Annotated in this window: 86 protein-coding genes and 3 tRNA genes (1 of these 89 running past the window's edge); 50 read left to right on the top strand and 39 right to left on the bottom strand. The window is 68.4% G+C overall.

Annotation, left to right across the window (positions count from 1 at the left end):
* The 4 genes in view from GTZ93_RS33550 to GTZ93_RS33565 are tightly spaced (at most 32 nt apart) and all read left to right on the top strand, a layout consistent with a single transcriptional unit that may run on beyond the window.
* Positions 1-53: the 3' end of an HAD family hydrolase gene (locus GTZ93_RS33550; protein ID WP_120567363.1), read on the top strand. 613 nt of this gene lie to the left of the window's left edge; the window shows 53 of its 666 coding nt (coding positions 614-666); the start codon falls outside the window, past its left edge; its stop codon occupies positions 51-53.
* A 32-nt stretch (positions 54-85) separates the two neighbouring features.
* Positions 86-1696 carry a lactate racemase domain-containing protein gene (locus tag GTZ93_RS33555; protein ID WP_120580259.1) on the top strand — a complete coding sequence of 537 codons (1611 nt, stop codon included), beginning with the start codon at positions 86-88 and terminating at the stop codon, positions 1694-1696.
* A 17-nt stretch (positions 1697-1713) separates the two neighbouring features.
* A complete protein-coding gene (locus tag GTZ93_RS33560; protein WP_161663211.1) occupies positions 1714-6123 on the top strand; it encodes an AMP-binding protein in 4410 nt (1469 codons plus the stop codon).
* The gene (locus tag GTZ93_RS33565) at positions 6120-7148 is read left to right on the top strand and encodes an NAD-dependent epimerase/dehydratase family protein (protein ID WP_139922949.1); all 1029 of its coding nucleotides are present in this window, start codon (positions 6120-6122) and stop codon (positions 7146-7148) included. The genes GTZ93_RS33560 and GTZ93_RS33565 overlap by 4 nt, the downstream gene beginning before the upstream one ends.
* Positions 7149-7236: 88 nt before the next feature.
* Here GTZ93_RS33565 and GTZ93_RS33570 read toward each other — a convergent pair whose 3' ends face one another.
* On the bottom strand, positions 7237-7413 hold the full coding sequence (locus GTZ93_RS33570) for a hypothetical protein (protein ID WP_233597381.1): 177 nt from the start codon (positions 7411-7413) through the stop codon (positions 7237-7239).
* Positions 7414-7418: 5 nt separating this feature from the next.
* Positions 7419-8300 carry a GGDEF domain-containing protein gene (locus GTZ93_RS33575; protein WP_120580255.1) on the bottom strand — a complete coding sequence of 294 codons (882 nt, stop codon included), beginning with the start codon at positions 8298-8300 and terminating at the stop codon, positions 7419-7421.
* Positions 8301-8507: 207 nt separating this feature from the next.
* Here GTZ93_RS33575 and glgC point away from each other — a divergent pair, with 207 nt between their 5' ends.
* The gene (gene glgC, locus GTZ93_RS33580; protein WP_120580254.1) at positions 8508-9737 is read left to right on the top strand and encodes a glucose-1-phosphate adenylyltransferase; all 1230 of its coding nucleotides are present in this window, start codon (positions 8508-8510) and stop codon (positions 9735-9737) included.
* Between the two features lie 72 nt (positions 9738-9809).
* On the opposite strand, the gene GTZ93_RS33585 is transcribed toward glgC, so the two are convergent.
* Positions 9810-10265: a hypothetical protein gene (locus GTZ93_RS33585; protein WP_139922950.1), complete on the bottom strand. Its 456-nt coding sequence runs from the start codon at positions 10263-10265 to the stop codon at positions 9810-9812.
* 9 nt (positions 10266-10274) lie between these two features.
* Entirely contained in the window at positions 10275-11438 is a 1164-nt protein-coding gene (gene add, locus GTZ93_RS33590) for an adenosine deaminase (RefSeq protein ID WP_121758750.1), read from the bottom strand.
* A gap of 83 nt (positions 11439-11521) precedes the next feature.
* Here add and GTZ93_RS33595 point away from each other — a divergent pair, with 83 nt between their 5' ends.
* Positions 11522-12592: an outer membrane protein assembly factor BamB family protein gene (locus tag GTZ93_RS33595; protein ID WP_257979498.1), complete on the top strand. Its 1071-nt coding sequence runs from the start codon at positions 11522-11524 to the stop codon at positions 12590-12592.
* Between the two features lie 4 nt (positions 12593-12596).
* On the opposite strand, the gene GTZ93_RS33600 is transcribed toward GTZ93_RS33595, so the two are convergent.
* Complete coding sequence (locus GTZ93_RS33600; protein ID WP_139922954.1) at positions 12597-13859, bottom strand: MFS transporter; 1263 nt, start codon at positions 13857-13859, stop codon at positions 12597-12599.
* A gap of 229 nt (positions 13860-14088) precedes the next feature.
* Between GTZ93_RS33600 and GTZ93_RS33605 the strand changes: the two genes are divergently transcribed.
* From GTZ93_RS33605 to GTZ93_RS33620, 4 genes are read left to right on the top strand one after another with little or no spacing between them, the layout of a single operon-like run.
* Positions 14089-15174 carry a hypothetical protein gene (locus GTZ93_RS33605; RefSeq protein ID WP_161663212.1) on the top strand — a complete coding sequence of 362 codons (1086 nt, stop codon included), beginning with the start codon at positions 14089-14091 and terminating at the stop codon, positions 15172-15174.
* Positions 15175-15218: 44 nt separating this feature from the next.
* Entirely contained in the window at positions 15219-15809 is a 591-nt protein-coding gene (locus GTZ93_RS33610; RefSeq protein ID WP_257979072.1) for an RNA polymerase sigma factor, read from the top strand.
* Entirely contained in the window at positions 15806-16606 is an 801-nt protein-coding gene (locus GTZ93_RS33615; protein WP_120578290.1) for a tetratricopeptide repeat protein, read from the top strand. Before GTZ93_RS33610 ends, GTZ93_RS33615 begins: the two co-directional genes overlap by 4 nt.
* Positions 16603-17799, top strand: coding sequence for a DUF7305 domain-containing protein (locus GTZ93_RS33620; protein ID WP_139916810.1), 1197 nt, complete (start codon positions 16603-16605; stop codon positions 17797-17799). Before GTZ93_RS33615 ends, GTZ93_RS33620 begins: the two co-directional genes overlap by 4 nt.
* On the opposite strand, the gene GTZ93_RS33625 is transcribed toward GTZ93_RS33620, so the two are convergent.
* Together GTZ93_RS33625 and purU are read right to left on the bottom strand one after the other, a co-directional pair.
* Positions 17800-18378, bottom strand: coding sequence for a dihydrofolate reductase family protein (locus GTZ93_RS33625; RefSeq protein WP_219629057.1), 579 nt, complete (start codon positions 18376-18378; stop codon positions 17800-17802).
* A 14-nt stretch (positions 18379-18392) separates the two neighbouring features.
* Positions 18393-19256, bottom strand: coding sequence for a formyltetrahydrofolate deformylase (gene purU / locus GTZ93_RS33630; protein WP_120578292.1), 864 nt, complete (start codon positions 19254-19256; stop codon positions 18393-18395).
* Between the two features lie 165 nt (positions 19257-19421).
* On the opposite strand from purU, the gene GTZ93_RS33635 reads away from it, so the two are divergent.
* The 7 genes from GTZ93_RS33635 to GTZ93_RS33665 all read left to right on the top strand — a co-directional run bounded on the left by GTZ93_RS33635 (position 19422) and on the right by GTZ93_RS33665 (position 35715).
* Entirely contained in the window at positions 19422-20249 is an 828-nt protein-coding gene (locus GTZ93_RS33635) for a TIGR02587 family membrane protein (RefSeq protein ID WP_257979073.1), read from the top strand.
* The gene (locus tag GTZ93_RS33640; protein WP_139916814.1) at positions 20246-20632 is read left to right on the top strand and encodes a hypothetical protein; all 387 of its coding nucleotides are present in this window, start codon (positions 20246-20248) and stop codon (positions 20630-20632) included. Before GTZ93_RS33635 ends, GTZ93_RS33640 begins: the two co-directional genes overlap by 4 nt.
* Before the next feature lie 87 nt (positions 20633-20719).
* On the top strand, positions 20720-23404 hold the full coding sequence (locus GTZ93_RS33645) for a carboxypeptidase-like regulatory domain-containing protein (protein ID WP_257979074.1): 2685 nt from the start codon (positions 20720-20722) through the stop codon (positions 23402-23404).
* A 31-nt stretch (positions 23405-23435) separates the two neighbouring features.
* Entirely contained in the window at positions 23436-26141 is a 2706-nt protein-coding gene (locus GTZ93_RS33650) for a carboxypeptidase-like regulatory domain-containing protein (protein WP_139916818.1), read from the top strand.
* 38 nt (positions 26142-26179) lie between these two features.
* Positions 26180-29437, top strand: a complete 3258-nt coding sequence (locus tag GTZ93_RS33655; RefSeq protein ID WP_139916820.1) for a carboxypeptidase-like regulatory domain-containing protein — start codon at positions 26180-26182, stop codon at positions 29435-29437.
* A gap of 46 nt (positions 29438-29483) precedes the next feature.
* Positions 29484-32723 carry a carboxypeptidase-like regulatory domain-containing protein gene (locus GTZ93_RS33660; protein WP_161663213.1) on the top strand — a complete coding sequence of 1080 codons (3240 nt, stop codon included), beginning with the start codon at positions 29484-29486 and terminating at the stop codon, positions 32721-32723.
* A gap of 22 nt (positions 32724-32745) precedes the next feature.
* Entirely contained in the window at positions 32746-35715 is a 2970-nt protein-coding gene (locus GTZ93_RS33665; RefSeq protein ID WP_139916824.1) for a carboxypeptidase-like regulatory domain-containing protein, read from the top strand.
* 74 nt (positions 35716-35789) lie between these two features.
* On the opposite strand, the gene GTZ93_RS33670 is transcribed toward GTZ93_RS33665, so the two are convergent.
* The 6 genes from GTZ93_RS33670 to GTZ93_RS33695 all read right to left on the bottom strand — a co-directional run bounded on the left by GTZ93_RS33670 (position 35790) and on the right by GTZ93_RS33695 (position 49171).
* Positions 35790-37868, bottom strand: coding sequence for a hypothetical protein (locus GTZ93_RS33670; protein ID WP_139916826.1), 2079 nt, complete (start codon positions 37866-37868; stop codon positions 35790-35792).
* 18 nt (positions 37869-37886) lie between these two features.
* On the bottom strand, positions 37887-41972 hold the full coding sequence (locus GTZ93_RS33675) for a M4 family metallopeptidase (protein WP_161663214.1): 4086 nt from the start codon (positions 41970-41972) through the stop codon (positions 37887-37889).
* A 404-nt stretch (positions 41973-42376) separates the two neighbouring features.
* Positions 42377-43531 (bottom strand): lytic polysaccharide monooxygenase auxiliary activity family 9 protein, encoded by a 1155-nt coding sequence (locus GTZ93_RS33680; RefSeq protein ID WP_139916829.1) that lies wholly within the window; start codon positions 43529-43531, stop codon positions 42377-42379.
* Positions 43532-43593: 62 nt separating this feature from the next.
* Positions 43594-45021, bottom strand: coding sequence for a DUF1552 domain-containing protein (locus GTZ93_RS33685; RefSeq protein ID WP_139916832.1), 1428 nt, complete (start codon positions 45019-45021; stop codon positions 43594-43596).
* Positions 45018-46712, bottom strand: coding sequence for a DUF1592 domain-containing protein (locus GTZ93_RS33690; protein WP_180946037.1), 1695 nt, complete (start codon positions 46710-46712; stop codon positions 45018-45020). Before GTZ93_RS33690 ends, GTZ93_RS33685 begins: the two co-directional genes overlap by 4 nt.
* Before the next feature lie 134 nt (positions 46713-46846).
* Complete coding sequence (locus GTZ93_RS33695; RefSeq protein ID WP_139916834.1) at positions 46847-49171, bottom strand: ATP-dependent helicase; 2325 nt, start codon at positions 49169-49171, stop codon at positions 46847-46849.
* Positions 49172-49314: 143 nt separating this feature from the next.
* On the opposite strand from GTZ93_RS33695, the gene GTZ93_RS33700 reads away from it, so the two are divergent.
* The 4 genes from GTZ93_RS33700 (at position 49315) to GTZ93_RS33715 (ending at position 52554) form a co-directional block, all read left to right on the top strand.
* On the top strand, positions 49315-49788 hold the full coding sequence (locus GTZ93_RS33700) for a PaaI family thioesterase (RefSeq protein ID WP_139916835.1): 474 nt from the start codon (positions 49315-49317) through the stop codon (positions 49786-49788).
* 128 nt (positions 49789-49916) lie between these two features.
* Positions 49917-50555, top strand: a complete 639-nt coding sequence (locus GTZ93_RS33705; RefSeq protein WP_139919146.1) for an RNA polymerase sigma factor — start codon at positions 49917-49919, stop codon at positions 50553-50555.
* A complete protein-coding gene (locus GTZ93_RS33710; RefSeq protein ID WP_139919145.1) occupies positions 50552-51100 on the top strand; it encodes a zf-HC2 domain-containing protein in 549 nt (182 codons plus the stop codon). Before GTZ93_RS33705 ends, GTZ93_RS33710 begins: the two co-directional genes overlap by 4 nt.
* Positions 51101-51111: 11 nt before the next feature.
* Positions 51112-52554: an AraC family transcriptional regulator gene (locus GTZ93_RS33715; protein WP_139919144.1), complete on the top strand. Its 1443-nt coding sequence runs from the start codon at positions 51112-51114 to the stop codon at positions 52552-52554.
* Positions 52555-52603: 49 nt separating this feature from the next.
* Here GTZ93_RS33715 and GTZ93_RS33720 read toward each other — a convergent pair whose 3' ends face one another.
* On the bottom strand, positions 52604-53794 hold the full coding sequence (locus GTZ93_RS33720; protein WP_139919143.1) for an anti-sigma factor family protein: 1191 nt from the start codon (positions 53792-53794) through the stop codon (positions 52604-52606).
* A gap of 46 nt (positions 53795-53840) precedes the next feature.
* Positions 53841-54512, bottom strand: a complete 672-nt coding sequence (locus GTZ93_RS33725; protein ID WP_120577543.1) for an RNA polymerase sigma factor — start codon at positions 54510-54512, stop codon at positions 53841-53843.
* A 488-nt stretch (positions 54513-55000) separates the two neighbouring features.
* On the opposite strand from GTZ93_RS33725, the gene GTZ93_RS33730 reads away from it, so the two are divergent.
* The 3 genes from GTZ93_RS33730 to GTZ93_RS33740 all read left to right on the top strand — a co-directional run bounded on the left by GTZ93_RS33730 (position 55001) and on the right by GTZ93_RS33740 (position 58470).
* Positions 55001-56761, top strand: a complete 1761-nt coding sequence (locus GTZ93_RS33730; RefSeq protein ID WP_139919142.1) for a VWA domain-containing protein — start codon at positions 55001-55003, stop codon at positions 56759-56761.
* A gap of 16 nt (positions 56762-56777) precedes the next feature.
* Complete coding sequence (locus tag GTZ93_RS43055; RefSeq protein ID WP_257979228.1) at positions 56778-57977, top strand: hypothetical protein; 1200 nt, start codon at positions 56778-56780, stop codon at positions 57975-57977.
* Positions 57978-58041: 64 nt separating this feature from the next.
* Positions 58042-58470 (top strand): Mov34/MPN/PAD-1 family protein, encoded by a 429-nt coding sequence (locus tag GTZ93_RS33740; RefSeq protein ID WP_014394351.1) that lies wholly within the window; start codon positions 58042-58044, stop codon positions 58468-58470.
* 9 nt (positions 58471-58479) lie between these two features.
* Here GTZ93_RS33740 and GTZ93_RS33745 read toward each other — a convergent pair whose 3' ends face one another.
* From GTZ93_RS33745 to nfi, 6 genes are all read right to left on the bottom strand, one after another.
* Entirely contained in the window at positions 58480-59646 is a 1167-nt protein-coding gene (locus tag GTZ93_RS33745; protein ID WP_139919141.1) for a metallophosphoesterase, read from the bottom strand.
* 12 nt (positions 59647-59658) lie between these two features.
* Complete coding sequence (locus GTZ93_RS33750) at positions 59659-59916, bottom strand: acyl-CoA-binding protein (protein ID WP_139919140.1); 258 nt, start codon at positions 59914-59916, stop codon at positions 59659-59661.
* Positions 59917-59961: 45 nt separating this feature from the next.
* The gene (locus tag GTZ93_RS33755) at positions 59962-60477 is read right to left on the bottom strand and encodes a DUF2267 domain-containing protein (protein WP_120595906.1); all 516 of its coding nucleotides are present in this window, start codon (positions 60475-60477) and stop codon (positions 59962-59964) included.
* 102 nt (positions 60478-60579) lie between these two features.
* Positions 60580-62928, bottom strand: coding sequence for a GMC family oxidoreductase N-terminal domain-containing protein (locus GTZ93_RS33760; protein ID WP_139919139.1), 2349 nt, complete (start codon positions 62926-62928; stop codon positions 60580-60582).
* A gap of 359 nt (positions 62929-63287) precedes the next feature.
* Entirely contained in the window at positions 63288-63503 is a 216-nt protein-coding gene (locus GTZ93_RS33765) for a DUF2905 domain-containing protein (protein WP_120577548.1), read from the bottom strand.
* Positions 63500-64216 carry a deoxyribonuclease V gene (gene nfi / locus GTZ93_RS33770; RefSeq protein ID WP_139919138.1) on the bottom strand — a complete coding sequence of 239 codons (717 nt, stop codon included), beginning with the start codon at positions 64214-64216 and terminating at the stop codon, positions 63500-63502. The genes GTZ93_RS33765 and nfi overlap by 4 nt, the downstream gene beginning before the upstream one ends.
* A gap of 181 nt (positions 64217-64397) precedes the next feature.
* Between nfi and GTZ93_RS33775 the strand changes: the two genes are divergently transcribed.
* Together GTZ93_RS33775 and GTZ93_RS33780 are read left to right on the top strand one after the other, a co-directional pair.
* The gene (locus GTZ93_RS33775) at positions 64398-64646 is read left to right on the top strand and encodes a hypothetical protein (RefSeq protein WP_120577550.1); all 249 of its coding nucleotides are present in this window, start codon (positions 64398-64400) and stop codon (positions 64644-64646) included.
* Positions 64647-64657: 11 nt separating this feature from the next.
* The gene (locus GTZ93_RS33780) at positions 64658-65242 is read left to right on the top strand and encodes a HesA/MoeB/ThiF family protein (RefSeq protein WP_139919137.1); all 585 of its coding nucleotides are present in this window, start codon (positions 64658-64660) and stop codon (positions 65240-65242) included.
* 10 nt (positions 65243-65252) lie between these two features.
* On the opposite strand, the gene GTZ93_RS33785 is transcribed toward GTZ93_RS33780, so the two are convergent.
* Positions 65253-66404: an LOG family protein gene (locus tag GTZ93_RS33785; RefSeq protein WP_139919136.1), complete on the bottom strand. Its 1152-nt coding sequence runs from the start codon at positions 66402-66404 to the stop codon at positions 65253-65255.
* 298 nt (positions 66405-66702) lie between these two features.
* Between GTZ93_RS33785 and GTZ93_RS33790 the strand changes: the two genes are divergently transcribed.
* Together GTZ93_RS33790 and GTZ93_RS33795 are read left to right on the top strand one after the other, a co-directional pair.
* Positions 66703-66778 (top strand) — tRNA-Pro (locus tag GTZ93_RS33790).
* A gap of 27 nt (positions 66779-66805) precedes the next feature.
* A tRNA-Leu gene (locus GTZ93_RS33795) sits at positions 66806-66880 on the top strand.
* Between the two features lie 57 nt (positions 66881-66937).
* On the opposite strand, the gene GTZ93_RS33800 is transcribed toward GTZ93_RS33795, so the two are convergent.
* The 4 genes from GTZ93_RS33800 to GTZ93_RS33815 all read right to left on the bottom strand — a co-directional run bounded on the left by GTZ93_RS33800 (position 66938) and on the right by GTZ93_RS33815 (position 71915).
* Positions 66938-68143, bottom strand: coding sequence for a tyrosine-type recombinase/integrase (locus GTZ93_RS33800; RefSeq protein ID WP_139919135.1), 1206 nt, complete (start codon positions 68141-68143; stop codon positions 66938-66940).
* A complete protein-coding gene (locus GTZ93_RS33805) occupies positions 68140-68391 on the bottom strand; it encodes a helix-turn-helix domain-containing protein (RefSeq protein WP_139919134.1) in 252 nt (83 codons plus the stop codon). Before GTZ93_RS33805 ends, GTZ93_RS33800 begins: the two co-directional genes overlap by 4 nt.
* Positions 68388-71117 (bottom strand): bifunctional DNA primase/polymerase, encoded by a 2730-nt coding sequence (locus tag GTZ93_RS33810; protein ID WP_161663215.1) that lies wholly within the window; start codon positions 71115-71117, stop codon positions 68388-68390. The genes GTZ93_RS33805 and GTZ93_RS33810 overlap by 4 nt, the downstream gene beginning before the upstream one ends.
* A gap of 510 nt (positions 71118-71627) precedes the next feature.
* On the bottom strand, positions 71628-71915 hold the full coding sequence (locus GTZ93_RS33815; RefSeq protein WP_139919132.1) for a hypothetical protein: 288 nt from the start codon (positions 71913-71915) through the stop codon (positions 71628-71630).
* Between the two features lie 374 nt (positions 71916-72289).
* Here GTZ93_RS33815 and GTZ93_RS33820 point away from each other — a divergent pair, with 374 nt between their 5' ends.
* The 4 genes from GTZ93_RS33820 to GTZ93_RS33835 all read left to right on the top strand — a co-directional run bounded on the left by GTZ93_RS33820 (position 72290) and on the right by GTZ93_RS33835 (position 80276).
* Entirely contained in the window at positions 72290-73192 is a 903-nt protein-coding gene (locus GTZ93_RS33820) for a DUF2381 family protein (RefSeq protein WP_161663216.1), read from the top strand.
* 11 nt (positions 73193-73203) lie between these two features.
* On the top strand, positions 73204-75036 hold the full coding sequence (locus GTZ93_RS33825) for a serine/threonine-protein kinase (protein WP_161663217.1): 1833 nt from the start codon (positions 73204-73206) through the stop codon (positions 75034-75036).
* A 174-nt stretch (positions 75037-75210) separates the two neighbouring features.
* Entirely contained in the window at positions 75211-76500 is a 1290-nt protein-coding gene (locus GTZ93_RS33830; protein WP_139919968.1) for a serine/threonine-protein kinase, read from the top strand.
* Positions 76501-76589: 89 nt separating this feature from the next.
* Entirely contained in the window at positions 76590-80276 is a 3687-nt protein-coding gene (locus GTZ93_RS33835) for a hypothetical protein (protein ID WP_139919967.1), read from the top strand.
* A gap of 403 nt (positions 80277-80679) precedes the next feature.
* Here the strand turns inward: GTZ93_RS33835 and GTZ93_RS33840 are convergent, their stop codons facing one another.
* The 3 genes from GTZ93_RS33840 to GTZ93_RS33850 all read right to left on the bottom strand — a co-directional run bounded on the left by GTZ93_RS33840 (position 80680) and on the right by GTZ93_RS33850 (position 82123).
* The gene (locus tag GTZ93_RS33840) at positions 80680-81363 is read right to left on the bottom strand and encodes an SdpI family protein (RefSeq protein WP_139919965.1); all 684 of its coding nucleotides are present in this window, start codon (positions 81361-81363) and stop codon (positions 80680-80682) included.
* On the bottom strand, positions 81360-81647 hold the full coding sequence (locus tag GTZ93_RS33845) for an autorepressor SdpR family transcription factor (protein WP_120577555.1): 288 nt from the start codon (positions 81645-81647) through the stop codon (positions 81360-81362). Before GTZ93_RS33845 ends, GTZ93_RS33840 begins: the two co-directional genes overlap by 4 nt.
* 302 nt (positions 81648-81949) lie before the next feature.
* Positions 81950-82123 (bottom strand): hypothetical protein, encoded by a 174-nt coding sequence (locus tag GTZ93_RS33850; RefSeq protein ID WP_161663218.1) that lies wholly within the window; start codon positions 82121-82123, stop codon positions 81950-81952.
* 204 nt (positions 82124-82327) lie between these two features.
* On the opposite strand from GTZ93_RS33850, the gene GTZ93_RS33855 reads away from it, so the two are divergent.
* The 3 genes from GTZ93_RS33855 to GTZ93_RS33865 all read left to right on the top strand — a co-directional run bounded on the left by GTZ93_RS33855 (position 82328) and on the right by GTZ93_RS33865 (position 86978).
* Entirely contained in the window at positions 82328-85048 is a 2721-nt protein-coding gene (locus GTZ93_RS33855) for a VCBS repeat-containing protein (RefSeq protein ID WP_139919964.1), read from the top strand.
* A 200-nt stretch (positions 85049-85248) separates the two neighbouring features.
* Positions 85249-85653 carry a hypothetical protein gene (locus GTZ93_RS33860; protein WP_139919963.1) on the top strand — a complete coding sequence of 135 codons (405 nt, stop codon included), beginning with the start codon at positions 85249-85251 and terminating at the stop codon, positions 85651-85653.
* A 77-nt stretch (positions 85654-85730) separates the two neighbouring features.
* On the top strand, positions 85731-86978 hold the full coding sequence (locus GTZ93_RS33865) for a hypothetical protein (protein ID WP_139919962.1): 1248 nt from the start codon (positions 85731-85733) through the stop codon (positions 86976-86978).
* A 56-nt stretch (positions 86979-87034) separates the two neighbouring features.
* Here GTZ93_RS33865 and GTZ93_RS33870 read toward each other — a convergent pair whose 3' ends face one another.
* Positions 87035-88747: a DUF4215 domain-containing protein gene (locus GTZ93_RS33870; RefSeq protein WP_139919961.1), complete on the bottom strand. Its 1713-nt coding sequence runs from the start codon at positions 88745-88747 to the stop codon at positions 87035-87037.
* Positions 88748-88911: 164 nt separating this feature from the next.
* On the opposite strand from GTZ93_RS33870, the gene GTZ93_RS33875 reads away from it, so the two are divergent.
* Positions 88912-91611, top strand: a complete 2700-nt coding sequence (locus GTZ93_RS33875) for a hypothetical protein (RefSeq protein ID WP_161663219.1) — start codon at positions 88912-88914, stop codon at positions 91609-91611.
* 24 nt (positions 91612-91635) lie between these two features.
* Here the strand turns inward: GTZ93_RS33875 and GTZ93_RS33880 are convergent, their stop codons facing one another.
* Entirely contained in the window at positions 91636-92661 is a 1026-nt protein-coding gene (locus GTZ93_RS33880; RefSeq protein WP_161663220.1) for a lipase family protein, read from the bottom strand.
* 376 nt (positions 92662-93037) lie between these two features.
* Here GTZ93_RS33880 and GTZ93_RS33885 point away from each other — a divergent pair, with 376 nt between their 5' ends.
* On the top strand, positions 93038-93652 hold the full coding sequence (locus GTZ93_RS33885) for a hypothetical protein (RefSeq protein ID WP_161663221.1): 615 nt from the start codon (positions 93038-93040) through the stop codon (positions 93650-93652).
* Positions 93653-93746: 94 nt separating this feature from the next.
* On the opposite strand, the gene GTZ93_RS33890 is transcribed toward GTZ93_RS33885, so the two are convergent.
* The 3 genes from GTZ93_RS33890 to GTZ93_RS33900 all read right to left on the bottom strand — a co-directional run bounded on the left by GTZ93_RS33890 (position 93747) and on the right by GTZ93_RS33900 (position 96656).
* Positions 93747-94778, bottom strand: coding sequence for an outer membrane protein assembly factor BamE (locus GTZ93_RS33890; RefSeq protein WP_139923435.1), 1032 nt, complete (start codon positions 94776-94778; stop codon positions 93747-93749).
* Positions 94779-94867: 89 nt separating this feature from the next.
* Complete coding sequence (locus tag GTZ93_RS33895) at positions 94868-95476, bottom strand: isochorismatase family cysteine hydrolase (RefSeq protein WP_139923437.1); 609 nt, start codon at positions 95474-95476, stop codon at positions 94868-94870.
* A gap of 88 nt (positions 95477-95564) precedes the next feature.
* Positions 95565-96656 carry a vWA domain-containing protein gene (locus tag GTZ93_RS33900; protein WP_167548552.1) on the bottom strand — a complete coding sequence of 364 codons (1092 nt, stop codon included), beginning with the start codon at positions 96654-96656 and terminating at the stop codon, positions 95565-95567.
* 187 nt (positions 96657-96843) lie between these two features.
* Between GTZ93_RS33900 and GTZ93_RS33905 the strand changes: the two genes are divergently transcribed.
* The 8 genes from GTZ93_RS33905 (at position 96844) to GTZ93_RS33950 (ending at position 103758) form a co-directional block, all read left to right on the top strand.
* Complete coding sequence (locus tag GTZ93_RS33905; protein ID WP_139923439.1) at positions 96844-98082, top strand: styrene monooxygenase/indole monooxygenase family protein; 1239 nt, start codon at positions 96844-96846, stop codon at positions 98080-98082.
* Positions 98083-98173: 91 nt separating this feature from the next.
* Positions 98174-100171, top strand: a complete 1998-nt coding sequence (locus GTZ93_RS42375) for an AHH domain-containing protein (protein WP_186820067.1) — start codon at positions 98174-98176, stop codon at positions 100169-100171.
* Positions 100168-100818: a hypothetical protein gene (locus GTZ93_RS42380; RefSeq protein WP_180946244.1), complete on the top strand. Its 651-nt coding sequence runs from the start codon at positions 100168-100170 to the stop codon at positions 100816-100818. Before GTZ93_RS42375 ends, GTZ93_RS42380 begins: the two co-directional genes overlap by 4 nt.
* 77 nt (positions 100819-100895) lie before the next feature.
* On the top strand, positions 100896-101297 hold the full coding sequence (locus GTZ93_RS33930; RefSeq protein ID WP_139915897.1) for a hypothetical protein: 402 nt from the start codon (positions 100896-100898) through the stop codon (positions 101295-101297).
* Positions 101294-102073, top strand: coding sequence for a hypothetical protein (locus tag GTZ93_RS33935; protein ID WP_139915898.1), 780 nt, complete (start codon positions 101294-101296; stop codon positions 102071-102073). The genes GTZ93_RS33930 and GTZ93_RS33935 overlap by 4 nt, the downstream gene beginning before the upstream one ends.
* 68 nt (positions 102074-102141) lie before the next feature.
* Positions 102142-102771, top strand: a complete 630-nt coding sequence (locus tag GTZ93_RS33940; RefSeq protein WP_139915899.1) for a hypothetical protein — start codon at positions 102142-102144, stop codon at positions 102769-102771.
* Positions 102772-102829: 58 nt separating this feature from the next.
* Positions 102830-103417, top strand: a complete 588-nt coding sequence (locus GTZ93_RS33945; RefSeq protein WP_139915900.1) for an NIF family HAD-type phosphatase — start codon at positions 102830-102832, stop codon at positions 103415-103417.
* A 265-nt stretch (positions 103418-103682) separates the two neighbouring features.
* A tRNA-Pro gene (locus GTZ93_RS33950) sits at positions 103683-103758 on the top strand.
* Positions 103759-103978: 220 nt separating this feature from the next.
* Here the strand turns inward: GTZ93_RS33950 and GTZ93_RS33955 are convergent.
* Positions 103979-104968 carry an aldo/keto reductase gene (locus GTZ93_RS33955; protein WP_139915901.1) on the bottom strand — a complete coding sequence of 330 codons (990 nt, stop codon included), beginning with the start codon at positions 104966-104968 and terminating at the stop codon, positions 103979-103981.
* Positions 104969-105158: 190 nt separating this feature from the next.
* On the opposite strand from GTZ93_RS33955, the gene GTZ93_RS33960 reads away from it, so the two are divergent.
* The gene (locus GTZ93_RS33960) at positions 105159-106094 is read left to right on the top strand and encodes an AraC family transcriptional regulator (RefSeq protein ID WP_139915902.1); all 936 of its coding nucleotides are present in this window, start codon (positions 105159-105161) and stop codon (positions 106092-106094) included.
* Between the two features lie 527 nt (positions 106095-106621).
* On the opposite strand, the gene GTZ93_RS33965 is transcribed toward GTZ93_RS33960, so the two are convergent.
* Complete coding sequence (locus tag GTZ93_RS33965) at positions 106622-106972, bottom strand: hypothetical protein (RefSeq protein WP_139915903.1); 351 nt, start codon at positions 106970-106972, stop codon at positions 106622-106624.
* A 142-nt stretch (positions 106973-107114) separates the two neighbouring features.
* Positions 107115-107651 carry a hypothetical protein gene (locus tag GTZ93_RS33970; RefSeq protein ID WP_139915904.1) on the bottom strand — a complete coding sequence of 179 codons (537 nt, stop codon included), beginning with the start codon at positions 107649-107651 and terminating at the stop codon, positions 107115-107117.
* Between the two features lie 331 nt (positions 107652-107982).
* Here GTZ93_RS33970 and GTZ93_RS33975 point away from each other — a divergent pair, with 331 nt between their 5' ends.
* Positions 107983-108465 carry a SpoIIAA family protein gene (locus GTZ93_RS33975; RefSeq protein WP_139915905.1) on the top strand — a complete coding sequence of 161 codons (483 nt, stop codon included), beginning with the start codon at positions 107983-107985 and terminating at the stop codon, positions 108463-108465.
* On the opposite strand, the gene GTZ93_RS33980 is transcribed toward GTZ93_RS33975, so the two are convergent.
* Positions 108453-108668, bottom strand: a complete 216-nt coding sequence (locus GTZ93_RS33980) for a hypothetical protein (protein WP_139915906.1) — start codon at positions 108666-108668, stop codon at positions 108453-108455. The two genes, GTZ93_RS33975 and GTZ93_RS33980, sit on opposite strands and share 13 nt — an antisense overlap.
* 76 nt (positions 108669-108744) lie before the next feature.
* Between GTZ93_RS33980 and GTZ93_RS33985 the strand changes: the two genes are divergently transcribed.
* The 3 genes from GTZ93_RS33985 (at position 108745) to GTZ93_RS33995 (ending at position 112239) form a co-directional block, all read left to right on the top strand.
* Positions 108745-109644, top strand: coding sequence for a hypothetical protein (locus GTZ93_RS33985; protein ID WP_139915907.1), 900 nt, complete (start codon positions 108745-108747; stop codon positions 109642-109644).
* Between the two features lie 427 nt (positions 109645-110071).
* Positions 110072-110671 (top strand): hypothetical protein, encoded by a 600-nt coding sequence (locus tag GTZ93_RS33990; RefSeq protein WP_139915909.1) that lies wholly within the window; start codon positions 110072-110074, stop codon positions 110669-110671.
* Positions 110672-111054: 383 nt separating this feature from the next.
* The gene (locus GTZ93_RS33995) at positions 111055-112239 is read left to right on the top strand and encodes a site-specific integrase (protein ID WP_139915910.1); all 1185 of its coding nucleotides are present in this window, start codon (positions 111055-111057) and stop codon (positions 112237-112239) included.
* On the opposite strand, the gene GTZ93_RS34000 is transcribed toward GTZ93_RS33995, so the two are convergent.
* Entirely contained in the window at positions 112217-112642 is a 426-nt protein-coding gene (locus GTZ93_RS34000; protein ID WP_139915911.1) for a hypothetical protein, read from the bottom strand. The two genes, GTZ93_RS33995 and GTZ93_RS34000, sit on opposite strands and share 23 nt — an antisense overlap.
* Positions 112643-115343: the final 2701 nt, after the last annotated feature.

Consider the following 115343-nt stretch of genomic DNA (forward strand, 5'->3'; position numbering starts at 1 on the left):
GGCTGCGCTCGCTCGCGCGCGCGTACAACTGGCCCATCCTGGACCTGAAGTAATCCCCCACCCCTTTTCGCCGCCCCCTTCATCCATGCGCCCGCTCAAGACGCTCCAGAAGCTGTACGACGAGGAAAGCCAGGTGGTCATCACGGAGAAGGGCAGCCCCCCCCGGGCGCTCTTCTACGGTGAGGGCTTCCTCCAGGAAGACCTGCCCGTGGGCACCCGGGTCATCTTCCCCCGCCCCCCGCTGGAGGGCGTGCCCAACGTGAAGGCCGCCATCCGCTGGGCCATCAACCACCCGGAGGGCATGGACCCGCTGCACGCGCTGCTCAAGCCCGGCATGCGGCTGACGTGCGTCATCGACGACATCAGCGTCCCGCTGCCGCCCATGGTCACGCCGGACGTGCGCCAGTCCATCCTGGAGGTGGTGCTGGAGCTGTGCGCGGACAGTGGCGTGGATGACGTGCACCTGGTCATCGCCAACGCGCTGCACCGCCGGATGACCGAAGGCGAGATGAAGCGCATGGTGGGCGAGAAGATCTTCGACGCCTACTACCCGGACCGCTACTACAACCACGACGCGGAAGACCCGGACGGCATCACGGAGCTGGAGCGCACCAGCCACAATGAAGTGGTGGCGGTGAACCGCCGCGTGGCGGAGAGCGACCTCATCGTCTACGTGAACATCAACTTCGTGCCCATGAACGGCGGGCACAAGTCCATGGGCACGGGCGTGACGAACTACGCGTCGCTCCGGCACCACCACAACCCGAAGACCATCCGCGACTCCGACAGCTACATGGAGCCGAAGGCGAGCGCGCTCTACACGAAGAACTCGCGCATCGGCACGGTCATCGACCAGACGCTGAAGGTCTTCCACATCGAGACCACGCTGAACAACCGCATGTTCGGCGCGCCCACGGACTTCCTGGCGAAGAAGGAAGAGGACTACACGGAGGCGGACCGGCTGAAGTTCCAGGCCCTGCGCTTCACGCTGTCCAAGCTGCCCCGCGCGGCGGCGCGCAAGGTGCTCAACGCCATCCCCGCGCCCTATGACGTGACGGGCGTGTTCGCGGGGGCCACGGAGCCCACGCACCAGAAGACGCTGGAGCAGAGCTGGAAGCAGTACGTGGTGCCGGTGGAGGGGCAGAGCGACATCGTCATCTTCCCCATCCCGTTCGTCAGCCCCTACAGCGTCAACTCCGTCCTCAACCCGCTGCTCGTGCAGGTGATGGGGCTGGGGTACTTCTACAACCTCAACCGGGGCGTGCCGCTGGTGAAGAAGGGGGGCGTGCTCATCCTCCTGCACCCGGCCTACGACGAGTTCGACCCCGTGCAGCACCCCAGCTACATCGAGTTCTTCCACCGGCTGCTGCCGGAGACGCGGGACTCCATGAAGCTGGAGCACAAGTACGAGAAGGAGTTCGCGGAGAACCCCAGCTACGTGCACCTGTACCGCAAGGGCAACGCCTACCACGGCGTGCACCCCTTCTACATGTGGTACTGGGGCGAGAATGGCCGCCAGCACGTAGGCAAGGTCATCGTCGCGGGCGCGGAGAACAACCACGTCCCGGCCCTGCTCGGCTGGGATCGCACCGACACCCTCTCCGAGGCGATTGAAGAGGCGCGCGGCTTCATGGGGCGCTCCGCGTCCATCAGCCTGCTGCGCATCGCGCCCACGGTGATGGTGGACGTGAAGTGAAAGGGTCGCACACGGACATGGCAACGCCCTCCGAGCTGAACGTCACCGAGGTCTTCACCGGCAAGCGCATCGTCTTCGTCGGCACCACCGGCTTCGTGGGCAAGGTGACGCTGTCGATGTTGCTGGCCCACTACGGTGACGTGCTGGACCGGGTCTACGTCATCGTGCGCAAGGGCAGCGCCGCGTCCGCGGAGCGCCGCTTCTTCGACAAGGTGGCGCCCAGCGAGCCCTTCCAGCCGCTGCGCGACCGCCTGGGCGACGAAGGCGCCATGGCGTTCATCCAGAAGAAGTGCACCATCCTGGATGGCGACATCACCGACCCCTTCGTGGGCCTGGAGGAGGCGCAGGTCGACGCGCTCACCGGACAGGTGCACGCCATCGTCAACTGCGCGGGCCTGGTCTCCTTCAATCCGTCCCTGGAGGTGGGCCTCAACGTCAACACCCACGGCGTGAAGAACGCGGTGGCGCTGGCGCTGCGCTGGTCCGTGCCGCTCATCCACATGTCCACCGCGTTCGTCGTGGGCAACCGCAGCGGGCTCGTCTTCGAGGACGAGCAGGTGCTGAACTACTTCCCCAAGCAGGGGGAGATGGACGGGCGCGACTTCAGCCTGGAGCAGGAGCTGGCGGACGCGGATAAAATCGTGGCCCGCCTGCGCGAACAGGCGGATGACAAGGCGCTCACCTCCCTCTTCCGGCAGAAGGCGCTGGACCGCCTGGAGGAAGAGGGCCGCGACGCCACCGACGAGAAGACGCTGCGCCTGGCCGTGGGCCGCGAGCGCAAGCTGTGGCTGTCCGGCGAGCTGGTCCGCGCGGGCATGGAGCGCGCGCAGCACTGGGGCTGGCCCAACACGTACACGTACGCCAAGCACCTGGGCGAACAGGTGATGGCGGGGACGCCGGGGCTTCGCTACTCCATCGTGCGGCCCTCCATCGTGGAGAGCGCGGCGCACTTCCCCTTCCCCGGCTGGAACGAAGGCTTCACCACGTCCGCGCCGCTGGCGTACGCGGGCATCAAGGGCCAGCGCGGCATCCCCGCGGGCGACCACGCCATCCTGGACATCATCCCGGTGGACCAGGTGGCGGGCGCCACGCTGGGCATCACCGCGCACGCCATCCAGGTGGAGGAGCGCCGCGTCTACAACCTGGCCTCCGGTGACGTGAACCCGTTCCTCGCCAGCCGCTCCGTGGAGCTGGTGGGTCTGTACCGCCGCCGCTACTACCGCAACCGTGAGACGGGCAACTCGCTGGTCAACTCGCTGCGCTCGCGCATCGAGCCGCAGCCCGTGAGCAAGCAGGAGTTCCAGTTGCTCAGCGCGCCCATGCTGGCGAAGGGCGCGAAGCTGCTGAAGAAGGCCATGGACGAGGTGCGGCCCGCGTGGGGCGCGCCCCGCGTGCAGGCGATGATGGACAAGGCCCGCGTCGCGCTGGATGAAGTGGAGTCCCAGGCGGGCAGCCTCGGCGGCCTCATTGAACTGTTCCTCCCCTTCCTCTGGGAGAACCGCTACGTCTTCCGCTGCGACAACACGCGCTCCGTCTACGAGCGCATGGTGCCGGCGGACCGCGCGAAGATTGACTGGGCGCCGGACCGCATCGACTGGCGCGAGTACTTCCTGGGCACGCACCTGCCCGGCCTGGAGAAGTGGGTGTTCCCGGGCCTGGACGAGGAGCGCGAGAAGCGCACCGCCATCCCCGCGCACCGCGACCTGCTGGAGCTCTTCGAGGCCACCGTGCACGCGTACCGCCACCGGGTGGCGTTCCGCATGGCAGCGGGAGAGAAGGAAGAGCGCTTCACCTTCGGCGAGGTGCACCGCTACGCGGCCCGCGTGGGCAGCTACCTGATGGCCCAGGGCATCAAGCGCGGCGACCGGGTGCTGCTGGTGTCGGAGAACCGGCCGGAGTGGGCCATCAGCTACTTCGGCATCCTGCGCGCTGGCGGCACCGCCGTGCCGGTGGACCCCTCGCTCACCGAAGCGGAGGTGGTCAACATCGCGAAGCGCGCGGCCGCGAAGCAGTGCCTCGTGTCCGAGCAGACCGCGGAGGACTTCCCCGGCCTCTTCACCGCGCTGGGTGAGGGCGTGGGCGTGGCCAGCCTCGCGGAGGCCATGACGGGTGACCCGGCGTTCCCGGACCGCATTGGCCCGGTGAGGAAGTCCGCCGCCGCGGACGACGTGGCGAGCGTCATCTTCACCTCCGGCACCACCGGCACGCCCAAGGGCGTGATGCTCACCCACCGCAACTTCGCGGCGCTGGTGGCGAAGCTGGCGGGCGCGTTCGACGTGGGCGTGGGTGACGGCGTGCTGTCCGTGCTGCCCCTGCACCACACCTTTGAATTCTCCGCCGGCTTCCTCACGCCGTTCATGCGCGGCGCGGAAATCACGTACATCGACGAGCTCACGTCGGACCGGCTGGGCGACGTCTTCGAGACGGGCCGCGTGACGGCGATGATTGGCGTGCCCGCGCTCTGGCAGCTGTTGCACCGCAAGATTACGCAGGAGATGGCCGCGCGCCCGCCGCTGGTGGAGCAGGCGCTCAAGGCGCTGATGGCGGCCAACGGGGAGCTGCGCAACCGCAGCTCGCTCAACCTGGGCAAGCTGCTGTTCTGGCCGGTGCACCGCAAGTTCGGCGGACGGGTGAAGGTGCTGGTGTCCGGCGGCTCCGCGCTGTCGGAAGAAGTGCACCAGGCCTTCCACGAGCTGGGCTTCACCATGCGCGAGGGCTACGGCCTCACGGAGGCCGCGCCGGTGCTGGCGGTGTCCGAGGCCACCAACAAGCGCATCAAGGGCACGGTGGGCAAGGCGCTGCCGGGCATCGAGTTCAAGATTCAGAACCCGGACAACGACGGCATTGGCGAGGTGCTGGCCAAGGGCCCGAACGTGATGGCGGGCTACTTCGGGGACCGCGAGGCCACCGAAGCCGTGGTGAAGGAAGGCTGGCTGCACACCGGCGACCTGGGCCGCATGGACGACGAAGGCCGCCTGTACCTCATGGGCCGCGCCAAGGACGTCATCGTCGACGCCAACGGCAAGAACGTCTACCCGGACGAGTTGGAGGAGCTGTACCAGGAGCACGAGCACATCAAGGAGATGTCCATCGTCGGCTTGCCGGATGACGCCGGCGGCGAGAAGGTGGCGTGCCTGTGCGTGCCGGACTTCAAGGACCGCCCGCGTGAAGAGGTCCGCCACGAGTTGGAGGAGCACTTCCGCAAGGTGAGCGCGGGCATGCCCTTCTACCGGCGCGTGAAGGTGCTGCGCTTCTGGGACGGCGAGCTGCCGCGCACGTCCACCCGCAAGGTGAAGCGCAAGCGCGTGGTGGAGGAGCTGCAGCGGCTGGACCGCGTGGCCGCCAGCGCGGGCCGCGTGAAGGAGAAGGCGCAGGCGGCGCCCACCACGGGCGGCGTGTCGGACTGGCTCTTCCCGCTCATTGCCGAGGTGTGCCACCGCCCGGCGTCGGACGTGCGGCCGGACTCGCAGCTCATTGGCGACCTGGGCTTCGACTCGCTGATGCTCACGGAGATGTCCGTGGCGCTGGAGGGCGCGGGCGTGCCGCTGCCCGCCATTGAAGACCTGACGCAGGTGCAGACGGTGGAGGACCTGCGCAAGCTGGTGGTGGCCTCCGGACGCCGGCCCTCGCAGGAGACGCGGGCGCGCGACATCAAGAAGGAAGCCGAGCGCGCGGAGGAAGCGGAGATTCCGGTGCCGGAGTCGGTGTCCGCGCTGGGGCGGCAGCTCTTGTCCTTCGGGCAGAAGGTGCTCTACGGCGGCGTCTTCGACGTGAAGGTGACGGGCAAGACGTTCATCCCGCAGAACCGCAACTTCCTCGTCATCGCCAACCACGCCAGCCACCTGGACGCGGGCCTGGTGCGCGTGGTGCTGGGCGGCCAGGGCGAGCGGCTGGTGTCGCTGGCCGCGCGCGACTACTTCTTCGACACGCCGCTCAAGCGCGCGTGGTTCGAGAACTTCACCCACCTCATCCCCATTGACCGGCAGGGCAGCCTGCGTGAGTCGCTGCGCGTGGCGGGCGAGGCGCTGCGGCAGGGCTTCAACGTCCTCATCTTCCCGGAGGGCACGCGCTCCAAGACGGGCGAGCTGATGGAGTTCAAGCCGACGCTGGGCTACCTGTCGCTCACCTACGGGGTGGACGTGCTGCCGCTGTACATCCACGGCGCGTACGAAGCGCTGCCCAAGGGCTCCATGTTCCCGAAGACGAAGGAGCTGGAGGTGCACGTGGGCCCGGCGCTGGAGTACGCGTCGCTGAAGGCCCGGGCGCAGGGCATGGCGCGCTCGGAGGGCTACCGCTACGTGACGCACATCGCGGAGGAAGCGGTGCGCTCGCTGAGGGCGGGCAAGGTGCTGGACCTGGAGCAGGTGGGCGCGGACCGGGACTTCACCCCGCCCGCCCGGGCCCTGCCGGAAGGGAAGGACGCGTGAAGCTGCTCGTCACCGGAGGCACGGGATTCCTGGGCACGCACCTGGTGCCCAAGCTGGTTGCCGCGGGCCACGACGTGCGCCTCATCGCGCGCTCGAAGCCGTCAGGCCCCGCGTTCGCGAAGACGGAAGTGCACCAGGGCGACCTCAAGGACCGGGACGCCGTGCGCCGCGCGCTGGAGGGCGTGGACGCCGTCTACCACCTGGCGGGGCTCGTCTCCTTCCAGAGCAAGGACGCGCGGCGGATGTACGAGTTGCACGTGGACTGCACGCGCGAGCTGCTGCGCGACGTGCGCGAAGCGGGCATCAAACGCGTCATCCTCGGCTCCACCTCCGGCACCATCGCGGTGTCGAAGGATGACCGTGTGGGCACGGAGGATGACGACTACCCCATCACCACCGTCGCCAACTGGCCCTACTACCTCTCCAAGATTTACGAAGAGAAGCTGGCGCTGGAGTACTGCCGCAAGCACTCCGTCCCGCTGGTGGTGCTCAACCCCAGCCTGCTGATGGGGCCCGGGGATGACCGCCTGTCCTCCACCTGGACGGTGGTGAAGTTCCTCAACCGGGAGATTCCGGCCATGCCCGGCGGCGGCATCTCCTTCGTGGACGCGCGCGACGCGGCGGACGCCTTCGTGCAGGCGCTCACCCGGGGCGAGGTGTACGGCCGCCACCTGATGGGCGTGAACATGGCCATGCCGGACTTCTTCGACCGGCTCCAGCGCCTCACCGGCGTGCCCGCCCCGCGCATGAAGCTGCCGCGCGAGGTGAACATCTGGGGCGGCAAGCTGCTGGAGCAGTTCGCGAAGCTGCGAGGCACCGTGTCCAAGCTCGACCCGCAGGAGGTCGAGATTGGCGAGCACTTCTTCTACCTGGAGCCCGCCAAGGCCGAGCGCGAGCTGGGCTTCAAGGCGCGCGACGTCCACGAGACGCTGCTGGACACCGTCCAGTACCTCTACGGGAAGATGCCGCCCGGAAACCTGCCCGGCACCCGCGGCCGGCTGGCCGAGTCGCGCGAAGGCACCTGACGTTTCAGGAAGAAAGCGCGGCGGGTCCTACGGATTCGCCCGCTGCGCGGCGGGCCCTTACGGGTGCGCCCGCTGCGCGGGCAGGCCCTTACGGGTTCGCCGCGCCGCCGTGCACCCGGCCGCCGCTCACGCGCTCCACGAGCCGGGCGGCGTTCGGGTCCTTGTCCTTCTGGTGCCACACCCAGGCGGCGCCCAGGAAGGCCACTCCCAACAGGACGAGGATGAGCCGGGCCAGGAAGGACGGGCCTGAGCCTTCGTCCGCCATGGCCTTCAGCCCACCACGCGGTTACGGCCGGACTTCTTGGCCTTGTAGAGGTTCGCGTCCGCCACCTTGATGAACTGGGACGGCTCCGACATCTCCGAGGCGACTTCCGCCACGCCCAGGGAGATGGTGACGGGGATTTCCTTGTCCTCGAAGACGAAGCGCTTGTCCTCCACCAGCTTGCGGATCTTCTCCGCGAACAGGCGCGCCTTGTCCGGACCGTCCTCCGGCATCACCACGGCGAACTCCTCGCCGCCGTAGCGCGCGAAGCACTGCTCGCGCCGGACGAGCTTCTTGATGGACTGCGCCAGCTCCCGCAGCACGTAGTCGCCGGCCAGGTGACCGTGCACGTCGTTGATCTGCTTGAAGTGGTCGATGTCGAACATGAACATCGACAGCGTGCGCTGGTACCGGTGCGAGCGGCCCATCTCCCGCTCCAGGTACTCCAGGAAGTAGCGCTTGTTGTTGATGCCGGTGAGACCGTCCGCGATGGTCAGCGTGTAGATGGTCTCGTGGTACTGGGTCTCGATGTTGTCGCCGTCGAGGAACTTGAAGATGGAGCCTCCCACCTTCACCAGGTCCCCGCTGCGCAACGGCTGCGCCTGGAGCACTTCCCGGTCGTTGAGGTAGGTGCCGTTGGTGGACTGGAGGTCCTCCACGAACATCTTCCCCTGCCGGCCCCAGATGCGCGCGTGGCGGCGGGACACGTTGTCCAGGTCCACCACGATGTGGTTGTGCTGGTCGCGACCGATGGTGAACTCGGTCTCTTCCAGCACGTACTTCTTGCCCAGCTCAGGGCCGTGGATCTGCACGAGGCAACACTCAGCGCCGCGCTCGGGTCCCGGGGTGAGGCTGGAGATCTTGGTGACTCGCGTTTGGTCGCCAGACATCGCTTGGCCACGCTAGCACGCAAGGTCCGGGGAAGCCACGCAAGCCAAGAGGACGTACGGGGTTGCGCCCCTCCTCCTACATGCCGCGAAACCGAGAGGTCGCTTTCCTCCCATCCGCCCCGCCCGGTTGGGCACTCAACGGAAAAGCTTGCACCGGCCGCACGGCCATTGTGGGCCAGCGGCCGGGGGCTAACGTGGCCGGCACCTATGTCAAAGCTGCTGGCCATGATTCTTGCGGGAGGCGCTGGCACGCGCCTGGAGCCCCTGACCCGGGAGCGCGCGAAGCCCGCGGTTCCGTTCGGTGGGCGCTACCGCATCATCGACTTCGTCCTGTCGAACTTCGCCAACTCCGGCGTGTACCGGATGAAGGTGCTGACCCAGTACAAGAGCGACTCGCTCAACAACCACCTGTCGCGCGCGTGGCGCATGACGGCGTTCCTGGGTCACTACGTGGAGGCGGTGCCCGCGCAGATGCGCACCGGCGTGGACTGGTACAAGGGCAGCGCGGACGCCATCTACCAGAACCTCAACATCATCACGGACGAGGAGCCGGACCACATCTTCGTCTTCGGCGCGGACCACGTGTACCGGATGGACACGCGCAAGATGCTGGACTTCCACATCGAGCGGAAGGCGGCGTGCACGGTGGCCGCGATTCCGGTGCCCATCGAGCAGGGGCACGAGTTCGGCATCATCGACGTGGGGCCGGACGGGCGGATGCTCCAGTTCCTGGAGAAGCCCAAGAACCCGCCGCCCATGCCGGGCAACCCGAAGATGTGCCTGGCCTCCATGGGCAACTACCTCTTCACCACGGACACGCTGGTGAAGCAGGTGGTGCGCGACGCGGCGGACGAGAAGAGCGCGCACGACTTCGGCAAGTCCATCATCAGCCAGCTGTACAAGCACGAGCCCGTGTACGTGTACGACTTCGCCCAGAACACGGTGGCCGGCCAGGAGGACAAGGAGCGCGGCTACTGGCGGGACGTGGGGAACATCGACGTGTACTACCAGTCCAACATGGACCTGGTGGAGGTGGACCCCACCTTCAACCTGTACAACGACCGCTGGCCCATCCACACGCAGCCCAACAACTACCCGCCGGCGAAGTTCGTCTTCGCGGACCGGGAGAACAAGCGCGTGGGCACCGCCACGGATTCGCTGGTGGCGGAGGGCTGCATCATCTCCGGCGGCCACGTGCACCGCTCCGTGCTGTCGCCGAAGGTGCGGGTGAACTCGTATTCGGAGGTGGAGGACTCCATCCTCTTCGAGAACGTCACCATCGGACGCCGCTGCCGCATCAAGCGGGCCATCATCGACAAGAACGTGGAGATTCCGCCCGGGATGACCATTGGCTACGACCCGGTGGAGGACAAGCGCCGCTTCCACGTCACGTCCGGCGGCGTCGTCGTCATCCCCAAGGGGATGAAGGTCACCTGACCGTCAGCCAGGTGCCTTCCAGCAGGGGGCGCTCCCGGAATCACGTCCGGGGCGCCCGCTTTGCTTTTCGCTTCAGTGGAACGCGGCCTTCACGTCCGGCCGGTTGAGCACGATGAGCGACCAGATGCCCGGCACGAGCGACAGGCAGGAGCATGGGCCGCAGCACGGGATGCAGCAGAGGATGGCGGCCGTCATGGCCCAGCCGTAGCTCTGCAGGTTCTTCATCTTCCACCCGCCGAAGGCCACCAGCCCGTTGAGCACCAGCCCGGGCGCGGTGGTCACGACGCGTCCCATGGGCGACAGCATCCACGTGACGATGTCCTTCCACTGCTGGGGCATGTCCGGGTTGTCGAAGAAGTTCTCCAGCTGCGCCGAGCTCGTCGGCGTCACCATGCTCACCAGCGAGTACAGGAAGGTGAGCCCCGCCATCACCATCATCAGGATTGCGGGGACGGACAGGTCCTGGGCGGCCTTCGCGCGCGAGGGGTTGAAGTCCGGCGCCGGCGGGATGTCGTGGGTCTCGTCCATGGCGTGGGCTCAGGCCGGCTGGCGCATGGCCGCGACGGGGCGCTTCTCGAAGGCGGCCAGCGTGGTGGCGATCTCCTGGTTCACCTGCCGCAGCATGTCCTGCTTCTCCCGGAACGGGAGGAAGGCGCTCTTGAAGCCGGACACGATGATGGTGGTGAGGTCCTCCAGCGACAGGCCCAGCTCGCGGTGGGCGAGCCACAGCTCCTTCGTCACCGTGGTGTCGGTGATGAGGCGGTTGTCCGTGTTGATGGTCACCCGCAGGCCGTAGTCGAAATAGAACTTGAGCGGGTGGGACTCCAGCGAGGACACCGCGCCCGTCTGGACGTTGGAGGACGGGCAGACCTCCATGGGGATGCGGTGGTCGTTGACGTAGTTGAGCAGGTCCCCGTCCTCGCGCAGCCGGGTGCCGTGGCCGATGCGGTGCGCGCCCAGCGAGTGGATGGCCTGGGAGATGGACTCCGGTCCGTAGGCCTCACCGGCGTGGGCGGTGCAGTTGACGTTGTTCTTGAGGATGAGGCGGAAGGCGTCCAGGTGGTCCTTGGCGGGGAAGCTGGCCTCCGCGCCCGCCAGGTCGAAGCCCACGACGCCGCGGTTCTTGTACGCCACGGACAGCTCCGCCAGGCGCATGGACGTCTGCGGGTTGATGTGGCGGATGCCGCAGACGATGACGGCGCACTTGATGCCCGTCTCCTTCTTCGCGGCGCGCAGGCCCTCCAGCACGGAGTCGATGACGGTGGTCATCTTCAGGCCCTTCTGCAGGTGCAGCGCGGGCGAGTAGCGCACCTCCAGCCAGCGCACGTTCTCCGCGGCGGCGTCCACGGCCAGCTCGTAGGCGGCGCGGTAGAGGGACTCGGCCGTCTGGAGGACGGAGAGCGTCACGTCGAACGCGACGAGGTACTCCTCCAGGCTCTTGCACACCTGGCCCATGTGGATGGCCTTGGCCAGGCCGTCCTCGGTGTCGGCCATGAGCTTGATCTTCTGCTGCTCGGCCAGCTCCAGGATGGTCTTCAGCCGCATGGACCCGTCCAGGTGGCAGTGCAGGTCCGTCTTGGGGAGCGCGTGGAGCAGCTCCTCCGTCACCGCCAGCGTGGGGGGCGGGATGATGTCCGTACGCCGGGCGGATGAAGGGATGCCGGTGGCGTTGGGGGTTTCGTCTTCACGAATCGTGGGCATGGTCGAAGTTCCTCGCTTGCGTCATCCTCCCCCAAACCATGCCGTCCCGCGCCTGTCCACGCCTGCCCCTGCTGACCTGCCTGATGTTGACGCTGGCCGTCATGGCGTGCCAGCGGGCGCCGGTGGAACTGGCCTTCCAGTACTCCAGCAATGCGTCCTCGCGGACGGGGCTCACGGCCCTTTCGGACGGGGTGCTCCTGGGCAACGAAGCGGGCGCGGTGGTGCGACTGGACCGCGAGGGCCGGCCGGTGTGGACCGCCCGGCTGGGCCGGGAGGTGGCGGTGGCCCCCTCCCTGGCCGGCGAGAGCGTCGTCGTGGGGACGGTGGTGGGCGAGGTGGCCTGCCTGTCGCTCGAGGACGGCAAGGAGCGCTGGCGCCTGGGAGGCGAGCCGCCCGTGCTGACACCGCCCGTGGTGGACGACGCGGGACACACCGTCTACCTGGTGGCGCCCGACGGCGCGGTGCGCGCCCTGGCGGTGGACTCCGGGCAGGAGCGCTGGAAGCAGCCGGCGCCCAAGGCCCCCACGCCCGCGTCGGCGGAATCCTTGGAGCCACAGCCATCCGTGGCCCCGGGGCTCCGGGCGGCGCCGGTGCTGGTGGCGGACGTGCTGGTGGTGCCGCTCGGCTCGGGGCTGTGGGCGCTGGACGCCCTGAGCGGTGTGCCGCGCTGGTCGCTACCAGTGACGGACGTGGTGGGGCTGGATTCGGAGCGCGACACGGTGTTCGTGGCCACGCGGCCGGGCCGGGTGCTGGCGCTGTCGGTGAAGAACGGGAGCACGCGCTGGGAGCAGCGCTTCTCGGACGGGGTGACGGGGCCGCCCGCGCGGGCGCTGGGCGCGCTGTGGGTGGGCGCGGGCCCGTCGTCACTGGTGGGGCTGTCCACCTCGGAGGGCCGGGAGGTGGCGCGGGTGGTGCTGCCCTCGCCGCTGGTGGGCCGGGTGCAGGTGGGGCTGGAGGACCTGCTGCTGGTGCCCACGTCCGGCCACGAGGGGAACCTGGTCGCGCTCAAGGCGCCGGGCTGGACGCCTGCGTTCACCGTGAGGGCGGACACGCCGCTGCGCACGCGGCCGGTGGTGCGCGGGCCGCTGGTGTTCGTGCTGGGGTTGGACGGCCGCGTGCTGGCGTGGCGGCTGCGGGTGCCGCCGCCCGCCTGAGGACTCAGGCGCCGGAGCTGGTAGGGACGTCCACTTTCGCGTCGCTCACGGACTCCACGTAGTCCAGGTCGCGGTGGAAGGTCTCCGCCAGCCGCGCCAGGGCGACGAGCGCCAGGACGAAGCACACCGCGCCCACGGCCAGCGCCGCGTGCGCCACGCCCAGGGAGCCCTTGAGCTGACCGAAGGCGGTGGCGGCAATCACCGCGGAGCCGCGCACGAAGTTGGGCACGGACGTCGCCACGGTGGCGCGGATGTTGGTGCCGAACTGCTCGGCCGCCATGGTGATGAGCACCGCCCAGTAGCCCACGCTCAGGCCAATGAGGAAGGTCAGCGCGTAGATGAGCGTCGGGGTGAGGCCCGGCATGAGCCCGTACACGAGCACCAGCGCGAACCAGACGCACAGGCTGAAGCCCACGGCGCGCTTGCGGCTCTGGAGCCACTGGCTCAGCAGGCCGGACATCAGGTCTCCCAGCGTCAGGCCCACGCTGCCGAAGAGGATGGCGTCGCCGGCGGTCACCGTGCCCTGCACGTTGAGGCCCGCCGTCAGCTCCGGGGCGAAGACGAAGAGGATGCCGGTGGTGAAGTAGATGGGCACGCCCACGAGGATGCAGCCCAGATACTTGGAGAAGCGTCCGCCCGTGATGAGCAGGAGCGGGTTCCCCTTCGCGGGGCCGGCCTTCTGGGTGAAGAGGGCGGACTCGGACACCTTGAAGCGCGCGAAGAGGAGCAGCAGGCCCAGCACGCCGCCCGTCACGTAGGCCGCCTTCCAGTGCAGGTGCTGCCCGACGAGCGCCGCGACGACGATGCCCAGCATGCCCAGCGTGGCGACGACGGTGGTGCCCAGGCCGCGCTTCTCCTTGGGCAGGGACTCGGCGACCAGCGTGATGGCCGCGCCCAGCTCGCCCGCGAGCCCCAGTCCTCCGAGGAAGCGGCACGCGGCGTAGCTGTTCACGTCCCAGACGAAGGGGTTGAGCAGGTTGGCCACCGAGTACAGGAGGATGGAGCCGAACATCACGGACAGCCGGCCCCGCTTGTCCCCGAGCAGGCCCCAGAAGAGGCCGCCCACCATCATCCCCGCCATCTGCGCGTTGTAGATGAACAGCCCCTTCTGGAAGATGTCGGAAGGGTCCGTGAGGCCCAGGTCCTTCAGCGACGCGACGCGCACCACGCCGAACAGCGTGATGTCGAAGAGGTCCACGAAGTAGCCGAGCCCCGCCACGAGGACGGTGAGGTTCAGGACCGAGCGCAGTTCCCGGAGACGGTTCATGGCGCGCAACCCTACCGCTTCTGGCCCGGGCGGGAAGGAGGACTCCGCGCCTCCAGCGCCTGCCACTTCGCCAAACACAGACATCCACCACCGCGCCTGCCCACCCCGTGAGTCCGGGAGGACGGGCGCGGGTGGCCTCCGCCCTCCCGCCCTCCCCACCGGAGCGTGACAAGCAATCCACACGGCGAGGTGCTTCCAGTTGAATTCCCTGGAAGGTAGGTTTTACTGCATGTCCGTGTTGGAGGCCGTGGCGTGGCAGCGCGTGGTGGTGCTGGCCCTGGTGCTGGGCCTGTGGAGCCCCGCGTGGGCGGCCGAGCCGTGGCGGGCGGTCGTGCGCGTGGCGTCCACCGAGGACCGCGCACTGCTGGAGCGGGTGCGGGGGCAGAGCAGCGACCTGCCGGTGGTGCTGGAGGCGGAAGCAGGTCCGTCCATGGACTCGAGCCCCGGCGGTGCATGGCGTGAGGCGGAGCGGCTGGCTTCACGGAAGGACGCTCGCGCGGTGTTGTGGTTCACGCGAGACGGGGCGGAGCTGCGGGTGTCGGTGGCGGCTCCGCGCACGGGACACCTGTTCGTGCGGAGCGCGCGGGTGGAGGGTGCGCCGGAGACGCTGACGTGGTCCGTGGGCGCGGAGGCCTTGTCGTTGGCGGTGCGCTCGGCGCTGCGCGCGGTGGACGCGGGCGAACCGCTGGGTGAAGTGGTCGCGCCCCCTCCCCCGCCTCCCGTGGTGGCCGTGCCTCCTCCGCCCCCTGCGGCGCCGGTTCCGGTCGTCGAGGCTCCCGTGGCCCCGGCGGACGGGGCCTTCGTCCAGGTGGGCGTGCACGCGGCGCTGGACGGCTATCACTCCTGGGGACAGCAGGGTCTGTCCGTGGGCGCGGGATGGGCGGGCCGCGTGCTGCGCCTTCGCGCGCAGGTGCTGGCGGCGCTGCCGGTGCACCTTCAGGACGCGTACGCGGACATCCGCCTCACGCAGGGCTCCGCGCTGGCGTGGGCGGACGTGCCCGTCGTGAAGGCGGGGGCGTGGGAGGGCACGGTGGGCCTGGGGGCGGGTGTCGCGGGCTTCTGGCGGCGTACGGAGGCGCGGGCCGCGGAGGTGGAGCCGGCGCCCTCTCGCAGGGTGGTGGCCTTCGTCGTGGGGCCGGCGGTGCGGGTGGCGTGGCGGCTGGGGCCGGCGCTCGCGTTGGAGGCGGCGCTGTCGGGAGAGGTGCTCCTGGGACGCCCACGGCTGGGGTACGCGGTGGATGGCGGCTTCGTGCTCCGGGAGGACGGTGCGTCCGTGCGTCCCCGACTGGGAGTGGGGATGGTGATTTTTCCGTGAGCACCGATGACCCGAATTGGCGGCGTCCCTTCTCCTTGGGGGGCATGAGGAGCTCGGGCTCACATGCGACCGTCGCGCCCCGTGGCGAGGACGCCCGGCTGACGGCGGCCATGCGAGGACAGCGCGACGCGACCGAGTCCCTGCTCCTGGAGCTGCTGCCGCGCGTGCGCAACCTGGTGCGCTACCTGGTGCGGGGAGACATGGACGTGGAGGACATCGCCCAGGAGTCGCTCATCGCGCTGGTGCGGGGCCTGCCCACCTATCGCGGCGACGGGCGTTTCCACGGCTGGGTGGACCGGGTGGTGGTGCGCACCACGTTCGCGTGGCTCAAGCGTTCACGCGGCCGCGAGGCCCGCTACAGTGGGGACCCGGTGGAGTTGTTGGCGGTGCCGTCCGACGAAGCGCCGGCGGACGAATATCTGCACCGCCGTCACCTGGTGACGTTACTGGACAGGTTGTCGACGGAGCAGCGGCACGCGCTGGTGCTGCACCACGTCCTGGAATTGAGCGTGCAGGAGATTTCGACAGAGCTGGGAGTCCCCTTCGAGACCGTGCGCAGCCGCCTGCGCCTGGGACGCACCGCCCTGCGCGCGCTGGCCTCGGATGGCGAGGCACCCGAGGGGGAGTCGTCATGAGCCCCCGCCCCCCCGACGACGGTGACGGTGAGCCGCTGGACGACCTGCTGCGGCCCCTGGACAACGGCAGTGGGCCCGCGCGGCGGCTGTCCCGGCAGCGTTCGAGCGCGCTCGTCCAGGCGGCATTGGACGCGGCGCTCCAGCAGGCGCCGGAGCCCCCGCGAAGACGCAGGCGGCCTCCCGTGTGGTTGATGGCGGGCGCGGCGCTCGTCTTCACCGGGGCCGCGGCCGCCGCCGTGTGGCGCTATGCGCGGCCCGCGCAACCGCCCCCGCAGGTGCTGACGCCAGCCGTGCCGGAGCCGACGCGGATGGCCACGCTGGAGCCGGTGCCCCTGCCCCCGCCCGCGCCGCCCGAGCCCTTCGTCATCGAGCATCCGCGGCCGCTGCGTCCGAGCATCACCGTGAAGGAGTCGTCGAAGCCGGAGGACCTGCTGCGGCAGGCCAACGCGTTCCGTTCGGCGGGGAATTGGAAGGAAGCGGAAGGGCTGTATCTGCGCGTCATCCGCGCGGAGCCGTCGTCGCTGGCGGCGTACGTCGCGCGTGTGGCGTCGGGGGCGCTGCGGTTGGAGCACCTGGGCGACGCGCGAGGCGCCCTGCGCCAGTACCAGGACGCGGTGCGGCTGCAACCCGGTGGCATGTTGGATCCGGAGGCGCGCCACGGCGTGGCGGAAGCCCACCGCGCCCTGGGCGACACGGCGGCGGAGGCCCGAGCGCTGGGTGAGTTCCTCTCGCTGCATCCGGACTCGCCCCTGAGCGCGGCGTCGCGCGCGCGGCTCCGGGAGCTGTCGCCGCAATGAGGCTCCACATCGCGGGGTTCATGGCCTGGACCGCGCTGCTGAGCGCCGGGTGCACGGTGGATGATCCGGTGGCCACGCTGCGCTCACCCGACGCGGGGACCGACGTTCCGGATGAATGGGCGGCGCACTGCGAGGACAGCGGGCCTCCGCTCCTGCTGGGCAATCCGGCAGCGGGGCCTCAGGTGTGCAGCGGCCAGCTGGCGCAGACGCTGTTCCGCCGCGCGGCGTGTTCCTGCGAGGGACTGTCCCTCAGCGCTCCCTTCACCGTGGATGCGTTCCGAAGCTCGGCGGGCCCCTATGCCCCCGGTGGCACGGGCGGCGACGTGGGCGTGAACGGAGTCCTGTCCGCGAACGACCGCGTCACGGTGGGGGGCTTGCTCCAGGTGGGGGGCGTCCAGATCAGCAGTCCGCTCACGGTGGGCGGCGGTCTGGACAGCAACGGTCCCCTCTCCGGCCCCGGCACCTCCGCCACCGTGACGGGTGACGCACGGGTGAATGGGGACGTGGGGCTCGCCGCGCTCACCGTGGGCGGCGTGCTCACCGTCCCTCCGGAGTTCTCCCCGGGCCCTGCCCAGGCGTCGGAGCTGCGCCGCGAGCCCGTGCCCCCGGTCATCCCCTGTGACTGTGCCGAGGGTTCCCGCTTCGACCCGGCCGCGCTCATCGCCCACCACACCGTGGACAACGACAACGCCGCCATCGGCCTGGACCCGGCGACGCTGACGGACGTCACCGGCGAGCGCGTGCTGGAGCTGCTCTGTGGCCGCTTCCTGCTGACGCGCATCGCGGGGCCGGGCCGGGCCACGCTGCGCATCCGGGGCCGTACCGCGCTGTTCATCCCCGGTGGCGTGGACCTGAAGGAAGCGCTCACCGTGGACGTGCAGCCTCCCGGCGAACTGGACCTCTTCCTCGCGGGGGGCTTCATCGTGTCCGGCGACCTCACGCTGGGGTCCGCCGCCCTGCCCTCGCGGGTGCGCGTCTACGTGGCGGGCTCGCAGGCGTTGGACATCTCCGCGGGCAGCACGCTCGCGGGCAACCTCTACGCGCCCCAGGCCCAGCTCAACCTGAGCGGCAACGCGGAGGTCTTCGGCTCGCTCTTCGTGCGCCACCTGGAGGCGTCCGGCGCGGTGCAGGTGCACCACGACGCGGACGTGCTCGGCGCGGGCGCCGCGTGCCCCGCCGGCCAAGCGGGATGACTACCTTCTCGGCTCATACCTCATGGCCATCGCCCCCGAGGCGAGCTCCAGTCGGCTCACGAGCTTCAAGTCGAGAGGCTTGGACAGCCCCGCGAACAACGTCGGCCCGTGGCCCGCCAGCCTGGGATGAACCACGAGCTCATACTCGTCAATCAGTCCGAGCTCCGCCAACGCCAGCGGGAGCTTCACGCCTCCCACGAACAGCCCCTTCCCCGACTCCCTCTTGAGCTGTTGAACAGCCGTCCCCAGGTCCCCGCGCACGAGCTCCGCGTTCCAATCGACCCGGTCCAGGGTGCTCGACACGACGTACTTTTTTGCCGCGTCGATCGCCCGGGCGAAGGGGTCCGTCTGCTCAGGCCCCGCTCCCGCCCCTGCCTGCGGCCGAAACGCTTCCTCCATCATTTCGTAGGTCACCCGGCCAAAGAGGAGGGCATCGGCCCGTTCGAGGTTCTCGACCGCGTGACGGTGCAGGTCTTCGTCCGCGAAGCCCGCACGATGATCACAGCAGCCATCCAAGGTGACGTTGATGGAATACCGAAGGGGTCGCATTGCGTGAGCGTACCGCCGGTCGGCGGTCATCACCACCCACCCGCTCAGCGGAACACGACGGTCTTATGGCCGTTGAGCAGGATGCGGTGCTGCACGAACCACGTCACCGCGCGGCCCAGCACCACGCTCTCCACGTCGCGCCCCATCGCCGTCAGCGCCTCGGGAGACAGCGTGTGGTCCACGCGCTCCACGTCCTGTTCGATGATGGGTCCTTCGTCCAGGTCGCCCGTGACGAAGTGGGCCGTGGCGCCAATCAGCTTCACGCCCCGGTCGTAGGCCTGCTGGTACGGCCGCGCCCCCTTGAAGCTGGGCAGGAACGAGTGGTGGATGTTGATGAGCCGCCCGCGCAGCGCATCACACGTCTCCGCGGAGAGGATCTGCATGTACCGGGCGAGCACCACCAGGTCCACGCGCTGCTCGCGCACCAGTTCCAGCAAGCGCGACTCCTGCCGTTCCTTGTTCTCCGGCGTCACCGGCAGGTGGTGGAACGGAATGTCGTGGGACGCGGCCAGTTGGTAGAAGTCCCGGTGGTTGGAGACGATGGCCGGGATCTCCACCGGAAGGATGCCGCTGCGGTAGCGATACAGCAGGTCGTTCAGGCAGTGGCCAATCTTCGAGACCATCAGCAGCACGCGGGGCTTCTCCGCCGCGTCGTGCAGGTGCCACTCCATGGAGAAGCGCCCAGCGAGCGCCCCGAAGGCCTCGCGCAGCGCCGCGGGCTGCGCCTTCCCCTCTTCATCCGCGAAGTGCACGCGCATGAAGAACAGCCGCGTCTGCGGGTCGCCGTACTGGGCGCTGTCGAGGATGTTGCAGCCGTGCTCGGCGAGCCAGCCGGAGACAGCGTGGACGATGCCGCGCTGATCCGGGCACGACAGCGTGAGGATGTATTGGGCGGGACGCTCGGTCATGGACGGCGGCGATTATAGCCCCGCGGGTTGACGGCTCGTCCCCAGGCACGGCGGGGAGTGTCCGGTGTCATGCGAGGGGCACTTCCCTCTCCAGGAACCGAACCTAGACTCTGACCTGAGATGGCCGACAGTCTCCCAGCCGACGCAGCCCGCCGACGACGACCGGTGTCGGACTCCCTGCGCGAATACGGCCGGGGCATCGCGGGAGGCCTGCTCTTCAGCCTGCCGCTGCTCTACACGATGGAGGTGTGGTGGGCGGGCTTCACGTCCCATCCGGCCAGCGTGCTGGGCTACCTGCTGGCCACGTACGTGCTGCTGCTCGGATACAACCGCTACGGCGGCTTCCGCCGGGATGTGTGCTGGTTCGACGTCTTCACGGACTCGCTGGAGGAGCTGGGGCTGGGGCTGCTCGTGTCGCTGGGGGTGCTCGTGCTCATCGGCCGCATCGGACAGGGCACGTCACTCCAGGAAGCGGTGGGCATGGTGGTGGTGGAGGCCGGCACGGTGGCCATCGGCGTGTCGGTGGGCACCGCGCAGCTGGGCGGCCAGCACCGCGAGGAGAACGAGGACGAGGACAAGAAACGGCTGGAGTCCGCGGATCACGTTCCCGGCCAGCTGGTCATCGCGTTCTGCGGCGCGATGCTGTTCGCGGCCAACGTGGCGCCCACGGAGGAGATCGTGATGATTGCCGTGGAGACACCGCCCTGGTGCCTGCTGGGGCTCGCCGTGCTGTCGCTGCTGCTGGGCGGGCTCATCCTCTTCCAGAGCGACTTCACCCGCGCGCACCGCTTCACGCGCCGCCGCCTGCGCCGGGACGTGCTGGCGGGCACGTTCGTCACCTACGCGGTCGCGCTGCTGTCGAGCACCTTGGTGTTGTGGTTCTTCGGACGGTTCAACGGCAACGGCCTGAGCATCTGCGTGGCGCAGGTGGTGGTGCTGGGCCTGGCGTCGACGCTGGGTGCATCAGCGGGGAGGTTGCTCATCCAATCATGAAGACGAACTGGAACTGGCTGGAGGGCGTCGTCTTCATCGCGAGCTGCGTGCTCATGGCGCTCGTCATGGGCTACCTCGCAGTGGACGCATGGACGACGGGCAGCGGCCCACCGGACCTGACCGTGCAGGTGGGCGCGCCAGTGGCCAGCGAGAGAGCCCGGGAGTGGCGGGTGCCCGTCACGGTGACGAACCACGGCGACACGGCGGCGGAGGAGGTCCACGTGCGCGTGTCGCTTCGAGGCGGCCGCGAGCCGAAGGAGGAGGCGGAGTTCGTGCTGGCGTACGTGCCACGCCACTCCCAGCGCGAGGCCTGGGTCGCCTTCCGCGAGGACCCTGCTCCCGCGGGCGTGGAGGCACACGCGGTGGGCTTCGCCACGCCCTGACACCCGCTGCTATCCTGGCGGAACATGCACGCCAGGAAGACGTGGTGGTGGGCAGTCGCGCTTCTCTTCGGGATGAGCGGGGCCTGTGTGTCCGTACAAGGCACGCGGAGCCCCGGCGGTGACGCTTCGAGCAGGCTCCGCATCGACGCCAGCACGCCCCGCGCGGGGACGCACTCCACGCGGCCCAATCCATCCCCTCCGGTGGGCACGCTGCGCATCACCGGTGTGGTGCGCGACGCACGAGGTCCCGTCGCGGGGGTGGAGCTGTCCGCGACACGCGTGGACGCCGACAGCTTGTCGGAGCGTCCGTGTCCCTACCCGGAGCGCGCCCGCCCGCTGCAAACACCGCTCGAGCATTGCTTCCTGGAGCTGGCGGATTCCACCGCGCGCCTCGTGGAGTCCAGCGCGGGGGAAGCACCCCTGTTCGCGCGGACGGTGACGGCGGCGGATGGCACCTTCGTGCTCGAGGGCCTGCCGCCAGGCGCCTTCACCCTCTGGGCGCTGGGCGACACGGGCGCGGCGGTGCGGCCGGAGGTGCTTGCCGGCAGCGAGGGCGTGACCGTCTCGCTGGAGAAGGGCTTCTTCCTCTCCGGCACGGTGGTGGAGGAAGACGCGCGAACGCCCATTCCCGGAGCCTGGGTGACGGTGGTGCACGAGGCCTCGTCCCGCTTCTTCCGCGTGCTCACGGACACGCGGGGACGTTTTCACATCGGGCCGCTGCCGCCGGGGCGATACCTGAAGGTCGCGGGTGCGAAGGGTTGGGTCCCCGAGGCCGTCCGCGGCGACGTCTGGCTGAACGCGGAGGTGGAGGTCACGCTCGGGATCCAGCGGAAGCACCGGCTCGAGGGCGTGGTGCTCACGCAAGAGGGACGCCCCGCGAGCGGACTGACCGTCCACCTGCGGCCCAACGCGGAGTTTGGCCAGACGTTGACGACCCGGAGCGATGTCCAGGGCCGGTTCGCCTTCGACGGCATCCCCGCCACGGAGTTCATGGTCTGGGCCTGGAGCGACGGCCAGACTGCGTATGGCGACAGCTGGGCGACCCTGCCCCGAAGCGCCGTCATCCAGATGCGGCCCAGCACGTTCATCGAGGGCACCGTGAAGAACGAACGGGGGCAGCCCCTGAGCGGTGTGCGCGTGCGAGCTCACTCGGGTGGCGTGGGAGGGGGTCTTCCACCGGAGACCCGCACCGACGGAGCCGGTCACTACCGGTTGGGCCCGCTGTTGGACACCTCCGTCGAGCTCTCACTGAAAGGTGACCACTACCGCCTCCGACGCGAGCAACTGCTCCTGGGTGGAGCACGGACCGGCCCGTGGGACTTCACCCTCACGCGCGGCCTGTCGGTCGAGGGCACCCTGGTCGACACCGAAGGCAAGCCTGTCCCCGGCGTGTACGTGGCGCTGGGAACGGCTCACGCTTCCGGTGGGTTCACCTCCGCGGCAACGAATTTCGAGGATGCGTTCGGCGTGTCCGACGAGGCGGGACGCTTCGTCGCGGGTGCGATTGAAGCGGGCAGGAAGGACCTCTTCGTCGAAGCCCGGGGCTTCATCCCCCTGACGCTCCCCGTTCAGGTGCCCTCGACGGGGGTCCGCGTGGTGGTGGACCGAGGAGCGTCCGTGTCCGGCACGGTCACGGATGCGACGGGCCACCTCCTGCCCGAGGTGAGAATCGGTCTCTGGGATTCAGCGTCTCCGGACAGTCGTCCGCGACCCGACTTCCTCTCCACGGACAGAAATGGGGCCTTCTCGCTGAGCGGACTGAAGGCGGGCCGCTATGTGCTGGAGGCCTGGCAGCGCACGCCAGGCTCCGTGCAATGGGTTTCCCGGACCCTCGACCTGAAGGAACGGGACCACGCCGAGGTGTCCTTGCGATTCGATGAGGGCCGGACGCTGCACGGGATGACGACGGATGCCGCGGGTCAGCCCCTCCCAGGGGTCCGGGTCCAGGCCTGTCTCTCGCAAGAGGACTCTTTCGCTGGACGAACGCCTGAGCTGAGTTGCGTCCCCACGGCGGATGACAGTGTGCGGTCCGGCCCGGACGGCCGCTTCACCCTCCAGCACCTGACAACACCGGTGTCCCAGCTCGTCGCCATGAGAGAAGGCCTGCGCCTCAATCCCAGCCGCTCCCGGGGCGGGACGCCGGGCCCGCTCTCCCTGCGCGTTCCGGTGGGAGCCGACGACGTCCGGCTGGTCATGGAGCCCGCCCCCCGGTTGAGGGCACGGGTCGTGGATCCGGACGGCGCGCCCCTCCCCAGCACGGTATGGCTCGAGGAGGGCATCACCGGCATTGCCTCCCCGGGTCCGGCCCACGAACTCCAGGTGGAGGAGTACCGCCCGGATGGCCGTTTCGCCCTCCCCCTGGCGGAGGACCGGGAGACCTGGAACGTGACCGTCAGCGCGAAGGGATTCGTGGGCCTCAATCGGTACATCCAAGGGAGCCCTGGCCAGGACATCGACCTGGGGACCGTGAAGCTGCTCCGGGGCCGGAAGGTCCGGTTCGTCATCCTCGATGAAGCGACCCGCGTGCCCCTGGTGGGAGCACGCGTCTCCATTGAGCTGAATCCTGGCCTGGATGTCTCGCCCTATGAGGTCGCCAGCCCGCGCTCCTCTCGCTGGAACCTCGACCTCGCGGGCGCCGTCGAGTTCACGGACCTCCCCATTTCCCCCCTCCACTTCAAGATCATGACGGAGCCGGGTCTGCCCTTCCGCGAAGGCACCGTGGATGCGCGGCAGGAAGTCGTCACGGTGACGCTACCGGCTCCGGGCCACTGAGCCGGTGCCTTCACACCCGGGAGACAAGCGCATGAAGAGGGGACATCGCCGGGCAGCGTTCTTCTTCGCGGGCATCGTCGCGGTGCTGCTCCTGGCCTTCTTCCTGCGCTCGGACGAGAGCGCTTCGCTCCAATCAGGCCGAAGCTCCTCCGACGGCCCGCGCTTCTTCGCGGGCTCCAACACGGGCTCCTTCGCCATGGCCTCCACTAGGGAGGGGCTCCGCATCACCGGCGTCGTGCGTGATGCGCGCGGGCCCGTCGCGGGCGTGCAGGTGTCCGCGTCCCGCGTGGATGCGGACACCCTGTCGGAGCGCCCCTGTCCACGGACACCCCCGGGCCATGAATACTCCCCACAGCGGATGCGGCAGGGGGACTGCTGGTTCCAGGAGCTGGAGCTGGAGTACGCGCGCCTGGTGGATGCTCGCGAGGGTGAAGCGCCCGTGCTCGCCCAGACGGTGACGGCGGACGACGGGACGTTCGTACTCGAGGGCCTGTCCCCCGGCGCGCTCACCCTCTGGGCCCTGGGTGACACAGGCGCGGCCGTGCAGGCGGACATCCCGGCCGGCAGGGACGACGTGACGCTGACGCTGGAGAACGGCGTCTTCCTCTCCGGCACGGTGGTGGATGACGACACGCGGCTTCCCATTCCCGGTGCGCGGGTGACGCTGATCCACGAAGCCGGGTCCCGCTTCTTCGATGCGCTCGCGGACGTCCGGGGGCGCTTCCGCGTCGGGCCCCTGCCCCCGGGCCGCTACCTGCGGGTCGCGAGCGCGCAGGGGTGCCAGACCCAGGCCTTCCGCGAGGACGTCTGGCTCGATGCCGACGTGGACGTGACGCTCGCGCTTCGACGAAGGCACCGGCTCAAGGGCGTGGTGCTGACACCCGAGGGCCTTCCCGTGAGCGGCGTGGACGTCCATCTGGCGCGCTCCCAAGGGCCAGGCGAAACCTCGACCACCCGGAGCGATGGTCAGGGCCGGTTCGCCTTCGAGGAGGTCCCCGCCCTTCCGCATGAACTCTGGACCCGGACCAGGGATGAGACCGCCCATGGCCAGGCCTTGGGGACGCCTCCTGAAATGGTGGTCCTCCGGATGGAGCCCATCGAGTTCATGGAAGGGACCGTGAGGGACGAGCAGCACAGGCCGCTCGCGGGTGTGCGGCTGCGTGTGGGGGGGCACCACCTGGGTGGCCAACCTGTTCCAGAGGTGCTGACGGATGCGGCAGGCCATTACCGCCTGGGACCGTTGCTGGATCGCGCGGTCGAGCTCCGGTTGCTGCTAGCGCATTACACAGACCGGATGGAGAGAGTCACCCTGGGAGCTCCCCATGCGGGACCGTGGGACTTCACGCTCACGCGGACCCCGTCCCTCGAAGGCCAGGTGGTCGACACGGAAGGCGTGCCGCTCGCGGCCGTCCAGGTGACGCTTGCCATGACGCGAGAAGCTCCGGGGCGCATCTGGGAGCCGGCCGACGTCGATGAACGGACCAACACGTCGGACGCGTCAGGCCACTTCACCGTGGACAGCACGCATGAAGGCCCCGGCAAACTGACCGTCACGGCCCGGGGGTTCCTCGCCGTGAAGCTCCCCGTGGAGGTCCCGTCGACAGGCGTCCGGGTGGTGATGAACCGCGGCGCCTCCGTGTCCGGCACGGTGATGGATGCGACAGGACGTCCCCTGAGCAACGTGGACGTCCGGCTCTGGAACACCGAACCGCAGAGTGGAGCCCCCCACAGCACACCCGTGGACTCGCGGGGCGCCTTCTCGCTGGGAGGACTGGAGGCAGGGCACTACGTCCTGGAGGCCCGGCTGCGGACGCCCGGCATCGAGCACACCGCGTCGCAGCCCGTGGACCTGGAGGCAGGGATGCAGGCCACCGTGTCCGTGCGTTTCGAGGAGGGACGCACGCTGCAGGGGATGACGGTCGGCGGCGATGGACAGCCGATGTCCGGCGCGCGCGTCCAGGCCTGCCTCCTTCTAGAGGACATCCCCGCGTGGCAGGCCCACGCTCCCGACTGCACCGTCACGGGAGAGAGCGGCGTCCTCTCCGGACCGGATGGCCGCTTCGTCTTCAAGCACCTGACAGCCCCGGCCTACCAGCTCATCGCCTGGAAGGAAGGCCATGCCTTCGCGCCCTCGCGCTCGCAGGGAGGAACACCGGACAACACGGCCCTGCTCGTCACGATGGGACAGGGTGACGTCCGGTTGGTCCTGGAGCGAAGACCCCGCCTGCGAGGACAGGTCGTGAGCGATGACGGGACACCGCTGCCCTGCAAGGTCTTGGACCGGGGCACCTGGGTGCACGCTCTGGACGGGACGTTCGATCTCCCCCTGCCAGACGATGGCCCCGGGAGAACCCTGGTGAACGCGAAGGGCTTCTTCGAGCTTCAGCGGAAGTTCGTCGTGAGCCCTGGACGGGATGTCGACCTGGGAATGCTGTGGATGACCCGGAGCCGCACGGTGCGCTTCATCGTCTTGAATGAAGCGACACGCGTGCCGATGGCGGGCCTCGACGTCGCAATCCACCTGAGCGACAACGCGCCAAGGCCCAGCACCATCGGGAGTCTCTTCCATTTCGGGCGCCTCGACGCGCAAGGAAGCGCGGAGGTGGAGGGGGTGCCCTTCGAGGCCGCCACCTTCTCCGTCAGCATGAATGGGGGGCCGGAGCAGGGAGAAACGGACGTGCTCGTTGATGCGGCCCAGGAGACCGTCACGGTGCTGATGCCCGAAACGAACCGCTGAAGCTATCCTGCGCCTACGCACTTCAGGAGACGCGGCGCATGCGCAGGGGGAATCGGGCAGCCGGGTTCACGGTCGCGGTCGTCGTCGGACTGTTGCTCCTGGGCTTCTTCGTCCTGCGCGAGCATGGGAGTGCTCCAGGTCCTGCGTCCCAGCACTCCACCACCGCCTCCCGATTCTTCACCGGCCCCCATGCGAAGCAGGCTCCCGCCACGGGAAGCCCGCGCATCACCGGCGTCGTGCGCGATGCGCGCGGGCCCGTCGCGGGCGTGCGCGTGTTCGCGTCCCGAGCAGAACCCGAGGTCACGCTGTCGGAGCGCTCCTGCCCTCCTTCCGAGGATGCACCCGCTGAATCTCCGCCCCGGCTGATGGAGTGCTGGAACGAAGCCTTCGATGAGCTGGTGGATCAGATCGGCAAGCGTGAAGGAGAAGCCCCCACCGTCGCGGAGACCACCAGCGCGGAGGATGGCACCTTCGCGCTGGACGGACTTCCCGACGGAACGGTCACGCTCCATGCCTCCAGCGGCCAGAACGTGGCGATGCTCCCGGACGTGGCGACGGGTCAGCAGGACGTGGTGCTCGTGCTCGATGAAGGCCGCTTCTTCGAGGGCGTCGTCCTGGACGATGTGGTGGAGGGCAAGCCCATCGCGGGTGCCCGCATCACCGTCTTCACCCGGGAACACACGCGCTTCTTTCCCGCGACCGGCGGCGCGGATGGACGCTTCCGCATCGGGCCGGTACCGCCGGCCGACCATGGCATCCTCATCACGGCCCCGGGGTTCAGTCCGCTCCTGAAAATGGAAGCGGAGCCTCAAGAGGACACCTTCGTCCTGGACCGCCCCGCGAAGTTCGCGGGCACGGTCGTGACGGCGAAGGGAGCTCCCGCGCCCGGCATCTCCGTCCGCCTCCACACCCCCAGCCTCGCCCCTGAATCGCGCACCACCCTCACGGATGCGCGGGGACGCTTCTCCTTCCCCTCCAGCGAAGGCGTGCTCGCCCAACTCTTCGCGGAGACCCCGGCGCACGACGGCTTCGCGTCCCTCGGGACCGAGCCGCGCGAGGACGTGGTCCTCACGCTCGGGCCCGGCATGTTCCTCCAGGGCACCGTCAGCGACGAGAGCGGCAACCCGATTCCCAGCGCCCGGGTCGAGGCCTTTCGCCTCGATGAGGACGCACCTTCGCAGCGAGGCAGGACCGTCACGGATGCCCGGGGACATTACCGGCTGGGTCCCCTGTTCCGGATGCAGCACCTGGTGGCGGCCCGCGCCGAGCACTACGTCGACAGGAGAGAGGAGCACGAAGAGCCCGAACAGACCGAGGTGTCGCTCGACTTCACCCTGCAGCGTGCTGTCTCCTTGGAGGGCGTCCTCGTCGACGAAGCGGACCAGCCGCTCGCGGGCCTCGAAGTCCAGCTGCATCCGGGCGTGGCGCCGAGGCTCTCCCCCTACCTAGGCGTCATCACGGACTACACCGTGACGGACGAAGCCGGACGCTTCCTCCTGGACGCGAAGGAGGCGGGCGCCGCGTGGCTGGACGTCAGTGGCACGAACTTCATTCCCCAGCGCGTCAACGTGACGCTTCCGTCGAGCAAACTGCGGCTGGTGCTGCGCCAGGGCGCGAGCGTCGCCGTCACCGTCCTGAGCGCGGCGGGGGCGCCGGTGCGGGACGCCCGGGTGACGCTCTGGCAGCGCGACGCGCGCGGCGAAGCCGACCATGCCGGCGGAACCGACACTCGGGGCCAGGTCACACTCCAGGGTGTTCCTCCGGGCAGGTACGTGGCGGAGGCCCTCGTTCCAGGAAGGGCCGTGGACGTCTATGCCTCGCAATCGCTTGAGGTCCTGCCGGGAGAGGCGCCGTCCGTGACGCTGCGGATGGAGGAAGGCCGGACCCTGCGGGGCGTGGCCATGACGTCCCAGGGCCGGCCTCTGCCCGGGGTCCACATCCGCGCGAAAGTCCTGGACGCGGACCGCCCCCTCTACCGTGACCGTGGCGAACGGTTCAGGTCCAGGACGGAGCGGCGCGCCGAGGGTGTCCACACGGATGCCGAAGGCCACTTCCTCCTCCGCTCGCTGAGCGCCTCCCGCTATGAGCTCACCGCGTCGCTCCAGGAGCATTTCCTGGACGCCCAGTCCTCGCAGGGCGTCCGTGCTGGCGAATACGAGACCGCCGTGGTGGACCGGGACACAACGGAAGTCCGCCTGATGATGCGGCGCATCCCGCATGTGCGGGGCCGGGTGGTGGCGGAGGGCGGCGCGAAGCTGGAGTCCTTTGTCGTGAACGACCACGAGTACACGGACCCGGATGGCCACTTCGACCAGCAGCTGATCGAAGTGAGCGGCCCCCAGCGGATCGTGGTGCAAGCCCGCGGGTTCGCGCCGGTGGAACGCACCGTCACACCGGACGGAGAAAGCGAGCTGGACCTCGGCACGCTCACGCTGACGCGAGGGAGGACCCTGAAGGTGTTCCTGCGAGAGGCAGCGACGGGTGCGCCGTACACCGGACGCGTTCGCGACGATTCAGGCCAGGAGACGACGGTGGCCGTCAGCTATCACGTCGAAGAAGACGGCGTCGCGGACGGCCCGTCCTTCCGGGTGCCGACGCAAGCCGTGCCCTCGAAGGACGGCTCGCTGCTGATGGAGCAGGTGCCCACCACGGCGTGCACGCTCGAGGTGGACACCGAGCTCCACCTGCCGCTGCGCGTGACGGTGGGCGCGGAGGTGGAGCACATCACCCTCTCGCTCGAGAAGGGCGCCCGCGTGACGGGCCACGTTCGCGACGCGCAAGGCCAGCCCGTGAAGGCCCAGCTCATCTTCACGCGTCCCGACGGCTCGGAGTTTCGACGTAAGCCCCGCCCGGGTGACTTCACGCTCGCGGTCATTCCTCCGGGGCTCTACACGGTGGATGTCTGGCCGGAGGAGCGGACGAATGAAGTCATCTTCCAACCCCGCGTGGTGCGAATCCCCAGCAGTGGCGACGTCACGCTCGAATTCAACGCCCTGGGCGCGGGCACCACCGTCACGCTCCGGCTGCCGGAGGATGTCGGCACCGCGTTCCTGCTGTCCGGACGGGCCCCCACTCCCAACAACAGCAGGGCCTTCAATCACCTGATCCATCAGGGGCACCCATTGACCGAATGGAGCGGCACGTCCGTCACGTTCCGCCGTGTGCCCGCCGGCCACTACACCGTCATCGCGGGCAACCGCGGCAAGGACCGCATCCACCGCGAGGAGCTGGACGTGCCCGCCGAAGGCACCGTGTCCCGAGACGTGAAGCCGGTGTGGATGCCCCTCGCGCGCTGACTCACGCGCTATCCTGCCGCGCATGGGGAATGGCAGACCTGGGGGATTGAAGCCTTGGCTGGGAGGGGCCGCGCCGACCGTCGTCGCGCTCCTCGCCTTCCTGCTGTGGAGGTCCCAGGACGCGTCCTACGGAACGGGCTCGGCGCCGTCCCCCAATGCCTCCGCCGCAAGTCTGGTGGCGCGCACCACCCGGCTGACCACCGCACCAGGTTCCACGGGCACCGCGCGCATCACGGGCCGCGTACAAGGCACCCACGGACCGGCCGGGGGCGTGCGCGTGTTCGCATCCCGCGCGGAGCCCGAGGTCACGCTGTCGGAGCGCTCGTGTCCTCCTTCCGAGGATGCACCCGCTGAATCTCCGCGCCGGCTGATGCAGTGCTGGAACGAAGCCTTCGACGAACTGGTGGATCAGGTGGACAAGCGTGAGGGCGAAGCCCCCACTGTCGCGGAGACCACCAGCGCGGAGGACGGCACCTTCGTCCTGGAAGGACTTCCCGAGGGAACGGTCACGCTCCAGGCCTCCAGCGGCCAGGACGTGGCGATGCGCCCTGACGTGACGACGGGCCAGCAGGACGTGGTCCTCGTGCTCGAGGAAGGGGCCTTCTTCGAGGGCATCGTCCTGGACGGGCCGACGGGAACCGAGCCCATTGAAGGAGCCCGCGTCACCGTCTTCTCCCATGAACACACGCGCTTCTTCCCTGCGACCAGCGGCGCGAACGGACGCTACCGCATCGGGCCCGTGCCTCCGGCAGACTACGGCATCCTCGTCACGGCCGCTGGCCGCGGCCCCAACCTGCGCATGAACGCGGATCCGCTGGAGGAGGACACCTTCATCCTGGACCGCCCCGCGAAGTACGCAGGCACGGTCGTGACGGCGAAGGGAGCTCCCGCGCCCGGCGTCTCCGTCCGGCTGTACACGCCCAGCGCCGCGCCCGAGTCGCGCACCGCCCTCACGGATGCGCAGGGGCGCTTCTCTTTTCCCTCCTTCGAAGACGTGCCCGGGCAGCTCTTCGCGGAGACGGCGGCACATGACGGTCTGGCCCATCTCTGGACGGGGCCCCGCGAGGACATCGTCCTCACGCTCGGGCCCGGCATGATCCTCCAGGGCAACGTCAGCGATGAGGGCGGAAGGCCGATTCCCGGCGCTCGGGTCATGGCGGATCCCTGGGATGCGAACGCGCCGTCACCGCGCGGGCAGACCGTCACGGATGCGAAGGGCCATTACCGCCTGGGCCCGCTCTTCCGGCTGCCGCATTTCGTGGCGGTTCGCGCGGCGCACTACACCGACGTGGAGCCAGAGCACCAGGAGCTTGGCGGCGTCCAGGAGACCCTCGACTTCACGCTGCCGCGAGCCGTCTCCGTGGAGGGCGTCGTCGTGGACGAGGCAGGCAAACCGCTCGCGGGCCGCGAAGTCCGGCTCCATCCAGAGGCGACGCCGGATCCATCCATGGATCTCGTCACGGACCACGCCCAGACGGACGAAGCCGGACGGTTCACCCTGGACGCGGTGGAAGCAGGCACCGTGTGGCTGGACGTCGACGACGCGACCTTCGTCCCGCAGCGCTTCGCCGTGGAGCTTCCGTCACGGGACACGCGGCTGGTGCTGCGCCGGGGTGTCCGCGTCTCCGTCACCGTCCTGAGCGCTCTGGGCGCACCGGTCCGCAATGCACAGGTGAAGCTGTGGAAGCGCGACGCGCGCGGCGAATCCGACCACGCCGGGGTCACCCACGCGCGCGGACAGGTCACACTCCAGGGAGTGGCCCCCGGCGCCTATGTGGCGGAGGCAACGGTCTCGGAACGGGCCGTGGACGTGCACGTCGCCCAACCGCTGGAGGTCCAGGCGGGGGCAGCGGCGTCCGCCACGCTGAGGCTGGAGCAGGGCCGGCTCCTGCGGGGCCTCGTCGTGAGTCCCCAGGGCCTGCCCCTGTCCGGTGTCGCCGTCCGCGCGGAGCTCCTGGACGCGGATCGGCCCCGCTACCGTGGCGAGCCATCCAGCATGAGCGTGCCCCCCGAGGGCATCCGCACGGATGCCGAAGGCCGCTTCACCCTGCGCTCGCTGAGCACGGCCCGCTACGCGCTCATCACGAGGCATCCGGGGCACGTCATCGACGCCTCCCTGTCACAGGGCACCACTCCTGGCGAGGACAAGACCGTGGTGGTCCGAGGCGACACGGGAGAGGTCCGGCTGGTGCTGCGACGCATTCCGCACCTGCGGGGCCAGGTCGTGGCGGAAGCCGGCGCGACGCTGGAGTGGTTCGAAGTGAACGGCAACAGATACACCCAGCCGGACGGCCGCTTCGACCAGCCCCTGTACGAAGCCACCGGACCGCAGCGGTTCGTGGTGCGCGCCAAGGGCTTCGCGACGGTGGATCGCACCGTCACGCCGGACGGAGAGAACGACGTGGACCTGGGCACGCTCACGCTGACGCGGGGCAGGACGGTGCGGGTGCTCCTTCGCGATGCCGCGACGGGCGAGCCCTTCACCGGACGCGTGCGCGGTGACTCCGGGCAATGGGCGACCATCGCCACCGGCTATCGGATCCATGGCGAAGGCGTCGCGGACGGACCGCCCTACCTGCCCGCCACCGGGGCGGTGCCACGAAAAGATGGCTCGCTGCTGCTGGAGAACCTGCCCACCACCGCGTTCACGCTCGAAGTGGACACCCAGCTTCACCTGCCGACGCGGGCGACGGTGGGCGCAGCGGAAGACAGCATCACGCTCTCGCTCGACTCCGGCGCCCGCGTGACGGGCCACGTCCGCGATGCGCGAGGCCAACCCGTGGACGTCCAGCTCACCTTCACGCGCTCGGACGGCCTGACGCTTCAACGCTATCCCAGCACCGGGGCCTTCACCCTCCGGGCCATTCCTCCAGGGCTCTACACGGTGAATGCCTGGATGGAGAACGGACCGCGCGACACCGTCTTCCAGCCCCGCACCGTGAGGGTGCCTCCCAGCGGCGACGTCACCCTCACCTTCGACGCCCTGGGCACCGGCGCCACCGTCACGCTGCGGCTGCCGGAGGACGTCGACACCGCGTTCCTGCTGTCCGGCCAGGCTCCAGCGCCCGACAGCGGCAGGGCCTTCGAACACCTGAGCCTCCAGCAATATCCCGGTGAGGAATGGACCGGCACGTCCGTCACGTTCCGCCGCGTTCCCGCCGGCCACTACACCGTCATCGCGGGCAACCGAGGCAAGGATCGCATCCACCGCGAGGAGCTGGACGTGCCCGCCGAAGGCACGCTGTCCCGCGACGTGAAGCCGGTGTGGATGCCCCTCGCGCGCTGACTCACGCGCTATCCTGCCGCGCATGGGGAATGGCAGACCTGGGGGGCTGAAGCCTTGGCTGGGAGGAGCCGCGCTGACCGTCGTCGCGCTCCTCGCCTTCCTGCTGTGGAACACCCAGGCGCCTTCGTCCGCGAAGGACTCGCCCGTGCCTACGGCGTCGTCCGCCCTGAAGCCGGCGGCGCGGGCGGCACGGGTGACCACGGCACCGAGTCCCGCGGGCACCGCGCGCGTCACGGGCCGCGTGCTGGGCATCCACGGTCCGGCCGCGGGCGTGCGCGTCTCCGCGTCCCGCGTGGAGCCCGGGGTCACGCTATCGGAGCGGTCCTGTCCCAATCCTTCCGGCCAGGACGACGCACGGGCTCCGGCCCTCAAGAGCGGCGCGTGCAGCTTCGACTCCGAGCGCATGCAGTGGGAGTCCGTGGAGGCCCGCGACGGCGAAGCCCCCGTGTTCGCGGAGGCGGCCACTGACGAGGAGGGCCGCTTCGTATTGGAAGGATTGCCCGAGGGCCTCATCACGCTCTGGGCCCTGGGCGACACGGGCGCGGTGTCGCAAGGTGGCGTGGCGGTGGGCTCGATCGACGTGACGCTGACGCTGGAGCAGGGCGTCCTCTTCGAGGGAACCGTCACGGACACGGACCGGAAGACGCCCATCCCAGACGCGCGGATAACGCTCGTCTCCCGCTGGCACACGCGCTTCTTCGACGCGTCCACCGACGCCGAGGGCCGCTTCATCGTGGGCCCCCTGCCCCAGGGCGAGTACGCCGCCTTCGTCACCGCCGAGGGCCGGTCCCCATGGTTCCAACCGCAAGTCGAATCCCCCACCGCGATGACGACCGTGGTGCTCGCGCGTGCGCTCGCCCTGACGGGACAGGTCCTCTCCGTGGAGGGCTCGCCGGTGCCGGGCATCCTGGTGCACCTCGAAGGCGACACCGCGACGGCGTCCACCCAACGCACCACGACCGATGGCACGGGGCGTTTCCGCTTCACCGCGCCCGCCGTCCTCCACCAACTCACCGCGGAGGCCGGGGGCGCGTTCGCCACGCTGGACGTGACACCACCCCTGGAGCACGTGGAACTGCGGCTCCAGCCCGGCGTGTTCGTCACGGGCATGGTGCGAGACGACACAGGCCACCCCATCCCGAACGCACGCGTGGAGACCTACCGCGAGGACGGCGGTCCCGTCGCCGCCGAGGCAACCACCGTGACGGACGCCGCGGGCCGCTACCAACTGGGCCCCACGCGCCCGGGGCCGCATACCTTCCGGATCCTCGCGGCACATCACCTGGACGTGGAGTTGCAGGCCCAGAAGCTCCAGCAGGGCATGGCGTCCCTGGACTTCACGCTCCGGCGCGCGCTGAGCGTGGAGGGCCGCGTCGTCGACACGTCGGGCGCTCCGCTCGAGGGCATCCTCCTGTCGCTGTCTGGCAGCTTCGGCGACGGTGACGGCATCGACTCGGGTGGCGCCCAGCGCTCGGATGCCACCGGGCACTTCATCCTGGACGTGAAGCGCGCGGGGACGGGTGAGCTGTCCGTGGAGGATCCGTCCTTCCAGCGTCAAACCCTCGCGGTGCGCGTCCCCTCGCGGGATGTCGTCGTGGTGCTGGACCGGGGAGCCTCCGTGTCCGGCACCGTCTCCGATTCGCGAGGGCTGCCGCTGCGGGGAGCCACCGTGACGTTGGGGACGGAGGCGCAGGAGGACGCGCCCTACGAAGAGCCACGTCAGGCCCTGACGGACGAACAGGGCCGCTTCCACCTGCAAGGGATTGCCCCAGGCACCTATCTCCTGGGGGCCGTCATCCGGGGAGACCTGATGGACGCGTCGGTGTCCCAGTCCATCACCTTCAAGGCGCGTGAACACCGGGACGTGTCCCTGCGCCTGGAAGCAGGCCGTGAGCGCTCCGGCATCGCGGTGGATGGGAAGGGCCAGCCGCTCGCGGGTGTCATCCTCATCGCGGTCTTCCTCGATAGCGATTCATCCGATTCGCTAGCCACCGATGACGAGTGGCCTCCCGGCCTCCGCACGGGCCCGGACGGACGCTTCACCTTGCGCGGGCTCGTGGCTCCTCGCTACGCGCTGATGGCCCAGCTGCCGGGCTACACCTTCCGCCCCAGGCGCTCCCAGGGAGGCGAGCCCGCCCCGGAGTTCGGAGGCATCTGGGTGGACTCCAGCGAGGCTCCCCTCCAACTCGTGCTGGAGCGCGACGGACGCATCCGGGGCCGCGTCGTGGAACCTGGAGGCCAGGCCGTCACCTCGTTCCAGGTGACGGGCACGAACCTCAAGGACTTCGAACAGTCCACCGGGTTGCCGGACGGTGCCTTCGACGTCCCCTTCACCGCCTCGGGCCCGGACATGCTGACCGTGACGGCCCCCGGCTTCATGCCGCTGAAGCGCCCCGTGAACCTGACGGAAGGCGTGGACGTGGACCTGGGCGTGCTGACGCTCGACCCCGGCTGGACGCTGCGGCTCGCCGTCCACGACGCGGAGACGGGCGAAGCCCTGTCCCAGTTGGAATCCTTCCGCGCGACCATCACCGAGCCAGGAGACTCCGACGTCGCTCGCGCGATGGCGCGTCCCCGAAACGTCGCCCTTCGCGACGGCGTCTACACCCTGTCGCAGCTGCCGCCCCCGCCCTTCACCCTGTCGCTCCACAGCCGCAACGCGCGCCCCTTCGAGCAGGAGGTGACGGCCCGCGTGGACACGCTCACCGTGGCGCTGGACCGCGCCGCGACGGTGCGGCTCCTGGCCCAGGACACGAACGGCACGCCGCTGCCCGCGCTCGTCTCACTGAAGGAGATGGGGAGATCTCCCATGACCCGCTACCAGGCCCCCGCCCCGAAGGGCACCCTCATCCTCCGAGGCATCGAACCCGGCGAGTACCTGCTTGATGCCCGCGCGGCAGACCCGGACGAAGGGCCACGCTTCACGCCCCGGAAGGTACAGATTCCCGCCCGAGGTGAGGTGACGTTCACCGTGGAGGCCACCCCTCCGTGAAGCCAAGCGGCCCCCAATGAAAACGGCGGCCTTCCCTGGGGAAGGCCGCCGCTCTCACTGCTTCGGGCTCCGGACTACTGAGCAGTGGTGATGGTGCCCACCGCCACGTTGATGGTCTGCAGCGAGCCGGAAGCCGGCAGCGCGTGCGCCTTGAGGACGGTCAGCGGCACCACGGTGCCGGCCGGCGTCTCGGCGGTAGCCTTCACGGTCAGCGCCACGGACAGCAGCGCGCCGTTGTACGCATGCGCCGCAGCGCCCTTCTGGTACACGCCCACGCTCAGCATGCCGCCCTTCACGGCCGACTTGAGCAGCTGGGGCGCGGTGCCAAGGTCGTAGCCAGCGTTGGCCACGTACTCGGTGCCGTCCACGGTGGACCAGTCCGCGGTGGCCGCATCCAGCCCCAGCTTCAGGTCCGCGCCGCGGCCGGACTGGCCCGTGGGGCCCACCAGGTCCAGCACCAGCGTGTTGCCCGAGGACAGGGTGGCGTTGCGAACCAGGCGCCAGCCCGTACCCGTGGGGTCCACGTACTTCACCGTGCCGGCGACGGGCACGGTGATGGAGGCGGAGTCCTTCTTCGACGCATCCGCCACGCTGGTGGCCGTCACGGTGAACGTGCCCGGCTTGTTCGGCGCGGTGTACACGCCCGCGCTGGTGACGGTGCCGTTGGCCGAACCGCCCTCCACGGCCCAGGTCACCGCGACGACGGAGGTGCCCGTGACTTCGGCCGTGAGGTTGACGGAGGTCCCCTGGTCCACGGTGGCCGTCTTCGGAGAGACCGTCACCGCCACCGTCGGAACGACGATGTCGCCCACGGTGAGGGTGGCCGAGTCGGACTTCGTCGGATCCGCCACGCTGGTGGCCGTCACGGTGAACGTGCCCGCCTTCTTCGGCGCGCGGTACACGCCCGTGCCGCTGACGTAGCCGTTGTCGTCACCGCCCACCACGGACCACTGCACCGCGGCGTTGCTGGTGCCGGTGACCTGGGCGGACAGGGAGATGGTGGCATCCTGCGCCACCGAGCCCGTCTTCGGAGTGACACTCACCGCCACCGTCGGGACGACGATGGCGTCCACGGTGAGGGTGGCCGAGTCGGACTTCGTCGGATCCGCCACGCTGGTGGCCGTCACGGTGAACGTGCCCGCCTTCTTCGGCGCGCGGTACACGCCCGTGCTGCTGACGGTGCCGTTGGCGTCACCGCCCACCACGGACCACTGCACCGCGACGTTGTTGGTGCCGGTGACCTGGGCGGACAGGGAGAAGGCGGCATCCTGCACCACCGTGCCCGTCTTCGGAGAGACCGTCACCACCACCGTCTCGATGACGACGGGGTCCACCCGGATGGTGGCCGTGGCCTTCTTCGCCGGGTCCGCCACGCTGGTGGCCGTCACGGTGAACGTGCCCGTCTTCTTCGGCGCGCGGTACACGCCCGTGGTGCTGACGTAGCCGTTCGCGTCGCCACCCTCCACGGACCACTGCACCGCCAGGTTGTTGGTGCCGGTGACCTCGGCCGTCAGCTGGACCGTGCCATCCCAGGTGGTGGTGCCCGACGAGGGGCTCACCGTCACCTTCACCTCCCCGACGACGACCGGCTCCACCGTGATGGAGGCGGAGCCCTTCTTCGTCGGGTCCGCCACGCTGGTGGCCGTCACGGTGAACGTGCCCGGCGTGTTCGGCGCCGTGTACCGGCCCGTGCTGCTGACGGTGCCGTTCGCGTCGCCACCCTCCACGGACCACTGCACGGCCGTGATGGAGGAACCGGAGACTTCCGCCGTCAGGTCCGCGACGGTCCCCTGACCGATGGTCGCCACCTCCGGCGTCACCTTCACGATGACCGTCGGAGTCGGAACTGCCTCCACCTTGACGGTGGCCGAGTCCTTCTTCGAGGTGTCCACCGCGTTGGTGGCCACCACGGTGTACGTGCCGGCCTCGGCCGGCGCGGTGTAGATGCCCGAGCTGCTGATGGTGCCGTGGGAGTCGCCTCCCTCCACCGACCAGAGCACGCGCGGTTCCTTCGCGTCCTTCACCGCCGCGCTGAAGGTCGCCTTCTCACCGGCCTTCACCGTGACGTTCTTCGGAGTCACCGTCACCGGCCCCGTGTCGGGGTCGGAGCAGGCCGCCAGCGCCCCAATCAGGAGCGGAACAATGAGCTTCATCCACGTTTTCATGGGGGATTACCGTCCGAACTGGCTGACGAAGAGGGTGATGTCGTTGTCGTTCACAGAGCCGGCGCCGTCGAGGTTGGTCTCCTCGGAGCCGTTGGTGCCGTAGTCCTGCGCGAGCAGGCCCATGTCCTCTCCGTCCACGACGTTGTCGCCATTGATGTCGCCCGTGTAGACCTGGATGGCCGCCACGGCCTTCGCCGTCGGTACCACGACGCTCGCCGCGGACACGTGGCACAGGCCACGGGCCACCGGCGCGGCGTAGACGCCGTCCGTGCCGACGGTGCCGCAGACGCGGCCCTCCGCCACGGACCAACTCACCGCCGTGTTCACCGCGTTCGCCACGTTCGCCTGCAGCGCGACGGAGTTACCCACCGGCACCACGAACTGCGCCACCACGAACTCCACCGTGACGGGCAGGAGCGTGAAGGGGGTGCTCGCCTTGGACCAGTTGCCGTAGGCGTCGTACGCCACCGCCTCGAGGATGTGCTCCCCCGGCGCCAGCGGAATCGGGAACAGCGGCAGCGTGTACGGCTCGTACGAGGTCCGGCCCTTCAGGGCGCCGTCCACGTAGAACTCCACGTACGCCACGCCCGTGTCGTCGGTGGCCTCGGCGCGCATCGTGTAGGTCTCGAACAGGCCCTCCACGCTGGCGGTGATGTGCGGCGCGCCCTGGTCCTGGACGGTGGAGTTGCGGACCTCGAAGGTCACCGTGCGCTCCGTCGTGTTGCCCGCCTTGTCCGTGGCCGTCGCCTTGAACGTGTGCGGGCCGTTGGACAGGGTCTTCGTGTCGAACGCGGTCGCGTAGATGCCCTGGACGTCCGTGAAGGAGCTCACCGGGGCGTCATCCACCTGGAACGCGAGGCTGGACGTCCAGACGTCGTCGCTCACGGAGGCCGTGAGCTGCACCGTCCCGTAGCTGCCTTCGACCGCCACGGCGAGCGTGGGGGCCTGGATATCCGCCTGGGTCGAGGTGACCAGGTTGACGTCGTCCAGGAAGTACTGGGTGACGCCGCCCGGGATCTGCGGGGCCGCCGTCTGGTCCGCGTCGAAGAACAACTGCACCGTCTGGCCCTTGTACGCGGTCAGGTCGAAGCGGTGCTGGCGGTACTCCCCGCCGGTGTCATCCACGTTGGAGAGCGTCTTCAGCGTCGCCAGCTCGGTGCCGGCGGAATCCCGCACCTTCGCGCTGATGGTGTGGTGGGGCAAGCCGTCGGAGAACGCGCCGTTGTACATGCGCAGCCAGAAGCTGAAGATGGCCGAGGTCGCGGTCGCCGGGATGGCCACGGACTGACGGACGGAGTGCCGCGCCAGACCCGCGTTGGTATAGAAGATGTACAGGCGGCTGCCCGTGTGCGCGAAGGACGCGTTGCTGAGGATGCCTGTCGAGCCCGACTGCGTCGTCGCGCTCGTCCAGCTCGCGGCGGTTTCGAAGCTGGGATTGAGCACGCGCTGGGTGGAGGTGGTGTCCACGTAGAACGTCACCGCGGGAGAGTCCCCCACGTTGCCGTCCGCGTCCGTGGCCCGGGCGACGAGCGTGTGCGGACCGGCCGTCAGCGTGGAGAGGTTGACAGCCCGGGTGAACGACTTGACCGAGTTGCCCAGGGACGCGCCGTCGACGAGGAACTCCACCGCGTTGACGAAGCCGTTGTCGGACACGTCCGCGAAGTAGCCCACGCGCGTGCCGGAGAAGACCACGCTGGCCTTCGCACGGGGCGCCTCGGCATCCGCCCCGCGGATGACGCGCAGCGAGAAGTCATCCATCTGGAAGTTGGTGGCGAGCGAGGCGTTCTCACTGCCCTCGAAGAAGATGCGCACCGTCTGGCCCGCGTAGGCCGTCAGGTCCACGCTCTGCTGCGCATAGCCCAGCGTCGCGTCCAGGTTGGACCACGTCGCCACCGTCCCCAGCACCGTGCCGGAGGTGTCGCGCACCTGCAGCGTCAGCGTGTCGCGCACGGCGGTGGTCGTCGTCTCAGCGGTGCTGATGTTGAGGAAGAAGGTCAGCGCGGCCTTGGTGACGCCGGCGGGAATGGTGACGTCCTGCCACAGCCGGTCGACGTGCGTCGTGCCATAGCCGTTGAGCCACGCGAAGCCCTGGCCGTTGCGCGGGCCGGAGGCGACCGGGAAGTTGATGTTCGACGGCTCATCCGTCCAGCCCAGGGTGTCCTGTTCGAAGCCCGGGTTGATCAGGAGCTGTTCGAAGCTGTTGGAGACGGTGAAGCTCGCCGGAGCGGACGCAGTGGAGTTGCCGGCCGCGTCGAACGCGACCGCCACCAGCGCGTGGGCGCCGTTGGTCAGCGAGGTGGCGTCCAGCAGGAGCTGGAACGGCTGGGCGGAGACGTTCCCCGCCAGGGCGCCGTCGACGTAGAACTCCACGCGGGCCACGCCGACGTTGTCGTCGGCCTGCGCCTTCAGCTGGAGGTCAGGCGCGCTGCCAGAGACGCTCGCGGTGACGGTGGGGGCCGTGCGGTCGTCGTACGTACCGGCGGTGTAGCCTACGTTGATGGCCGCGAAGGCGTTCTGCACCGCGCGGTACTCGTTGGACTGGGAGCCGAAGAGGTCCGCCGCGGCCTGGAGGCTGCTGGTGCGGGCCGACAGGTAGTTGGACGACGGGAACAGGTAGACGGTGAGCGCGCGGTACCAGATGGCCGCCGCCTTGTCGTTGCCGATGCCCCTCATGCCCGCGGGCAGGTAGGTGCTGGAGAAGTCGGTGCTGATCGCCAGCGGCTGCACGCCCTGGGACAGGAAGTAGAAGGCGCGGTTCATCGGGCCGCTGCTGTAGTGCACGTCGATGTTGCCAAGGCCCGGGAACCAGGCGTCCACGCTCGCGCCGTCCAGCGACGGGCGGAACATGATGCGCAGCGGGAACGCGCTGAGCTGCTCGCCCATGAGCCAGTTGCCGCCGGTGTCACCAATGGAGCTGCCGCGGCCGTTGGCCACCCAGAACTCCGTCAGGGCGCCGAAGATGTCGGAGCTGGACTCGTTGAGGCCGCCGGACTCGCCGTCGTAGATGAGGCCGGCCGTGTGCGAGGTGACGCCGTGGGACATCTCGTGGCCCGTCACGTCGAGCACGCCCAGGGACTTGAAGCCGCCGGCGGCCGGGAACGAGCCGTCGCCGTAGCTCATGCAGAAGCAGCCGTCGCTCCAGAAGGCGTTGTTGTAGAGGTTGCTGGCGTGCACCCGGTTGTAGGTGGGCGAGCCGACGCCGTCGATGCCGTCGCGGCCGAGGATCTTCTTGTAGAAGTCCCAGGTCGCCAGCAGGCCGAAGTGCGCGTCGACGGCGGCCGTCTGGCCGTTGGTGCTCAGGGTGTTGTTGGCACCGACGATGTAGTTCTGCCCGTCGCCCCAGACGTTGTCGGCGTCCGTGTAGAGGGTCAGCGTGGGAACGACGCCGTTCTGCACGGCGGCGTGGTTGACGTCGTAGGTCCGGATGCCCTCGCCGCCGGCGCGCGTGACGTCGCGCAGCTCGAAGAGGCCCTGGGCGTTCTGGAAGACGTCCAGCGGGACGTCACCGCTGTATTGCGAGTGGCCGAGGCCCTTGGTGGCGGCCGTCTGGAGCGAGTTCCACTGCTTCAGCACGTCGCCCGTCTGCGCGTCGACGATGAAGTCCGTGTGCTTGACGCCGTCCTTCGCGTTCTCCAGCTCGGTGTGCACGTGGTACGCGAGCCGGTAGGCGACGACCTGCGTGTCGAAGTCCGCAGCGTTCTGCTCCGCGACCGGCTTGCCGGGGTAGCGGTTCACGAGCCGCGTCTGGGGGTAGACGATGAGCTCGCTCTTCGGCGTGACGGCGAGCTCGCCCTTGGGCGCCAGCTCCTGGGTGGCCTTCGCCGCCGCGGACTTCGCGTCCAGCGCGGGCGTCACGCCCAGGCGGATGCCCTTGCGCAGGCCTTCGGTGGTGATGCGGATGTCCCCCGCGGACAGTCCCTGGTGGGTGATGGCCACGGCGCCCCACACGGGGACGCCCTGATACGTCTGCTCGAAGCGCGCGTGCGTCTGGCCAAAGGCGTCCGTGCTGGAGCTGGACAGCTGGAAGTCGTCCCGCGAGCTCAGGCCAAGCTGGAGGCTCTGTGCCTTGAGGCTTGCCAGGGATTGCGCCACACGGGCCGGCTCCCTGAGCTGGAGCTGCATCAGCGTGGAGGGGGCAACAGGGGTGAGTTTCTCAGCCGCGAGGGATGAACTCGCCGAAACGAGGCCGGCGAGGAGCAGAGGCCACTGGGGCCACGGCTTGGGCATGGAATTGACTCCACAGCATGCAGGGGAACTCCCGCCGGCAGCACCCGTGGGGGCGTGCTGCCGCCGGAAGGATCACGCTCATGGCGGAGGGGCGGGACTGACTCAGACCTTTACCCCCCGTGGGTTCCACGTTCAGCGTAATTGTCCGCCAGTATACAGCGTCCACATCCTAAGGAAATGGGGGGGGGACCCTGATGCCATGGAACGGCCACGGGAAACACACGGGGTTACATCGAATTCACGGATGATCCTGAGTGACTCCGGCTGACCTAGTTGGCGCGCTCCCACGCGTCCTGCCAGGCCATGCCCGTGCCCGGCGCGTAGTGCGACGCCGCGCCCTTGCACCAGCCGGAGTACGGGAACGGCTTGCAGCGGTAGATGAGCCCGTCCGTGCCCTCCACCAACGTGCCCGCCGTGTAGCTGTCGATGCCCGCCGGGTACTTGTACTGCGCGGATCCGCCGGTGGAGGGCTTCTCGATGTCCACCTGGAACGAGTAGCCCGTCTCCTTCGCGTACACGCGGTTGCCCAGCGCGTCCTGCACCGGCGTCACGCTGCCCGTCGTCTGGAGCACGCCCACCTGCACGCGACTGGAGCCCGCGTTCACCTGCTGCGCCAGCCGGTACATCCACGTGGCCGCGGGCGTGGCCGCGTCGAGCGTCAGCGGATACGACTCGGCGTCGCGGCCCGCGCTGTCGAAGAGACGGAACGTCACCTTGCTCGACTTGGGCAGGTCCTCGCGCGCCTGCACCTGGCCCAACTCCTTCCACGACACCGGCGGGGGCGGCGTGTTGCTGAACTTCACGTCCGTGCAGGCGTAGAAGGCCTCCGGGCTGTCCGCGCGCTGCCAGATGGCATAGATGACGTGCGAGCCCGTCCGGGTCGCAGGGAACGGGCAGTTGAGCCGGTAGCGGTTGTTCACCGCGGACACGTTGGTGACGTTGCAGAACGGCGTCGACTCCAGGTCCGACCACTTCAGGGGCAGCGCCGGGTTGTAGCCCTCCTTCGTCACGAAGAGCTGGAAGTAGCCCGTGGCGTGCACCGCGGTGGCGTGGAAGACGAACTCGAAGCGGCCGCTGCTGTCCGGGGTGATGAGCGTGGACGGCCAGTCCGCGCGCGCCAGGTCCAGGCCCTTGTGACTCTCATTGGCTGCGCTGCACAGCTTGCCGTCGGGGATGATTTCGCGGTGACGCCCGTTGGCGGCGCCCTGCCGGACGCCGTTCCAGTCATAGAGCGCCTGCGTCCCACCGGTCTGCACCGCGGCCTTGCACGCGGCGGACTTGGGACTCTCCGGCCCTTCCTTGAAACATCCATAGACGCGGCTCAGCGGGACTTCCATGGAGCCGTGCGCCGCCGCCGGACCGGCGGACAGCAGGGAGACGAAAGCGAGCGATGCGGTGAAGGCCTTGCGGATTGCTGGGGACATCCCTTCCTCCTCTGTTCGAAAACAAAGGAGGAAAGGCGGAGGCGAATCGGGTCAACGGCCGCTCAGGCCAGCAGCTCCGTCAGCAGACCCTTGGGCAGCGTGGAGTCGCCGAAGTCGTCCAGCGGCCCGCCGGCCGCGTTCTTCAGGCCCACCGCGGCGCCCAGGGTGTTGAGCATCTTGTTGAGGTTGGGGCTGCTGTTGCCGCCCGCCGCCGTCACCGCCACGCCCTGCTTGAGGTAGCCGTTGCAGCTGCCCGCCAGGATGAACGGGATGTGGCGCGCCGAGTGCGCCGGCCCGTTGCCCAGGTCGTTGAACCAGACGGACACGCCCTGGTCGACCAGCTTCTTGCCGTTCGGCAGGGAGTACGCCGCCAGCTGATCCAACAGGTAGTTGAAGGTCTGCGCGAACTGCGCGTCCACGCGCGAGTGCAGCACGTCCGACCCGGCGATGATGCCGCCCGACGCGTCGTGCGAAGCGCGGCGATGGGAGATGTAGTGGAAGTTCTCCATCAGCTGCCCCGTCGTGGGGTCGCGGTAGCGCGTGGCGCTGTCATTGCCGTTGCCCACCTGGATGGCCACCGAGCGCGTGGTGCCGCACGCCACCGCCAGCACCGCGATGTCCATGTGCAGCCGCACCGTGGCCAGCACCTCGTCGCCGTCCGTGCTGTTGTAGCCGGGCGCCTGCTGCTGGAGCCGCAGCTCCTCGTCCGCGCGGGCACGGCAGCTGAGCGCCACCTCCAGGTCGCGCACGTTGGACAGGTGCAGGTCCAGGCGCTGCTTGTCCGTGCTGCTCAACTCCGGCCGCGACTGGAGCGCCTTCAGCTGGCCCGACACCAGGTCGTTGAGGCTCTTCTGGCGCACCAGCAGCTGCTCGCGCGCCTCCGGCGAGAGGCCTCCGGGGCCACCCACCATGGTCTGGTAGGCCACCCACGGGTCATGCAGCGCGGCCCGGCGTGAAGCGCTGCCCCGGTGGGAGATGCAGGGGCCACCCAGCCACCCGCCGGCCTGCCCCGCGTAGAGGTAGAGCGAGTCGCGCTTCTGCGGGTTCAGCTCACGGCCGATGCGGTGGTCCAGCGACTCGCCGGACGCCTCGGAGTCGCCGCCCACGCCCTCCACGGCGGGGCCTCGCGCGGTGAGGCACTGCAGCGCCCCGCGGGCGTGGCCATCCCCGTAGTTGTAGTCCTTCATGTTGACGTTGCGCACCACCAGCAGGCGCGCGCGGTGGTCCGCCAGCTCCACCAGCGACTTGCCCGCGAGCGTCGTGGTGGAGAGGTTGCCCAGCGGCTCCGGCCAGAAGCGCTCCGGCTCGTTGCCCAGCTCGGAGGTGCTCTGCGCGGCGGCCACGCCATCCGCCTGGCGCAGGAAGATGGCGAAGGGCAGCGCGTCCGCCTCCGCCGCCTGGACCTTCCGGGGCAACAGCCCCTCCAGCACCGGCAGCCCCAGCATGACGCCACCCAGGCCCTGCAACACGCGTCGTCGGCTCAGTTTCACGGCAGCTCCTCCGGGTGGCGAGTCACGAAGCCCACGCCCGTCACGACCTCGACGACCAGGTCCACGATGGGCAGCTGACCGGACTGCGACAGCTTGCCCAGCCGCGCCACCAGCGCGTCGTCCTCCGCCACCGCGGGGCGTCCGCTCAGGAACTCCACCCAGTGGCGCGCGTAGCACTCATGCACCGCCTGCGTGGTCGCGAGCGCGTCCGCCAGGTCCAGCGCGTCCTTCACCGACACCTTCTGTCCGCCGATGCCCGGCGTCGACGAGGCGTCCACCGGGAGCCCGTTGTCCGTCGTGCGGTAGCCGCCCACGGCGTCGAAGTTCTCGAAGGGGAAGCCCAGCGGGTTGATCAGCGTCGCGTGGCAGGACGCGCACACCGTGCCGGGCGCCTCCGTGTGCGACGTCACCACCTCGCGGTTGGTGCGGCCGTTGGGCGCGGGCAGCGCGGGGATGTTGGCCGGCGGCGCGCCAATCTTCTGGCACAGCAGGTGCTCCGACAGGAACACGCCGCGGTGGATGGGGTCCGGGTCGATGGACGTCGCATGCGACGCGAGGAAGCCCACCTGCGTGAGCACGCCCCGGCGCTGCGCCCCGTCCAGCGTCACTGGCACGAAGTCCGCGGTGAATGTCCCGGTGAGGCCGTAGATGCGCGCCAGCTCGGCGTTGACGAAGGTGTCGCGCGACGTGAGCAGGTCCGCGAAGCGCCCCTTGCGCCCGAAGACGACGTCCTCGACGAAGAGCGTGTTCTCCTTCGCCGCGGACTCCGCCAGCTTCGTGGTGACGTTGGGGAAGCGCGTCGCGTTGGGCCGGATGCTCGCGTAGCGGGGCACGTCGAAGACGGCCTGGTGGTAGGCGTCCACCACGCCGCGCGCCCGGGCGTCCGCGATCATCCGGCGCGCCTCGGAGGCCACGCCCTCGCGCTTCGCCAGCATGCCCTCGCGAGCGGCGACGAACAGCGCGTCGTCCGGCATGGAGTTCCAGAGCGCGTAGCTCAAGCGGGACGCCACCTCGAACGCGTCCAGCGGCACCTTGCCGTCCGCCGCCTGCGTGCTGCGCTCCACGCGGTAGAGGAACAGGGGCGACTGGAGGAAGCCCTCCAGCACCAGCCGCAGGCCGCCCTGGAACGCGGCCATCGTCGGGTACGCCTGAGGGCCCTGGCGGTACAGCTTCAGGTACGTCTCCACCTCGTCCGCGGTCAGCGGGCGGCGCAGGGCGCGCAGGCCGAAGGACTCCACGAACGCCTTCGCGCGAGCCTCGTCCGTGGTGCTCCCCGCCGGCAGCAGCTTGCCCAGCTTCGTCGCGTCCGTGGCCACCTGCCCGGCCAGGTCCGCCGCCGCGCGCTGGTAGGCGCCCCACAGCGCCTCGTCCACCGACAGCGCGCGGGCGTCGTTGTCGAAGAGGAAGCCGCTCTGGGACGGGTCCGCGCGGAACGACTGCGCCAGCGCCGTGGGCGCCGCGTCCAGCTTGAGCAGGTCCTTCACGCTGCTCACCCACTGCGCATGCGTCAGCCGAGCGACGCGCACGGAGCGCGCCGCCTGCTCCACGCCAGCAGGGGGAGGCTTGTTCGTCCCGCCAGGGCCAGGATTGCGCGGATTCGCCGCGTCAGAAATCTGGCCTTCGCAGGCAGTCAGGAAACTCAAGGAGCCCGCGAGCAGCGCGGAAGTCCACCGTCGTTGACGTAGCGCCATGGGGGGAAGCGCCTCCGTTCGTTGGAGGTCATCCCACTGGGGAAGCGTCAGGAAGTCAATCCGTACACCGGCCGACCGGGCCCGGTGTCACATGAATACTGGAAACCGCTGTGGACACCGGATCCGCCCGGCGCTCAGCCGGGGATGAGGAAGCGCGCGATGACGCGCTTGAGGCCCACGGTGCCGCCGAACTCCACGGTGACCTTGGCGTTGGGGCCGGACCCTTCCGCGGCGACGATTCGGCCGGAGCCGAACTGTTCGTGACGCACGCGCATGCCGCGCACGTCGCCGCCCACGCCGTCCATGTCGGACGACGCCTGCGAATAGCTGCGGTCCACGCGCGGGCCCGTCTCGTCGTCGTCCCAGTTGCGGCGGCGCTGCGGCATGGCGGCGGCGCGCGGCGGGGGCGGCAGGTCGTTCTCCTTGAAGCCGAACAACGCCTGGGGCACGTCCGCGAGGAAGCGGCTGGGCGGGTTGTACTTGAGCTCACCAAAGAGGGAGCGGCACTGCGCCAGGCTCACGAAGAGCCGCTTGCGCGCGCGGGTGAAGCCCACGTAGCAAAGCCGTCGCTCCTCGGCCATCTCCTCGCCGCCGTCCGGGTCGTCGCTCTTGAGCGCGCGCGAGTGCGGGAAGACGCCCTCCTCCATGCCGGTGAGGAACACGGCGTCGAACTCCAGGCCCTTGGCCGCGTGCAGCGTCATCAGCGCCACGCGGCCCTCGCTCACCTCCGCGTCCGCCTCACCCACCAGGCTGATCTGCTCCAGGAAGGATTGCAGGGGCGGGATGTCCGCGGTGAGCGGCGCGGAGTCCACGCCCTCCGGAGCCTCCTCCTCGCGAGCTTCGAGCGCGGCGGCGGAAGCCACCATCTCGGACGCGCGCTTCAGGTCGAACTCCTGCGCCGCGCCCAGGAGTTCCTTCAGGTTCTCCGCCCGGGTGAGCGCCTCGTCGCTGCCTTCCGCGACCAGCGTCTCCACCAGCTTCGACTCCTTCAGCATCTGGTCCACCGCGCCCGCCGCGTCCTTCGCCGTGAGGGAGAAGGCGTGCAGCGACTGGAGCAGCTGGTGGAAGCCGCCCAGCCGCTTCTGCGCGGTGGCGTTGAGGGAAGGGATGCGGTGGCGCTCGCCCAGGGCCTCGTAGAGGCTCAAGCCCTGCTCGTTCGCGAAGTCGGTCAGCCGCTCCTCGGTGGTGTCACCGATGCCGCGCGCCGGCACGTTGAGCACGCGCAACAGGTCCGCGTCCGAGCGCGGGTTCACCATCAGCCGCAGGTACGCGGAGGCGTCACGCACCTCCGCGCGGTCGTAGAAGCTGCGCCCGCTCACCAGCTGGTACGGCACGCGCCCCAGCCGCAGCGCCTCTTCCAGCACGCGGCTCTGCGCGTTGGTCCGGTAGAACACCGCCATGCTGGAGAACTTGATGAAGCCCTCGCGCTGGACGGCCAGGATGCGCCGGGCCACCTCCTGCGCCTCCGCGCGCTCGTCGCGGTGCAGCAGCAACTCCAGGTTCTCCCCCTTGGGCCGCTCGCTCCAGAGCTTCTTCTGCATGCGGCGCGGGTTCTTGGAGATGACCTCGTGCGCGGCGGTGAGGATGTTCTGGTCGGAGCGGTAGTTCTGCTCCAGCTTCACCACCTTCGCGCCCGGGTACTGCATGGGGAACTGGAGGATGTTGTCCACGTCCGCGCCGCGCCAGCGGTAGATGGACTGGTCGTCGTCGCCCACCACCACCAGGTTCGCGGACGGCGGCGGGGCCAGCTGCCGCAGGAACGCGTACTGCACGGGGTTGGTGTCCTGGAACTCGTCCACCAGCACGTGCGTGAAGCGCGTGCGGTAGCGCTCCAGCACGTCCGGCCGGTCGCGGAAGAGCTTCACGAGCAGCAGCAGCAGGTCGCCGAAGTCCACCGCGTTCGCCGCGCGCAGCAGCTTCTGGTAGCCCGCGTACACGCGCTTGACGATCTGCCCGCGCACGTCCTCCTGCTCCACGCGCATGTCCTCCGGCAGCCGCGCGGCGTTCTTCTCCTGGTCGATGCGGTGGAGGATTTCGCGCGGCTGCATCACCGGCTCCACGCCCGCGTCGCGCATGGCGCGCTTCACCAGGCTGAGCTGGTCGCCGTCGTCGTAGATGACGAAGGACCGCGTGAGGCCCGCGGCCTCCGCTTCGCGGCGCAAAATCATGGCCGCGGAAGAGTGGAACGTGCTCACCACCAGGTCGTTGGCCTGCGCGCCCAGGAGCTGGGTGAGGCGATCGCGCATCTCGCGCGCGGCCTTGTTGGTGAAGGTGACGGCCAGGATGCGCCACGGGAAGACGCGGTGGACCTTCACCAGGTGGGCCACACGGCGGGTGATGACGCGCGTCTTGCCGCTGCCGGCGCCCGACAGCACGAGCAGGGGGCCGTCGCCGTGGAGCACGGCTTCCGCCTGGGGCGGGTTGAGGTCTTCGAGGAGGGCGGTTTCGTGGGCGTTCACGGAGAGTTCCACCAGGGGGAAGAACCCCGTCTTCTAACGTCTTTCGCGCGCCGGTGCCGGGTCTTCCGGTAAGCCCTGTCGCCCGCCGGGCCGTCCGCTCTCGGGACGGGCAGGAGCGTGGGTTATAAGAAGGCCCACCTGCCATGTCCGACACCCCTTCGTCCCCCCCGACCCAGGCCCAGCTCGACCGCTACGCGGAGTTGTTCACCCAGAGCCTCACCCTGCGCCACTTCGGCGCCCGGATGTCCTTTCCCGAAGGGCGCAAGGTGGTGGTGGAGCTTCCAGAGGTGCAGCCGCACCACCGGGGCGGCCTGGGCAGCTCCGCCGTCAATGGCGGTGTGCTGGCGGCCCTCTTCGACATCGCCATCGGCTGCACTCCGGCACTCCGGGACACCACCCGCCGCTGCGCCACCGTCCAGCTGTCCATGAGCTTCGAGCGCCCGGTCACCGGAAACCGCTTCCACGTAGAGGCCGTCATCGACAACGGAGGGACGTCCACCCTCTTCGCCTCCGCGAAAATCCTCGATGCCGAGGGCCGCGTGTGCGCCCGATGCCAGGGCGTCGTGCGCGTCTCCTCCCAGCCGTGGGCCTCCGGCGAGAGCCCCGCCACCAACTGACATTCCCCCACCCCGGGCCCCCCTTGCCCATTCCCGTCGATATGTCCGGCCAGGAGGCGCGTTTCCCTGGGAGCCCGGGGCAGGAACGGCCTCCGGGGGACGAGCGCGGCTCGCAACGGGAAGACGGCATGGATGCAGCCGTACAGGGCTTGGGGATGACGACCCTCCAGTCGCGGCAGGACACAGAGAGGGCCGCGCGACCGGCGGCGCCGGACGAGGAGGCCCTGTCCCGGCGCGCGCTCACGGGGGAGCGTGCCGCGTGGGACGCGCTCATCGCGCGGCACCAGCGCCGGGTGGTGGTGTCGCTGCTCGCGCGGGGCATCCGGGTGGACCGGGCCCAGGAGCTGGCGCAGGAGACGTGGGCGCGCCTCATCCAGCAGCAGCAGCGAGGCCTGCTCACGGAGCTGCGGCTGCCGGCGCTCGCGCTCACCCAGGCGGCGTTCCTCGCGTCGGATGACGCCCGGCGCATGCGGCGCGAGTCGGTGGACGGAACGCTGGAGGACCTCCCGGAGCGGCAGCAGCCGGTGGACCCCGCGCAGTCCGCGGAGAAGCGCCTGCTGTCGGAGGAGCAGCTCGCCCGGGCCCGGGGCGCGCTGGAGCAGGTGTCACCGGGCGCGCGCAACGTCTTCCTCCTGGCCTGTGACGGCCAGGGACTTCCCCATGCAGAAGTCGCCTCCCGCGTCGGGCTGTCCGTCCAGCGCGTGCGACAGATTTTGTGCGAGGTCCGCAAGAAGCTGCGCACCGCGCTCGAAGAGGAACAACCATGATCAGGCCCACGCCCCACCTCACCCGCGACCGCACGGAGCAGTACCTGCTGGGCGCGCTGCCGCCCGAAGCCGAGGCGGAGCTGGAGGCCCACACGCTCACGTGCGAGCCGTGCGCGCGGCTGCTCCAGGAGGAGGCCCTGCTGGAGGAGCAGCTGTACGAAGTCGCCGCCGCCACGCCGCCCGACGCTGTCGTGGTGCGCCCCGCTCGCTGGCACCGTCCGGCCGCCGTCGCCGCGGCGCTGGTCGCGGTGGCGGCCTCCGTGTTCCTGATGCTGCGGTCCGGAGGGGAAACCGTCTCTCCGTCCGTGACGCCCGTGGAGGCACCGGTCGTCGCGGTGCAGGACGTGCGGGTTGAGGATGACGAGGCGCCCCGGGACATCGTGGTCGCGTGCCCGGACCTGGCCACGCAGGAGCACTGCCTCAAGTCCGCGAGCGCACGCGGGCTGCTCGTGTATCACCCCGGTGGACAGGGCGAGGTCCCCCGCTACGACGCGTCCAGCGGGCTGACGCAGGTGGCGCTGAGTTCGCGCCCGGCCGCGCTGTGAGGATTTCCGTGATGACGCTCCGAACCCGCCTCCCCGGCCTGCTGCTCGCGCTCTGGACGCCCTTCGCGGCGGCCCAGACTCCGCCCGCCGTCGCGACGACGGCGCTCACGTCCACCGCGACGGCCGCGTCCGAGGCGACGTCGCCGAAGGCGAGCCCGACGTCCTCGGGCGCGAAGACAGCCGCGACAGCCAGGCCCGATACCTCGGCGCCGAAGGCGAGCCCGCCCCCGCCCACCAGTGCTCCAGCGCCCAGGCCCGGCGCGGAGGTGGCTTCCGTCACGACCGCCCCCGCCGCGTCCACGCCGCAATCAAGCGCGACGGCCCCGGCCACATCCGGCGGCATGCCCGCCGCGCCGGATGCCACGCGGACGAAGCTGCCGCAGGGCTGGTACGTCACGGAGAGCGCGCCCCAGCACTACGAAGCGGGCGTGGATGAGTCCTCCCCGTGCGAGGGCACGCGCAGCGCCTTCCTGCGCTCGCGCACGCAGGCCACGGACAGCTTCGGCACCTTCATGCAGGCCTTCAGCGCGCAGGACTTCCGGGGCAAGCGCCTGCGCTTCTCCGCGGCCGTGCGCCACCAGGACGTGAAGGGCTGGGCGGGGCTGTGGATGCGCGTGGAGGGCGCGGACCCCAAGCAGCCGCTCGCCTTCGACAACATGCAGTCGCGCGCCCTGGTGGGCACCCACGGCTGCAAGCGCTACGACGTGGTGCTGGACGTGCCCAAGGAGGCCACCTCCATCATGGCGGGCCTCATCATGAGCGGCACCGGCCAGGCGTGGCTCGGCGGCGTGCGCTTCGAGACAGTGGACGCGTCGGTGAAGACCACGGACCTGCTCGCCACCCCGCAGCCCCTGCCCTCCGGCCCCCAGGGCCTGGAAGATGGCCCCCGGCCCAAGGCGAACACGCCCCTGGGCAGGGTCGGCACCGCCTGGTTCGACACGCAGCGCGTGCAGACGGCGACGCCGCTCATGCTCGGCAAGGGCCCCTCATGGAAGGGCGAATTCGGCGACGAGCTCTTCGAGCACGGCATCGAGGTGAACGGCACCTACGAGCGGCGGGACCTTTCGGTGAAGGTGCGCGCTGGCGGCTCCGCCACCCTCATCGAGGGCACCTGGGGCGGAGAACCGCTGTTCATCCGGCTCGCGTCGGACTCGCTCCGCATCCGCTGGGGCGTCGACGACCAGCGCTTCGAACGGGACCTGGCTGCTCCCACGCAGCAGGGATGCAACGCGTACCGGCAGACCACGGGGCGCTTCGAACGGCAGTGGCTGGAGGTATGCGGCGTGGCGCTCGCCACCCGGCCGCCGCTCACGCAGCTCGTGGCGGCGTTCCTGTCCGGTGGCGTGCGGGCCGGAGCCTCGCGAGGCCCCCTCCCCATGCCCAGGCTGCCGGTGCGCTCGGCCCAACCGTACGACTCGTCCGGCCGGAACGTGCCCTCCTCCCAGCTCCAGTGAGGCAGAGCGAAGGCGGAAGGTTCCCACCTTCCGCCGCTCCGCGCTTCACTCAGAACGCGAAGTCGCGCTCCAGCGTCTCCTGCCCGGCCTGCACCGTGAGGTGGGCCGCGTGCGCGCCGGTGGCCGCCGCCGTGGACAGGTCGAAGGACAGCCCCTCCGGTCCCTGCGTCGGCTTGAGCGACGGACGCCCGGGCGACAGGAACACGGCGGCCGTCACGGCGCGCGTGCCCAGGGGCTGCACCAGAAGCCGCACCCGCTGACGCTCGCGAACCAGCACCACGCGGAAGTCGCGCCGCTCCTCCAGCACCTCGCGGTGCTCCGGCAGGCGGGCCGCGCTGGGGCGCCGGGCCATGTCCGCGCGGGAGTCGCGCGCCGCGCGCGGAACCTGCGCGCCTTCCTCGTCCAATTCCAGCGCCTCGTCGATGGCGGCGTCGCCCTCTTCCAGCGCCAGCACGGCCTGGGCGCACTCACCGCAGCCGGCCGTGTGGGCCTCCACGCGCTCGCGCTCCTCGCGGCTCATCTCGCCGGAGTCCAGCCGCCACAGCTCGTCATCCGTGAGGTGGCGGCGCGGGGGCGTGTCCACCACCGCCGTGTCCGCCCGGTCCGCGCGACAGCTGGCGCAGTCCTTCAGGTGCTCCGGGTCCTTCATGGGGCGGCCCGTCCAGGACGCCACCAGGTCATCACAGCTGGCCCTCGCGGAGAACCACCAGGCGCCGGGGCGCTCCACGGGGTCCAGCAGGTCGCGCTCGGCGCGGCGCTCGGTGTTGAGCGGGATGAACCAGCGCGCCCGGGAGCGCAGCGAGGAGTCCAGGTGGCCCAGCGCCCCGAGAAAGCGCTCACGAGCGGCGCTCGCGTCCCCGTCCAGCGGGCCCTTCAACATCTCCCAGGTGACGAGCGCGCGGGCGGCGGAGGCGGCCCGGTCCCGGGCGGCCAGTCCTTCCAGCGCGGACGCGCGCCACAGCTCCGCTTCTTCACCCTCCTCGCCCAGCGCCACCTCCATCGACTCCTCGGCGGCACGCAGGAGCAACGGCTGGAGCGCCTGCGGTTTCTGCTGGGCAAGCCAGGCTTCCACTTCGGGGCGGCCCAGGCCCTTCAAGGCCTCTTCCACCCCGTCGGTGCCGAGCCGGTCCGAGCGGCGCAGCACATCCCCCACCACCTCCAACAGCTCACCCACCGAGAGGGGGCCCGCGCCCAGGCGCGCGTACCGGGCCTGGTAGCGGGACAGCGCGTCGCCCTTCATCGCGACATCCCGGGCGAGGCGGAAGTCATCAGACTCCCGCGAGACGTCACGACGGCTCCTCCGGCAGTCCGTCCCGCTGCAACTCCAGCAGGTACAAACGCAGGTATGCCTGGGCGCGGCTGACGCGCTTGTACGAGTTCACCACGCTGATGTTCAAACGACGTGCGCATTCCTCGTGATCCTCCACGTCCTCGTGGTGATAGAGCTCCCATGCGGAAGCCTCCTTTGGATGCTCCTGCTGGAGCCTGGCGTAGGCGGCCCAATACAGCTCCTGCGCCTCGGCGCGCTCTTCGCGACGCCGTGCGCCCTCCACCGCCCGGGCCACCTCGGACGGGGTCTCTTCCATGACGTCGTCGGGCGACACCGGCGCGGGCGCCAGCTCCTCCCGGTGCCGCCGGTAGAAGTCGATGGCAACGTGCTTGACGATGCGCAGGAAGAACGTCTTGGGAGACGCGCTCCTGCCCGGCATCTGCTCGGACACGCCCCGGAACTGATCCAGGCCCCGGTCGAGGAACTTCCCCACCGCGTCCTGGAAGAGCTCGTCGGCGTCCGCCGGCGAACCGCGTCCGTAGCTGCCCTGAATCCGGCCAATGACGTAACGGGCCGGGCGCGCCCACCGCGCGCACAAGGCCCCCAATGGAGTCCCGATGGCCTCGCCTGTGGCGCGCCGCCGGGTCACCTCCGCGAACAATTCCTCATCCGTGAGCTGCTCGTACACCGGAAGACCCTGGAGGCTGTCCCGGGAGGTCCTCGTCCCGAGAGGTTGGGTTACGGGGATGTGGCGCGGCAAATTAACACGTTGCATCCGCGAACAGCCTCCGACTGGTTACCAGAACGCCCGACTCCGGCCCTCCGCGTTTCCTGACACGCTTTTTTCAAAAGCCCGCGGATGACGCGGCGGGTCGCCTCCATAGAGGCCCGGGCAGACTCCTAAGGTCCCGGAAGGAGGCCCGAAAATGGCGCCGTCAGGATTCCGGCCAGGGGGGCGTCCAGGGGCGCATCGCTTTCGAGCGCCCGGCCGAAGAGGCCCTACACGCCGTGGTTCGACTCCACCCCTCCGCTCGCAAGGCGGGGGGACCGCCGGCGGTCCGGCACTGAATTCGTAATTCAGCTTTCCGGCTTCCTCACTCGGGCGCTCACTTTTTCCCTCCTCACTCCAGGCAGCCCTTCCGGGCATGCCTCCGTCCCGAAAGGGGGATGACCGCCATGACCGCTCGCACCCAGACGACCCTTCCGGAGACGCAGCGAGGACCGGCCGAGCGCCTGCTCGACGTGGTGCTCGGTGGCTCCGCCCATCTGTGGCACCACCGCCCTGGCCTGGATGTGAACGGCACCTGGGTGGCCGTCGCCGGTGCGGACGCGAAGGCCCTGTCGCGCGGCCGCAAGGCGGCGCCCGGCCTGTTCGTGCCCGCCGCGGTGAAGCTGTACGGCCAGCTGCTGGAGCTCTACCGCCTCAACCCGACGCTGATGGCGCACTTCGCGTCGTACGCGCTGACGCAGACGGACTGGCGCGACCTGAAGGTGGCCACCTGCGCGCTGATGCTGGTGCAGGAGCACGCGGGCCAGCCCGTGCGCGACGGCCAGGGCACCATCGCCTTCCACGACGACGACTACCGCTCCATCGGCGAGGCCATGGTGCTGCACTACGTGCGCCGCTCCACGCGGATGCTCACGCCCAAGGCCGTGCTGCGCGTGGCGGAGCTGTTGGAGACGCCGGAGATCGCGCGCCTCAACCGCGCCGCGGGCTTCGGTGATCCGGCGTCTCGCAAGCCGCCCCTGGGCCGCTGGAAGCGCGTGGCCCAGAAGTGGCTGGCCGCGCGTGAGGCGAACCTGCCCATGCTCCAGGGCCTGGTGAAGGCGGGCTACAAGGAGACGCTGAAGAAGCTGGCGCGCAAGGCGGGCTACAAGCCCCAGTCGCAGGGCTTCTTCGAGGTGCTCGGCTGGAAGCAGAAGCAGGCGGACGGCGGCCACCGGCAGGTGGGGCTGCACGGGCTCACGCTGGTGAAGCGCGAGCGCTTCGACGGCCTCTCCGAGGCGGAGATCTGCGAGTGGATTGAACTGGAGCGCCTCTCCTACAAGGAGGTCGTGGGCCGGCTGCCGAAGGACGTGGGCCTCACGCCCGCCATCCTGGCCACGCTGCTGCCGTCGTTGTCGGACCGCGACCTGCGGCTGATGACGCCCACGCTGGAGGACCTGGGCCTGTTGCAGGAGCCGTCCGTGAAGGCGCGCTGGGAGCGGGCGGTGGCGAACGCCACGGATCAGCGCTCGCTGAACATCGCGAAGAACGTCCGCGGTGAGGACGTGCGTCGCAAGCTGGAGGAGGCGAGCGACAACGCGGTGAAGAAGGCGGTGGCGGAGGCGACGGCGGAGACGGACGTGCGGGTGATGTTCCTCATCGACAAGTCGGGGTCCATGGAGGGCGCCATCGAGCAGTCCAAGGAGGCGCTGTCGCGCATCCTCGCGGGCTTCCCGCTGAACAAGCTGCACGTGGCGGCGTTCGACACCATGGGCACGGTGCTGCAGCCCAAGGCGGCGAACCGCACGGCGGTGCAGCACATGCTGTCCGGGCTGAAGGCGTCCGGCGGCACGGTGCACGCGGCCGGTGTCCACGCGCTGCACCGCTCCGGGGTGCGCATCCCGGCGGAGGCGAAGCTGGTGGTGATGGTGGTGGGTGACGAAGCGGGCGAGGCAGGCGACCAGTTCGCCCGGGCCTTCCACGCGTGTGGCTACAGCGTGGCGGCCATGGCGCTGCTGGTGAGCGTGGCGGGAGCGCGCGGCAACACGGTGCGCTCGGGGGCGAAGCAACTGGGCGTGCCGTTCAGTGAGGTGAGCGTGGGGCAGTTCGCGGACCCCTACCAGGTGCCGCGCGTGCTCCAGGCGCTGATGGACGCTCCGCGCGAGGCGGGGGCCAGCCAGTCCGGCTGGGTGGACCGGGTGATGAGCACTCCGCTGTTGAAGGTGGCGTGAAGAAGGAGACAGGGGCGTGGACTACCGGAAGCTGCTCGGGAAGGTGGAGTCGGCGGTGCTGCCGTATTTCGGCGGCGGGACCGTGGACGCGCCTTCACGCCGCCTGCGCGTCACCCAGCCCGTCGCTCCGGGCTGGTGGCGTTTCGAAGTGAAGGGCCGCGAGGCCACCGCGCGAAAGCCGGCGTCTCCCGAAGGGATGGAGGCGCTGCCGCGCGTGCGGGGCCACGTCTGGGGGACGCGGCTGGTGCGCGAGGGCGCGGTGGCGGAACCGCTGGCGTTGATGCCGGAGGAGGAGCCGCCGCGCCTGTCGCCGGTGACGGCGCGCCGCTGGCATGACGGCACGCTGCTCTTCGAGGGCGTGGAGTTCGAAGGCGAGGCGGAGGAGACGGCGCGCCGAGCGCTGGAGGAGGACCGTGCGCTGGGGGACACGCGAGGCGTGAGTGCCTCGCTGCGCGCGGCGTTCGGATTCGCGGTGCTGGAGGCGGTGTCGCGAGGCACGGGCATCCCGTTCGCGCCCGTGGAGGCCCGTGCGCGGGTGCTCGACGTGGCGCGCGAGGGACGCGCGGAGGCGGAGCGTTGCCTGCGCCGGCTGGCCGAGGAGCGTGCGCGCTTCGTCCGGAGGCAGGCAGAGCTGGAGGCCCGGCGCGAAGCAGAGGCCCGTGCGCGGATGCATGAAACCGGCATGCCGGAGGTCTGGCGGGACGCGGAAGGACGCGAGCTCGGGCGGGCGTTGTCAGGGCGTGAGCGCGAACGCTGGGAGACCCTTCACGGAGAGGGAGCTCAGCCCGGCACGGCGCGGGACGCGAACGGCCGCGGGGCGACGCCGTCGGCTTACGAGCGTGAGTCGTGGGAAACACGCCGGGATGCCTCCGCGCGCGCTTCCGGCCGGACGCCAGGCGCGAGGGACGGACGAAACTTCACGCGCCAGGACCGCTGGCGCGCGGAGTCGGACGTCGGCGCGTGGGTGGAGCGCGCGCTGGACAAGGCCGGCGCGCGGCTGCTGGACCACCGCCGGCTGGGGGATGGCCTGCTCGAAGTCGTCTACACGTTCATGGGCGAGCGCTTCGTCACGGTGGTGGAAGCCGCGACGCTGCGCGTGCGCGACGCGGGCGTGTGCCTGGCGGGCGCGGACAACCGGGTCACGCTGGAGAGCCTGCCGTCGGTGCTCAAGGAAGCCATCGACACGGACGCGCTGGTCATCACCCGGCACGTCTGAAACCCGCGTGTCCGACCGGGCCCGTTCCCCACGTCGGTACGGGACATTCGGGAGGAAGAACTTCATGTCGACGACGCGCGAGGTGTGTCTGCTCATCGGACCGGAGGACCAGGTGTTGTGGGGTGATTCCTTCGACGACCCCATGGCGCTGCCGGACTCCCGCCCCCGGTGGGAAGCCATCTGGAGCCTGAGGGACACGCTGGTGGAGATCACCCACAGCCACCCGGAGGGCCCGCTGGCCTTCTCCCAGGAGGACGAAACGACCATGGCCGCGCTCCAGGCGGCGCTGGGCCGGCCGCTGCGCTTCTCCGTGGTGGCCCCCGACGGCATGGTGGTCCGCATCGGCGGCGAGGACGTGCTGGTGCGCGACGAGCCCGCGTGGGCCGCGCCGCTGCGCATCGCCTCGGGGCTGCTGTATGGCCGGCCCCGTCCCGGTCCCACCATCCTCCAGGAAGACGGCCTGCTCCTGGAGCGAGCCCACCGCAAACCGTGAGCCGCTTCTTCAGCCCGGCAGCAGGATGATGCGGGCAATCTCCGGCGGCGCTGCGACGCGCATGGGCGGCCCCACGAAGCCGCACCCGCGGCTGACGTAGAGGTGCGAGCCGCCCTGCTGGCTCAGGCCCGCGTTCTGCTCGCCCCAGATGAGATGGCCCAGCACGTTGCCAGGGAACATCTGTCCGCCGTGCGTGTGCCCTGAAATCTGGAGCCCCACGCCACGCTGGGCCACCACCTCGAAGTTGGAGGGCTGGTGCGCCAGCAGCACCGACGCGCGGTCCGGCCTGAGGCCCTTCAGCGCGGCGTCCAGGTCATACCCGGCCTCACCGAACCGGCTCGCGCTCCAGTCGTCCACGCCGATGAGGTCGAAGGACGCGCCCGCGTCACCAATGGACACGGCGCGATTGCGCAGCACGGTGATGCCCAGCCCCCGGACGAACTCCGTCCACGCCTCCACGCCGGAGTAGTAGTCGTGGTTGCCGGTGACGAAGTACGCGCCGTGCCGGGCCTTGAGCGCGCCGAAGCCGCCCACGTATCGCCCCAACTCAGGCACCGTGCCGTCCACCAGGTCACCCGTCACCGCGATGAGGTCCGGCTTGAGCGCGTTGGCGCGAGCCACCAGATCGTCCACGAAGCGGCGCTGCAACACCCCGCCAATGTGGATGTCGGTGAGCTGCACCAGCGTGAAGCCCTCCAGCGCCTTGGGCAGCCCGGGCAGCCGCACCGGGATGTCGCGCACGTCTGGCGGATGGTACGCGCGCCAGGTGCCATAGGTGCTCACCGCCGCGCCCGCCACGGTGGCACCCGCCGCGAGCCCCCGAGCGAGGAAGGCCCGGCGCTCGGGCGACGGCTCCGGAAGCTTGCGCACCTTGGTGAGCACGCCCCGCACCACGTCCAGCCCCAGGGTGAACATGAGCAGGTAGAGCACCAGCCCCATCCACACCAGCAGGACGATGCCCGTCCACCACGCCGCTTCGGAGGAGAGCTTCGCCCCCACCATCCGGGCGCCCAGCGAGCCCACGAGCCCTCCGGCGAAGAGCACCAGCCCCGCGCGGCGCAGGGCCCTGCTCGCCGTCACGTCTCGCACCAGACGGCGGTACAGGTAGACGTGCGCCAGCGCGAGCAGCGTGGTGACCGGCACGAGGAACAGCGCCATCCGGAGCGAATGAGACATGAGGGGCCGTGTCTACCCGCGCAGGAGCTTGTCCACGAGCGCCACGTACTGCTGCTTCGCGGCGTCCTTCGCCAGCCCCTTGCGGCCTGCCCACGCGTCGTACTTCGCGCGCCCCTTGATATCGAGCATGCCGGGGCGCTTGCCCTGCGCGTCCCCTTCCGTGCCCTGCTTGTAGAGCGAGTACAGCTCCAGCAGCGTGTCGTTCGAAGGAGCCTTGGACAGCGTCTTCACCCGGCTCTGTGCGGCGCTGAAGTCATCATCGAGGGCCATGCGCGGTCTCCGGCAAGCGTGTGCCGGAGACCTTAACAGCCGGCCTCACATCGTCGGCAGCCAAAGGTGGCGGATGTCCTCGGGCAGTTGGGCGCTCACGTCCTCCGCCTCGCCTTCGCTGATTTGATGACGGACGGCGTCCATCACCGCGCGCACCACGGGCTCCACGGCGTCCGGATTCAAGGCCAGGTCCTCGCCCACCAGCTTCAGCAGCTCGTCGCGGCCGAACTTCGAAGGGCGGGGGTCTGCGTCGTGGCGCTCGCAGCGGTGCAGCATCTCCGTCAGCCTGCGCGGCAGCTGTGCTTCAAGGTCGAGGGACTCCTCCGCCTGGATGCGTTGCTCCAGGCCGCAGAGCACGGAGACGGCTGCCTGCTGGGCGACGCTCGGGGACATGCCGCCCCGGTCGCAGAGGTGGTCGATGAAGCGGGCATACGTCTGACTGGCCCGCATCGCACTGCGCCGCGCACGCCGCTCCTCGATGGACAGCTCGCGCCGCTCCTCCGCATGCTCCTCATCCTGGGGTGCGCCGGAGCGGCGCTGCGGATCACGGTCTTCAGCCATGGGGGTCCTCCCTGTCGGTCCCGGTGGGTAACAGGGTGCCCATGCCAGCCCCGGAGGGCACGTCATCGCGGACTGCTGCACTGTCCGCCGGCTGCCTGACTGCTAGGCGGCCACGCGCCGGACGTAGGTGTCCCAGAGGGCGCCGAAGAAGAAGCCGCCGAAGCGGGCCAGGGCCTCCGCACGCTGCACGCTGTCCCGGGCGTTGAGCACGCGCAGGGTGGTGAGCTGGCGCGCGAACTCCTCCGCGGACAGCCGCAGGAAGCCCCGGCCCATGCACGGTGCCTCCGGGCCATCCCCGCGGTGCAGGGACACGAACAACGTCGTGGTGTCCTTCCACAGGTCCAGGCCCGGGTCGTCGTAGAGGTCCTTGTAGCCCTCCAGGTAGTACGCCTCGCCGGCCTCACTGAGCAGGTGCAGCAGGTACTCCATCCGTTGGCCGCCCGGCCGAGCGTGCTCGCGGGTCATCAGGCGCAGCTCGCCGCGCGTCACCACCAGCGGGCGGGACGACAGCACCGGCGCCGTCACCGTGCCCATCAACTTCAAGGGGTGGCGCTCGTCGCGCAGCGTCGCGTTCAGGTCCTCGGCCGTCACGGTGAGCACGAAGCGCAGGGGCGTGGCGTCGTCGCGCTCCGGGTCGCCAGCCTCCAGGTGCGGGGCCTTCACGTCACCGGACAGGAACCCGTGCATCGTCTCCGTGAAGCGGACACCCACGGGCCCGGGGGCCTGGGGCGCCGAGGCCTCCGGCAGCGGGGCGTAGTCGATGGTCCACCCGTGGCGCCGGGCCATCAGGGCGCAGGCGCGCTCGGCGACGGCGGAGATGGTGAGCAGCGGGTTGATGCCCAGCGAGCGAGGCACCACGGAGCCGTCGGACACGTACAGCCCCTCGTGCACCGCGTGGCCGGAGGCACCGGAGAAGATGCGCCCCTCGTGGTCCACCACGCCGTCCTCCGCCCGTTCGGCCATGACACAGCCGCCCAGCGGGTGCGTGCACAGGAGTTCCTTGCCGAAGGCCTCGGACCAGAGCGGGTAGCGCACGAAGGTGCCGCCCAGCGCGGCGGTGGCCCGGCGTAGGCGCTCCTCGATGCGGGTGAGCTGCGGGTCGCGGCCGGCGTCCGGCCAGTGCAGGCGCACGCGGTCGTGCTCCAGCCGCAGCTCGCCCTTGCCCTCGTCGTGCGACATCACCATCAGCGTCTGCGTGTGCTCCACCGCGCCGTGGTCAGGCCCGCGCACGAAGCTGTCCGCCTGGCGCAGCCGCTCCTGGACCCAGTCCAGGATGCCTTCGTCGGTGTCCTCGCCCACCAGCGCCGCGGCCCCCGCGAGCGCCGCGGGCATCAGCGACGCGAGCGCGCCGGGGATGACGCCCTCCTCGATGATCATCCCCTCGTCCAGTCGCGCGGTGTCGCGCTGGTCGATGACGCCCGCGATGCAGGGCCCCACCGGGTCGCGCGTCTCATGGTTCTGCTCGCCGTGGCCCACGCCGTGGACGCGCATGTCCAGGTTGTAGCCGAAGGCCAGCACGTCGCCGTTGCTGCTGAAGCGGTGGCCCAGCTTCGAGGACACAGGAAGGCCGAGCTCGCGCGAGCGCAGCAGGATTTCCGCCGTACCCATGGTGCCGGCCGCCAGGACGACGCGGTCCGCGGTGAGCCAGGCATCGGGCGCGTCGAAGCGCTCGCGGCCCGTGTTGAGGGGGCGGTAGTAGACGCGCCACTTCCCACCGTCCGGCACCACCGCGCGCACCGACACCTCGGTGAAGATGCGGGCCCCGTGCGCGTGCGCGTCCGGCAGATAGTTCATCAGCACGGTGTTCTTCGCGCCGGTGTTGCAGCCCGTGGCGCAGTCACCGCACAGCGAGCACCCCGGCTGCCGCACGCCCGCGGCGTTGACGCCCGCCTCGAACGTCACCGCCACCGGAGGCCGCGTCAGCCGTCCGCCCAGCTTCTCCGCGGAGATGCCGAACGTCTTGAGCTTCTGCAGCGGCGGGTGGTCCTCCGGGTACGGCAGGGGCCGCAGCATCAACTCCGCGTGCGCGAAGCCGTCCTCCAGCAGGCCGTGCACGTCGGCGCGCAGGGCCTGGGGCCAGCGAGGGTCCTCGAACACGCGAGGGTCGGGCCGCATCGTCACGCCCGCGTTGATGAGCGACGTGCCGCCCAGGCCGCAGCCGTCGATGACGGACACGTCACCGTTGCGGTGGACCTCGATGAGGCCAGTGGGGCTGCCTACGTCCAGGTCGCCCTGGCCCGGGGCGCAGTGGAGCTGGAACTCGGCCACCGCCTGCGCGGGCGTGCGAGGCATCTCCCCCGGGTGCATCTCCCGGCCGCGCTCCAGCACGCACACCTGTTGCCCCGCGCGCGACAGCCGGCTGGCGGTGATGCCTCCGCCGTAGCCCGACCCCACGACGACCACGGGGTAGTGTGATGCCAGCTCACTCCACGGGGATGACAGCCTGCGCATGCTCACCTCTGGCGGCCTGACGGGCCGCCTTTTCCAGATGCCGCCTTTTATTCCCCACCGCTGACGTCAGGGACGGCGGGCCGCATGCTGCGCGGTTCAACGGCGCGGATCCACTCCGCGTCCGTCCCGGGCCCCTGACCTCCCGCCCGGAGAGCGGGCGGACAACCGGGCAGGTCGCTTCTGCCGGTCAGACGCCAAGGGCGCGCATCCTTGAGAGGAAATCCGCCGGAGCCCCCGCCCGCCCGACAGCCTCAAAACCTGTCCGACTGTCGGACCAGTTCGTCAGGCACGCCGCCGGCAGGGAGGCTCGAAACGGTTCTCGCCTTCTCAACCGGTGGACAGACGTCCGGTCCGAAGGCCTAGAAGAAGCGGCGCACCACCCAGGCGCCCAGGCTGAGCAGCACGGAGATGAGGAACATGGAGGCCAGCGGCGCGTAGACGCGTGTGTTGCCGCTCTCCACGCGGATGTCCCCGGGCAGCCGGCCGAACCAGGAGAAGGCGCCGGCCCACACCAGCAGGCCCACGACGGCGAGCCCCAGGCCCGCCACCACCAGCATCAACCCCTCGGATTTCATCCGGGACTCCCCTCCTCCAGCTCCGCGGCCTCGCCGCCCGCGCGGCGGAAGGCGTTCACCAGCCGGTGCGCGTGGCGCGTCGTCTCCGGCTCGCGGTAGCGGGGGCTGGCCTTCAACACCCACTCCACGGCGGTGTCCAGGTCCATGCGGTGGCCGGGAGAGACGAACACGGGGCTGACGCCCGTGCGGGTGCGGACCGCCATGCCCACCACCTCTCCCTTGTGGGTGATGGGGGACGTGGCGCCCCGCCGCTCCGCGAGCTTCCCGGGCGTGCCCACCAACAGCGACTTGGCGCAGCCGATGGAGGGGATGTCGAACAGCAGTCCTCCGTGGCAGGCGATGCCCAGCCGTCGCGGGTGCGCGGTGCCCTGTCCGTCGAAGACGAGCACGTCCGGGCGGACGGTGAGCCGTTCCCAGACGGCGGCCAGCACCGGCAGCTCGCGGAAGGACAGCAGGCCGGGGACGTAGGGGAACGTCAGCGGCGCCGTGGCCACGGCGCGGGCCACCGGCTGGAGCGTCTCCGCGTCGAGCACCACCATGCCGCCATAGCCCGTGTCGTTGCCCTTCTCCGTGGAGATGTCCGCGCCCGCCAGGCGGGTGATGCGCAGGCCCGGAGGCGGTTCGAGGATGAGCTGCTCACGCAGGCGCTTCTGCAGCGCCACGGCCTCCGTGGGCGTGACGTTCCAGGGGTGCGGTGCTCGCGGTGACTCCATGCGTCTCCTCCCGTGAGCCCAACACTGTGCATCCCCTGGCCGGAAGGTGACGGCCGCTCCACTCCCCCACGTCCAGGAGGCGACGGAGGCCGGAGCATGGCTGCTCGCGCGGCCGGGTTGTCAGGATGCATCTGGGGGCGCCGTCCCGGGCCAGGGTTCCCTTCCCTGGAGGCACGCGACCATGGCGACGCTCAACATCACCTATGACGGACATTCGGCGGACGTGCCGGTGGAGCTGGAGCGGCATATCAGCGACGCCGACGTGCGCCGCATCGCGGTGGAGCTGGTGCGCTCGGGCGGAGTGCCGGGCCTGCACCGCTTCCAGCTGGGGGCCGAAGCCTTCCAGCACTACGTCGTGGACCGCTTCCGGGGCGCGCACGGCGAGGAGCGCATCTACCTGCGCCCGAAGGTGCCCTTCGGGGCGTGCTGAGGACGGCCACCATGCGCATCGTCTTCTGTGGCGTGGGGGCCATCGGGTCCACAGCGGCGCTGCTGTGCCGCAACCTGGACGCGACGCGGGTGTTCATCGACTTCGACCGCGTGGAGTCGAAGAACCTGCTGTCGCAGGCCTACGTGAAGCCGTCCGTTGGAAAGAACAAGGCGGAGGCGCTGAAGCTCCAGCTGCACAACCTGCACGGCGTGAAGGCGGAGTCCTTCGGCGTGCGCCTCACGCGCGACAACGTGGAGGCGCTGTGCAAGGGCGCGGACCTGCTGGTGGACGCCTTCGACAACCAGGACAGCCGCCAGTTGCTCAGCGACCACGCCCGGAAGACGGGCACGCCGCTGGTGCACGGCGCGGTGTCCGCGGACGGCACGTTCGGACTGGTGCGCTGGGATGAACGCTTCACGCCCGATACCGAGGACACGCAAGGCCAGGCAACCTGCGAGGGCGGCGAGCACCTGCCCCTGCTGGGCCTGCTGGCCGCGACGCTCGCGCGGGCCGTGCAGGACTTCCTCAAGCACGGCGTGAAGCGGGACGCGTTCGTGAACCTGAACGCCGTCACCCCGGTCGCGGGTCAGGGCTGAGCCGCCGCGGTCAGCCCGCCCGCGCCAGGGCCTCGCGCTCCTCATCGAAGCGCACGAGCGCCTGGACGATGTCCTCCTTCGAGTCCGTGAGGAGCAGGTGGCGCGCGTACTCGTGCCCCTGGGCCAGGTGCTCCAACAGCGGGTACACGGGCCGCGTCTGGGTCCAGAACTCGCGGCCCAGGAACAGCATGGGGCTGATGACGCCCACGGTGTTGTAGTGGTTCTGGCAGGCGTCCTGGAAGATCTCCTGCACGGTGCCCGCGCTGCCGGGTGAGTAGACGACGCCACCCCGGGCGATGGTGAGCAGGCCCTCCTCGCGCACGCTGTTGGCGAAGTACTTCGCGATGCGCGTGGCGAAGGGATTGGGCGGCTCGTGGCCGTAGAGCCAGGTGGGGATGCCCAGGCTGTCGCCCATCGCTGCCGCATCGAGCATGGGCCACATGGCGCGCACCTCGAAGGCGCGCGCGAGCCAGTCCCGGTCCTTGTAGGACGGGGCCCGCGCCAGCACCGCGAGCGCCGCGTCCAGGTCTTCATCTGGCCGCGCGGCGAACCACGCGCCCAGGTGCGTGGCCTCCATGGCGCCCGGGCCGCCGCCGCTCACCAGGAAGAAGCCCAGGCGCGCCAGCGAACGGGCCAGCTCCGCCACGGAGCGGTAGGCCTCCTGGCCGCGCAGCATGGAGTGGCCCCCCATGATGGCCACCACCCGGCGGGGCTTGCCCTGATCCATCAGCGCATCCTCCAGCGCGTCGCTGATGGCGTGGTCGTGTAGCCGCTGCGCCAGGGTCTCCAGGATGGAGGGAGGGTGCGCCCCACCGCGCGAGTTCCAGTGCGCGTAGATGCGCGCATCCAGCGTGTCCGCGTAGGTGTCCGGTCGGGTCGGGTCGAAGCCCGCGTACAGCTCCTCCGGCGTGTAGAGGCTGCCCCGGTACGGGCAATAGGGCAGCCCGGTGAACGGCGGGAAGACCATGGCGCCCCGCGCGAGGACCTGTTGCAGGGTCGCGGGCTCCAGGAGACAGCCCAGGAAGACGGTGCCGGTGAGGTCCGCCTTCAGCAGCGCGTCGCTCCACGCGCGAAGGTCCAGCCCCTGGAGGATGACGTTGGCGAGGCCGCGGCCTTCGCGAAGGTGCTGCTCGAAGGCAGCCAGGGTCTCGAGTTCCGTCATGGGTGTCTCCGCGAGGTGCGTGTCAGGGACGGCATTATCGCCCCGTCATTCCTCCCCAGAAAGGAGGGATGCCCATTGCAGATCCGAAACACGCTGGACCCGAAGCGCCCCGCCACGAAGGTGACCTCTCTGGAGAACCTGGAGCTGGCCACCGCATCCTTCCGTGGCAGTGCGCCCGGGACCTGACGCTCGCACCCGCCCCCCGGTGACCCGGGAGGCGTGACGAGGGCCGGGTTCCCGAAGGGGGACCCGGCCCTTGTCGTGTCGGGGTCCCGCCCTCGAAGGTTTCCCCAGACATCGGGATGTAGCTCAGCCTGGTTGAGAGCGTGCGCCTCGGGCGCGCAAGGTCGCTGGTTCGAATCCAGTCATCCCGACTTCAAACACAATCAAAGACACACCCCGCCGGGGTAGCCCAACTTGGTAGAGGCGCCGCGCTCAGAACGCGGAGGTTGCGGGTTCGAATCCCGCCTTCGGCACACCTTCAGGCCCAGCAATCTCAACGGGTTGCTGGGCTGTTTCTCATTCCGTCAGCGTCATGTGCCCCCAATGTGCCCCTCCGGCGCCGGATGGAACCGAGGCACGGGCCTGTCGAGCTGCTGAACCGCGCTCTCCCGGGCTTCTGGAGCGAGGTGGGCATACCGCAGGGTCATCGCGATCTCCGCGTGGCCCATCAGCTCCTGGATGACCTTGAGCGGTACGCCGCGCATGGCGAGATGGCTGCCGTAGGTGTGGCGCAGATCATGCCAACCAATGCAGCCCTGCTCACGGGTGATGCCCGCGCTTCGCAGCAGCCGAGGAAGCGGTGACTGCATCCGGCTGGCCGTCAGTGGCTGTCCATCCTGCTGGCAGAAGACGTAGGGCCCGCGCAGATGCCGGTGCGCCCTGAGTACTTCGACCACGGAGGCTGGCAGGTCCACCGTCCGCTCACGTCCACCCTTCGGCAGATCCGCGACGCCACGCCAGATGGTCCGCCGGACGCGCAGCTTTCCACGCGGCAAGTCCAGATCGCTCCACTGGAGCCCTATCAACTCGCCCTGCCGCAGCCCCGCCTTGAGCGCCACCAGGACCAGCGGCTTCCATTCTGAATCCGCGACAGCAACCAGTCGGTCTGCCTCCTCGAAGGTGAGGAAGTCGAAAGCGGGCTTCGCAAGGCGACCCAAGAGCTTCACACGCGGAGCCTCTTGGATGACCTGCTGCTCCTTCGCGACAACCAGGAGCTTGCCGAGCACCGTCAGGACGTTGTTGATGGTCTTCGGGCTCAAAGGCGCGGGCTTCACGTCCTTGCGCTTGCGAAGCGCGGACTTCGTGGCGCAGACCTTCCGTGCATGAGCACCGGACTTCTTTTTGCGCAGGAGCGCCTTGAAGTCCTCGATCTCCGCAGGGCCGATGACGTCCAGAAGCTTCTCCCCGAAGAAAGGGAGGATGTGGTCATCCAGGATCTGCTTCTTGCTGATGACGCTGGAGTATTTGTTGTTGTTCTCGCTGTAGGTGATGAAGCGCGGTGCGAACTCCGCCAATGTGACGCGCTTCCTCTCTGTTTGCTCCTTTCCGAAGGTCCCTGTGAGCAGGGCGTGACGGATCTGGCGCTCGTACTCTTCGGCGCCCCGGCGGGTGTTGACGGGCGATGCCTTGCGGACTCGCTCCACCCTCCCGTCGGGGTGCTGGTACTTCACGTCCACCCACCACGCCTCCTGCACCTTGCCCTCTTTCGTCTTCCACTTCCGCAGTCTGATGCTCATCGGTTCTCTCCGAGCGCAGGACCGCCGTTACCCGGCCGCCATGCTAACAGCGCATCGCGGCGGATGCGGATGGATCGGCCGATGTGGATCACCCCTGGGACCTGAGCGAGTCGGATCGACTCGTAGAGCGTTTTCCGGTTCACGCGCAGGAGCGCTGCGGCCTCCTCGACCGTCAGGAAACCGGGTTCGGTTGCACCGGGCTCGGGGGTGCCCCCGGCTTCTTGCCCATCGTCAGTACGGGTGCTCATGGCTTCCCCTCCACCGTGCGGGTCTCCCGTGCAGGGCCTGGCGTGCGCCCCATTTCCACTCGCGCGTCGTCCAGCACCACGCAGTAGGCCCTCACGCGCTTGCCTTCGACCGACACCTTTCGCGTCAGGTGTCCTTCGTCCTTGAGCGCCAGCCCCTTCATCACCAGCTCCGTCAGCACCTGCCGCGTATCGAAGCGCCCTTCCCGCGCGATCTCCTGCATGGTCGTGTGAAAGATGGCGACGATGCTCCGGCCGGTATCGTCCTTCTCGTCCAGCACCATGCCGGGGCGCTTGAAGGCACCTGACTGGGAGAAGCCCAACCAGTTCGCGGCGACGAAGCCCATGATGAAGTCGTAAGCCGCATCGGCGGTCGCCTGTGTCTCCCGGGACTCCTTCTTCACGGCGGCACAGAAGGCTTGCCCCGCGTCGAGTGCGGCGGCCCGTGCGCGTGACTCTTCTTCGCCACAGACGAGCGTGCGCGCGAGCACGTCCGCCAGTACCAGCAGCGCCGCATAGCGAGCCTGTTCCGCCGTTTCGGTGGCCATCTTGAAGGCAAGCTGCCGGTGCTGCTCACGGAGTTTTTCCAGCCGGTCCGTGTTCGTGTACCGCGCCATCAACTCCAGGATGAAGAGCGGCCCCGCGTGTCCATGGTGCTTCTCCAAGCCCTGGTGCGTGAGCGAGGCAAGGGCCACGTCACCCAGCGGCTGCGCGCAGACCTCCAACGTGCGGTTCTTCGCGCCCGCCGCGCCGCCGACCTGCAAGAGCGGTTTCTCCCCTGAGATGAAAGCCAGCGAGCGCCACGTCTTGCGCGTGCGCAGCTCTCCCGTCTGGGTCGCTCGCGCGCCGCTCGTCTCCGTCCCGACAAGGTAGGCGAGCAGGCTGGTCATGTACTCACGCGTCAGCTGCGTGTCATCCACCCAGGTGGGCAGGTCGCGGTGGCGGGCCAGCTCTCCCTGCAACGCGGCCGACGAAACATCACCGCTGATTTTCAGGCCAGAAGGGCGCCCCCAAACGGAGGTGGTGATGGCCTGCACGGCGGACTTGCCCGCGCCGGAGGGGCCCCAGACGGACAGGCACATGCTGCGCATGGCGAGCAGCCGGAGCAGCGGCGCCGCGAAGCCAGCGGCCCAAGCCATTTCCGCGATGGGTCCCTTGTCCCGAACGGCCAGCATCAGCCGCAGGTGTTCGTCCGCCGAACCAGCCGGCTTCAGCGCGTCGAGGAAGGCCGCGTCTCCAGGCATGATGACCCTGCCGGGCTCACCAATGACCTGCCGCCCCACGACGAAACTCCGTAAGTCATGGGACCAGCCGCTCTGGGTGAAGATGCGCACCCGGGGCAAGATCGCGTGAGAGTGCTGCTCCTGGGCCTGGAGGAAGTCCTGCACCCGCTTGCTGTTGTTGCTGGTGAGCGGGGCACCTCTTCCAGCCAACTCCAGGATGTCGCTTCCCGACACCTTGGCACGCGGCACCGTCTCTACCCGCTCGCGCTGCCCGTACAGCCACCGCACCGTCACGTAGCAGGTGCCATGCTCATCCTCGCCTGTTTCCGTGATGTTGATGGGGGCGGAGGCGATGGTGGAGAGGTTGCCCTTGTCGGTGAACTTGAAGATGCCGAGCGCTTGGCCGTCGTAGATGGCGTAGCCCGGAGCTGCCATCCAGTCATCAGTGCCGGGATGATCTCCAGGCGAAGAGCTGTCTGCGGTCAAGGATGTGCGCGGGCCCCCTCTGCCGCTCAACTCTGAGGCGACCTGCTCGGAATCCGCCCGCGACGCGGCGTACTCCGCATTCACCCGCTGGAGAAGCCGGGCCGCTTCTCGCACGTCATGGTCATCGCACGCCATGGCTTCCACGGAAGGTCCAAGGAGTCGCAAGAGCGTTGCGTCCGACGCCTCGGGGCACTTGAAACGCAGGTACGAAATGAAGGCCCAAAGGTTGTCGTCATGGTGGCCCGAGGGGAAAAGCGCTTCTCCCGCCAGCATTCGTTCGACTGTCGCGGCATGCTTGGAGTCACTCGTCGCGCGCAGCCGTTTCCTGAGCTGGGCCTCCGTGACAGCGTCATGGAGAGGCGGCTGCCACGCGTTGACCGTGTTGGCGGGTAGCGCGGGGACGGAACGGGAACGCTTCGGCTGGGCCGCGTTGCGGATCCACTCCGGCGCTTCCGCGAGCGGCATTTCGTGGGGCCCAAGTCCTTCCACCCAGGCGTACCGCTCCCCGGTGCGGTGGAGGCTGGGCGGCGCGATGACGTATCCACCATCACCTCGGGTATCGATGCCGGGAGCGATGCTGCCAGCCCTCGACACCATGCCCGCGTGGCGGAAGTAGACGTGACAGCCGCCGCCGCTGGTGCGGGCCGTGACGGTGTCAGGCAATGCGCCCCGTTCGGCCTCCAGCTTGAGGAGCATCGTGACGCCGTCGGCCTTGGCGTCGGCATCGACAACGTCAACGCCGGAGGATCCGCCCGTGGCGATGGCGACGTTGGCAGTGGGCCACTGGCGCCACCATTCGCGAATGATCGCCGCGTCCGTGGTGGCGTCCTTCACGCCGTTGGCGGTGTGTGGGTGCTTGCCCGTGTTGCCGCATCGCTCGCCCTTCGGACAAGTGCAAATGAGGGCGCCGGAGGGGATGCGAGCGGGCTCGTAACAGGGGAAGACACGCCAGCCGCGCCCGGCGTACTCCAGGGCCGCAGCTTCCAGTGAGGCAGTCGAATCCAGGTGAGTGGCGTCCACGACAGTTCCAGGGGCAGGAGGGAATGGGAGGGCCTTCGCGGCGAGCCAGAGGGCCGCCACGGTGGCGTTGGGGGAGCGAAGCGGGGCAGGACGGGTGGCGAACCAGAAAGCGGGGCGGGGTCAACCTTCGGGAATCACCGGGGAATCTGGCGACCTGCCCCGCTGCCCCGCCGCCCCGATGGAACACACACGAATCCAAACGGGGGGAATGAGAGGAATTGAAGGACTGGCAAATGCTGCCTTGGCGGCTGTGTTCGTCGTCCTCTCTCTCTATTCTCTAAAACAGGCGGGGCAGGCGGGGCAGGGAGAGGCGACACAAGCAAAAGCGCTGTGGTCACGCGCACTTGGCGGAACGCGATGTGCCCCGCTTCGTGCCCCGGAATGGTGGGGCATCGGGGCCGGGGCTCGTGACTGGAGCAATGGAGCAGGAGGAGGCGCCCACGGTGCCGCGTTGCCATTCGGCCGATTTGAAGCCGCGCGACGCCACACCCTGCACGCCAGGCCAGTCCGTCACTCCGTCACCACGCGTTCCGATGTGGCTGTGGGGCTGGCAGGCAACATGGAGTCGCCGGTTGGGACGAGGGTATAGGCTCGTGGCACAGCGCCCCGCGCACCGGGTGTGTAGCGGAAAGCCTCGCGCACCACGCCCGTGCACAGCAGCAGGGTGAGGGTGCGGCGGATGACGCCCTCTCCGGCTTCAAGGCGCGCGCGCAGCTCCTTCACGGTAAGGCCCTGGGTGCCCGCGCCCCCCAGCGTCGCGATGATGTGATGGCGGTAACTCTCGACAGCTTCAAACATGGTCGTCCTTCGTTGGATGTGACCTCGCGTCCTGTAAATGGGTGCGATTTCCGAAGGTGGTTCACGCGCCGATGGCAGAGACCGCCGACGCTCCCTTGCTTGTGGCTCGTGGACCCGAGCGGTTCAGCGTCACTGCCCGCTGCGGCAGGTCCATGGCTCCCCCCCGGTTCCGATTTCCGAAGCGTCGCCCCGAAAGACCTTGCTCGGCGGTCCCGCACGCTCGAAAAATTCTCAGGAAAAACGCGGGGCCTCGTTATGCGCGGCGTCCCCCCCTGATTCCTTGCCGAAACGACCGCAGGCGAGGGGCGCGCGGAGATCTGAGAACCCAGAGCACCTGCTACGGTCGGCGCCGTCTTCTCGGAGGTTGCCTGCCGGTGCTCCTGGTTTCCCGTCCGTTGCTGATGCTGTCCCTTCTCCTTCTGGGAACGAACGTCACGGCTCAGGAGCCCCCACGCGGGCGTGAGCTGGTGCAGCGGCGGGTGATGCTCGCCCAGGCGGCAACAGGCAACCCGGTGGAGCTGCACGTCGCTTCGGGCTCCGTCACGGTGCTGGAGTTCGACTCCTCCGTGGATCGCGCAGGCGTAAAGCTGGGGGACGCCAGAGACCGCTTGGAACTGGTTGTGGCCACTGAGCGGCTGATCATGCTCAAGCCCACGGCCAACGTGGCGGCGAGCGAACGCATCCTGCTGACTGTTCCCTTTGCGGACGGCATGTCTCCGGCGCGGGCCGTATTCGCGCTCGTCACGAACGCCACGCAGGTGGATGTGCAGGTTCAGGTGTCCCGGTTGCCGCGCACAGCCGAGGCGGTGCAGGCCGAGCTGGACGAGGTGCGCTCCGCGTGCGCGGGCAAGGATGCCGAACTGGCTTCGCTGCGTGCACGAGGCGTCGCCACAGGGCCTTCGGGCATGATCTTAGCCGGGACGTTGGGCTCGGAAGGCGTCCAGGCGAAAGAGCCCACATTGCAGCCAATGAAGCTCACTGACGGGCTGAAGGCTGACCGTGTTACCGCCTTCCGCGGAACAGGGTGGGTCGCGCTCTCGCTGAAAGTTACAAATGAAGGGACTGCGCCATGGACGCCCACGGAAGCCCTGCTTTCCCCAGGCCGTTCCCGTGCCGTTACGGTGACGATGAATGAGCCGAACATCGTCCCGGGAGGGATGGCACGGGTCGTGGTGGAATTCCGTGGCGAAGATTGGCCCGCAGGCAGCGACCATCGGTTGGAGCTGCGCGACAGCATGGGAGCGAGGCGCCTTCTCATGCCCTCCGTGGTGTTCTAGAAGCGCGCGCCATGGTGCTTTTCTTTCCCTCCAGCTTGAAGCCCGGGCAGATGGTGGATGGCTGGCGCGTGGTGAAGCCCCTGGGCTCGGGATCCTTCGGCGCCGTCTACCTCGTGGAGAAGGACGGCCAGCAATTCGCGCTGAAGATGGCCATGCGCCGCGCGAGCAGCGGCGACGCGGAGCAGTCGGACGCGCGCCTGCTGCGGGAAATGGTTTGCCTCGTCCAGGTGAGTGGCCACCCCAACATCGTTCGCACCCACGCCCACGGCCGGTGGAACGACGCGACGCGTGGCTGGCTCTACGTCGTCGAGGACTACGTGGAGGGCTACACGCTGGGCGAGTGGATGGAGAAGATGCACCCCACGGCGCATGAGGTGACGGTCCTCTTCGTCAAGCTGGCGTCCGCCCTCGCCCACGTCCACGAGCGAGGCGTCTTCCACCGGGACTTGAAGCTGAGCAACATCCTCGTGCGTGCCTCCGACGGCGAGCCCTTCCTCCTGGACTTCGGCGTAGGTAGCTATGCGCAGGCGCCCGAATTGACGGAGGGCCCCCTGCCGCCCGGCACCCGGCGTTACCGCTCCCCCGAGGCCACGAAGTTCCTGCGCGAGCACGGCGAGGAGTCCGAGGCGCGATATGAATTCAAGGCCACGGATGACATCTACGCGCTGGGCATCTGCCTCTACGACTTGCTGACGATTGCGCGCCCCTGGAGTGAATCTCCGGCGATGTTCCTGGGGGGCCGGTTGGAGTTGCCCGCGCCACATTCGCTCAACCCTCGGGTGCCAGCGGCACTGGGCGCGGCCGTCCTCCATTTCGTCGCCCGGGACCCGGAGAAGCGTGCCCCCACAGCGGAGGTGATGAAGCGCGAGTTGGCGGCACTGCTGCCCGAAGTGGGAGTCGCGTGGAGGGAGCCCTTTCACGTCCCCAAGCCCTACGTTCAACTCGCCCCCGAGGCACCGCCCCCCGCGCCGTCGCAGGACGAGCCCGCCCCTGCTGCCCGGCGTGGCCTCTCGAACACGCGAAGGGCCTTCGTTGTGGGGCTCGCCGTGCTCTTGGGCGGCCTCGTGCTCTGGCTCTTCACGACGCCCTCGGAGTCTCCTCCGACTGCACAGCGAGCGCCGGTAACACCCTCCTCCGCACGGCAGGAGGCCCCAGCGTCGAAGCAACCTGTTTCCCCTCCAGCGCCCGTCACGATACCCCCTGAAGTAGCCTCTCCCGTGTCCGCCCCCGAGCCGAAGGAAAGTCCTCCCGTGAAGCGCGCTCCCGCTCCCATGTCGTCTCCGCCCGCTCCCTCTTCCGGGAAACCGAGGCCTTTGGCTGTCTCTCAAGGGTGGCCCCCGGTGCAATGGGGTAGCTTCCTCAAGACGTGCGCGGGCCTGACGACCGCCGCTGCCCTCCAGATGGGATGCCCGGGAGCCCAGGTGCGTCCTGAGTCTGCGGAATGCCCCGAGGCCGCGCGCAAGGCGATGTTCAACAAGAAGAAGGACGGCGGTCTTGGGATGCGCAAGGAGGCCACCGTTCCCTTCTGGGTAGACGCGCGTCAGCAGGGCGAAGGTGATCTTGGGGTCTACCGCGAGGGGCCCGTGACGGGCGAGGTGTACACCGACGAAGTGACCGCACTCCCCAAGGGCACGCTACTCTCCGGCTACATGTGGACGGGGAACAAGGACCGGCTGCTGGCGCGCTACACCGAAGCCCGACTTCCGAATGGCCAGAGGGTGCCGGTCTGCATCGAATTGGGGGATTCGGATGAACCCGGGTGGCCCACCAGCGAAGAGTCCAAGCCGGGCGAGATCGTGACCCGCCGTAATTTGGCCGGCATCGCAGTCGAACAGTGGCGTTGAGGCTCCTGCCGAACGTAACGCCTGTTTACGATTCGGACTCCGTCCTTCTCACTAAGAGTGAGAGGGATTCCGGGAAGCGTTGAACCCGCCGAGTCGTTCCCCCTGAGCGATGAGAGCCCTACCTTGCACATTCCTTCGCGCGAACTCCTCTCGCGCGGGTGCAAGGGTATCCACATGGCCCATCCATCCAACCCGCCGCTCTCCAGCGGCGTCGTGCTCTTCACGCAGGGGGACACCTCCTACGAATTCTTCCGGGACCTGGGCGCGGGACGACTGGGAGAGCGCGTCCTGCTCGCCTTCGTTCGGACGCCTCAAGGGCTGGGCGACTGCGTGGTGCTCAAGTGCATTCCCCGGCCGCAAGGAGAAGAGCTGCCCGAAGGCTTCCCACTGACGCGGACGCGGTTGGAGGAGGAGGTGCGGCTCGCGCGCCACCTTCAGCACCCGCGAATCGCGCGCGTCCATGGGCTGGTCGAAATGCCGCATGGGCTGTGCGTGGTGATGGAGAACTTGGAGGGACTATCCCTCAACACGCTTCTGTCGGTGGCCCAGGCGCGCGGGCGCTACTTCTCCGAGTCCTTCGTCCTCTACGTGGGTGCGGAGGTGGCGGCGGCGCTGGACTACGCGCACACGCGCACGGATGAAGCGGGCACGCCACTGGGTATCGTCAACCGCGACGTCAACCCGGGACGCATCCGCCTGGGACCGCGCGGTGAAGTGCGGATGACGGACTTCGGTGTGGCCCTCTCCCGGCTGACGGGGCGCGTGGCGACGTCTTTCCCCCGCCCCCAAGGTGAAGTCCTCTATGCCGCGCCCGAAGCGTTGATGGGCGACGCGGTGGATGCGCGAGCGGACCTCTTCTCCCTGGGGCTGACGCTGCTGGAGTTCGCCACGGGCCGGCACCTCTACGACCCCAGCCACCTGCTCGCGGAAGCGGTAAAGGCGCGGCTGTCGCGTGAGGAGCGAGAAAAGGTGCTGGTGGCGTCCGTGGCCTCCTTGGGTCTGAAGCTGCCGCCTTTCGCGGAGGACATCATCCGGTGTGCCATGTCCTACCGCCCCGTGGACGTGGAACGCGCCGCGGAAGGGCTGTCCGTCCCCCTGCGCGACATCCTCCACACGCTGCTGCGGCCCGAACCCTCGGAGCGCTTCGCCACGGCATCGGAGTTAGAGGGCCTCTTGCGTTCGCGGCTGGCGCAGTTGCCGCCCTACTCGGGAGAAAATGCGTTGAGAGAGGTTCAGCAAGCCCTCGCAGAATCCGAGAACCAACTCTGGGACCTTGAGGTGCCGGATGATGAGGGCGGGATTGCCGTGCCCATGCTCGACACGCCCCACCCTGACGAGATTCCGACCACACCCGCGAGCCGCAGCGGCTCACGAAAGCTGGCCCTGAAGAAACGTCACCCAGACGACGTGACGACGGTGCCAGGCCCAGGGGCGCGCCGAACAGGAAGCCGGCAACCAGCTTAACATCCTCGAACGTGGCCATCGGCGGCCCCCGACCCGTCCAGACTCAACTACGATCACTCTACCAACGCTGCATCCGGCACTTTGAAACCATGACAATTTGGAACATTGATGCGCTTGACGTGTGCAGGCTCCAAGGCGAAGACAAGAAGCTAACAGACCTTATTGACTCACTTATACGGTCAGACGCTCTATTGGCCGGCATCCCCCTGAGTTCAATTCACACCAATCTTCGAACCAACATTTCGGACGGTGGGGTTGACGCAAGTGTGCATGCAGCCATTCCCACTGCGTTCATTGGGTTCTTCGCAACCGCCACCTGCTGGCAATACAAGGCCACGAGGTACGCATCAATTACAAATTCTGACCTCACCGACGAGATCAGAAAACCGCATTCGAAAAAGCTAATCCTTGAGGGAGCCGCATACCGCCTCTGCATTTCTGACGACATGCCTCCACAGAAGCGCAACGACTGGGAGGAGATAATAAACGCAGAAATTAGGAAAATCTCCAGCGACGCCCCAAAGGGCATGGTCGTCACCGCAGGGCAGATAGCGGCCTGGGCATCTCTTACCCCAGGCATAATAATCCAATTCTTCAAGCCTGAGCTAAAGAACCTGCTTTGCTTCAAGGCATGGCACCGGAGCGCAACCAACCAAATCAAGACGTATGTCCCGATCCCAGCGTGGGCATCAATCTCTGAAAAAATCAACAACCACATTGACTTCACCCGCACACCCGAAAGCATTCTACTTCCACTACAAGGCGAGCCAGGAGTCGGGAAAACAAGACTTACACTGGAGACACTTGCATCAAACGTCGCCACACAAGGACTCGTCGTATACACCGCCAATGATTCGACGGCAGAAAATATTGCCTACATGCTATCAAACACAGATGGGGCAAGGGCAATTCTGGTCGCCGACGAGTGCTCACTAACCAAAAGGCTCGCAATCGAAAAAGCGCTATCCGGAGCACCTGAGCGCATTCGAGTCATAGCGATCGACAACACTGGCGATCGCCCGCCTGAAGGCGCGCCTGAGCCATGGCTTGAACGCATGCCCAGCGACAGTCTGGAGGCAGTTCTTGAACAAAATTATGGCCAGATCCCCAAAGACAGCAGAATAGCGTATGCACAACTCGCTAGCGGCTACGTGCGACTTGCCGCTGACCTATGCCGACAACACGGCCGCATTTCCGCCCAGGGCGTCGGCTCCGCATTGGCTAACATAAAGAACTACCTTCATGCCCGGCTAGAGAAAGAGGAACTCGAAGTCCTTGAAATGCTCTCCATTCTTCACCGAACAGGATTCAGAGAGGACGTCGATCAAGAGTTCCGAGAACTTTGCCAACTCACTGGCATCACCTATGAGAAGGCTTTCACCACAGCAAGCAAGATCAAGGATAATTCCGGCTTCATATCTCTATCCAAATACGCCTACATCACACCAGAAATCATTGCCCACGTGGCATTTGAGGGAGCGTGGAGGCGATGGTTCGCATCTGCGCCCACCAGCATGCTATCGCGCATGCCCAATACGATTCTTCGATCTTTCTCAAAGCGCGTTTCGAAGCACGGCTCACCAGAAGCAAGGAGGGAGGTGAGCAACTTCTTCTTAACGCGAGCGCTATCCTTTGAACCTCACCATCTAAGCGAAAACAGCAGAGTTCAAGAATTCGAGACAATCTGCGAAATTGATCCCGAGAAATTCCTTCCTATTCTGGCGTCAACAATCGCAAGGGCGAGTCACGAAGAACTAACAAAAGAAGCCTTTGACGTCCGATCTGGAGAATGGGGACCAAGACGCAAGCTTGTCTGGCTCGCCGAAAAAATGGCTGCTTTTCCAGAACACTTCTACACAGCCGAAACTATTCTCTGGCACCTTGCGCTTCACGAAACAGAAAACGACATCAGCAACAATGCCACCAAGATATGGATCCAACTCTTCAGAATAATGCTCTCCGGAACAGCTACACCCTTCGACACGAGGATGGCTCGCCTAAGGGAGCGGGTAAGCAACGCATCACCAGAAGAACAGCCACTCACGCTCCGAGCACTAGATGGCATTCTTGAGCCGCACGCATCCCGGATGGTCGGCCCCGCAGTTATTTCAGGCAGACTTACGCCTGCCAATTGGCAGCCCCAAACGTACAGGCAACAACGCGAATGCCTCGAAATGGCACTACAACTACTTTGTTCAATAACCACTAACCCCAACTCCGACCTCGCAGACCGAGCCAAGACCGCTCTCGCCAAACGTACTCGGACTCTATTGGGAGCCGGATTTTTGGACATCATACGTGGCGCTTGGAACAACACCCCGCCACACAGCCATCATCGCCCTTATATTATTGAAGGCATAAATCACTTCTTAAGATACGACCTCCCTAATTTCGAGGGGAAAGAGGGCATCGACACAAAGAAGATCGAGCAAAGTGTTCGAGAATGGGCGTCGATCATCAAACCACAAGACCTGCACAGTCAACTGGTAGTGCTGCTTGGCAGTCATTCGTGGAGTGATTTGGGGCTTGAGGGCGAGGAGCAAGACTGGCAAAAAGTGATGGAGCCATACGCCAAGGCTTTTCTTGGCGATATTGAGCTTTTCAAGCAAGAGTTGCCCTGGCTTTGTTCTGGGCTGGCTCCAAGAGCATTCTTACTGGGCGAAGCGTTGGGACTGATTGACCGAGCCTCCAACCTTCTCGACCTGATTATTGATGCCACTGAGCAGCACGGCTCCGTTAGCTTTCCAGGGGCATACATTTTCTCCCAATTGAAATCCCATCCGGAAATATCAACCAAGCTCAACACATGGCTTGATCGCATCCAGGAGACCAATCCTGCCTTGGCATTCAACGTTATTATGTCAGGGGGGACTCAACTCAACTTTGTCAGTCGCGCGTTGGCGCTAGTTGACGCAGGGAAATTGCCTGCCACCTCTTTGCAGTCGTTTCAGTACGGCCGACTTGAGGCCCTTGCTGAAGACGAGGTTCTGAGCATACTGGAGAGGCTAATCAAGGCCGTGTCAGATGACGACAACGGACCAGTTGAAATAATCCTGGAGTTTCATGGGGCCCTCAAGCGCAAGGCTTCCTGGACGGGACAAACACGCAACACCTATACAGACATTATCTGGAAGGCTCTGGAAGTCGGGACTGAGGAAAAAGGTGCATTCTGGTGGAAGAGGGCTCTTGAGGAGTTTTCAGCTCAAGACCCATCGAGAGCTGCGGCCATTGCAGCAAGAGCGCTAGTAGGCGAAGGGTACGACCAGAAAGAGTCAGCAGAAGGCATTCTGACTCACTTGGCTGAAAAACATCCTGACTTGGTAATGAGCGCGCTCGGCGAAGTCATGCTCAAGGGCGACAGAAACCAGCTCTTCTACATCTTCAAGTTCACAACGCTATTTGAGTCCATCAAAACATCAATCGTAACGGACTGGACTAATGCCAATGGAGTGGAGGCCGCCCGTCGACTCGCTCGTCATTTGCCTTCTCCATACTTGGACGGCGAGGGGCTCCCTGTTGTACCTGAGCTAACAAGAAAGGTCCTTTCTGATTTCGAGAGCGATGAGCGTACCTTTCAAGAGTTTTGTGCCGGGACACACTCATTGGAACTGATGGTTGGAGACATCGCAGGTCAGTATGATCAGTATGCCAACGTTGCGTCAAAGTTCCTCGCGCACCCTCTTCGTAGAATCCGCGAGTGGGCTCAATACGAAATCAAGAGCGCCAATAGCCGTGCCCAGTCTTGGCGCGACCACGAAGAAGATCGTGATGATTGATACGTATTCCGAGGCTTAGATTATGTAGGTAAGTTTGAGTTGGTGGCGAATCCCAGCGAGAAGAACCAAGAAGGGGAAGTCGACAGCGCGCTTGTTGCAGCGCGTTATCATCCGTCAAAAGCGACTTCGTTGGCCGTTGAGCCTCTCAATGCGATTGCGCCGCTGGTAGGTCGTGCGGTTCGTCACCACAGTGTGCCCCCAGTGTGCCCCTCCAGCGAGGTTCGAGGCGGCACACCGGGGAACAGCTTGGAATGGGTCGGGACGACGAACCCGAGCAAGTCCAAGGCGATGGCGGGTAACTGCGCGTCCTGCTTGAGGTTTCCCATCGCCCTGCCTGCGGGTTCGAATCCCGCCTTCGGCACATCATCTCCCAAGGAGCATGGGCCTCCACATGGCCCCTCCTTCACGCAGAACGATGCGAGCCCGCATCGTCCGGCGGTCCGTGCCTGTCCTGCTCGATGCGGCGATAGAGGAAGTACGAGTAGAGCACGGGAATCACCACCGCGACGGTGACCGCCGCAATCACGGGGACCGGACCACCGCCGAGAAGCCCCGAGACGAGGACGATGGCTCCCGCGAGGACGAAGAGCCTTCCTCCCAGGCGATGCGTGCGCAGCCAGACCTCGTCGCTCGCGAGCGTCCAGGGCGTCCGGATTCCACAGAAGAAGTTCTTCGTGAACTTCCCCATGTAGTTGCCCAGGATCACGAGGACCAGGCCCGCGGCCGCGGGAACCACGCGCGCCATCGGTACGGCCACGCCGATGCCCCCGAGCAGGACCAGGGCGTTGAGCAGGAACAGGAACGCGACCAACACCACCTGGATGCCCTCGAAGACGCCCTGGAATCGCTCCACGCGGTATCCCCTGGGCGAAATCCGCGGCACGGCCACCAGGACCAGGTACATGGCAGCCATCAGCAGCGGCAGGACGAAGGGTCCCCAGGGCTTGGGCGTATACCCATCCACCACCCCCTGGGCATTCCAATGCGTGGGCATCCACTCCGGCAACTGGCCGTAGAGAATGACGGCCATCGCGAACGCCGCGACGACGAATCCCAGACTCAGCACATGGGCTCGGCTGATTCTCATGACCGCCCTCCGTTCCCCTTGTCGACCTTGAAGAGGTCAAGAAGGACCGCCGCTACGTCCTCGAACACGGTCGTATTGAGGGAGTAGACGATTTGCTGCCCACGGCGCTCGCAGCGCACCAGGTCCGCGGCCTTGAGCACGTTGAAGTGATGCGATAGCGACCCCTTCGTGATGTCGAACGCCTCAGCGAGCTCTCCCGCTGACTTCGAGCCGCCCTGCAGCAGCTTGAGCACCTTGCGCCGGGTCGGATCTGAAATTGCCTTGAAGACCTCCTGCGTTCGCATCACGACCTTTTGATGTTTTGAATAACGTCAAAATAACCACCAGAAAGGCCCTGTCAAGTGGGATGCATGGGGCACCGGGCCTTGGGGGGCATGCCGGGACGGCAACCCCGAGGGCCCTCCTGCGCTCCATGAGCCAACCGACTCATGGGGCGAGGCCAAGGACCGGCGAGACACTGAGGATGGTGGACGCCTCACTGGGGCCCTTCATGCCGCTCCAAGGAGACATGCCCCCTCCCGTGGCGGACGACTACCGGGGGCCGTGGGCTCGGGATGCCCGGCGCCTGATGCCCCTGGGTGGGGCTTCACTCCAGTCTCGCGGCGCTCTCGAACCACCCGTCGTCGATGACCTCGACGCCACCGCGGCTCATCTCCGGCCCCGGCTGCTCCAACGTGAGCCCGCGCAATGTCTTCGCTCCGAGTCGCTCCCACTTCGCGCGCAGCGCGGGTCCTACCCCATGGAGGTCGTGCTCATTCATCACCGTGCATCATCCTGAGAAACCTCTCATGAGAATAAAGGCAGACAGCCTCAGGAAAGAGCTGTTAAACTGCCGGCAGGTGTCCCCTGCGGTCATCCATTGACCGCAAGGGATTCCAGCTCCCCATCACAAGGCAATGCCTGCCACCGGCCTCCCCGCGCCATACGCCTGGGGTGTGCCATCTCACGTCTGGAGCACCACCTCTTGAAACGCCATACCCTGCAACTCATGTTGGGAGTGATTGCCCTGCTCCCCTGGACCCGTCAGGCCCACGCGGCGGACTGGGAAGACCTCATCGTCCCGGAGACGTTCCGCCAGGGGCACTACGACCCCGCGAATCCAACGGTCGCCCCCCGGGGCGTGTACGTCGCGCCGTATTCCATCAACACGGGGGAGACCCCCACCTTCTACATCCAGAGCCCGGAGTCCTTCCGGCTGCGCATCTACCGGCTGGGCTGGTACGGCGGCGCGGGCGCGCAGGTGGTCCACGACTCGGACACCGCCCCCGCGACGACCTACGGGCCCATCTCGCAGCCCCGTTGCGGCACGGAGACGCCCACCACCGCCCCCAACTACCTGGCGATCCGGCAGCAAGAGGTGGACTACGGCCTGGTGGAATGCGCGTGGAGCAACCCCGTGCAGCCCTCCGTGGGCACGCTCAGCTCGGGGGTGTACTTCGTGCGGATCACCCCGAAGGTGACCTCGCCCAAGGAGACGCTGGCGACGTTCGTGGTGCGCGACGACGCGTCCACGGACCGGCTGATCATCGTCAACCCGACGACGACGGAGGTCTACAACCCCTGGGGGGAGACGCTGCACACCAGCACCACGGCTCAGCCCTGTGAGGGCTGGCCTTCGTGCCCCTGGCGCGGCATGTACGCCTACGAGCGGGCCACCAAGGTCTCCATGGCGCGCCCGTCGTGGAACGTCCCCACCCACTTCAAGACGGACGTCCCGCTGCTGCGCTACCTGGAGAAGAACGACCTGCCGTACACGGTGGCCACGGACTACGACGTCTCGCGCTTCTCGGCCCTGCTGACCTCCCGGCGCTCGGCCATCATCTCCGGTCACGGCGAGTACTGGGACATGACCACGCGCAACCGGCTGGAGTCCTTCGTCGCGGGGGGCGGCAACCTCGTCGCCATGGCGGGCAACACCGGCTACTGGCAGATCCGCTACGAGGCCTCCACCACGGGCAACCCGGGCCCCATCATCGTGGGCTACAAGGACAACGCCACCGACACGACGACCCCGTCGTCCACGTGCCGTCCTGGCGTCACCGTCCCCGCATCGAGACCGGACTGCTCGGATCCGATGCTGTCCGTCAACCCCAGCCTGACGACCACCTGGTTCCGGGCGCCGCCGGTGCACAAGCCGGAGCAGGAGCTGCTGGGCGTGCAGTACCCCATCGACCCGGCCGGCAACACCTTCGAGCTGCCGCTCACCTTCTTCACGGACACCGTGGCGGCCCGCCCCAGCCTGGGCACCGGCATCACCGCGACGGGCAACACGCTCATCGGCTCGTACGTCTCCTCGCAGAACGTCTACGTGGGCAACCTGGGGTGGGAGGCGGACTCCATCCACCCCAACCAGCTGTTCCGGATCGATCCCACGGCGTGCGTGCTGCCGCTGGGACAGGGGAAGTTCTCCGATGATCCGACGTGGGCCTCGAACAACCCGACGCCCTTTGGCAACGAGTTCACCCACCTGGTCCTGTACCGCCCCAAGGCGACCAGCGGCCACGTCGTCGCGGGTATGAGCATGCTCTGGAGCTGGGGCCTGGATGACTGGGCGACGTTGCACCCCCTGGGCGGCCCCATCGTCTCCCGGGTGGACCCGCGGCTGCAGCAGTTCACCCGCAACCTGCTCGTCTCCAGCGACGGCGCCGGCTTCGGGACCGACTGTGACCGTGGCGTCGACTTCGACGTCTGGTTCGGAGATGCCTTCACGGACACGAAGGCGGATGGCAACACGGCCCCGTCCGGTGGCGACGGCAGCCCGGTGGAGATGATCGTCAAGGAGCGCGACTACCCGGGCCGCTGGGGAAGCGTGGCCCTGGAGAAGCAGGCGGGCTCCCTGAAGCTGGTGCCCACCTTCAAGGAGGTGGCGCGGCTGACGGACTGGGCGGTGGCCAGCAACGCCTACAACCTGTTCCTGGCGGACGTGAACGGCGACGGCAAGAAGGACCTCATCGCGCAGAGCCGCGTCAACGGAACGTTCGACGTGGCCCTGAGCAACGGCGACCGCTTCGTCCCTGGCAGCACCTCCTGGCTCACGGGCTGGGCGGTGGGCAGCGCGTATGACGTCTTCGTCGCGGACCTCGACGCGGACGGCAAGGCGGACCTCGTGGCCAAGGAGCGCACCGCGCCGGGGACCTGGTACGTGGCCCTCAACACCGGGACGCAGTTCGTCCCCGCGTCGAGCAGCTGGCTGACGGGCTGGGCCGTGTCCAGCAGCGCGTACGACCTGTTCGTGGCGGACGTGAACGGCGACCACAAGGCGGACCTCGTGGCGAAGGAGCGCACCGGCTCCGGCCTCTGGTACGTCGCGCTCAACACCGGCAGCGGGTTCACGGCGCAGCCCGGCTCGCTCGCGGGCTTCGGGGTTCCCAGCGCGGACCATGACCTGTTCGTGGCGGACGTGAACGGCGACGGCAAGGCGGACCTCGTGGCCAAGGAGCACACCGGCACCCAGGCCTGGAAGGTGGCGCTCGGCACGGGCACGGGTTTCGTGCCCCAGACGTCCGCGTGGCTGACGAGCTGGGCGACGAGCAGCAGCGCGTACCGCCTCTTCGTCGCGGACATGGATGGGGACGGAAAGGCGGACCTGGTGGCCCGGGAGCGCACCTCCCCGGGCGCCTGGTACGTCGCCCCCAGCTCTGGCAGCGCCTTCGTTCCGCAGACCGCGCGGCTCGACGCACGCTGAGCGGTCCAGGGGAGCCGGGGCCCCGCGCACGCGCGAGGCCCCGGAAGCCCCGGCCCGGCGCTTCGACATACATGGGGCCCGCTTGAGCAGATGCGAGCGGGACGAGCGGAGGCAAGGAGGACTCATCGTCGGCCCAGGCGCGGGCGGAGCCCAGCGGGAGGCTCGTCCTGCACAAGCTGCTGGACAACCAGTTCCTGGAGATGGGGTGCCTGCCACTGCCGGACAACTGGGTCCTGGACAATGGCAAGGCAGCCATGAGCGGCCCGGGCAACGTCAACGTGCAGGCCAACAAGGCTGCCTTCGAGGCCCAGCAGCGCACCTTCCACGAGAAGAACGACGCCATCCACCAGGCCATCGCGGCGACCTACGCGCAGGCCAACGCCGCGTCGGACCGCATGCACCACCGCTTCGTGAACTCCCTCAAGGACGAGGAGACGGTGCGCAATCCGGGCGACGGTCAGCGCTACCAGGTGCAAACGGGCGCGAACCCGTACTGGATGAACAGCAACGGCCAGTACGTACCTTCAAACGACCCGAACTACGACCCGAACCACGATCCCCGCCTCAACCACCAGACGTGGAAGAAGACGGACATCGAAGACTGAGGGACAGGCCGCCCTGCATGTCAGCCCTTTCCAGAATGATTCCCGGCGACACCCGCTGAATCCTTCTGGAGGCGCACATGTATCGATGGTTGCTGTTCGCGGCGCTCACCGTCACCACGACGGCGGGCGCGAAGCCCAACACCCCGCTGTACGCCACCGGCGCCGGTCCTGGCGGTGGGCCGGCGGTGAAGACGTTCGACCCCAACTCCAACACCAACTGGGTGTCCTTCTACGCCTACGAATCGTCCATGAGCGTGGGCGTGGAGATGGCGACGGGCCGGGTGACGACGAACTGGCGCCCGGACGCCGTCACCGGCACCAGCGAGGGCGGAGGGCCCCTGGTCCGCGTGTTCGACGTCAACACGGGCAGCGTGCTGCGGGAGTTCTTCGCCTACGACTCGAACTTCCGGGGCGGCGTCTTCGTCACCACCGGCGACGTGGACGGCGACGGCTTCGATGAAATCATCACCGCGCCGGGACGGGGCATGGGCCCGCTGGTCCGCGTGTGGAAGGCGGTGGGCACGCCCACGCTCATCAACGAGTTCTGGGCCTACGACCCCGGCTTCACCGGAGGCGTGCGGCTGGGCGCGGGCGATGTCACGCGTGACAACGTCTCGGAGATTGTCACCATCCCGGGCCCGGGCGGCGGTCCCCACGTGCGTGTCTTCAACCGCTGGGGCGGAGAGGTGTATGGCTACATGGCCCCGGTGCCCCGCAAGCCCTGGGACAATCAGTACTACACGAACGGCTACCGCGTGGCGGTGGGCAGCGACCCGTGGGGGACGCCGGAGCTCTATGTGTCCGGCAGCGAGTGGCGCTTCTTCACCCACTTCCAGCGCAGTGATGACTGCTCCATCCCGCCCATCTTCGTGACGCCCAACTTCGTGAGGAAGGCCTACTGGGTCCTGACGCCCTATGCGCACGTCATGCGCATTCCGGACGGCGCCACGCTGGCCCACTTCGGCACGGAGGCGCTCAACGCCGGCTTCCTGGGACAGGAGGTGTCCTACGCGGACTACAAGAACCTCTGCGAGCCCAACGGTGGCGTGTCCTGCAACGTCTTCCAATACCCGTACCCGTACGGCGGCAGCGATCCTGACTATTCGCCCCAGGTGGCCACGCTCCAGCAGCCTGGCGCCGGCCCGCGCCTGCTCACCGGCAGCCCCCAGCTGAAGCTGGGGAACGGGGTGGCGGGCTGCTACTACGACACGATGTTCCAGCCCGGCACCCTCAAACTCTACGAGCGGTGGGGCGCGGCGCTCTGGTCACTCCAGCCCTACGGCGCGTTCTACGGCGGCGTGAAGCCCGCCGCGAACAACGACTGACGTCCGCCGTCGGTCCAGGCGCGACTGGCCCGCCCCGGAACGCACTTCCGGGGCGGCTATAGCTCCAGCATGCAGGTGGCGCTGCAGCCGTCGCGGCTGACGGTGTTTCCGTCGTCGCATTGCTCGCCCTGGTTGAATTGCACGACCCCGTCGCCACAGCGGATGCCGAGCAGGCAGCCCGGGGCGCATTGCCCGTAGCCCCCCTGGTTCGAGCCGTCGTCGCACTCCTCGCCCTCGTCCAGCCTGCCATTGCCGCAGGCGGAGATGCACACCCTGGACTGGTTGGCCGGCAGGAACGAGGAGAGTTGCAGCTTGTAGCTCGAGCCCGTGGTGAAGCGTTCCGCCTGGAACACGGCGACCTCATAGATACCGTCTGGCTGGAGGCCCAACGCGGACGCCCGGCCCGCGAGGTCCACGGTCGAGGTCATGCTGGTGTGAACTCCTCCCAGGTCGATGGCGAGCTTCCCGTTGATGAAGACCCAGACGTCATCGTCTCCCGTGAAGACGAGTTGCCCCTGGCCCGTGTACACGAACCAGAAACGCGTCTCGCTGGTGAAGCTGTAGTTGTGCGGTGCTCCCGTGCTGTCCGGACGCGTCGTCTCCTGCCCCTCGGCCACCCAGCCCTTGCCGTCGAGCGGGAAGAAGGACGTGTCCTCGAACAGATAGGTGAGGGTGCTGGGAGAAGAGGTCCGCGATAGGGGCAGCGTGGAAACGACGGTCAGGTTGACGTTGGTCGCGTCGCGAAACCATTGGTCGAAGTTCGTCTGCCCATGCGTCGTGGCGGAGAACACACCTGTCTTGGCATAGACGGGCTTGCCGGCCGGGCCCAGGGTGGCCTGGACGATGCCTGTCTCCTGCCCGTTCGCGTTCTGGAAGTCGACGTGGCCATTGGGCAGGTCATTCCCCCGAAAGTCGCGGTAGACGATGGGGAGACGCAACGTGGACAAGGGCTCTGAAAGGACGCAGACGAAGCCCTCCTCGATTTGACAGGTCGAGGAGCAGCCGTCGAAGTCGCGCAGGTTGCCGTCGTCGCACGCCTCTCCGGCCGTGAGGATGCCGTCGCCACAGAGGGCATCACAAATCCCATTCACGCAGCGGGGCTCCCGCTGACACAGCGGCGAGCAACCATCGCCCAGGTCGTGGTTGCCGTCGTCGCACTGCTCGGTGCCTTCCACCTTGCCATCGCCGCAGGTCGTCTTCGTGCACTGCTTGCCCACGACGTGGCACGCGTATCCTTGCTCCAGCCGGCAGGTGGCGTTACAGCCATCGCCGTTGTCCCTGTTGCCGTCCTCGCATTCCTCCGGGGCCGCGATGATGCCGTCGCCGCAGCTCGCGGCGTGGCACCTCAGGCCACCGGCGCCGCAGTTCCACCCCGGCTCGACCTGGCAGCTCGCGCTGCAGCCATCGCCGCTCGTGGTGTTCCCGTCGTCACATCCCTCGCTGCCCTCCTTCTTTCCGTCACCACAGATGACCGGGGAACCCGCGTCGACAGGGTCGGTGCCGGCATCGGTGGTGCCCGCGTCCTCAGGACCCGCGTCCAGCGCCCCTGCGTCCATGCCCGCGTCCGTGCCCGCGTCATCATCGGGCAGCGTCCCGGCGTCCGAGCCGGCGTCGTCTTCGGGCTCCGTCCCCGCATCCGCCCCGGCGTCCATCTCGGAGCCGGCGTCCTGGATCCCGGTCGAGGCATCGGGCCGGGTCCCTGCGTCGGAACCCGGAGTGGTGTCATCTCCACAGGCCGCGAGTGAGAGCAGGAGGGCGGCGCAAAACATTCGCGCCAACAGGGATTGGCGAGAGCCATTCTGGGTCTTGTTTGTCATACGGAGCGCGCATGCTGTGAGCCCTGAACGCAGGTGTCAAAGGGTTGCTGGCTTTTGTTTGTCTCGAAACCCAAGCGATTCCATACTGCGAGTCACACACACCCAGGACCTCTCGGATGCCTGACCTGAAGAACGTCATTCTTTGCCTGAGCGTGCTCCTCCTCGTGGGGTGTGCCAGCGGCCGCGACACCACGCCTTCGAATGCGGACCACCGGCTGCTGACGCTCGCGACGGACGGCGAGCCGACCGCGACGGTGGCCCTCAACCTGCGGCTGCTGAAGACCGCGAGCGCGGATCCAACCTGGAAGGACGCGGTCGAGTCCGCGGAGCAGCACCTGCTGAAGCTGGGGACCATCCCGCCCCGGCACCGGGCCCTCGTCCTAGACACGTTCTCGTCGTTCGCCGCGGGATTGATGGAGACCCCTGGCGGAACGGTGCCCTTCCGCATGTTCGCCTCCCATGGCCCGGAGGACGCGGCGCTGGAGGTCCTCCAGACGGCGCGGCTCATTGAAGCCACGAAGGAAGGCGACTACGTCCTCATCGACCCGGAGACGTGTCAGCGCCAGGGCCCTCTTCGGCTGCTCAAGACGAAGCAGCTCCTCGCGTTCGTGCCTCCGGCGCTCGCGGCGGACGTGTCGGCACGGCTCGCCCGGGAGCCCAGCCAGAAGATGGATCCGCTGTTCATCGCCCAGGCGGGCGTCGAGGTGGGCCCGGTCCTGGAGCCGTTCGTCCCAGGGCTCCTGATGCTGGCCATCCAGCAGTTCCAGGCGACGGATGCCGCCCGGCGGATCTCCTTCGCCGCCCGAGCGGACGCGAGCGGTGCCATCCGGGCGGACGTGGAGTTCATCGGCCCCCACCCCGAACGCATCCAGGCGCTCTGGGAGCGCGTGACCACCAGCGAGTCGGCGCTGCGGACCGTGGTGGCCTCCTCCACGAAGCTCCAGGCCAGCAAGGACGTCCTGCGCATCACCTTCGACGTGAACTCCCTGCGCGAGCAGTCCACCATGCTCCGGCGGGCCTTCTCTCCCTTCAGCGACGAGCCGCTGCCCTCGGAGAGCCTGGAGGACCTCCGCGAGGACGACCTGCTTTCACCCGAGGACACGGTGTCCTACCCGGAGACGCTGACGCCCGAGTCCTTCCTCGCCCTCTCCGGTGACGACTGCGGCCTCGGGAAGGGGCAGGACCTGGACGAGACGCAGAAGCTGCGCCTTGCGTTCACGTCCCTGCGCGCCTCGTTCATCACCCCCGAGTCCGACCACCTCCAGCTGACCGCCCGTGTCTGCCAGCCCCGCGACTACGTCCCAGTCCTCGCGCGACGCAAGCTGATGGAGCTGCGCATCCAGCAACCGGAGCTCCACCGCCCCCTGTGTGGTCCGCTGGCCGCGAGCCCGGACGGGATGAAGGTTGGGGAGGACCTCTCGGGACAGAACACCTCTCGCGGTCAGGTGGCGTCCCACCACGCCCAGTTCGCGCTCAAGCCCGGTGTGGACGCCCAGACGCTGCCGGCCATCTCGGGTTCGGTCACGGTGCATGTGCCTACGCGGATCCGGAGCATCCGCATCCCCTTCGCGGCGCCCTTTGCCCGGGCGGAGCAGACCTTTCCCGACGGGAAGCTGTTCGTGGAGGGACTGCGCATCCACCTGGGCACCCTGACCTTCCAGTTGGGGAGCGAGGGCACGCCGCCGACGGTGCTCGCGGTGCGGGCCCTGAACGCGGAGGGGAAGTACCTCAGGTCCGAGGCACGCCCGGGCCTCACCATGGTCCTGTCGCTCCCCCTCTTCGGCGTGCTGTCTCCCGACGCGCCGCTGTTCACCGTGGAAGGAAGGCCCGCGCAGATAGAGCTCGTCCTGGTGGACGCGACCACGCCGTACACCCGGCCCTTCACGCTCACGCCGCCCTTCCCCGCTGGGAACGCCACGGCCAGGGACGCCAAGGAGCTTCCGCTCGCGCTGATCGATCAATCCCTGTTCGAGCAACACCTCATGTCCCCGGAGTCGGTCGCGAAGAGGACCGCGTCGTTCAATGGCGCCGTGAAGAAGGACGCGCTCCCCGCGGCGCTCCCGCCGAACGCCCCTGCCTCGCCGTTCCACGCCTGGCTGATGACCGACGGTGTCTTCCGCGGGGATGTCGAGTTCTCCTGGCCGGACGACGTGCAGGAGGCCTTCGCGCAAGCGGAGACACCCGTCACGCTGGAGCTGCTCGAAGCGGACTTCGCGGACGGGACGCGCCTGCGCGCGGCGGACATCGAGGCGGTCGATGAGGATGACCGGTACGTCTGGAACAACGGCTATGGCCGGCAGCTCAAATGGAACACCACGTTCTCGCCCGGGCGGAGCCAGAGCTTCACGCTCCGGGACTACATCCCCCACCAGTTGGAGCGGGTCCCCCTGACGAGGCTCAAGGGGCAGCTCTCCTTCGCCTTGCATGAGAAGTGGGTCGCGTCATCCCCCACGGCCCTGAGCCTGCATACGGAGGCCCTGCTGGCGGGAGGCCGCTTCAAGGTCGAGCTCATCGAGCCGGGCCGCATCCGCATCCAGAGTCACGGCACGGACCAGGAGGGTTTCTCCGCGGTGTTCGACGACGCGGAGAACCGCCCGGTGGCCTCGGTCCTGACGAAGCGGACGGACTTCGATGACGCGACCTTCATGCTCGACTTCGAGACCCGTCAGCCCGCGCACCGCTGGCGGATGATCCAATCCCAGGGCGCGTCCAAGACGTATGCCTATCCGTTCGAAATCGTCGCCCAGGCGCCCGTGCCCCCCACCGCGCCCAAGTCCGTCCCCGCCCGGAAGGCCAACCCCACCCGGAAGAAGTGAGCGGGGCTGGAACGGACGAGGGCCCTACTTCTTCGCCACCTGACGGCCCGGAGGCTGGGCCACCGGGCGCTGAGGCAGGGCCTTCGCGGACGCCTGCGCGTTGGCCACGGCATCCGCGGTGGGCGCCACACTGGTGTCCTGGAGCGGGTTGCCGTTGCTGTCCGTGTAGACGCCATCCGAGAAGGGGCCCACGTAGAGCTGGGGCGTGGCGGGCAGCGCCTGGGTCAGCACGGTGAGGTAGTTGTCCATCTCGTGCCGGATGGTCGCCTCCTGCGTGCTGGTGTCTCCCAGCGTGTTGTAGAAGAGCACGTCGAACTCCACACCGACCTGCGTGTAGTTGGGCGCCAGCCACGACGGCGGCAGCGTGGGCACCACGTCGTACTGGTTGACCACGCGCACCGTCGCCGGACTCGTGACGTATCGGGCGTAAGCCGTCCCCCACGAATCCGCGAGCCCGGCCTTCGGCGCCGCGAACGTGACGGTCGTCACGCTCAGGGACGGCTGGCTCACCGCCAGGTCCAACGCCAGCAACTCCGCCAGGCTCCCGCCCAGGCTGTGGCCCGTCACGTAGAGCGTCTGGATGTTGTTCGCCTTCAGCCACGCGAACACCTGCGCCTGCATCGACTGCGTCACGGAGGTGCTCGTGCCGGTGTAGATGCCCCAGAACCCGCTGTGCACCTGAGGCACCGGCGACAGGGACGTCCCGGAGTACGGCGCGAAGGACGTAGTGGCGTACTGCTCGTCCGCGCTCGTGTCCGCCGACGTCACGGTTCCGCGCAGCGCCAGCATCGCCGTGGTCGAATCCGCGTTGGAGGTGAACCACAGGCCGAACGCCTCCGCGACGCCGCCCTTCTGCGGCACCCACGCCGTGAGGGTGTCCGCCTGCGTCCAGCCCGAGGGCACGGAGTACTCCTTGCCATTGAAGGCGGCGTAGGCCGCGACCACGCCCTGCCCCATGCCCAGCACCTGGGTCGCGTCCAGCACGGGCTCGGGTGGCGTGGCATGCAGGCTCGGCTGCGGACGGACAGCGGCAACGGTTGAGGTCGTCATGGTCGGCTCCAGGAAGGTGTTGCGGGTGGAACGGGGCGACGCCTGTCGCCATCCGTTGCCCAAGCACCGATTGCAGCGCCCATGCCGCACGCGGCGTCCCTCGGAGGCCCTCGCGACAAGGGGGTTCACGCGCGCCTTCGACGCGTCGGTCGACGCGACGCCCGACGCAAGGCCGCCCCTGGTGACTGGAAACATCAACGCCTGACGGCAGTCACCAGGCGCAAGCCCATGGACCGGGGCCGTGCCTCATGCGCTCCCAGCAAGATCAACGACTTGCGCGTGCACTGAGGGGTCCGGGGCGTTGGCATGCCCGCTGCTATGGGTGTCCTCGTCGCTGAAAGCAACACTCACTCCCCTTCCAGAAAAGAGACACGTCATGGCCATCCGCTCCGCTGGTCGCTCCACCCCCTCCATCCCGTCCACCGCCTCCAAGCCCACCACCTCCCCCACCCAGCCGTCCGCGACCTCCAAGCCGACCACCCCGACGCAGCCGTCCGCCACCTCCAAGCCCACCACGCCCAACCAGCCGTCCTCCCTCTCCAAGCCCAACACGCCCGACCTGCCGTCCTCCGTCTCCAAGCCCACCACGCCGAGCCTTCCGGGCGCCGCGGATGCCTCCCCCTTCGGGAAGGTGGGCGGCAAGATGTCCGACAAGCTGTCGAGCCTGAAGCAGGACGGCTTCGACGCGGCTGGCAGCCTCGGAGGCAAGGCCGCGAAGCTGGGCGAGCTGCTGGAGGGCGCCGCCACCGTGCTGAGCAGCATCGCGCAGCTGGTGCAGGGCATCACGCAGGGCGTGCAGGGTGTCGCTGAGGGCGTGCAGGGCGTCGCGGGCGCGGTGGGTGGCGCCGCGGGCGCGGTGGGTGGCGCCGTGGGCGCGGTGGGCGGCGCGGTCGGTGCGGTGAGCGACGTCGCGACCAGCGTGCTGTCCCTGGCCCAGGGGCCGCAGCAGGACCCGACGGCCGGCATGAGCCAGGTCCCGACGATGGAGTAGTCCGCCGCGCAGCCTGACGCGGTGATGAAAAAAGGGGTGACGGCGATGAGCCGTCACCCCTTTTTCGTGTCGTCACGGACGTCCAGCCGCCGCGCTACTCGATGGTGGCGACCTTGTCGTCCTTGCCGAACTTCACCCGCACCTTGGACGTCTTCGACTTCCAGTAGGTCCAGGTGCTGGACTGGAACGACGGCGTCTCATGCGCGGGCGGAGGGCCCCACGCCATGCGCACGGCCTCGCGGCTCATGCCGGGCTCCACTTCCGACGCGGAGACCTTCTTGCGGTCATCCACCGACAGCGCATCCAGCTTCGCGGCCTGGTCGTCCGGCGCGAACGAAGCCTGGAACAGCTTCCAGGTCTCCGAACCCGAGCGCGAGTCGTTGGTGAACTCGAGCTCCGCGCCGGTCTCCACGACCTTGAACTTCACGGAGGAGGAACCCTTGTCCAGCACCTCCACCTTCGCGTTGAACGGGATGATGGGGCCCTTGAGGTAGTTGACCCAGGACACGGTGCCGTCCTCGAAATGGAAGTTCGCGGTCGCGTGGTAGTAGGTCTTCTCCACCACGGGCGCGGGGGCCGGGGCGGCCGCGGGCTCGTCGCCCACCCGCACGACCTTGCCGTCCGGGCCGAACTCGACCTCGAACGTGGAGAACTTCGAGCTCCAGTACGTCCAGCGGGTGCTCTGGAGCGACGGCGTGCGGTGCGGCGGCGGCGGACCGGCCGTCAGCAGCACGGCCTCGCGAGACATGCCCCGGGCCAGCTCACCGGCGCGGACCTGCTTCTGCTCCTCGGGCGTCAGCGCGGCGATGCGCGAGGCCGGGTCCTGCTCGGCGAAGAAGCCGGCGAACAGCACGTTGATGGGCTTGCCCAGGCTCCGGTGCGTCACGAACCGGAACTCGGCGCCGGACTCGATGACCTTGCAGCGGACCTCGTCGCTGTCCCGCTCGAGGACCGCGACCTTCGCCCCCACGGGGATGGCCGCGCCCTTGCCGCGGTAGTTCACCGCGGAGAGCTGGTTCTTGTTCAAAAGGAAATTGGCCTGGGCGTACAGCACCTCGGCCTGGGCCCCCATCGCCGTCAACAACCCCAGCGCGAACACGGCGCTGAGAACATTCTTTCGATACACGCGAAAACCCCCTCGGGTCAGGCAACGGCGTGCTTCTAGTGGCGTCGCACGCACGGCCGCAAGGGGGTTCGCACTGCTCTCCTCCGGCCCTACGCCCCCAGCATGCCAATCACTTCCGACGACGGCATGGGGCGCGAGAACATGGGGAAGTCATACTTGAGCGCGTTGCGGTGCTCCTCCGCCGAGGTGGCGGCGGCGCAGTCCGTGAGGGTGATGACGTCGAAGCCGTGCTCGTACGCGGTGCGCATGGTCGACTCGACACAGCAGTTGGTGAGGAAGCCGCCAATCACCACCGTCTTGATGCCCTTGCTGCGCAGGATGAAGTCCAGGTTGGTGCTGGCGAAGGTGTCCAGGCCGCGCTTGCCTTCCACCACGATGTCGCCCTTCTGCGGCGCCAGCGCGTCGATGATCTGCGCCCCCCAGCTGCCCTTCACGAACGCCTTCCCGTCCACCACGCCCTTCAGGATGCCGTAGGGGTGCCGGGTCAGCTCGCCGTAGCCTTCCGCGAAGGTGATGGGCGCGTGCATCACCGTCACGCCCTTCGCCCGGGCGGCCCGCACCACCGCGAGGGTGTTCTCCAGCATCTTCGTTTCGGCCATCACGCCCTTCACGGCCGGGTGCAGGACCCCGCCTTCGGTGGCGAACTCGTTCTGGTACTCAATCAACAACACGGCGGTGGTTGAAGGGTCGAGCAACATGGCGGACTCCGAGGCAAGGGGACCGGACCATTCCGGACGCCCGCCATGTTTGTCAGTCATTCCAACAGGCCGTCAAGCCATCCCCCGCTCAGGCCGCGGCGCGAGCGCCGTCCCAGTCCTCCACTTCGTAGAGGAACTTCGTGCCGCCCTTGAGCTTGCGGTTGGCGGACGTGCTCTGGACGAAGACGACGTACTTCTCCAGGCTCGCGGGCCGGATGCGCACCGTCTCCCCTGTAGGTAGGCCGAGCATCTCCCGCGCGCGCTCGCCGCTGTAGAGGTCGCCGGACTTGCGGTCCATCAGCACAACCTCCTTGCGGCCCTGGATGGTCTCCGTCTTGGTGAACTCGTAGAAGCCGCGGCCCGTCTTGAAGCCCAGGCCGTTCTCCGTCACGAACTCCTTGATGGCGCTGTCCCCTTCCACCTCCAGCACCTGGAAGCGGCCCGGCGGCACCGCGCGCAGGTCCGTCTCACCGAAGAGCGTGGACGCGGTCCGCTTGAGCATCGTGTTGAACATCGCGTTCAGGCCGCGGTTCATGCGGCCCTCGCGGGACACCTCCGCTTCGTATGCCTGGAGTTGCGAGTCCGAGGACTGCTTGTAGCAGACGGCCAGCAGCATGTCGGTGATGTGTGAGAACTGATCCAGGCTCAGGTGGAAGCCGCCCGACTTCTCCGCCAGCTCCTTGTAGAACGACGTCGCGTGACGGCGGTTCAGCGCCTGGACGCCATACACAGGCACGCCCTGCTCCCCCAGCGCGGCCACCTCCTTGCGCCAGTCCAGCTTCTTGGGGTTGTGCTGGGGCGGGTGCGGCACGTCGTCCCCAATGAGCACGAACGCCTTCGTGTAGCCCTCCGTCCAGGACAGGCTCCGGGCCTCGTGCAGCACCAATTCGTAGCACTCCGGCGCGTCACCGCCGCCCGTCTGGCCCACCTTCTCCACGAAGCGGGTGATGGCCTTGGCGTCGTCCGTGAGGTCCAACGCCTTGGTCACGTAGGTGGACTTCGCGTCACAGTAATCGCCGTGCGCGATGATGCCGATGCGGATGCCAGGGATCTCCTTCGTGAGCCGGGCCACCGCGGCCCCCAGCTTCTTCCGCACCTGCGCGAGACACGGATACATGCTGCCCGTGGTGTCAAAGCTGAAGACGACCTCGACGCGGTTATCAATCACAGAACTCGCCATGACGTGTTCCCCCTCGTTCGTTTCTCGCTGCGACAAGAGGAACAGTACTCGCGGGGTCTGACATGGAAGGGGGCTTCGGGGCGTCGTTTTCCGGGCGGCCTCGTACCGCCGTGCGTTGCCAGGAAGGGGCCCTCGTTTCGTAGTGTCCTGGCAGGGCGTGACGCCCGGACACCACCCAGGGGGGACCATGAGGAACATCGGCATCATCGGAGCGGGCCAGGCGGGTCTGCAGCTCGGCTTCGGCCTGTTGGAGAAGGGCTACGCGGTCACCGTCTACTCGGACCGCACGCCCGAGCAGATCTTCAACGCCCGGCTCGCCGCGACCACCTACCTCTTCGGCCGCGCCCACCGGTACGAGCAGGAGCTGGGGCTCGACTTCTGGACGGGCCCGGGGGAGTCCGCCCGAGGCGGGGACCTGGACGTCTGCGCGGCGCCGGGCCAGCGGGCGCTCCGGGTCCAGGGGCGTATCCTGAATCCAGGCAAGTCCCTGGACCTGCGGGCGAAGTACTCCCGCTGGCTCGCGGAGTTCGAGCGGCGCGGAGGCACCGTGGTGGTGCGGGACGTGGACGTGGAAGCGCTGGAGGCGCTCGCGCCCGGGCATGACCTGGTGGTGGTGACGACGGGCCGCAACAGCTTCACGCGGCTGTTCGAACGGGACGCCGAGCGCAGCGTCCACACGCAGCCGCCGCGGAACCTGGCGGCAATGATTGTCACCGGCATGAAGCCGCTGCACGAGACGCCCTACCCCGCGCTCAAGTTCATCCTGACGGCGGGCCACGGCGAGTACTTCGCCATGCCGTACTTCGACCGCATCCGGGGCCCGCTGAACTGCCTCCTGCTGGAGGCCATCCCCGGCCAGGGGTTGGACCGCTTCGGCGGCGTGAGCACCGCGAGGGAGGCGATGGAGCGGATGAAGCAGGTGCTGCGGGACTTCTCACCGTGGGTGGCGGAGCGGCTGGAGGGCGCCTCCATCGTGGACGAGTCCTCCTGGCTCACCGGCGCGTTCACGCCCACGGTGCGCAAGCCGGTGGGGCGGCTGCCCTCGGGACGCACGGTGATGGGGATGGGGGATGTCGTCATGCTCAACGACCCCATCGCCGGCCAGGGGCTCAACAGCGCGTCGAAGCAGGCGCACGCGATGACGCAGGCCATCCTCGAGCACGGCGACCAGCCCTTCACCCCGGACTGGATGGAGCAGACCTTCGAGCACTTCTGGCGGACGGAGGGCCAGTTCATCACCGCGTTCACCAACCTGCTGCTCCAGCCGCCACCGCCGCACGTGCTGCGCTACCTGGGGGCCGCCTCGGCGATGTCCCCCCTGGCCGACACGTTCTTCGACAACTTCGGAGAGCCGCAGCGCTTCTGGCCTTGGATTGTCAGTCCTGCGGAGACCGAGGCGCGCATCCAGCAGGCGGCCGCCGCGTAGCGGCTGTAAGTCTTTGTCATTCCCACCCGGCCGGTCCTTCACCTCCGGTCCGGGTGGCTGAATCCTCTCAGTCCCGAGACCTGGGAGGAACATGACGATTCAGTTCGGGTTCATCGACCAGGGTGATGGCGCCAACCTCCGGACGCTTCCCGCGGAGATGAAGGGCTCCACCTGCCTGACGCCAGCGCCCCTGCCTCCGGGCACGAGGGTGAGCGTCATCCGAGACCATGCCCAGGCACCTGGCTGGTCCTACGTCTCCACCGTGGTGGGGGGCTACCTGCTGCAAGGCTATCTGCAGACCTTGCGCATCACGACCCAGCTGCCGGAGCCCGCGGCGACGCTCTACCAGGTCCGTCCAGGGGACCGCCTGGAGCCCATCGCCGCGCGCATCTATCGGCAGGCCATCCAACCGGGGCGGGACCTGCGCTTCTACGAGAATGTCATTCATCACGTGAACGTGAAGAGTGGCCGCAAGGGGGTCCAGCGCATCGACGGTGACGTCCGGCTGGTCGCGGGCGAGCGCATCTGGCTGGTGAGCATCGCCTTCGCCAACCAGCTCCAGGGAATCGTGTCGAGCGGCTCCATCACCCACGAGGCGATGGCCCAGGCACGCAGGGCCGCCCGGCACCTGGAGGACGTCATCACCTCCGTGAGGCAGGCGGACCAGTACTTCGGAGAGGTCACCGGGCAGTACGGCAAGGCCATCTTGGATAACTGGCTGGAGATCTCCGCGATGGTGGTGGGCTTCATCGCCGCGGAGGCGCTGTCCACCTTCCTTGCGGCGACGCCCACCGGAGTAGGGCAGCTCGCGGCGGCGCTCATCCAACTGGGCCTGGCGGCGTTCGGGGCCCATGGACTCATCGAGGCCGGAGGAGAGGCCCTGAAGCACGCGCAGCTGTGGCTCACCCAGGCCTGGGAGGCCAACGGCTCACCGGAGAAGCTCAAGGAGGCGAGCAAGTCCTTCCTCCGGATGCTGGTGAGCATCGCGATGGCGGCGCTGGCGCTGATGGGCGTGAAGACCAACGCGGGGCGTGGGCTCAAGCTGATGACGTCCGTGAAGATCACCCCACCCCGCATCTACATGATGGCGGCGGCGGGTCCCGGCGGTGCCTACGCGGGCGTCCCCGTGTTCCAGCCGGGCTCCATCACCGCCGCCCCCGCAATCCCCCTTCCCTTCAATCCCTGGGGAGCCGGCACGCCGTTGCTGTCGAAGGCCATCAAGGAAGGCGGCTCCTCCACGCCAGATCCCGAGCCCACCCTGACCGAGCGCACGCTCAGTGACGCCGAGTTGGAGAAGCTGCTGGAGAAGCTGCCCAACTGGGACAAGCTCAAGGACTTCGTCGGACGCCGCATCCCGCAGGAGGGAACGCCGGAGTTCAACGCGTTCAAGAGGGAGCTTCAGGCCGCCGGATACCGTCTGGAGAAGTTGAACACGGGCTCCCAGCCCTACCGGCTGAGCCGTCCGCACGGCAAGGCCCTGGGCGACGAGTACGGAGCGCTCACGGTGACCGAGGACGGACTGGTGGTGCTCAAGGTCGGCAAGGGCACGCTCCGCCTCAGCGTCTTCACCCGCTACCGGAAGAACTACCTGGACTGGGTGGAGAAGACCCAGGGCCCGGCGGCTCGGGCAGCGGCGGAGGTCCGGCTCTCCGCCGGCCATCCCATGCACCACCTCATCCCCGACGCGGTTGCCCGGAAACACCCGCTGATCCGCACGGCCATGGAGCGGCTCAAGGGCTATACGATTGACCGGGGGTCGAACATCCTCGACATGCATTCCGGGCTCACCGTGGAGGGCCAGCTCATCCACTCGGGCAGCCACCCCTTCTACAGCGAGTTCGTGAACGCCAGGCTTGATGGCGCCTTAGGGAAGCTGCGCACGAAGGGACCGTCCTCCAGGTGGACGCCGCAGGTCATCGAGGAGGCCATCCTCAAGGTCGAGAACGAGCTTCGCCAAGCCATCGAATCCGGGAGCTTGCCGGAGCCGGCCATCAAGGTGATCCAGGAGCAGCGCGGCGGTAAGGTACTCACGGGAAAGAAGCTGGCCTTGCTGGAGCTGCGCTCCCACGGGGAGTCACACACCACATGATGTATGCATTGTCGACGGATGTCTCCCACGCCAAGGAGAATGCAGATATCTACGACGTCGATCTCATCGAGTTCGAAGGTTTCGAGGACGTGACGTTCCACGACCCCGGCATCGACTATCAGCGCCAGCAGGGCGCGCCCGGGGTCATCGAGTTCGTCGGCAACCTGGAGAGCATCGCTGGGCGCGACCACCTCCTCACCGCGCCCCTGGGATTGTTGCTGCTTTCCCGGCGCATGGTGCGCGTGCTCGAAGCAGCGGGCCCGTTCCGCTACCGCCTCATCCCCACGGTCATCTACTCGGAACGCATCAGGCACCTCGTGCAAAGCGGGTACCCTCGGAGGCGAACCTGGCACTCGGTGACGGACCCGGCGCTGAAGAACGAGGACTTCGTCATCCTCCAGTTGCTGGAGCAGACCGACTGCCTCGACCGGGAGCGCACCTTCGTGAAGGGCGTGCCGTTCCACCAGTGCGGCGAAGAGCTCCTAGGCCGTGGGGAAGCCGAGCGGCTCGTGCTCCGCCCGCCACCCGGAGGCTTCCCTCCCGTGCTCTCCGTCCCCGAACTGGTCTTCTACTGCTACACCGAGGAGGCGCGGCAGGCGTGTGAGCAGTCGGGACTGAGGGGCCTGTGGTGGCACCCCCAGCCGTGAGCCCGGAAGCCCCACCCCGGGCTGGCTTTTAGCGGAGGCCCGCCCCCTCTAGGATGACGCTCCCATGGGGACGCAACATGAGTGGTGAGGGCTCGAAGCCCGTCGCGGCGGTGCTGGTGGGGCTGACGAACTTCCGGCTGGGCCGCATCCTGCTGTGGACCACGACAGTGTTCCTGGGGCTGCTGGCGCTTGTGCCGGGCCCCGACAGCGGGACGCTGTGGCGCATGGCAGCCATTCCGGGCGTGCTCGCGCTGATTGGAACCGGCACCGCGTGGTGGAAGGAGCGCCAGAGCTCCCGGTCCGGCCCCATTCCGTGGTTGCTGCCCCGGCTGGCCGTGGGGGCCGTGCTCTTCGGTGCCGCCGCGATCCTGATGTGGTGGCGGCGCCGGCGCGAGCTGAAGGCCAGCGTGCCGGTATCGCCGCCCTCCGCGGAGCAGGTGGACCAATGGGCCACCGCCGAGATGGAGCGCTCGTCATGAGCCACGCGGCATTGAAGCAACGGGACGCGGCGCCGCTCGAAGCGCCTCCGCGTGAGTCCATGGGAGGCATGGCCCGCGCGGGCTTGCGGAGCCTCCTCTCGATTGTGCCCGCACTGCTGGGCTCCGGCGTGATGGGCGCGCTGAAGGGCTTCTTCCTCTTCGGGTGCTTCGGCCTGGTGCTGGCAGGCGTCTTCGTGCTCGCGCCGCGTTGGACAGGCGCGGCCCCGACGCCCGCTTGGCTGAACTACCTGAGCTTCGTGCTCACACCCCTGCCCCTGGCTCTAGCCGGGGGCTACGTCTGGATGCTCCACGGGGTCAGCTCACGGCTCGCGAGCGAGGTCCGCGCACGAGGGTTGATGGGCTATGCGTACGCCATCCTCAAGCCCGCGACGCTGCAGGTCGCCCGGCGGTTGCGCGGGGCCAGCACGCCCAGCCGCGCGGAGCTCACCCGGGCAATCGAGGGGTCGGTGGCGGAGCGCATGCGAGAGCCCGAGGAGGAGCGCGAATCCGCGGCCTCCCGTGCCGGATGGCTGGAGGGCTTCCTCATGGACCAGTCCCGCCGGGTGCTGGGGCTCATCGCCCTGCGCGCGGTGCTGACGTCGTCGGACGTGCCTTCCGCCGTGCGAGAGCTGGAGATGTTGGCCATCGATCGATTGGAGGGAGTGTTGGAGGAGACGCTGGAGGACCTCTTCTTCCTCCAGATGGTGCTCGCGCTCGGCGTGGGCGTCCTCGTCGCCGCGCTGCCCACGTTCCTGCTCCTCTTCCTGCCCCGCTGAGCGGAGACCCGCCAGCCTCTGCTAGCCTCCTGCCATCCCACCAGGGTGGGACAGGAGGCGACGCCGGGATGGACTCACTGGACGCGCGCATGGAGCGGCTGGAAGGCCGGCTCCGACGATGGCAGGGCCTCACCCTCGCGGCCTTCGTACTGGCCGGGGTGGGACTGGGGAGCGCGGCCCTGCGTGACGAAGCGACGCAGGAGCATCCGGGAGAGCTGGTCGCCTCGCGACTGGTGCTCAAGGACGCCAGGGGCCGCACACGGGCCAGCCTGGAAGCGAACCGCCACGGCGGCGCGTCGCTGGTGCTGAACGACAGCGAAGGCCGTCCCCGGGCGCTGCTGGGCGTGGGCGAGGACGACTCGCCCCGGCTGCGCTTCTCCACGGCGGAAGGCGAGTCGCTGGCGGAGCTGATGGTGTTCTCCGACGAGGCGCCGCGCCTGACGCTGTCCAAGTCCGGAGGCGCGGAGCTGTTCTCCGTGGGACTCCAGGTGGACGGCTCGTCGCGACTGGAGCTGGCGGACGTGACGGGACGTCCCCGCGCCATCCTGGGCGCGGATGAAGAGGGCTCGCCCGGCCTGCTCCTGGTGGACCGTCGCGGCCAGGCCCGCGTGGAGCTGCGAGTGGGCAGCTCGGACGAGGCCAGCCTCGTGTTGGAAGGCCGCAACGGCCAGGTGTTTCGAGCGCCCGGCGTGCAGTGACGCCGCGTCGTCATTTCCGTGAGCCGTGCGGCGTCATCACCGGGAGGGAGACCCACCGGTGACGGCGCCCACGGACCGCATCCTGTTGATCCTGGACCTGGATGAGACCCTGGTCCACGCAAGCGAGAAGCCCCTGGCCCGGGAGGCGGACTTCCAGGCCCTGGGCTACTTCGTCCACGTGCGTCCGCACCTGGAGCCCTTCCTGCGGGAGTGCGCCTCCCACTTCCGGCTCGCCATCTGGTCGGCGGGGGCTGACAAATACGTGGCGGAGCTCGTGAAGCGGATGGTCCCGCCGGAGCTCGAGCTGGACTTCGTCTGGGGCCGGAGCCGGTGCACGTATGGGTTCGACCGGGCCGGCGTCCAGCGGGACGGGTTTCTCGATCCGGATGCGCACTACGGCTGGGTCAAGAAGCTGCGCAAGCTGAAGCGGCGGGGCTACCGGTTGGAGCGCGTCCTGATTGTCGATGACACGCCGGCCAAGTGCATCCACAACCACGGCAACGCCATCTACGTCCGCGAATACGAAGGCGAGGCGCACGACACGGAGCTGCTCGACCTGGGCCGGTATCTGAAGACGCTCTCGGACGTGGACAACGTCCGGTGCATCGAGAAGCGGAACTGGCGGAAGCAGCTCTGTCAGGACTGATTTTCCACCGCGTCCCTCATCCCCGAGAAAGGAGTGTGACGCCCATGACGAAGCGCGACGAGCCGAACCCCAACCGCCCCACCGACATGGAGCCCACTCCAGACAGCTTGGAACTGGCCATCGCCTCGTTCCACGGCTGTCCGCCCGGTACCTGACCCACGCCGCCACCCGGTAACACCGGTACGGGCATGGACAGAGGCCGGGCTCCCGAGGGGGGACTCGGCCTCAGTCATGTCCGGGTCCTCCCTCGAGGACTCAAACCCATCGGGATGTAGCTCAGTCTGGTCAAGAGCGTGCGCCTCGGGCGCGCAAGGTCGCTGGTTCGAATCCAGTCATCCCGACTTCACATCCAAGACAGCTCACGCTGGGTTGGCCCAACCGGGTAGAGGCGCCACGCTCAAAACGCGGAGGTTGCGGGTTCGACTCCCTCCGCCTCCACTTTTTGCGCTGTGGTCACGGATGGTTAGCGGCTTCCCCCCATCCGTATTGCACATATGTCGCGCGCCGAAACAGGCCGGTCGACATCGCTGGTCAGCATATGGCCTATCGGCGGTTGCCGCGTTACGTCCAGGAGGGCATATGACCCGGCGAGTAGCGCGCGCCGAAACTTCCATTCGGGAGGATCTCCGCCACCCGAGCGAGCGTGGACGCAGAGAGAGAGACCTTCGCCGCGCCGACGTTCTCCTCAAGTCGGGAACGATTCTTGGTCCCGAAGATCGGCACAATGTCGTCTCCTTGAGCCAGGAGCCAAGCGAGCGCAAGCTGCGCAACCGTCATCCCATTCGAGGTGGCGAGCTGTCGAAGCTGCTCGACTGCCGCAACGTTCGCCTGATAATTCGCTCCCTGCCAGCGATCATCCCAGCGCCGCATGTCCGATTCCTCGTATTCGGCGGCGGGTTTGACCGTCGACGTCAGGAACCCTCGACCCAGCGGCGAGTACGGAACGAAGCCGATCCCGAGTTCTCGGGTCACGGGAAGCACGTCGCGCTCGACCGCACGCTCGAAGAGTGAGTATTCGGTCTGCAGGACCGAGACAGGTTGCACCGCATGTGCGCGCCGAAGAGTGGCAGGTCCCGCCTCGCTCATTCCGAAAAAGCGAACCTTGCCAGCGGAGATGAGGTCCTTCACCGTTCCGGCGACGTCCTCGATCGGGACTGAGGGGTCGACGCGATGCTGGTAGAGTACGTCGATGTAGTCCGTCTGCAAGTACCGAAGGCTGTTCTCGACGACGAGGCGAATGCGCTCCGGCCGGCTGTCGAGCGGAGCGTGCGTGGCAGTCATCTTCGGAATGTCGAACCCGAACTTGGTCGCAATGACAACCTTGTCGCGGAAGCCTTTGACCGCTTTCCCCAGGAGGATTTCGTTGGCGCCGGTGCCCATGCCGTAGAGTTCTGCTGTGTCGAAATGCGTGACGCCAAGCGCATAGGCGCGGTGGATCGTGGCGATGCTCTCGTCGTTGTTGGCCGAGCCGTAGGCCATGGTCATCCCCATGGTTCCGAGACCGAGCGCCGATGTCTCAAGACCATTCTTTCCGAGCCTTCTCTTTTGCATGGCGAACCTCTCGTGATGCGAGTGTCGAAAGAGCTGACTCCACGCTACGCCTCGAAAGGCCCAGCAGGTAGAACGATCCTTGAAGAGTCTTGGATGATCCTCCAAGAGCCTCCTTTGACGAGGCAACCCACGAGCCCCCTGCTTGCATCGCCATGGGCCGCCGCATAGAACAATCCTTGAGGAGTTTTGAATGATTCTCCAGCGGCCTCGATCTGTGACTCGCTCCGCGAACTCCGGCCTCGCCGACGCCCGCCGCGAGCTCGCTGCAATCATCGAGCGCCACATTCCCAATGATGGAGGGTGTTCGCCTCTCCCCTCGATTGATCTTGGACGCACGTCGAAGCCGACAGGACCGCTGCACGTGCTGTATGAGCCGGCGCTCGTCGTGGTCGCGCAGGGGAAGAAGCGCGTGGTGGTCGGCGGCGAGGAACTCGCCTATGGCGAAACGGCCTACCTCCTCAACTCGGTCGCTCTTCCAGTTACCGGCCGCGTCGTGGAAGCGTCACAGGCCGCGCCGTTCCTCTGTGTGCGGATCGCGCTCTCCCCCGCCCTTATAGGCTCTGTCCTCGCGAATGTAACGCCGTCGCCGGCGACTGGTGCGACTCTCGCAAAGGCGCTCGACATCCGCGCCCTGGCGCTACCGCTGCTCGATGCCGTGTTGCGCCTCGCGCGCCTCGTCGATACGCCCGAGCACGCTCAGGTGCTCGCGCCGCTCGTGCTGCAAGAGATCGTCTACAGGCTTGTCGTGGACGGCCACGCCGCGCGCCTCCAACACATCGCCACTGTCGGCGGTCGCGCCCATCGCGTTGTCAGGGCGATCGCATGGCTCCGCAAGAACTTCGACCAGCCGATGCGCATCCAGCACCTTTGCAAGGTGGGCGGGATGAGCGCGTCGGGACTGCATCTTCACTTCCGCGCGGTGACGGGTATGAGCCCGCTGCAGTACCAGAAGACGCTTCGCCTCCAGGAAGCGAGGCGACTGATGCTCGATGAGCACCTCGACGCCGCGACGGCGGGCTTCCGCGTCGGCTACAACGATCCCTCGCAGTTCTCGCGCGAGTACCGAAGGCACTTTGGCGCGCCGCCGCTTCGAAACGTGTCGAGGATCCGCAGCGGGGCGGAGTAATCGCGGCCGGGCCGCAGCGTCTGGATGCGAGTGGATTGCGGCAAGGGGACCGAGCCGCTGGACCCGGCAGAGGAACAGGCGACGGTGGCCACCATCGGCCCGAACGTGGAGATGCGGGTGCGGGATCTCCGCGACCTCCACACGGCCTGGACGAGAGGGAGCCATTCCTGAAACCCTGGACGTACCCACGGCACAGTTGGTCCTCCGCCGTGTTGCACGTATGTCGCAGGAACGTGCGGAATGGCCTGGAACAGGACGGGACGAGGCGGGACGCGGCGGGAGACTGACTCCTAAGCATTCCAGGCGGCTACGAGGTAAGGGCGCGATTCTGCTGGGAGTTTCGCACCGCCCGGCGCGGGTTCGAATCCCGCCTTCGGCACTATTTTCCCCTGTCGTTACGATCAATTCCTTGATCACCGGACGTCCCTGGGGCCACGTCCGACCGCGCAGACGACCTTGGTGCCGCCCACCTCGATGGCGCCGACGAGAACCTCCTGCCGCTCCTGGCTCACGGCGAATCCTCCACTTCAGGAGGTGGATGCCGTGGGCGGGGTGGGTGTCGTGGTCGTGGGCACCTGCCACACCTGCTGGAGCAGCGCGAGCATGCCCGGGTCGTGCTTGCCCAGCTCTTCACGTGTGAAGGGATAGAAGTCGTTGCGGCCGAAGAGCGCCTCCGAATTCTCCGCGAAGTACTCCCCCACGTCCGTCGTGGAATAGGCACGCTCGAACGTGTGGGGCCGCCCGGGCCCACGCCAGCGCTCCGCGCAGTCGTAGCTCTTGCTTGCCATCGCGCGCTCATAGACAGCCGCGAGGCCGGCGTGCTCCCAGCCGGGCACCTGGTCATGATAGGCGTGGCTGAACTGGCGGAGCACGAACACGGGCATCCTGGGCGGCTCGGTGGCGGACGGTGTGCCGGGCGCGAAGTGGGGCCTCGCGTCGGGCCTCGGGTGTGGTGCGCCTCACCGAGAAACCGAAGCCCGGGACCGCCGCTGAACCCGGCGGACCCCGGTAGAGAGACCCTTACCGCGCCGCCGGGCTGGGGCAGGTGCTGTAGCAGTCCTCGCGCTCCGGCGCGCACTGGGCCGGCGTCGGGGAGTTGCGCAGGCAGGAGGTGTAGGCGAGGTCGCACGCGTACTCGCACGGCGGCGGGCGCATGGCCTGCACCGGGCTGGCCACCGAGGGTTGGCACCTGGCGTAGCAGACGTTGCTCTGCGCCTCGCAGGCGGCGTCCTGCTCGGGCGACGTCGACTGAATGAAGCATTCGTCATACTGGATGAAGCAGGCTCGCTCGCAGGCCCGCTGCGACCGGGCCGTCACCTCCGCGGCGGGCGCCCGGGAGGGGTAGCAGGCTGCGGCGCAGGAGTTGCTCTCGTCGCGGCAGAACTGCAGCTCCTCGGGCGTCGTCGCCTGATAGCTACAGGTCCGATAGGCCGCCAGGCATTCCCGCTCACACGGCGTCAGTATCTGGGAGTCCACGTCCCGCGACTCCATGTCCACGCTGCCACAGCCCGCGAACAGACCGACCGACAGCAGTCCCGCGATGATTGCCAGACGCACACCACGCTCCTGAGTCAAGGATGAAGGTACCCCGTGAGGGGCCGTGCGAGAGTGACAGGCATTGCCAGGACCGTCACCCTGGGAAGGCGTGCGAGTGAGAGGATTTGAACATCCCTCTCTGACGGGGATGTTCGAGGACGACCTGCACGTCAAACAAACCCTGTCCCTGTCGCGCGCGACGCTGGGGCGGTGCAGGCGGCGAGCCTGTCTCAAAGCCCGAGGGGCTCAGCTTCGCGACGTAGATGTTGTCGAGGCTGGACATCCCACCTCCGGCCATACCGGGAGTGCCGTGGGTTGCGGCAGCCCCTACCCCCGGGAGAGCATGGCCCCAATGACTACTTCTTCCGAGCACGGAGGTCCGGCGGCGCTCGACGCACCGGATGTCGTTGGCGTCTTCAAGGGCCGCACGCTGGGCGTGGCCATGGTGGGCAAGGTGCTGGTCCTGGCGCACAACGCACTGCCGCCCGCGCAGGACGAGTGGGGCCACTACTGCGACCTCGTAGGCCAGAACATCACCACCATGAGCGCACAGCTCGTGGTGGCGGAGGGGCATGGCCCGAACGCCGCCCAGCGCCAGCAGTCGCTCGACCGGGGCGCAAAGGTGAAGGGCGCCGCCATTCCGCCCACGGCCGTGCTCACTCGCTCGCCGCTGGTGCGCGGCATCGTCACCCTCTTCAACTGGTTCACCCCCAAGGCCATGCGCGCCTTCCCTCCGGAGGACCTGGAGGCCGCGGCCCGGCACCTGAAGATGAGCGACGCCGAGTTCCAGCGCCTCGTGGACATCGCCCACGCGCTGCAGCCTCAGGAGGCGTGACACCTCGCGTCCGGCGTCCGCCTGTCCGGAGGACGCTGGCAGCAGGCGCAGCTCTCACGCCGGCAGCGACGGCGGGGCGCGCGGCACGTCACCTTCAAGTCCGCGCCCTCCCGCGCCACGTCCAGCGTCTTCGCCTCGTCGAGCGGGTCGAAGCTCCCCGGCACCGACGGCTTGCTCCGGGGCGCCCAACCCTGTCGATTCAATCGGCTCCATTCGCGCTGTCGGTCAGGACTTTCGCGGGCTCGTGAACGGTCAGCCGTCAGGAGGGGTTCTCGTAGAATGACGAAACGTCATCGCGAGGAGCCCGTCATCCGTCCCTTCCGTCTCGTGAATAGCCGCCTCGCCGTGCCCGGCGTCATCGGCATGCGCGAAACGAGGAGCCTTTCCTTCGGCAAGATGCCGCACGTGCTGCTCGGCCCCGACGCGGGCTTCCCTGAGTTCCAGCCGCTGGATGATTGGAAGAACGAGGTCGCCCTGGTCGACGCGCGCGCACTTCCGCGCGAATTGCGCGAGGAGGCGGGCATCAAGGACCCGGCAGAGCAGCATGCCAGGCTCGTTGAAATGGAATGGGCTTACTACATGGGGAAGGGCGAGCTCGAGGACCTGTGCATCATGGAGCGCGCGCGGCTGACGCCCCTGGACGAGAGGGCTCGCGGCGTCCTCACGGCCCACAGGCATGCGTACTGGTTGGCCGGCTACAGCCGGCATTCGTCCATGCTGTGGGTCCATCTCATCGGTGGAGCCGCGCCACGCCAGGCCTGGACGAGCATCTGGAGCACGCCCCCGCCCCAGCCGCTCGGCGAAGGACCGCCAGCATGGCTGTCGCCGGAGGCGTACTCGGAGCTCCGGCTCGCGCGCTGGGCGGACAGGGTGCTGCGCGCGCTGAGCGACGGCATGGTGACGGAGACGGGGCTGCTCTTCGCCCGGGTGCGCGAGGCCATCTGGGACCTGGAGGAGGACGACCTCGCGCGGGCGGGCATGGAAGCGGCGGCGCACATGGCCGCGGGCGCGGACGAAGTGGTGCTCCCCCTCCACGGCCCGGCGCGGCGGGTGCGGCTGCCACCCTTCATCCTGAGTGTCCATGAACGCAGTCCGTTCGAGCGGGAGGAGCCCTCCCGCCTGAGAGAGGTCCACGTACCCGCCGAGGATGCCTGGATACTCACGAAGGACCTGCGCTGATTCCCTCACTGGCACGGTCCGGGGCGCGGGCCGCTCGCGGAGAACGGACGCGTTTCAAGAGGAGTCCGCCATCCACATCCAGGGCGAACGTCCTTTTCAGCAGCCCCGCCCAGTCCAAACGGAGTGTGCGCTCCTTCCTCGGCTCCTCCACTGTCGCGGCAACGGAGGGGCTCAAGCGGCCTGTCCACCGGCCGGGGGCATCGGAAGGAGAACAGGCCTTCCGCCGGAGTTCTGATCAGAAACACTGGCCACATTGCATGGAGACCGCGACCAGAGAGAGCATGGCCCCAGACCGGTGCGCTCAGAGAACCTGGAGCCGCGGGACGAAGACGACGTCGGGCCACGGCACGGCGTCCTGTAGGAGGACCGCGTGGGAGTAGCTGAGCCGGTACTTGCTGGTGATTGCGTCTGGTATCGCGGGCGGACGTTGAGCCTCGCCATCGCTCAAGGCACTGGGTTGTTCGTGCCGCAAAAGCATGGCTTGAAGCCGCGGTCCGCAGCGACGCCTGATCGCCGGGGCTTTGCCTGCTTCTATCGGGTCTCGGAGGATGCACTCTTCCTCGAGCGACTCCAGCTCGCGTTACCGTACAAGGAGCAACTGCTCGTCCAGGCTGGAAGAGGGCCTCTGCTCCTCGGCCTGAGCGCGCGGGTCGAGCCGGAGGGAAGGCTTCGCGTCCTGTACTCTGACATGCATGCCCCCGTGCAGTTTTCGGGAGGGATGTTGCTAGGGGACGGCTACATTCACGCTCTGGCGCTGCACGGCCGCGAACTGCAGTTGCGCCGGAACACCATTCACCCTGCTTTCGAGTGGCGCGAGGTTCACGAGCTGATTTTCGAGATGGGCCGGCTTGTAGAGGCGCAAGACTGCTCCGAGGCCGTGGTCCGGATTCGCGAGCACCTGGCCTCCGAGCAATTCGAGCCAGGATCACCCGAGTGGCAGGCCGCGCACGCGACGCTGGTCGCACAGGCATTCCGGGTGGACTACGGGCTGCCGGCTCTCTCGTCTCCGTCATCATGGATTCGCTAATCCCTCTCAGGATTCTCGCCGAAGAGCACGGAGGATGATGACCTCTCGGCAGTCCAGGGCGAACGTCCTTTGCAGCAGCCCCGCCCAGTCCAAACGGGGTGTGCGCTCCTTCATCGGTGCCTCCACCGTCGCGGCAAAGGCAGGACTCTCCTCCTCCAGCCCCGGCTCCGCCCCTGCTGTGAGATCAAGGCGATAGCCGGTAACAGCGCGACCTGCTTGGGGTTTTGCTTCCGCCTTGATGCGGGTTCGATTCCCTCCGCCTCCACAAGAAGTAACCCACCGCCTTGAGCCGCGCCCCCTCCAACCGAGGGGGCGCGGTTTGACTCCAGGGACCAAATCCGGTCAGTTGGGACCGAAATTGGACCAAACTGGAGTCTTTCTGCATGGGTAGCGGCAAGGTCTGGACAGGCAAATGGCAGGGCGGGCGCACGTTCACGGCGAAGGACGGCCGCCCGGTGTACGTGCTGCGCAAGATGGTCGCGGGCAAGACGTATACGGTCCACCTCGACGCCCGCAGCGAGACGGAAGCCGAAGCCGAGCTGGCCCTCTTCATGCGAGATCCCGAGGGCTACCGGACCAAGGGCGAAGCCCAGAAGCTCAAGCAAGAGTCCGCCGTCTACCTGGATGCGCCGACCGTGGGCCGCTACCTGGACTTCATGCGACGCGCGGGCACGACCCCGCGCTACGTGAGCAGCGTTGGCTTTTACTTGGCCGCGTGGGCGGAGGCGTTCTCGGGCCGCGATTGGCGCACCGTCACCCTCCAGGACCTTCTACGCGAGTTGAACCGGCAGGCCACCGCGCGCAAGAACCGGGTCACGGCCCTCAAGGCTTTCTGCGCGTGGCTGCGCGAGGAAGAGGGCACGTTGACGGTGGCGGAGGACGCCACCATTTCCCTCAAGGTGCCCGTCAGCCGTCCCGAAAAGTCGGTGCGTGAGAAGGGCTACAGCATCGAAACGATTGAACGGCTCTACCGCGCTATCACCGGCTGGGAGTTCACCAACTTCGACCGTGAGGACATGCGCCGGGTGACGGACGTTCAATGCGTGCGCGACGTGCTGTGCCTCCACGCCAAGACGGGGATGCACGGCACGGAGATTGAGCGGCTTGCCCAAGGCGAGGGCAAGATCACGATTTTGAAGGAGCCGGGCGAAATCGCCGCAACCCTTCGGTTCGTCCACAAGAGCGGGCGTGTTCACGTCCAGAGCATCGACCGTCAAGCGCTCGCGGCCGCGCAACGGCTCCAGGCGCGCGGTGCTGCGCCTGTGGACAGCCACATCCGACGCGTGGTGCGACGGGCCTGCAAGGCCTTGGGCATGGAACTGGTGCGCTTTGGGGAACTACGGCACAGCTTTGTGACCTGGGCTTCTGAATGCGGCCAGGAAGTGCGGCCCAAATCGGGAGGGCTGCCGCTTGCTGCCATTGCCGCCGTGGTGGGGCACACGTCGCCCGCGACCACCAAGCGCTTCTACGAAAACGTTGCGGTGCCGCCCATGATCAAGGTGCCGCTCCGGCTGGAGCATCCCGAGGATCCGGCAGTGCTGCCGATCAAGGCTGCCGCAGCATCCTGAGAATCGCTTCCCGTGTCTCCCGCCCGGTGGAAGTGCTCCGGGCGGGCTGCCGCTTGAGCTTGGGGGTTGGCTCGCGGCCGAAGCGCTCCTGGAGTGCTTCGATGCTCTCCACCGTCACCATGGCCGTCTTTCCCACCTTGGGGGCACGGCTCAGCGCGCCCGCCTTGAGGAGTGCGAAGACCTGGGAGCGCCCGCAGCCGAGAAGGGCCCTTGCCGCGTCAACGGTGACGGCGCGGGCGGCCTGGACGGGAGCTGCTTGGGTGATGCGAGCCTGAATCACACCCACGGCCTCCCGCAGCCTGCGAAGTTCATGGTGGATCTCCCGCAGCAACGTGGATTCGGTGCCGCTGTCCATGGCGGTAAGATGCTGCGTGCTGCTGGTGTCCTTGTTGGTGTCCTTCATGGGTGCCGACCTGATGGCGTCTGGATGCCCCGTGGGGCGTCCTGGCGGTGTCCGTAGTGAGGAGTGCCGAGCGTCGGAGCTTTCTCCGTCCGAGGGCCCGCCTTCCAAGTGGAAGGCACCCCGCAGCCTCACTGCGCCCCCTAATTTTCTCGCACAAGACAAACAATTGTCAAACACCAGACCCCAAACACTGCTCCCCCTGCACGGCGTGAGTTTCGCCGTATTGAGCATGTATTTTCGCGCTCTGGCGGAGACAGTTTCGCGCCGGAGTTTCGCCGTTTGGCGCGAATCATTTCGCCGGCTGTAATTGCGCCACAGGGGGCGCGAAATAGTGGCGTGCAATTGCGCCGCAGGGCGCGAAACGTTTCGCGCCGTGCGGCGATACAGCGGCGCAATTTCGCGCGTGCGTTACGGCGGGCGCGTCCTCCGGCGAAATGGCGCCGCGCGGCCAGTTTCGCGCCGCTTCCGGAGCCGGAAACGCGCCCACAGGAGCGGCGCTTTTTCCCCCGGCGCCACTCTGCCGCATCTCAGTCGGGCGGACCTCCCGGCGCGTGGGGACGCACCTCCGGCCGCTGCCGGGATTTCGCGCCGACCCGCGAGCAGCGGCGCCGATGGCGTAACGAAATGCGCCCACCGAGGGCGCGAATTGGCCCCGTGCTGCCCTGGTGTGTCCGGTAGGGACATTTCGCCGCGTGATCAGTCCCCACGCGCTGCGTTTCGCGCGCCGTGCAGGGTTTCGCCAACGGCCTGCCGGGGTGCTCGGGTGCCCTACCGGATTTGCGCCGATGGGTCTGACGCGGGCGATCCCTCCCCTCCATTTTCGCCCGCGTTCGTGATGATGCCGCCTGCTAGCCCGCTTGCCCGTCGGGGCAGATGCCGTGCCCCGTTCCATGACGCGCGGTTGCGCTCGGCGCGCTGTCGTTGGCGTTCGGTGTGGGGTGTTGAGGCTCCACGGGCTCCGAAATGGCGCGTTGCCCCAGGGTCCGGACCGAGAGGGCGCGTTGCTTGGGGCTGGCTGCTGCACACCGGCTGGACTCCACTGCCTCGGGGGGGGGCCAGCGCGGCTGCTAGCCGATGCGTACCGGCCGGACTCCACCGCCTCCGAGGTGAAACTCGGCGCGCATGCTGGCCGCTGCGCACCGACCAGACTCCACGCCACTGCGCACCGGGCGGACTCCACCGCCTCCGAGGTGAGCCTCGGCGCGAAACGGCTCCACGGCCTCCCGGGGGGGCGCGAAACGCGAGCGGGGCGGCGCGAAACGGCTCCACGGACCGAGGAGGTGCTCGGCGCGAAATGGCGCCACGGCCCCGAGGGGTGCTCGGCGCGAAATGGCGCCACGGCCCCGAGCGGGTGCGGTGCATGGGTGTGGCGGCTGCGCACGGACTGGGTTCCACGGACCGAGGTGATGCTCGGGCGCGGCCGGTGCTGGCTGCCGCTGCACCCTGGTGGCCTCCCGGGCCCGAGGTGGCGCGCGGCGCGAAATGGCTCCCAGGATTCCGAGGGAGGGGGCGCTCGGGGCGGGAGGCTGCCGCGCACCGGTCGGATCCATAACCCCCGGGGGGATGCTCGGCGCGCAATAGCTCCACGGTCCCGAGGTGGGGTGGTGCTCGGCACGGGTGCTAGCTGCTTCGCACCGGCCGGGCTCCGCCCGCGCCGAGGGGGCTCGGCGCGAAACGGTTCCACGCGCCCCAAAGTTGCGCGGTCCTCGGGTGCTGGTTCACGGCTGCGCACCCGCTGATTCCACGCGGCTTGAGGAAGTGCGCAGCGCGAATCTGCTGATCGCGGCATGACTCCAGGCGCGTAGCGCCTGGCCAAAGCATCGCACCCCCTTGGTGCGCAGGAGCGCCGAGTCTCACCACGGACATGCGCCGCATCACCCCGGCGCCGAGCCTCACCACGGCCGGGCGCAGCATCCCCCCAGCGCCGAGCCTCACCACGGGGCCCGGGAGGCCGCCAGGGCGCAGCGGCAGCCAGCACCGGCCGCGCCGAGCGTCACCTCGGGCGCATAGAGCGCGGCCGATGCGCGGCGGCCGTATCCGCGCCGCGCCCCCTCGGAGCTGTTTCGCGCCGCGCATCACCTCGGAGGCCGTGGCGCTCGGCCGGTGTGCCCACCTCGGGGCGGGTGGAGTCCGCCAGGGAGCAGCCCCCGCACGCCGCCCCCTCCGGGGCGCGTGGAGCGCGGCCGGTGCGCAGCGGTCAGCACTCGCACCACGCACTACGCCACCTCGGGGCCGTGGATCCTTTTCGCGCCGAGCACCACCTCGGAGCCGGGGAGCCCTTTGGCGTTGCGCCACCTCGGAGGCTGTAGAGGGCAGCCGGTGCGCCGCGTCCAGCACCCGCGCCGAGCACCACCTCGGAGCCGTGAAACCTTTTCACACCGTGCCACCTCGGGGCGCTTGAAGTGCGAGCGGTGTGCAGTCGCACCCGCGCGCCGAGTCTCACCACGGCCGGGGCGCAGCAGCACCCCGGCGCCGCCCCCCTCAGGCGCATGCTGCCCGCTTCATCGAGCCGCCTTGCCCAGTGACTGACAGCCGCCTCGCTGACCCCTCCCCGGCGCGCCACTTCCGCCTGCGACAGATGCCCCTGCCGCGACAGCCGTCCAGCTGCACGCCGTCGCTCCTCAACCTGCTACGCCTTCCAGCGCTTGGGCTGCCACGCCATGGTCAGTCTCCTCCATGGCGTAACCCTCTTGCCCCTAAC

Source organism: Corallococcus exiguus (assembly GCF_009909105.1).
In the GTDB taxonomy this organism is placed as follows: Bacteria; Myxococcota; Myxococcia; order Myxococcales; family Myxococcaceae; genus Corallococcus; species Corallococcus exiguus.

Excerpts from the sequence above, each read along its gene's own strand:
- GTZ93_RS33555 (WP_120580259.1), top strand. The coding sequence starts at position 86 with ATGCGCCCGCTCAAGACGCTCCAGAAGCTGTACGACGAGGAAAGCCAG.
- GTZ93_RS33560 (WP_161663211.1), top strand. The coding sequence starts at position 1,714 with ATGGCAACGCCCTCCGAGCTGAACGTCACCGAGGTCTTCACCGGCAAG.
- GTZ93_RS33570 (WP_233597381.1), bottom strand. The coding sequence starts at position 7,413 with ATGGCGGACGAAGGCTCAGGCCCGTCCTTCCTGGCCCGGCTCATCCTC.
- GTZ93_RS33575 (WP_120580255.1), bottom strand. The coding sequence starts at position 8,300 with ATGTCTGGCGACCAAACGCGAGTCACCAAGATCTCCAGCCTCACCCCG.
- glgC (WP_120580254.1), top strand. The coding sequence starts at position 8,508 with ATGTCAAAGCTGCTGGCCATGATTCTTGCGGGAGGCGCTGGCACGCGC.
- GTZ93_RS33585 (WP_139922950.1), bottom strand. The coding sequence starts at position 10,265 with ATGGACGAGACCCACGACATCCCGCCGGCGCCGGACTTCAACCCCTCG.
- add (WP_121758750.1), bottom strand. The coding sequence starts at position 11,438 with ATGCCCACGATTCGTGAAGACGAAACCCCCAACGCCACCGGCATCCCT.
- GTZ93_RS33595 (WP_257979498.1), top strand. The coding sequence starts at position 11,522 with ATGTTGACGCTGGCCGTCATGGCGTGCCAGCGGGCGCCGGTGGAACTG.
- GTZ93_RS33600 (WP_139922954.1), bottom strand. The coding sequence starts at position 13,859 with ATGAACCGTCTCCGGGAACTGCGCTCGGTCCTGAACCTCACCGTCCTC.
- GTZ93_RS33605 (WP_161663212.1), top strand. The coding sequence starts at position 14,089 with ATGTCCGTGTTGGAGGCCGTGGCGTGGCAGCGCGTGGTGGTGCTGGCC.
- GTZ93_RS33610 (WP_257979072.1), top strand. The coding sequence starts at position 15,219 with ATGAGGAGCTCGGGCTCACATGCGACCGTCGCGCCCCGTGGCGAGGAC.
- GTZ93_RS33615 (WP_120578290.1), top strand. The coding sequence starts at position 15,806 with ATGAGCCCCCGCCCCCCCGACGACGGTGACGGTGAGCCGCTGGACGAC.
- GTZ93_RS33620 (WP_139916810.1), top strand. The coding sequence starts at position 16,603 with ATGAGGCTCCACATCGCGGGGTTCATGGCCTGGACCGCGCTGCTGAGC.
- GTZ93_RS33625 (WP_219629057.1), bottom strand. The coding sequence starts at position 18,378 with ATGACCGCCGACCGGCGGTACGCTCACGCAATGCGACCCCTTCGGTAT.
- purU (WP_120578292.1), bottom strand. The coding sequence starts at position 19,256 with ATGACCGAGCGTCCCGCCCAATACATCCTCACGCTGTCGTGCCCGGAT.
- GTZ93_RS33640 (WP_139916814.1), top strand. The coding sequence starts at position 20,246 with ATGAAGACGAACTGGAACTGGCTGGAGGGCGTCGTCTTCATCGCGAGC.
- GTZ93_RS33650 (WP_139916818.1), top strand. The coding sequence starts at position 23,436 with ATGAAGAGGGGACATCGCCGGGCAGCGTTCTTCTTCGCGGGCATCGTC.
- GTZ93_RS33655 (WP_139916820.1), top strand. The coding sequence starts at position 26,180 with ATGCGCAGGGGGAATCGGGCAGCCGGGTTCACGGTCGCGGTCGTCGTC.
- GTZ93_RS33665 (WP_139916824.1), top strand. The coding sequence starts at position 32,746 with ATGGGGAATGGCAGACCTGGGGGGCTGAAGCCTTGGCTGGGAGGAGCC.
- GTZ93_RS33670 (WP_139916826.1), bottom strand. The coding sequence starts at position 37,868 with ATGAAGCTCATTGTTCCGCTCCTGATTGGGGCGCTGGCGGCCTGCTCC.
- GTZ93_RS33680 (WP_139916829.1), bottom strand. The coding sequence starts at position 43,531 with ATGTCCCCAGCAATCCGCAAGGCCTTCACCGCATCGCTCGCTTTCGTC.
- GTZ93_RS33690 (WP_180946037.1), bottom strand. The coding sequence starts at position 46,712 with ATGGCGCTACGTCAACGACGGTGGACTTCCGCGCTGCTCGCGGGCTCC.
- GTZ93_RS33700 (WP_139916835.1), top strand. The coding sequence starts at position 49,315 with ATGTCCGACACCCCTTCGTCCCCCCCGACCCAGGCCCAGCTCGACCGC.
- GTZ93_RS33705 (WP_139919146.1), top strand. The coding sequence starts at position 49,917 with ATGGATGCAGCCGTACAGGGCTTGGGGATGACGACCCTCCAGTCGCGG.
- GTZ93_RS33710 (WP_139919145.1), top strand. The coding sequence starts at position 50,552 with ATGATCAGGCCCACGCCCCACCTCACCCGCGACCGCACGGAGCAGTAC.
- GTZ93_RS33715 (WP_139919144.1), top strand. The coding sequence starts at position 51,112 with ATGACGCTCCGAACCCGCCTCCCCGGCCTGCTGCTCGCGCTCTGGACG.
- GTZ93_RS33720 (WP_139919143.1), bottom strand. The coding sequence starts at position 53,794 with ATGAAGGGCGACGCGCTGTCCCGCTACCAGGCCCGGTACGCGCGCCTG.
- GTZ93_RS33730 (WP_139919142.1), top strand. The coding sequence starts at position 55,001 with ATGACCGCTCGCACCCAGACGACCCTTCCGGAGACGCAGCGAGGACCG.
- GTZ93_RS33740 (WP_014394351.1), top strand. The coding sequence starts at position 58,042 with ATGTCGACGACGCGCGAGGTGTGTCTGCTCATCGGACCGGAGGACCAG.
- GTZ93_RS33745 (WP_139919141.1), bottom strand. The coding sequence starts at position 59,646 with ATGTCTCATTCGCTCCGGATGGCGCTGTTCCTCGTGCCGGTCACCACG.
- GTZ93_RS33750 (WP_139919140.1), bottom strand. The coding sequence starts at position 59,916 with ATGGCCCTCGATGATGACTTCAGCGCCGCACAGAGCCGGGTGAAGACG.
- GTZ93_RS33755 (WP_120595906.1), bottom strand. The coding sequence starts at position 60,477 with ATGGCTGAAGACCGTGATCCGCAGCGCCGCTCCGGCGCACCCCAGGAT.
- GTZ93_RS33760 (WP_139919139.1), bottom strand. The coding sequence starts at position 62,928 with ATGCGCAGGCTGTCATCCCCGTGGAGTGAGCTGGCATCACACTACCCC.
- GTZ93_RS33765 (WP_120577548.1), bottom strand. The coding sequence starts at position 63,503 with ATGAAATCCGAGGGGTTGATGCTGGTGGTGGCGGGCCTGGGGCTCGCC.
- nfi (WP_139919138.1), bottom strand. The coding sequence starts at position 64,216 with ATGGAGTCACCGCGAGCACCGCACCCCTGGAACGTCACGCCCACGGAG.
- GTZ93_RS33775 (WP_120577550.1), top strand. The coding sequence starts at position 64,398 with ATGGCGACGCTCAACATCACCTATGACGGACATTCGGCGGACGTGCCG.
- GTZ93_RS33780 (WP_139919137.1), top strand. The coding sequence starts at position 64,658 with ATGCGCATCGTCTTCTGTGGCGTGGGGGCCATCGGGTCCACAGCGGCG.
- GTZ93_RS33785 (WP_139919136.1), bottom strand. The coding sequence starts at position 66,404 with ATGACGGAACTCGAGACCCTGGCTGCCTTCGAGCAGCACCTTCGCGAA.
- GTZ93_RS33800 (WP_139919135.1), bottom strand. The coding sequence starts at position 68,143 with ATGAGCATCAGACTGCGGAAGTGGAAGACGAAAGAGGGCAAGGTGCAG.
- GTZ93_RS33805 (WP_139919134.1), bottom strand. The coding sequence starts at position 68,391 with ATGAGCACCCGTACTGACGATGGGCAAGAAGCCGGGGGCACCCCCGAG.
- GTZ93_RS33815 (WP_139919132.1), bottom strand. The coding sequence starts at position 71,915 with ATGTTTGAAGCTGTCGAGAGTTACCGCCATCACATCATCGCGACGCTG.
- GTZ93_RS33825 (WP_161663217.1), top strand. The coding sequence starts at position 73,204 with ATGGTGCTTTTCTTTCCCTCCAGCTTGAAGCCCGGGCAGATGGTGGAT.
- GTZ93_RS33830 (WP_139919968.1), top strand. The coding sequence starts at position 75,211 with ATGGCCCATCCATCCAACCCGCCGCTCTCCAGCGGCGTCGTGCTCTTC.
- GTZ93_RS33835 (WP_139919967.1), top strand. The coding sequence starts at position 76,590 with ATGACAATTTGGAACATTGATGCGCTTGACGTGTGCAGGCTCCAAGGC.
- GTZ93_RS33840 (WP_139919965.1), bottom strand. The coding sequence starts at position 81,363 with ATGAGAATCAGCCGAGCCCATGTGCTGAGTCTGGGATTCGTCGTCGCG.
- GTZ93_RS33845 (WP_120577555.1), bottom strand. The coding sequence starts at position 81,647 with ATGCGAACGCAGGAGGTCTTCAAGGCAATTTCAGATCCGACCCGGCGC.
- GTZ93_RS33850 (WP_161663218.1), bottom strand. The coding sequence starts at position 82,123 with ATGAATGAGCACGACCTCCATGGGGTAGGACCCGCGCTGCGCGCGAAG.
- GTZ93_RS33860 (WP_139919963.1), top strand. The coding sequence starts at position 85,249 with ATGGGGTGCCTGCCACTGCCGGACAACTGGGTCCTGGACAATGGCAAG.
- GTZ93_RS33865 (WP_139919962.1), top strand. The coding sequence starts at position 85,731 with ATGTATCGATGGTTGCTGTTCGCGGCGCTCACCGTCACCACGACGGCG.
- GTZ93_RS33870 (WP_139919961.1), bottom strand. The coding sequence starts at position 88,747 with ATGTTTTGCGCCGCCCTCCTGCTCTCACTCGCGGCCTGTGGAGATGAC.
- GTZ93_RS33875 (WP_161663219.1), top strand. The coding sequence starts at position 88,912 with ATGCCTGACCTGAAGAACGTCATTCTTTGCCTGAGCGTGCTCCTCCTC.
- GTZ93_RS33880 (WP_161663220.1), bottom strand. The coding sequence starts at position 92,661 with ATGACGACCTCAACCGTTGCCGCTGTCCGTCCGCAGCCGAGCCTGCAT.
- GTZ93_RS33885 (WP_161663221.1), top strand. The coding sequence starts at position 93,038 with ATGGCCATCCGCTCCGCTGGTCGCTCCACCCCCTCCATCCCGTCCACC.
- GTZ93_RS33895 (WP_139923437.1), bottom strand. The coding sequence starts at position 95,476 with ATGTTGCTCGACCCTTCAACCACCGCCGTGTTGTTGATTGAGTACCAG.
- GTZ93_RS33900 (WP_167548552.1), bottom strand. The coding sequence starts at position 96,656 with ATGGCGAGTTCTGTGATTGATAACCGCGTCGAGGTCGTCTTCAGCTTT.
- GTZ93_RS33905 (WP_139923439.1), top strand. The coding sequence starts at position 96,844 with ATGAGGAACATCGGCATCATCGGAGCGGGCCAGGCGGGTCTGCAGCTC.
- GTZ93_RS42375 (WP_186820067.1), top strand. The coding sequence starts at position 98,174 with ATGACGATTCAGTTCGGGTTCATCGACCAGGGTGATGGCGCCAACCTC.
- GTZ93_RS42380 (WP_180946244.1), top strand. The coding sequence starts at position 100,168 with ATGATGTATGCATTGTCGACGGATGTCTCCCACGCCAAGGAGAATGCA.
- GTZ93_RS33930 (WP_139915897.1), top strand. The coding sequence starts at position 100,896 with ATGAGTGGTGAGGGCTCGAAGCCCGTCGCGGCGGTGCTGGTGGGGCTG.
- GTZ93_RS33935 (WP_139915898.1), top strand. The coding sequence starts at position 101,294 with ATGAGCCACGCGGCATTGAAGCAACGGGACGCGGCGCCGCTCGAAGCG.
- GTZ93_RS33940 (WP_139915899.1), top strand. The coding sequence starts at position 102,142 with ATGGACTCACTGGACGCGCGCATGGAGCGGCTGGAAGGCCGGCTCCGA.
- GTZ93_RS33955 (WP_139915901.1), bottom strand. The coding sequence starts at position 104,968 with ATGCAAAAGAGAAGGCTCGGAAAGAATGGTCTTGAGACATCGGCGCTC.
- GTZ93_RS33960 (WP_139915902.1), top strand. The coding sequence starts at position 105,159 with ATGATTCTCCAGCGGCCTCGATCTGTGACTCGCTCCGCGAACTCCGGC.
- GTZ93_RS33975 (WP_139915905.1), top strand. The coding sequence starts at position 107,983 with ATGACTACTTCTTCCGAGCACGGAGGTCCGGCGGCGCTCGACGCACCG.
- GTZ93_RS33985 (WP_139915907.1), top strand. The coding sequence starts at position 108,745 with ATGACGAAACGTCATCGCGAGGAGCCCGTCATCCGTCCCTTCCGTCTC.
- GTZ93_RS33995 (WP_139915910.1), top strand. The coding sequence starts at position 111,055 with ATGGGTAGCGGCAAGGTCTGGACAGGCAAATGGCAGGGCGGGCGCACG.
- GTZ93_RS34000 (WP_139915911.1), bottom strand. The coding sequence starts at position 112,642 with ATGAAGGACACCAACAAGGACACCAGCAGCACGCAGCATCTTACCGCC.